The sequence below is a fragment of the Nonomuraea sp. JJY05 genome, assembly GCF_043496855.1.
Taxonomy (GTDB): domain Bacteria; phylum Actinomycetota; class Actinomycetes; order Streptosporangiales; family Streptosporangiaceae; genus Nonomuraea.
In genome coordinates this window covers 1-113,192 of the sequence record NZ_JBIEIS010000018.1, presented here as the reverse complement: position 1 = coordinate 113,192, position 113,192 = coordinate 1, and the positions used below count along the sequence as shown (strand labels likewise).

Here is a 113,192-nt window from a genome sequence, read left to right as displayed (position 1 = left end):
GCCCTTGAGGAAGAGGTTCTGGCCCTCGGCGCTGTAGAGGTACTCCTGCCACAGCCTGGCGGCCGCCGGGTGCGGGGCGTCCTTGTTGATGGCCTGGGCGTACATCTGGAAGTACTTGCCGTCGGAGGGGATGTTCACCTTCCAGTCGAGGCCCTTGGCGGCCATCTGGGGCGCGTAGGCGGAGTTGTTGTAGTCCCAGTCGATGCTGATCTGGGTCTCGCCCTTCTCGATGGTCGCGGGCGTGGTCTCCACCGGGTTGTAGTTGCCCGAGTCCTTCAGCTTCTTGAAGAAGTCGATGCCGGGCTGGATGTCGTCGAAGGAGCCGCCGTTGGCGAGGGCGGCGGCGTACACGCCGGCGAAGGCAGAGCCGGCCTTGGTCGGGTTGCCGTTCATCGCGACCTTGCCCTTGTACTCGGGCTTGAGCAGGTCGGCGAAGCTCGTCGGGCACGTGGTGATCTTCTTGGCGTCGCAGCCGATGGACACGTAGCCGCCGTAGTCGTTGACCCAGAGCCCGGTGCTCTCCTTCTGCCCCTCGGGGATCTTGTCGAAGGACTGCACCTTGTACGGCGCGAACAGGCCCTCGCCGGCTCCGCTGATCGCGAACGACTGGCCGAGGTCGAGCACGTCGGGGGCGCGGTCCTGGCCCTTGCGCGTCTTGACCGCGTTGATCTCGTCGGCGCTGGCCGCGTCGGGCGTCTCGCTCTCGATCTTGATGCCGTACTTGGCCTGGAACTTCTGGATGATCTCCCCGTAGTTCGCCCAGTCGGGCGGAAGGGCGATGACGTGGAGATTTCCCTCCTTCTTGGCCGCCTCGACGAGCTTGTCGAGACCGCCGAAGTCCGCCGCCGAGGTGGCGGTGGCCGCGTTCGGACCGGAGGCTGAGGACGCGGTGGACTGCTGGGTGCCGGGCGCGGCGCCGCACGCCGCGGTGACTACGGTAAGGGCTGCGGCAAGGCCGGCCGCACGGGCGCGAGGTGTGAACACGACGCCTCCACTTTCAGGGGGTGTGGAAGGAACCTAAGGGAACTTGTACAAACAAGCGAGCACCAGTAAGTCGCATGAATGTTGCTCTTTCATGAATGGGAAGGGTCGCTGATGGTTGCCCGCTATGAACTGATCGCCGATGATCTTCGGAACGAGATCGTCTCCGGTGCCCTCCCGGTCGGTTCGCAGCTCCGGAGCGAGGCTGAGCTGGCCGAACGCTACCGGGCGGCCCGTGGCACCGTGCGCCAGGCGGTGGCCGTGCTCGCCGCCGAGGGCCTGGTCGGCTCCCGGCAGGGGGCCAGGCGCATCGTGCTCGGCAGGGCGCGCAGCCAGAGCTTCGCCGAACTGCACAGCTTCGCGCAGTGGGCGCGCGCGAACGGCTACCGCTTCGGCGGCCAGGTGATCAGCCAGCGCCGCAGGCCCGCGAGCGCCGCCGAGTCGGCCAGGCTCGGCCCCGGCGAGGTCCTGGAGGTGCTGCGGCTGCGCTCGCTGGAGGATGAGCCCGTCCTGCTGGAGCGCACCGTGTACGCCGGGTGGGTGGCCGCCGCCGTCGAGGGGATCCCGGCCGACTGCGAGTCCGTCACCGAGGCCCTGTACGACTCGATCGGCCTCGTGTTCGCCTACGGCGAGCACCTCATCGACGCGGTGTCGGCCGGCGCCGAGGACGCCCGCCTGCTGGGGGTCCGCAGGGGAAGCCCGCTCCTGCGCCAGCGCCGGGTCACGACCACGCACGAGGGCCGTCCGGTGGAGTCCTCGGACGACCGCTACCGGGCGGGCAGCGTGGCCTTCAGCATCCGCAACTCGATCGGCGCCAACCCTCTCGTGAGACAGGCCGGCGACTTGCGCTCGGGGCGCTGAGAACATATGTTCGACATATAAGCGCCCGCCTTCCCCCGGGTGGCTCAGCATAACGACCAGAGCCGCGGGGAGAAGCGTCTTGAGCAGACTCTATGGCGATCCGATAGAGGTGTGGACCCGGGACGGGGAGCCGACCCAGTTCGTCTGGCGAGACCGGCTCTATCTCGTCCGCCGGGTCCTCGACCACTGGGTGGTCGCACGCGAGTGGTGGAAGACCAGCGAGGGTGATCCCGGTGAGCGCAAGTTCTGGCGGGTGGAGGCCAGCCCCGGGCGTGAGGTGGGCTCGTACGAGTTGCGGTACGACACCGCCGGCAACGCCTGGTTGCTGCTGAGGGCGTGGGACTGATGGCGGCGCCGTTCCCGCACCTCAACGTGTGCTCCGCGTACTCCATGCGCTACGGCACGGCCTTCCCGTGGGCGCTGGTGAGCCGGGCGGTCGAGCACGGGATGGACGTCCTCGCCCTGACCGACCGCGACGGGCTCTACGGCGCGATCAAGCACGCCCACGCGTGCGCGGCGGCCAGGATCTCCGCGGTCTTCGGCGTCAACCTGGCGCTCGACGCCCTGCCCCCGCTGCCGGGGTTCGGGGTGCCCGGGCTGGACCTGCCCGGGCGCCGCCGCCCGCCCGCCCCCAAGACCGGGCCGGACGCCGAGGACCGCGTCACGGTGCTGGCCCGCGCCAAGGGCTGGTCGCGCCTGTCCCGCCTGGTCACGGCCGCGCATTACGCGGGCGAGCGCGGCGCGCCCAAGGTGACCCGCGAGCTGATCGGGGAGTGGGCCGGCGGGCGCGACGACGGATACGGCGGCGACCACGGGTTCGGCGCCGAGGACGGCCTCGTGGTGCTGCTCGGCCCCAGGTCCGACGTGGGCCGCGCGGTGGCCGAGCGGCGCGACGAGCACGCCAGGATGCTGCTCGGCCTCTGGCGCGCCGCGGTGCCCGGTGTGGTGATCGAGCTGGTCGACCAGTACGGCTACCGCGACGCCACCACGGCCGTGCGCATGCTCGGGCTGGCCGAGTCCATGGGCGTGCCGGCCGTGCTGACCAACGCGGTGCGCTACCTCGACCCGGTCGACCACCAGGTCGGCGACGTGCTCGACGCGGCCCGCCAGCTCGTCCCGCTGCACCCGCGCCACCTCGACCGCACCACCTCCCACGCCTACCTCAAGGGCACCAAGGAGATGCGGCAGGTGGCCAACAAGGTCTGCGGGGCGGACCAGGAACGGGTGTCGCGGCTGCTGTTCACGACCAGGCGGCTGGCCGAGGCGTGCGCGATGGAGCCGGAGGAGCTGCTCGCGCTGCGGAGCGACCCGCCCAACCTGCACCTGCCCGAGATCGGCCGCGACCCGGTGCCGCTGCTGCGCCACCGGGTGGAGGACGGGCTGATCTCGCGCGGCCTCGACCGCTCGGGCGACGCCAGGCGGCGCCTCCAGGACGAGATGGCCATCATCGAGCGCAAGCGCCTGTCCGGATATTTCATCGCCGTGGCCGGCATCACGGACATGATCCGCGGCATGGGCATCCGCTGCGCCATCCGCGGCTCGGGCGCGGGCAGCCTGGTCAACTACCTCATCGGCATCGGCGAGGTGAACCCCCTCGACCACGCCCTGCTCATGGAGCGCTTCCTGTCGGAGGGCCGCATCGGGCTGCCCGACATCGACGTGGACGTGGAGTCGGCCCGCCGCCTCGACTGCTACAAGGCCATCTTCGAGCGGTACGGCGAGGCCCGCGTGGCCTGCGTGTCCATGATGGAGACCTACCGGGCGCGCAGCGCCATCCGCGACGTCGCCGGGGCGATGGGCCTGCCGCCGCACGAGATCGACGCCATCGCCAAGGCGTTCCCGCACATCAGGGCCAAGCAGATCACCGCGTCCCTGCACGACCTGCCCGAGCTGCGCGACAGCCGGCTCGGCGAGGCGGGACTCGACCGGGTGTTCCGGCTGGCGGAGAGGCTCGACGGGCTGCCCAGGCACATCGCGATGCACCCGTGCGGCGTGCTGATCGGCAACGCGGGCCTGCACGACAGGACGCCGGTGGAGCGCAGCCTGCTGGAGTTCCCGATGTCGCAGTTCGACAAGGACGACGTGGAGGAGGCCGGGCTGCTCAAGCTCGACGTGCTGGGCGTGCGGATGCAGTCCGCGATGGCGTACGCGCTGAGCGAGATCAAGCGGGTGGACGACGTCGTGGTCGCACTGGACACCCAGCGCGGCGACGACGCCGCCATCCAGTACGTGCCCCACGACGACCAGGACACCTACGACATGATCTGCGCCAGCCGCACCCTCGGCTGCTTCCAGATCGAGTCGCCGGGGCAGCGCGAGCTGGTCGCCAAGCTGGAGCCGCGCACCCTCCACGACCTGATCGTGGACATCTCGCTGTTCAGGCCGGGCCCGGTCAACTCCGACATGGTCACCCCCTACCTGGAGGCCAGGCACGGGTGGCGGCAGCCGTACTACCCGCACGAGCGGCTGCGGGAGGCGCTGAAGGAGACGCACGGCGTCGTGGTGTTCCACGAGCAGGTGCTCAGGATCATCGAGGTGATGACGGGGCGGGACCTGTCGTTCGCCGAGAAGCTGCGGCGCACGCTGGACACGTCCGAGGGGCGGGAGCGGGTGCGCAAGACGTTCGTGCCCATGGCCAGGGCCAACGGGTTCGACGACGCGGCCGTCGAGCGGGCCTGGCAGGTGCTGGACGCGTTCGGGGCCTTCGGGTTCTGCAAGGCGCACGCGGCGGCGTTCGCGCTGCCCACGTACCAGTCGGCCTGGCTCAAGCGGCACCACGCGGCGGCGTTCTTCGCCGGGGTGCTCACGCACGAGCCGGGCATGTACCCGCCGCGCGTCATCATCGACGAGGCCAGGCAGTGCGGGGTCAAGATCCTGCCGCTCGACATCAACAAGTCGGGCAAGGACTGGCGGGTGGAGCGGCTGGGGCTGCGGGTGCGTCCCGCCGCGCTGGAGGGCGCCCCTTCCCCGGTGCGCAGGGAGTTCAAGGTCGGGGAGATCGGCAAGGGATACGCGTTGCGGGTGCCGTTCTCGGCGGTCAAGGGGGTGAGCGAGGCCGAGGTCGAACGCATGGTCACCGGGCAGCCGTACACGTCGCTGGCCGATTTCTGGGACCGCGCCCGGCCCTCGCGGCCGACCATCGAGCGGATCGTCCAGGTCGGCGGGCTGGACGCGCTCCACGACCTGCACCCGGGCGGGCCCCGCTGGCGTCCGGGCGTGCTGACCCGGCGCGACCTGATCGCCCAGGTGGGGGCCCTCGAACGGGGCTCGTCGATCGGCGTGCGGTCGGGCCCGCGCGCCTCCCAGCGCTACACCTCGCGTCCCGCCCGCGTGGCGGAACCGCCCTCGGTGCAGCTCCCGCTGGGCTTCACCGAGCATTTGCCGCCGGGGGAGCTGCCGGAGATGACGGAGACGGAGATGGTCGAGGCCGAGCTGGAGATCCTCGGCATCGACATCAGCCGCCACGTGATCAGCTTCTACGACGAGCTGCTCGACGCGCTCGGAGTGGTACGTTCCAGAGATCTCCTGAAGCAGCGCAACGGGGCGACGGTGCTGGTCGCGGGGGTCAAGGTGGCGACCCAGACGCCGGCGGTGCGCTCGGGGCAGCGGGTCATCTTCACCACGCTCGACGACTCGACGGGGCCGATCGACCTGACGTTCTTCGAGTCGGTGCAGGGGCGGTGCGCGGCCACGGTGTTCGGCTCGTGGCTCATGCTGGCCAGGGGAGTGGTCAGGCGCACGGGGACGCGGGCGGTGTCGATGCGCGCGGTGGCCTGCTGGGACCTCGTGGACCTCGACCGGCTCTGGCGCGCGGAGGGCATCGAGGCGGTCCGCGCCGTCCTCGCGCAGGCGCCGGAGCAGGTCGCGGGGGTGGGGGGCCGCAAGATCGAGTACGCCAACGGCTTCCGCCTCTCGCCCTACTCCGACCTCGGCCCCGCCGTCACCGACCCGCCCCGGCAGCTCTGGCACGCCAGCCCGGGCAGCTCCGGCCCCACCGCCGCCTGACCACCCCTTCTCCCGGCCCCTGCCCCGGCCGCCGTGGCGTCGGCCCTGCGATACACCCGTTGTCCACCGCGCCCGAGCCCACCGCGCCCGAGCCCACCGCGCCCGAGCCCACCGCGCCCGAGCCCGCCGCGCCCGGGCCCACCGCGTGCCCCACTCGGCCTGGCGGGCGGCGCGGGCGTTGCGGTGGTGAGCAGCGCGTGAGCGTCAGGAGCGCGCCGGGTCCGCGAGGGGGGTGGGTCAGTCCGGGCGGGGGGCCGGGTCGGCGGTGACCGAGCGGAGCAGGGGGCGGCTCAGGGCGCCTGCGGCGACCACGCCGGCGAAGCCGACGGCGACACAGCCCACCAGCGTGACCACGCCCACCACGTTCACCGCCCCGATCATGAACGGCACCGCGCAGAACGCCCCCACCAGGATCGCCCCGCCGCCCATCACCGACAGCGGGATGAGCGTCTCCGCGCGACGTGCCCGGTCGAGGACCTCCAGCGGCGTCCCCGCCAGCCGCATCAGCCCGTACGCCTGCCGCCGGTCCAGCACCGACGACGCGGCCGTGATGCCCGAGCTGGCGATGGCCACCAGGAACGACACCGACAGCACCACGATCGTGCCCACCCGGACGTCGGCCAGGAGCTGCAGGCCGAACCGCCGGTCGTCGTCCCCCGTCGTGGGGGTGCGCCCGGGGACGAGCCCGGCGAGCGCGGTGCGGGCGCGGTCGATCGTGGCCGGGTCGGCGGAGCTGCCCAGGGCGGCGGTCACGACCCGATCGGAGGAGCGCCCCGTGACCTTCACCGTCGCGCTGACCCCGGCCGCCCGCAGCCGGTCGCGAGCCTGGCCGGCGACGGTCGTCGCCTGGGCGGCGGGCGCGGAGACCCGCAGCTGCGGGGGCTCCTGGTCGCCGGCGAACACGCCAGGGCTGAGCAGCCCGAGGAAGCCCGCCACGAAGCCGGTCAGGGCGACGCCGCTCACCGTACGCCAGGCGGAGCGCGGATCGTCGACCAGCCGGCGGCCCGCCAGCAGCCGCGCGGGCGCCCGGGCGCTCCTGGCGGTGACGCGGCCGATGACGCCGACCACCCACGGGCCGGCCAGGTTGATGCACAGGAACGCCAGCCCGAGCGCCACCGCCACGATCGCGATGCTGGTCCCCCTGGTCAGCATCGGGAACGCGGCCAGCACCGCCAGCAGGGCGACGACCCGGACGAACTTCATGCCGGGCGGCGTCTCGCGTTTGGCCACCCCGAGCGGGCTCACCACGACCCGCCGCAGCCCCGCGACCGCGGACAGGCCCACCAGCAGCGGCACCGCGACCAGCATCGCGGCCAGGATCAGCGGGGAGGGGAAGAGGTCGGAGACGAACCACGCGCCGCCCGCGATCGGGATGCGGGCCAGCAGCGGCGCGGCGAGCGCGTAGCCGACGGCGCCGAGCAGCGCGCCCGCCAGCGCGACGATCACCGCCTCGCCCACGGTCATCCGGATCACCTGGCCCGGCGTCGCGCCCACCAGCCTCAGCGCGGCCAGCCGCTGGTCGCGCCGGGCGACCGTGAGCCTGGCCGCCGCGCCGCCGAACACCAGCAGCGGCACCACCATGAGCACGCTCGCGACGAGCGTGAGCGCGCGGTAGGCCTCGGAGTCCTCCGACGGCGTGCCCGCGAGGTCGGCCACCCGGGCCGGGCCCTTGCCGATGACCCAGTCGTCGCTGCGCGCGGCCGTCATCGCGGGCGCATCCGGCTCGTGGCCGATGACCGCGACCAGCTCGCCGGGGTGGACCAGCGCCTCGTCGCCCAGTACGCCCTTGGGGCCGGGATAACGCTTGGCGAGCTGATCGGCCGGAAGCGTCCTGGCCAGCTCGGCCAGCGCCGGCGACAGCCACACCTCGCCCGGGGCGGGGAAGCGCGGCATTCCGGGCGGCGCGGGTGCCCCGGCCTTGAGCGCGGCCAGGTCGATGACGGTGATCGCCTGGTCGCCGACGAAGTCGTAGCGGGCCGCCTCGACGGCGACCGCGTCCCCCTTGGCGGGGACCGGGTTGCGCCAGGCGCCGCGCTCGCCCCTGGCCTCGAAGGCGAAGTTCGCGGCCACGGCGAACAGCAGCAGCGCCGTGGACACGGCGACGGCGCCCAGCGTGAGCCAGGTGCCCAGCATCCCCTTGCGGCCGCCGCCCTTGAGCAGCCGCCAGGTCAGGTCGAGGTTCACGCGCGTGCCCCGCCCATCTGGGGCGAGGCAGCGAGGAGCTGGCCGTCGCGGACCTCGACCGTGCGGTCGCACCAGCCGGCCACGTTCGGGTCGTGGGTGACGACGATCAGCGAGGCGTCGTTGTGCCTGGTCGCCTCGACGAGCAGCCGCATCGTGTCCTGCCCGGTCTGCTGGTCGAGCGCCCCCGTGGGCTCGTCGGCGAACACCACGGCCGGCTTGGTGACCAGCGCCCTGGCGATGGCCACCCGCTGGGCCTGCCCGCCGGACAGCTCACCGGGCCGCCGGGCCTCCATGGAGTGCAGGCCGAGGGGCGCGAACCACTCGCGCGCCTGGCGTACCGCCTGGATCCTCGGCACCCCGCCCAGCATGAGCGGGAGCGCCACGTTCTCCTCGGCGGGCAGCTCCGGCAGGAGCTGGCCGAACTGGAAGACGAAGCCGAAGCGGGTGCGGCGCAGCGCGCTGCGCTCCCGCTCGCCCATCGCGTCGATGCGCTGGCCGAGCAGGTGCACCTCCCCGGCGTCCGGCTTCATGATCCCGGCCAGGCAGTGCAGCAGCGTCGACTTGCCGGAACCGCTCGGCCCCATGATCGCCACGGCTTCGCCCGCCCGTACCGTGATGTCCACGCCGCCCAGGGCGACCGTCTGCCCGAACCTCTTGGTCAGGGTTCGTCCAACAAGCACGTCGTTCATGCCGTAAAGAATCACGGCGGGCGGGGGTGCGGCGGATCGGCCGTGCGACCATTTCCGCCTCGGCCGAACGGCCGATCCTTAGAGTTGAGGCCGTGACTATTCGGGTTCTCATCGCCGACGACCAGCAACTGGTACGAACCGGCTTCCAGATGATTTTGGACGCTCAACCGGACATGGAGGTCGTCGCCGCCGTGGCCGACGGCGCGGAGGCGGTGTCGGAGGCCAGGCGGCTCAGGCCGGACGTGTGCCTGCTCGACATCCGGATGCCGAAGCTCGACGGGATCGAGGTGACCCGGGCGCTGGCCGGGCCGGGGGTGGAGAACCCGCTGCGGGTGGTCATCGTCACGACGTTCGACCTGGACGAGTACGTGTACGGAGCGCTGCGCTCCGGCGCGACCGGCTTCCTGCTCAAGGACAGCGGGCCCACCCTGCTGATCGAGGCGGTCAGGGCGGCCGCGGCGGGCGACGCGCTCGTGTCACCCTCGGTGACCGTACGGCTGCTGCAGCACCTGGCCCAGCCCCGGCGGACCGTGCCCCACATGAACGACCCGCTGACCGATCGCGAGCTGGACGTCGTGCGCCTGATAGCCAGGGGCCGGACCAACCAGGAGGTGGCCGCCGAGCTGTTCGTGTCGCTCTCGACGGTCAAGACGCACCTGGGCAGTATCTTCGCCAAGCTCGGTGTCAGAAATCGAGTCGAAATCGCAGCTTGGGCGTGGGAATCCGGCGTGGTGAGCTGATTAACAGCGGGGCTCCCGGGATACAAGTGAATCAGAACCTCAGCGCATGGCCCGGGGGGAGAACAACGTGCGCTATGACCAGACACCACCGACGAGAGCCGCCTCTGCCGTACATGTGACGCTTGCCGCCCAGGTTCTCTCCCTCGGCGCCCTTGTGATCTTCGAACACTCCCGCGGGCGCCACCTCGCCGCCCAGCTCGCCGCGTTCGGCGGCCGCCCGCAGGGAGCCGACGCCGAGGCCGTGGTGGGCGCGGTGACGGTGTTCGCGGTGCTGATGATGCTGGTGGCGGGCACCTCGATCGCGGCGGCGGCCGCTTACGTGACGTGGTTGGTACGTGCCAGGCAGGCCAACGACCGCTCGGCCGTCTCCGGCCCCGTGGCGGCCGCCTGGCTGATCCCCGGCTACAACCTGGTGGCGCCCGTCGTGCTCGTGGACGAGGTGTGGCGCGGCACCAGGCCGCCCGCGGGCCGCAGAGTGAGGTGGCTGGCGCTGCTGACCGGGTGGTGGCTGAGCTGGCTGGCCATGCTGGCGCTGGTCACGATCCGGCTCCCCCTCGACTCGTCGGCCGGCGACCTGACGGGCGTGGGCGTGCCCGAGCTGCTCTGCTCGGCGCTGGCGGCCCTGCTGTGCGCGGGGACCGTACGCGAGCTGACGCGCCTCCAGCGGGCCGCCCGCGTGCCCCGTGCCGCCGAGCCCGGCACGGTTCACGCGTTCTCGCCCCAGCCGCCCCAACCGGCGCCGGGCTCCACCCCGATCGGCCGTACGGGTTAGCGCGGGGGAGGGGTCAGCCGAGCACCAGGTCGCGGATGAGCTTCAGCGAGGGCTCGTCGCGCGGGCCCATGACCAGCAGGCTCGTGACGGGGCTCTTGTGCCAGAGCTCCAGGCGTTCCTTGATCCGCCCGGGCGGTCCGACGAGCGAGATGCCGTCGGCCAGCTCGTCCGGGATCGCCTGGAACGCCTCGTCCTTGCGGCCTGCCAGGTAGAGCGCCTGGATGCGCTCGGCGGCCTCCGCGAACCCCATGCGGCCGATGATGTCGGCGTGGAAGTTGCGCTGCCGGGCGCCCATGCCGCCGATGTACAGCGTGAGCATCATCTTCACGCCGTCCAGCGCCGCCCGCACGTCGTCCGAGATGACGACCATCACCATCGCGGCCACGTCGAAGCCCGGGGGAGCGCCCGCGAGCGACTCGCCGTACATCTCCTCGATCTTGGAGGGGAACGCGAACAGCGGCAGCCAGCCCTGGGCCACCTCGGCGGCCAGGGCGACGTTCTTGGGGCCCTCCGCACCGAGATAGACGGGGATGTCCGCACGGAGCGGATGCGTGATGAGCTTGAGGGGTTTGCCCAGGCCGTCCGCCAGGGGGAGCGGGTAGTGCGGGCCGTCGCTGGTGACCGGCTCCTCGCGGCGCCACACCTTGCGCATGATCTCGACGTACTCGCGCGTCCTGGCCAGCGGCTTGGCGAACGGCTGGCCGTACCAGCCCTCCACCACCTGCGGGCCCGAGGCGCCCACGCCGAGCAGCAGCCGGCCGCCGGTGAGGTGGTCGAGGGTCATGGCGGTCATCGCCGTCGTGACGGGCGGTCTGGCGGAGATCTGGGCGATCGAGGTGCCCAGCTTGATGCGGCTCGTACGCGCTCCGTACCAGGCCAGCGGCGTGAAGACGTCGCTGCCGTACGCCTCGGCGGTCCACACCGAGTCATAGCCGAGCCGCTCGGCCGCCAGCACGGATTCGGTCGCGTCGTCGGCGTTGCGCTGCCAGTAGCCCAGGTTCAGGCCGAGCTTCATATCCACCTCCGGAATTAAGTTCTATTACGGCTGGGACAGCCGTGAGTGTCAATGGCGGATATTCCGGGGTATTCAGACCCTGTGCTCAACGGTCTGTGTCGACTCGTGTGCTTGCTGCTACTGGTGCTGGCGGCAGGGCCCACGGTGGCCGAGGGTGAGTCCCGGCCGAACATCGTGCTCGTGATGGCCGACGACCTCGAATCCGGGACGTTGCCGCACTTTCCCAATATCACCCGGCAACTCGTGCAGCAGGGCGCCTCGTTCGACCGGTACTTCGTGACGAACTCCTGGTGCTGCCCGTCGAGATCGTCGATCTTGCGCTCCCAGTACGTCCACAGCCATGGTGTGTGGACGAACACGCCGCCGGAGGGAGGATTCGACCGCTTTCATACCGGCGATCTGGAACGTTCCACGATCGGCACCTGGATGAAGCAGGCCGGCTACCGCACGGCGCTGATGGGCAAATATCTCAACCACTACCCGGGCGGGTCGGCCGAGGAGACGTTCGTGCCGCCCGGCTGGGACGAGTGGGACGTGCCCACCCGGCGCCTCTACGAGGAGTACGACTACCGGCTCAACGAGAACGGCTCCCTGTCCGACTACGGCTTCTCCGAGCGCGCCTACCTGTCGGACGTGCTGGCCGGCAAGGCCCGCGAGTTCATCGCCGGCTCGAAGGGCGAGCCGTTCTTCCTGTACCTGGCGCCGATCGGCCCGCACAACCCGGCCAACCCGGCCGTCCGGCACGCGAACGCGTTCGCGGGCGCGACCGCGCCGCGGACTCCGTCGTTCAACCAGGAGGACGTGAGCGCGGAGCCGGAGTGGCTGCGTGAGCGGCCCAGCCTGGACGGGGCGACCATCGACCAGGTCGACGAGCGCTACCGCGCCAGGATGCGGTCCATGCTCGGTGTGGACGACCTCGTCGGCGCCGTGGTGGACGAGCTCCGGCGGACCGGCCAGCTGGACAACACCTACATCTTCTTCACCTCGGACAACGGCTTCCATCTCGGCACGCACCGGCTCAAGCAGGGCAAGACCACCCCGTTCGAGGAGGCCATCAGGGTCCCGCTCATCGTGCGCGGCCCCGGCATCAAGGCGAGCGCCACGGTCAGCCGGCTGAGCTCGTCGGTCGACCTGGCGACGACGTTCGCCGAGCTGGGCGGGGCCACGCCGCCGCCGTTCGCGGAGGGGCGGTCGCTGGTGCCCCTGCTGAAGGGCAAGCCGCCGGCGGTGTGGCGGCGCAACGTGCTGGTCGAGTTCGCCAGGCCGTTGGACCAGTCGTCGGCCGCGCAGACGCCGGTGCCGCCCTATCGCGCCTTGCGTACGGATCAGTACAAGTACGTCCGGTACGCGACGGGGGAGACCCAGCTCTACGACCTGCGCGCGGACCCGTACGAGCTGCGCAACCTGGCCGCGACGGCCGATCCCGCGCTGCTCGACGGGTTGCGGCAGCGGCTGGACGCGATGGTGGCCTGCTCGGGCGCCACGTGCCGGCAGGCCGATCTCCGTCAGTGATCGAACAGCGAGGGGTAGGCGTGCGCCAGGTGGTCGGAGACGGCCCGGGTGGCCTCGTCCGCATCGCCCCGGTCGATGGCGTCGAGAATGCGTACGTGGTCGGCGCGCAGGGTCGACGTGTCGCCCAGGCGCTGCACCGCTTCGACCGAGTATCTCCGCATCGAGTCGCGTAGCGACCGCATGATGGCGGCGATGAGCCGGTTGCCCGACGCGTCCGCGATCGCGCAGTGGAAGGCGGTGTCGTGCTCCACGAACTCCTCGGCGCTCTTCGCCTGGTCCATCCCGGAAAGGGCGGCGGCGAGCGCGGAGGTGTCGGCCCGCGCGGCGGCGGCGTGGGCGGCGGCCCACTGCTCGATCATGTGCCGGGTGTCGATGACCTCGCGCATCTCCAGGCTGGCCAGGCCGAGGTGCAGCCTGAGCAGGTCGGTCAGCGCCGTGTCGGGGCGCGAGGTGAGTACGGCCCCCGCGTCCGGCCCTCGGCCCACCTGCGAGGACACCACGCCGAGGGTCTCCAGCACGCGCATGGCCTCGCGTACCGACGAGCGGCTGACGCCGAGCTGCTCGGCCAGTTGGCGCTCGGCGGGCAGCCGGTCGCCCACGGTGAGGCCGTCCTCGGCGATGCGCCGCTCGATCTGTGCGAGAACGTCCTCGAACGTCCGCGTTCGCTTGACGGGACGCCAGCCGCTGCCGTCCAACGGACCCCCTCATAGTGGCCGGAAAGGATGTGGTTCGATATGGTCTGACCATACTGTGGTCGGACCATATCGTGGAAGGAGAGCCGTGCGAGTCGCCCTGTTCATCACGTGCGTGAACGACACGCTCTTCCCCGGCACCGGCAAGGCCGTCGTGTCGCTCCTGCGCAGGCTCGGCTGCGACGTGGACTTCCCCGCCGCGCAGACGTGCTGCGGCCAGATGCACGTCAACACCGGCTACCGCGAGGAGGGCGTGCGGCTGGCCCGCCACTTCACCGAGGTGTTCGCCGGGTACGACGCCGTCGTGGCGCCATCGGGGTCGTGCGCGGCCATGGTGCGCGAGCAGTACCCGAAGCTGGCCAGGCCGGGCAGCAAGGGGGCGGCGGCCATCGCGGAGGTGGCGCCGAAGGTGTACGAGCTGTCCGAGTTCCTGCTGGACGTCCTGAAGGTAGAAGACGTAGGCGCATATTTCCCGCACCGGGTGACATATCACCCGACGTGCCACTCGCTGCGCGGCCTCCACCTGGGCGACCGGCCCACCAGGCTGCTGCGGAACGTCCGCGGCCTGGAGTTGGTCCCCCTGCCGGGAGCCGAGGAGTGCTGCGGCTTCGGCGGCACGTTCGCGGTCAAGAACGCGGCCGTCTCCGCGGCCATGGGCGCCGACAAGACCCGCAACATCCTGGACACCGGGGCGGAAGTGCTCTGCGCGGCGGACAACTCGTGCCTGATGCACATCGGCGGAACGCTGAGCCGCCAGAAGACCGGCGTCAGGACGATGCACCTGGCCGAGATCCTCGCATCGACGGAGGAGAACCAGTGAGCGCGACTTTCCTCGGCATGCCCGGCAATTTCCCGAAAAATGCTGCAAAAGCCGTACAGGACTCGCAGCTTCGCTACAACCTGCGCAAAGCCACGCACACGATCCGCGGCAAGCGCGCGAACGTCGTCGGCGAGCTCCCCGACTGGCAGGAGCTCCGCGCGGCCGGCAAGGCGATCAAGGACCACACCCTCCGCAACCTCGACCGCTACCTGGTCCAGCTCGAAGCGGCCGTGACCCGGGCGGGCGGCACCGTCCACTGGGCCAGGGACGCCGCCGAGGCCAACGCCATCGTCGCGGGCCTGGTCAAGGCCACCGGCGAGACCGAGGTGGTCAAGGTCAAGTCGATGGCCACCCAGGAGATCGAGCTCAACCAGGCGCTGGCCGCGCAGGGCATCACCGCGTACGAGACGGACCTCGCCGAGCTGATCGTCCAGCTCGGCGACGACTTCCCCAGCCACATCCTGGTCCCGGCCATCCACCGCAACCGGTCGGAGATCCGCGAGATCTTCCTGGAGAAGATGCCCAAGGTCCCGCCGAACCTGACCGACGACCCGCCCGCCCTGGCCGAGGCGGCCCGGCTCCACCTGCGCGAACGCTTCCTCAAGAGCAAGGTCGCGATCTCCGGCGCCAACTTCATGATCGCCGAGACCGGCACGCTCGTGGTGCTGGAGTCGGAGGGCAACGGCCGCATGTGCCTGACGCTCCCGGAGACGCTCATCAGCGTCGTCGGGATCGAGAAGCTCCTGCCCTCCTGGCGGGATCTGGAGGTGTTCCTCCAGTTGCTGCCGAGAAGCTCCACGGGTGAGCGGATGAATCCCTACACGAGCATGTGGACGGGCGCCGTCGAGGGCCAGGACTTCCACCTGGTGCTGCTGGACAACGGCCGCACGGACGTGCTCGCCGACGAGGTGGGCCGCCAGGCGCTGCGCTGCATCCGCTGCTCGGCCTGCCTGAACGTGTGCCCGGTGTACGAGCGCGCGGGCGGCCACGCGTACGGCTCGGTCTACCCGGGCCCGATCGGCGCGATCCTTACCCCGCAACTGCGGGGCATGTCGTCGGACCTGGACGCCTCGCTGCCGTACGCCTCCAGCCTGTGCGGCGCCTGCTACGAGGCCTGCCCGGTCGCCATCGACATCCCCGAGGTCCTGGTCGACCTGCGCGCCAAGGCCCCGCACGCGGCGGCCGAGCGGGCCGGGATGAAGGTCGCGGGCTGGATCCTCAACGACCACGAACGCCTGGCCAAGGCCCAGCGGGCGGCGACCCGCCTGCGCGGGCTCCTACCGAAGCGCCTGCCGGGGCCGATGTCGGCCTGGACGGACACCAGGGACATACCCGATATTCCGGAAGAATCCTTCAGAGACTGGTGGGAGCGGAATGAGCGCGCGTGAGGAGATCCTCGCCAGGATCGGCAAGGCCGTAGCGGGGGCGGAGGACGTCGAGATCCCCCGCCACTACCGGACGGCTCCGCAGGTCGAGGACATCGTGGGGCTGTTCGCCGAGCGGGTGGACGACTACCGGGCCATCGTGCACGTGCTCGCGGCGGCCGAGGTGCCCGCCGAGATCGACGAGATCGTCGCGGGGCGCCGCATGATCGTCCCGGACGGCTTCGACCGGGAAGGCGGCTGGGGCGACCTCGACACGGCCGACGGCGTGATCACGTCCTGCGCGGTGGCCATCGCGGAGACCGGCACGATCGTGCTCGACCACGGCCCCGGCCAGGGCACACGCGCCCAGACGCTGGTCCCCGACTACCACCTGTGCGTGGTGCGGGCCGACCAGATCGTGGCCGGAGTCCCCGAGGCGATCGCCAGGCTCGACCCCGCGCGCCCGCTCACCTGGATCAGCGGCCCCTCGGCCACCAGCGACATCGAGCTGAACCGGGTCGAGGGCGTGCACGGCCCCAGGACCCTCGAGGTGATCATCAGTACCTGAGCACGGCCGCCACGTCGGAGACGCCGTCGCAGAACCACAGCTCCGCGTCCGTCATCGCGGCGGCCCTGGTCAGGGCGGAGTCCGCGCGCTCCTTGACGGGCTCGTCGACGCCCCAGCGCCGCAGCTCCTGCGGGTCGGTGGCCAGCTGGGTGCCGCCCTGGCCGATCCAGATCTCCCGCGGCAGCTCGCCGGGCACGAGGATCGCCTGTGCGCGGCCCTCACGCAGCGCGTGCGCCACGCGGGCCACCCCTGTGGGCCCGGACCTCTCCTGGTGCCGTTCCATCAGCTCCGCGCGCTTGCGGTCGAGCCACTGGTCGAGCGCCCGCTCCACGTCCTCCTCGAACTGCCCGTGGTCGGCGCGGCTGCCATGCTCGACCATCATCACCCGGTCCGCGGACTTGGTGTTGAGGTGGTGCAGCAGGTACGAGCGCGACTTCGGCTCGCCGGCGACCAGGATGAGCTCCGGGCTGATGCGGCGTACCTGCTCGTCGATCTCGTGCGCGACGGCGACGGCGTTCTTCTCCCAGGTCTCGTCCACCGCCCGCTCGTACCGCTTCTGCGACCAGCCGCCCTGCGCGGTCTTCTGCAGCGGCCAGTCCTCCGCCTGCACGACGGCCCTGCGCGGCGACCCGCCGCCGAACACCGTCAGCTCCGCCCCCGCGTGATCCACGATGACCCGGATGTGCGGGATGTTCTCACCGCGGTACATGAGCATGGGCGTGACGTGCGGCAGCGGCGACCACCTGCCCAGTTCCCCCGGCGGCCTCGGGAGCGAGCCGGCCAGCACCACGTCGCCGTGGGCGGCGAACATCGCCCGCCCGGCCACCGGCAGCTGGGCCTCCTCGTCGAGGGCCTCCAGGGTGGCCTTGTCGGCCCCGTCCTTCTCGAGCGGGTCCCGTACGCCGCGCCAGTGGGCCTCACGTTCCTGCCCGGTGTAGGCGCCCAGGTAGACGGACGCGTACGGGCCGTGCCGCTCGTACAGCGGGCGGATGAAGTCGAGCCGCACCGTTCACCACCTCCGCTTCTCCACTCCGAGACCGAGCGCCTTGGCCACGTCGGCCACGTTCCGGTACTGGCGGTCCGGGAGGGATCGCACCATGTCCACCACCCGGTCCGGCGCGCCCGCGCTGTCGGCGTGCCGCACCAGATCGTCGTGGCCTGCGGGCCAATGTGCGTCGCTCAACCATTTCGCGAGGTCGCTGCGGATATCGACGCCCTGCGGCGTGATGCCGGACGGAGTGCCGGGCTCGTGTCCCGGGGGGTACGACTTCGACGACTCCTCGCCGGGCGCCGGCATGGCCTCGGGCTCCTTCCACTCCTCGGCGTGCGTCGTTCCGCCGCCGCGTACCATGCCCTCGGTCTCGTGCTTCTGCTGGTCGTCCAGCCGAGGACCGTGCTTGTCGCTCCCACGTTGCTCCATAGTCACCTCACTCCTCCCAATTGCGCCCCTACCCCCGCTTTCGTGGGCAAACATCGCGAGTGTGTACCCTGCCGACGTGTTCGACGCTGACGTGAGCATCGCCACGGAACGGCTGACACTGCGGCCGTTCAGCCTCAAGGACTCCGCCAGGATCCGCACGATCGTGCGGTCCGGCGTGCGATTCCTCCCGCCCGGTGCCCCCGAGAAGACCTCCGGCATCCCCCGGTGGCTGTCGATCGGGGTGCACGAGCTGCGCCGCTCGGGGCAGGGCCTGCACCTGGCCATGGTCGACGCCGAGGGCGTCATCGTGGGCGCGATCAGCCTGTTCAAGACCTCGTGGACCGCGGGGACGACCGAGGTCGGATACGGCGTCCACCCCCTCTACCGGGGCCGCGGCTTCGCCACCGAGGCCGTGCGCGGGCTGGTGAGCTGGGCGTTCGAGACCGTCGGGCTGCGCCGGGTCGACCTGACCGCCAAGCTGGGCAACCTCGCCTCGCTCCGCGTGGCGCTGAAAGCCGGCTTCACCTGGGAGGGCCTGCTGCGCGACGCGGTGCTGGACGAGGACGGGCCCCACGACCTGGTCATCTTCGGCCTGCTGTCCTACGACCGCCGCCGGCCGGCCGACGCCTTGCCCAGGACGGAGCTGCGTACCCAGCGGCTGCTGCTGCGCCAGCCCTCCGCCGAGGACGCGCCCGACCTGGCCGCCACCGTCGCCGACCCGGTCACCCAGGCCATGACGGGCTATCCGCGCGACTACTCGCAGGAGCACGCGCGGGCGTCCGTCGGCACGGCCGAACGGATCCGGATGAGAGGCGGGGGCATCACCTGGACGGTCGTGGAGCGGGACACCGGGCGGTTCGCCGTGAACGTGGACCTGCGGGACGTCGACTGGGCTCACAGGTCGGCCGAGATCGGCTACATGACCGCGCCGTGGGCCCGCGGCAACGGGTACGCGGGTGAGGCCGTGGTGGCGATCGCGCGCTGGCTGTTCGAGCGGCAGGGCTTCAGAAGGCTGCAATTGCGGGCTCTTGCGACGAACACGGCCTCCCAGCGGGTGGCGGAGAAGGCGGGCTTCGTCCGCGAGGGCGTCGCCAGGTCCTCGCTGGGCGGCCAGGACGTGATCGTTTACAGCCTCATCCCGTCCGACCTGGCCTGAGGGCACACCGGACTGACCTTCGTACCCTTTGTGAAACCGGAGCGCAGCCGTCACCCTTGAGGTGAGGACGGTGAGGCGTGATGATCACGGTGGTCGGGTGGGACGGGCACGAGTTCTCGGCCAAGGCGGTGAACAAGCTCCGCGAGGCGAGGCTCGTCGTGGGCCCCGACGCCGTTCTCGGGCAGCTCAGGCTCTCCGCGCCGACCGCGGCCGACGGCGCGCTGCTCGAGGTTCTGGACGATCACCTCGAACACGGAGAAGGCCCCGCGGTCGTGATCGCCGAGGGCGATCCCGGATTCTTCGGCGTTGTCCGCACGTTGCGGGCCCATGGCCTCAAACCGGAGGTGGTGCCGGCGATCTCGCTGATCACCCGCGCCTTCGCCTGTGCCGGGCTCAACTGGGAGGACGCGCTGGTCGTGGCCCCGTCCGGCCCGAGCCAGATCGACCGGGTCGTGAACGCCTGCCGCGCCCATCCCAAGGTGGCGCTGCTGGTCGCGCCGGGCGTCGGCCCGGGGGAGATCGCCAGGGAGCTGGCGCCGACCACGCCCCGCGCGCTGATCGTCTGCGAGGACCTCGGCGGGCCGGACGAGCGGGTCACGCACAGCCGCATGGGCGAGGCCACGACGAGGCCGTGGAAGGACCCCGACGTGGTCCTCGTCGTCGACCCATTGCACCAGCCCAAGGAGCCGGGCTGGGTGGCTGGCGCGCAGCCGGGCCCGGCAGAGTGGGCGCTGCCGTTCGAGAGGGCGCTGCCGCCGGAGGTGCGGGCGTTCATCCTGGCCAAGCTGGGCCCGCGGCTCGGCGACCTGGTCTGGGACGTGGGCGCGGGCGAGGGCGAGATCGCCGTCGAGTGCGCGCGGATGGGCGCCGCCGTCGTGGCCGTGGAGCGCGAGGAGGAGTCCTGCGCCCGGCTGCGCGCCAACGTGCTCAAGCACGGCGTCAAAGTGGCTCTGACCAGGGGGCAGGCGCCGCCCGCGCTGGAGCCGCTGCCCGACCCCGACGCCGTCTACGTGGGCGGCGGCGGCCCTGACGTGGTGGTGGCCTGCGCCGCCCGCGGCCCGCGGACGCTGGTGTGCTCGCTCAGGAAGGTCGAGCAGGTCACGGCCGTGCTCGAACGGCTGCGCGAGCACGGCTACCGCGGCGAGGGCGCCCAGATCCTGGCCTCCAGACTGACCCTCGAGCCCGACGGCTCACACCGTCTGACCGCCTCCGACCCCGTGTTCGTCGTGCATGCGACACCCGCGCACACAGCGTGACCTGTTCCCTACCGGGGCGCATCGGTTATCCTCGCGTGTCTTTGTCTAACGCACCGGAGATTCCCTCACAATGAAGCCGCCGCTCCTGCTGATCGGGCAGGGCTCACAGGATGACGCCTACGCCGCGGAGTTCGGCAGGTTCGTACATCGGCTGCGTTGCCGCCTGGACCAGACGGGCGCCGACGTGTCCGGCGGCTACCTGGAACGTGCCTCGCCGCGGCTGAGCGACTCCGTCGCCTCCCTGGTCGCCAAGGGGCACCACCGGCTCGTGGCGCTGCCGATGAGCCTCAGCAGGATGAGCGAGGAGTTCCCGGCCGCGATGGAGCTGGAGCAGAAGCGGCATCCGACGCTCATGTACGACTACGGCCGTCCCCTCGGCCCCGACCCGCGCGTGCTGGGGCTGCTGGCCGAGCGGCTGAACGAGGCCGCCACCGAGATCTCCAAGCCGCGCGCCCTGGAGCTGGTGGGCGCCAGGCCCCGGCTCCGCGCGGTCGACTCCCTGCCCGTCGAGGACCATCCCGTGCACGTCGAGCCGGGCGAGACGGCGGTCGTGCTGGTCGGCGAGGGCTCGACGGACGCGACCGCCAACGCCGAGATCCACCGGGTCTCCCGGCTGTTCTGGGAGACGCACGCCTACGACTTCATGACCGTCGAGACCGCGTTCGTGTCGGTCACCCCGCCAGGGGTGCCCGGCGGGCTCGAGCGCTGCCGCCGGCTCGGGGCCAAGCGCGTGATCGTGGTGCCGTACCTGCTGTTCGCGGGCGGCCTGCTGGAGCGCGTGTGGGCCCAGGCGCTGGCGTACGGCGCGGGACACCCCGATCTCGACATCCGATGCGCCGAGGTGATCGGCGACTGTGAGACCCTGGCCGACGTCGTGATCGACCGATATGAGGAAGCGCTCCAACTCGTCCCGTAAGTGGAGGTTTGCCGTGCTCGCTGAGACGCTCGCCGCGATCCGTCCCGCGGATCCTCGAGCCATCGCCGAGGCCCGCGCGTACCAGGACCGCCTCACCAAGCCCCGGGGCTCGCTCGGCGCGCTCGAGGAGATCGCGGTACGCCTGGCGGGCGCCGCCGGCGTCACCCCGCCGCCCATGCCCGAGCCCGCGGCGCTGGCCATCTTCGCCGCCGACCACGGCGTGCACGCGCGCGGCGTCACCCCGTGGCCGCAGGAGGTCACGGTGCAGATGGTGGCCAACTTCCTGTCCGGCGGCGCGGTCGCCAACGCCTTCGCCGCCCAGGCCGGCGTGTCCGTGACGGTCGTGGACGTGGGCGTCGCCGCCGACCTGCCCGACGCGCCCAACCTGGTCGACCGCAAGATCGGGTACGGCACCGCCGACCTGTCCGAAGGCCCCGCGATGAGCGTCGACCAGGCGGTCAGGGCGCTGGAGGCGGGCATCGGCGTGGCGCGTGACCTGGTGGCGTCGGGGGCCCGGTGCCTGATCACCGGCGACATGGGCATCGCGAACACCACCGCCTCCGCCGCCCTGATCGCCGTCTTCGCCGGCTGCGACCCGGCCGAGGTGACCGGCAGGGGCACCGGGATCGACGACGAGACGTTCGACCGCAAGGTGGGCATCGTCCGCGAGGCCCTGCGCACGAACGGCCTGTCGGGCGCCCTGACCACGCCCAGCGACGCGCTGCGCGCCCTGGCCGCGGTCGGCGGGTTCGAGCACGCGGCCATCGCGGGCTTCATCCTGGGCGGCGCCGCGGCCCGCGTGCCGGTGATCCTCGACGGTGTGATCGCCGGCGCCGCCGCCCTCGTGGCCGCCGCGCTGGACCCGGCCGCGATCGACCACTGCGTCGCCGGCCACCGCTCGGCCGAGCCCGGCCACACCGCCGCGCTCACCCACCTCGGGCTGCGCCCGCTGGTGGACCTGGAGCTGCGGCTGGGGGAGGGCACGGGCGGGCTGCTGGCGCACCCGGTGGTCTGCGCGGCCGTACGGGTGATGCACGACGTCGCGACGTTCGATTCGGCGGGAGTGACCGAAAAGACCGTGTGATGATGGAGGACACTGGAGGTGAGCGGTGTCCCGTTACGGCCCCATGTTCGGTCCTGACATCACGTTCCTGGGCGTAGACCGTTGCGATGTCAACGATCCGGCTTCCTACGAGGATGCCGACGTGGTGATCGTCGGCGCCCCCTTCGACGGAGGCACCAGCAACCGCCCCGGCGCCAGGTTCGGGCCGATGGCGCTGCGCCAGGCCTGCTACCTGCCGCACGACGGCTCCAGGCCCAGCCTGGCGCTGCGCGTGGACGCACTGCGCGACCTGCGGGTGCTGGACGCCGGTGACGTCGAGTGCTACTCGGGCGACGTCGAGGGCTCGCTGGCCGCGATCGAGGAGGCGGTGCACCGCGTGGCCGCCTCCGGGGCGATCCCGCTGGTGCTCGGGGGCGATCACACGGTGGCGCTGCCCGACGCCCGCGGCACCGCGAGGGCGTACGCGCCCGGCCGTACGTCGATGATCCACTTCGACGCGCACGCCGACACCGGGAACATCGCGTTCGGCCACCTCTACGGGCACGGCCAGCCGATGCGGCGGCTCATCGAGTCGGGGGCCATCCGGGGCGACAGGTTCCTGCAGATCGGGCTGCGCGGCTACTGGCCCGAGCCGGAGACGCTGGGCTGGATGGCCGCCCAGAACATGCGTTCCTATGAAATGACGGAGATCGTGGCCCGTGGGCTGGAAGAGTGCCTGACGGAGTCGTTCGCGATCGCGCTCGACGAGTGCGACCAGATCTTCCTGTCCGTCGACATCGACGTCTGCGACCCCGGCCACGCTCCCGGCACCGGCACGCCCGAACCTGGGGGACTGACCGCCAGGCAGCTGCTCGATGCGGTTCGCCGCATCTGTTATGAACTGCCCGTGGCCGGAATGGAGGTGGTCGAGGTGGCGCCGCCGTACGATCACGCGGACATCACCGCCTACCTGGGAAACCGGGTTATCCTTGAAGCGCTTTCAGCGATGGCCAGACGCCGGAAGGATGCTCAGGGCGGGCCTCGCTGGGACCCGCGGCAGCCCCTTCTCGACGGTCGTTGACCCGGCCGCAGCAAATGACGCTTCCGGAGCCGGTAGGTTTACGTCCTAACACAGAACCTTCGCGAACGGGAGATTCCCCCCATGGGCCCCTACCTCCTCGGCCTGCGGCTTTCCGGCCGCCGGGTCCTCGTCGTGGGCGGCGGGCGCGTCGCGCAGCGACGGGTTCCCGCGCTGCTAGAGGCCGGTGCGGAGGTCACGGTCGTGTCGCCGAGTGTGACGCCGGCGCTCGACGACCTGATCGCCGCCGGCAGGGTCACCTGGCACGAACGGCCCTACGAGGTCGGCGACTGCGACGGCGCCTGGCTCGTCCAGGCCTGCACCGACGACAGGTCCGTCAACACGGCGATCGCCGCCGAGGCGGAGGCCAAACGCGTGTGGTGCGTGCGGGCCGACGACAAGGAGGCCTCGGCCGCCTGGACGCCCGCCACCGGGCGCGTCGACGAGATCAACGTGGCCGTCACCGCGGGCGGTGACCCGCGCAGGGCCGCCGGCATCAGAGACGCGGTCGTGGAGGCGCTGCGCGACGGCACGGTCGATGCCCGGCGCAACCGCACCAAACCGGTCGGCGTGGCGCTCGTCGGCGGCGGCCCCGGCGATCCCGGCCTCATCACCGTGCGGGGGCGGCAGCTCCTCGCGCAGGCCGACGTGGTGGTCGCCGACCGGCTCGCGCCCCGGGCCCTGCTCGACGAGCTGGCCCCCGACGTCGAGCTGATCGACGCCGCCAAGGTCCCCTACGGCCGCTCGCTCTCCCAGGAGACCATCAACGAGCTGCTCGTGGACCGAGCCAGACAGGGCAAGTTCGTGGTCCGGCTCAAGGGCGGCGACCCGTTCGTGTTCGGGCGCGGCGGCGAGGAGATGATCGCCTGTGCCCGCTCCGGCATTCCCGTGCTGGTGGTCCCCGGCATCACCAGCGCCGTGGCGGTGCCCGCCGCGGCCGGGGTGCCGGTGACGCATCGGGGTGTCAGCCAGGAGTTCCACGTGATCTCCGTGCACGTCGCGCCCGACGACCCCAAGTCCACCGTCGACTGGCCCGCCCTGGCCCGTTCCCAGGGCACGCTGGTGCTGCTGATGGCCGTCGAGCGGCTCGCGAAGGTCGCAGAAGCGCTCATCCGAGACGGACGTCCCCCGGAGACTCCCGCAATGGTGGTACAGGACGGTACCCTTCCGACCCAGCGGGCGGTCACCGCTTCGCTTTCCACCGTGGCCGACCGCGTGTCCGCGGCTGGGATCCGGCCGCCGGCGATCGTCATCGTCGGCGACGTCGTGAGGGTCGGCCAGGAGGTCGAGATGGTTCGAGCGGAGCGCTTGCCGTGAACACGGCCATGGATGACGGGCGGCAGGAGTCACCGGGAGAGCAGACGTTGAGCTTTCTCCCGGTGCGTGACGAGGACCTGGCAGAGGTCCAGGGCGACGACGGCTTCGACGCCTTCGGCACGAAGAAGGCGCGGAAGAAGCCCGCGCCTCCCCCCGAGCCACCGGCTCCGGGGGAGCGGGAGGCTGCCGCGGAGCCACCGGCGCCTGTTTCGGAGGAGCCCGCCGAGGCGGGGCCGGATGATGATGAGGTGCCTGAGGAGGCCGGCGATCCCGTGGAGGCTGAGCGGCCCTCCCTCTTCGTGAAGCCCGCCTCGCTGGGCGGTCCAGGGGGCGGCAAGGCGCGGCCCGTCCGTCCGTCCGGGTCCTTCCTGACGGAGGACTCGTTCGACGAGGAGCCTGAGCTTGAGCCGGAGCCCGGGCCTGAGTCGCGCGCCGAGGAGCCGTCGTCGCTGGACGGGCCGCCGTCACTCGACGAGCAGCCTCAGGACGACGTGGCGACCCAGGACGAGGAGCCTCAGGACGCGGAGCCGGCCGACGGGCAGCCTCAGGACGCCGAGCCTGGCGACGGGCAGCCTCAGGAGGGCGAGCCGGAGCGACCCCGGGACGCCGAGCCTGGCGAGGAGCGGCCTCGGGACCCGGAGTCGGCCGACGAGCAGTCGCAGGCCGAGCCGACGATTGACGAGCCTTCTCGGGCCGACGAGGCGGATGACGACGAGCGACCGCAGCCCGAGCCGGCGGATGGAGACGAGCCGGAAGCCGAGCCACAGCCCCGCGACGGCAATGACTCGCGTGATCGCGAAGAGTCGCAGGACGGCACGGAACCGCAGGACGGGCCGGAACCGCAGGACGGCGCGGAGCCCCGTGATGGCGCGGAGCCGCAGGGGAGCCAGGAGCCGACGAAGGGTGAGGAATCCGGAATCGGCGTGGCAACCGGCGCGAAGCCGGGCCACGGAGAGAAGCCAGGCCACGGAGAGAAGCCGGGGCGCGGGGAGAAGCCGGGGCGCGGGGAGGAACTGCCCGCCGAAGCCGCCGAGGCGCTCATGGCGGCGCTCGGCACGCTCCGGGAGAGCGTCGCGGACCTGCGCTTCGGCCTGGACCTGCCCGGCGCGGACGAGGCCAGGCAGGCACAGGCCGAGCTGCTGGCCCAGCTGGAGGGCTACGTGCTCCCCCGGGTCAAGACCAGCACCGCCCCAGCCCTGATCGTGGTCGCCGGTTCCACCGGCGCGGGCAAGTCCACCCTGGTCAACACGCTGGCCGAGAAGAATGTCTCGCGCACCGGCGTACGCCGCCCGACCACCGGCACTCCCGTGCTGGTCTGCCACCCGGACGACCGCAAGTGGTTCGCGGAGGGAGACCTGCTCGCCAGCCTCCAGCGGCTCGACAGGCCCTCCCCGGAAGCCGGGGTGCGGAGCATGGTCGTCGTGGCGACGGAGAAGCTCCCGCAGGGCGTCGCGCTGCTCGACACCCCGGACATCGACTCGGTCGTCGAGGAGCACCACGAGGTCGCCCACCGCATGCTCGACGCCGCCGACCTGTGGATCTTCGTGACCACGGCGGCCCGCTACGCCGACGCCCCCGCCTGGAACCTGCTGAAGCTGGCCAAGGAACGCGGCGCCCGGCTCGCGATCGTGCTGTCGCGGGTGCAGCCCAGGTCGGCTGAGGTGGTTTTGAAGCATTTCGTACGGATGCTCACCGAATACGGTCTGGGCGAGATCGACAGGTTCGTCATCAACGAGGCGAAGGTCACCGACGGCAGGCTGCCCGACAGCGAGGTCACCGACCTGCGGCTCTGGCTGGCCGAGCTGTCGGTCGACGAGGAGCGCAGGGCCCAGGCCGTGCGCGAGACGCTCAACGGCGTGCTCAACAGCTTCCGTACCCGCGTACCGGCGCTGGCCAGGCACCTGGAGGGGCAGGTCGCGTTCAGGACGGAGCTGCGCAGCGACGTGGAGGCGGCCTTCCGCGGCGCGCTCGGCGAGATCGACAAGGCGTCGAAGAACGGCTCGCTGCTGCACGGCGAGGTGCTGGCCCGCTGGCAGGACTTCGCCGGCTCCGGCGACCTCATGCGCTCGCTCCAGGTGCGCAAACGCGGCCGGTCGGCCAAGCACGCGCCGGAGCGGGTGCTGGCGTTCAAGGCGGCGATCCGGGCCGGGCTCGAGTCGGTGATCGTCGCCGCCGCCAACCGCGCCACCGAGGAGGTGGTCGCGCGCTGGCGGCACCGTTCCGAGCTGGGCGCCAGGCTCGGTGAGGGCCTCGACAGGCCCTCCGACAATCTCGTACGTCACGCCGGTCGCGCCATCGCGTCGTGGCAGGAGCACCTGGGCGAGCTCGTACGCACCGACGGCGTGGCCAAGCGCTCGGTGTCGAAGCTCGTGTCGTTCGATCCCGACGCGCTCTCGTTGATCTTCACGGTCGCGATGTTCAGCGGGACCAACGGCGAAGGGGTGCCGCACCGGCTGGTCAACGCCCTGCTAGGCGCGGAGTCGCTGCGCGGCATCGGGGCCAAGGCGCTCAGCGATTTGCGGGCCAGGATCGGCATGCTGTTCGACGAGGAATCCATGCGTTACGTGCAAGCCCTCGACACCGCGGGCATACCGGACGAGTCCGTGGCGACCCGTCTCTACCAGGCGACGTACAACCTCGAGGTCGCCCGATGACCACCATGACGACCAGGCCCGGGCTGGCCCCGCGGTTGTCCGCGCTCACCAAGGTGGTGGAGCACGGTCCCGGGCGGCTGGACAAGAAGCTGCTCAACGAGGCCAACACGCTGCTGACGCAGGCCGGGGACCGGCTCAAGCTGTCCTCCGAGCACACCGTCGTCGCCCTGGCCGGCGGCACGGGCAGCGGCAAGTCGTCGCTGTTCAACGCCATCTCGGGGCTGGAGCTGTCGCCCACCGGCGTTCGACGGCCGACCACCGCCCGTACGCACGCCTGCGTGTGGGGGCTGGAGGGCGCGGGCCCGCTGCTCGACTGGCTGCAGATCCAGTGGCGGCACCGCTTCTCCCGGGCCAGCGCGCTCGACAAGGGCGACAGCCAGCTCCACGGGCTGATCCTGCTCGACCTGCCCGACCACGACTCGATCAGGGCCCTCACCGACACCGAGGCCGACCGGCTCATCGGCCTGGCCGACCTGGTGGTGTGGGTGCTCGACCCGCAGAAGTACGCCGACGCGTCCACGCACCGCCGCTACGTGACGGAGCTGGCGGGGCATGAGGCGGTGACCGTGTTCGCGCTCAACCAGGCCGACAGACTCACCAAGGAAGAGCTGGCCGAGCTGGTCATCGACCTCAACGACCTGCTGCGCCGCGAGGGCGTCGAACATCCCAGCGTCGTACCCACCTCCGCGGTCACGGGCCGCGGCATCGAGAGCCTCAGGAGCGTCATCGCGACCGCGGTGGCCCGCAGGCGCGCCGCCATCCAGAAGCTGGAAGCCGACCTGCACCGGCTGGAGCAGCGCCTCAGCAAGGCCATGCCGCTGGGCGAGGCCCTGTCGGCGCCGTCCTCGGTCGACGAGGCCCGCCGGATGGGGCTCACGGACGCGCTGTGCGACGCGGTGGGCGTACCGGCCGTGGGCGAGGCCATGGAGAACGTCTACGCCGAGCGGTCGAGCCACTGGGTGGGCTGGCCGTACCCGCGGTGGTTCTCGAAGTTCCGCTCGGACCCGCTCAAGAGCCTGCGCCTTCAGGACCTGGGGGAGGAGATCCGCGGCATCACGACCGGCTCGGTGAGCGCGCAGTCGGCCGAGGTCGCCAACGCCGTACAGGCACTCGCCGACGGGCTGTCGGGGCGGATGCACCCGGTGTGGCGCACCGCGGTCCACCAGGCGGCCCGCTCCCGCTCCAGCCAGCTCCCGCAGGCCCTCACCGAGGACCTCACGGAGGTCGCGCCGCAGCTCGATCGCGTACCCGGTTGGTGGCGCGCGCTCAAGATATGGCAGTACGTCCTGGTGGTGGCCTTCGTCGCCGGCCTGGCCTGGCTGGCCGCGGGCCTGCTGATGCCGGGACAGCTTCCGCCGGCCTTGGAACTGCTCGGCGACAGCGCGACGCTGCCGTGGGTGGGGCTGATGATGGCGTCCGTGCTGGGCTTGGGAGCGTTGTCAGGCATCGCCTCCCGCAACTTCGTCGAACTGGGGGCTTCGCGGGAGCGCGAGCGCCTGGAGCGCGAAATGCGCCGCCGCGTGGCCGCCGTCTCGACCACGATGGTCGTGGAGCCGGTCGAACGCGAGCTGACTCGCCACCACGCCTTCTACACTGCCCTACGCGACCTGTCCCCCTGACACTCCCACCGGCCCACCCGGCCCCTTCCCCACCCCTACCAGAACAAGCTCCGCGCGCCCACCACATGCTGTGACTGGATTCCGGAGAGCCACGGCCCTGCCCTCGGCACGCAGCATGCTGCGGCTGGGCATGCCTGCGCTCTACGGTCAGTCGTGCGTGCCTGCGGCGGCTGGATACGCCCGGGAGCCAGGCTCTTGCCCTTGGTGCTCGCGTGCTGCGGCTGGGCGTGTCTGCGCTCTACGGTCAGTCGTGCGTGCCTGCGGCGGCTGGATACGCCCGGGAGCCAGGCTCTTGCCCTTGGTGCTCGCGTGCTGCGGCTGGGCGTGTCTGCGTTCGATGGTCATTCGTGCGTGCCTGCGGCAGCTGGATGCGGCGGGGAGCTTCGGCCTTGCCCCTGGTGGTCGCGTGCTGCTGCTGGAGGCGCCCGCGAGCCATGGCCCATGCCCACAAGGGCGGCGGGAACTGGCGGCCGGGCAGCGAGACGACACCGACCGAAGGCGCCTGCACCGCGCATGCCGGCATCGCGGCTCTGGTTTGCTTGGGGCCAGTCACGACCGGCGGGCGACGGCCCGCCTGAACCGTCGCCAGCGAGCCTTACGGCCTTCGCACAGGCCAGAAGCCTCCCTTCGGGCAACGCCCCATTCCGGGGCAGAGGCCTCGCCGCCGACAGCCCTCTCATCCACAAGCTCACCAAGACGGTCCCGCCTATCCACAGAACCGCATTCGAGAGCTCATGACCAAGCCTTCTCCCGGCACCCTGATCCCAGATCGCGGGCAGCCGGCCCGCCGCATTGGGAGGCACGGGATGAACGACATCTACATCACGCTCACCGGCAACGTCGCAGCAGAGCCGAGGCAGTACAGCTTCGATGACGGCAGCAGGGTCACCTCGCTGAGGGTGTTCTCCTCACACCGCTACTTCGACAAGAAGGCGGGGCAATGGGTGGACGGCGACAGGGTGTGTTTCACGGTCCGCTGCTGGCGGACCTTGGGCGACAACGTCGCCTCCTCCATCCGGGCAGGACACCCTGTGGTGGTCTCCGGCAAGCTGCGCATCCGCGAGTTCGGCCCGGAGGGTGATCGCCGCTTCGTGCCCGAGATAGAGGCCAACGCGGTCGGGCACGACCTGCGCTGGGGCACCGGCGCCTTCACCAAGCCGGACCGTGCCGGGATCACCTCGATGAGCAAGGAGATGCGCGACCGCCTGGACGAGGAGACCCGCGACTGGGCCATGGGCACCCGCAGCTTCCGAAACCTCCCCCGATCCGCCTCCACCCCCGAATCCAATCCCTTCCACGCCCTGAGCGCCGACCAGGACTTCCCCCACGCCTCGGGATCGGACGACCCGGCACACACCCTGGCCTCCGAGCCCGACCCCTTGCGGACAGGAGAAGCCACCAGCACTGCAGGCTCCTCCGAAGGTGAGGACAACCCCATGCGCTCCGCAGGGGAGGCGAGCAGCACAAGGCACACCCTGGGCACGGGAGACCACACGGTCCGCTTCCTGGGCCCTGAGACCGACGAGACCACGAGCAAGGTGGACGCCGACGAGGAAGACGGCGACACCGAAGAGCCTTTGCTGGAGGAACGAGCAGCGGCGTAGAAGCACGCGCAGGGGCACCGATCGGCCAACCGGTGCCCCTCCCACCCACGGGCGACGCCGCCCGGCCAACGCCTGCCTGGACCCCAGCGGCGCGCCGCGAGACCCAGCACCAGCGATATCAAGAGCATACGAGGGAGAGGAGAAGCCCCTCGAACGGATGACATTGAGAGCCAGTCCTTGGAGCAGGCCGATAGGGATGCCTTCGAAGGGGCGGCTCGACTGAAGAAACCGAAGAGGAGCAGTTCCCCGGAGAGCGGGCCGTACGGCGTAACCACAGAAGGCGAGGTCTTCGTGAGCGCAGCCACGACAGAAGAGGCAGGGGAAGCCTTTCTGCGGGAGTCGCTGGATGCGGAGCTGCGGCAGTGGCGCCGCCGTGGCAGAGCGACAGAGGAATCCCTCCCACGTGAGCTGCGACGGCCCTATTCCCGAGATGGGACGTTCTCGCGGAGTTGCTGTCGTAGAACTCCCAGGCGGGGAGCTTTCCCCGTGAGCTGCGACGGCGCCATCCCGAGACGTGAGCGTCCTCGCGGGTGGAGCAGCGGCGGCAGAAGCGACAGATGCGGGGCCTTTCCGTGTGAGCCGCGACGGCACTATCCCAAGGCGGGAAGGCCCTTGCGAGTGGAACTGCCGTGGCAAAAGCGACACAGGGGAATCGTGATTGCAGCTGCGGCGGCAAGCGGCAGAGGGGAAGCCCTCGCGTGAGCTGTGACGGCAGAAGCTGGAGAAGGGCAAGGCCCGGGCATGTGGGGGGCCAGAGCCGCGACCGGAGAAAGCGGACGAGGTTCTCAACGCGAGAGGGTGCGACGGGCAGGGTCTCGGAGCGGTAGATGAGCGAAGGGGAAGCGGGCGAAGACTGTGGTGGAGGGGAAGGAGGGGGGAGGGGCACCGGCCGTGGCTCCCGTTTGACTGGCACCCCCGAGGGCGGCCGATGGTGTGTTGTCCGCGGCAGATGGCTAGAGCCTCTGTCAGGTCCAGGTCACGCCCCGCACCATGGCTGCTCCTTTCCGGCACGGCTGTCCAACACGACCCACTCGCGGCATGAGCAGGTGTGTGTAGTCATTGCCAACGTATCCGTTCCCATCGCACATCGCACACTCCGCAATTATTGTGTTACACATCGTTAGTCAGGGAGGAGACGAGATGGCGGCGACCAGTCACGCCTCGATCGGGTCTCGCGACGGTGTGTCAACATTGGCCGACCGCTGGCCGTTGCTCGGGCAACGTCGCCCGCTCGTGATCTATTTGTGTGCGATCGTCGCTCTCGACTTTGCCGCGATCATGGTGTTCGCGGTGACCACTGTCTTTCAATGGTGGGACCTGATCACGTTCGGTGCTCTCATGGCGTGCGGCGCGGTCTGCATCGAAGCCAGTCGGCGGCTGGGCATGCCCGCCGGCGTCTCGCGAGACCTGCTGTCGGCCTGGTGGCTGCCGGTTGCGCTGCTCCTGCCGCCGCTTTACGCCATCTTCGCGCCGATCGTTCTGCAGATTCTGCTCCAGGTGCGCGTGCGCGCGACCGTCCTCTACCGGCGGGTGTTCAGCGCGGCCGCCATCGGTCTGGCCGGGTGCGCGGCGTCCGTCACGTTCCACTGGGTGATCGAGGACCCGTGGGTGCTCTCGCTCGGGAGCGGTCCGCCGATCCTTTGGGCGGTCGGGGCGGCTGTGCTGTTCTCCTTGCTCAACATCGCCCTCATCGCCATCGCCGCCCACACCGCAGACCCCGACATGCCGTGGCGGGAGGTCCTGTGGAACAGGGAGAGCGTGCTGCTGGACATCGTCGAGCTCTGCCTGGGGGTGACGGTCTCGATCTGCTGCGGACTCAACCTGGCCCTGCTGATCTTGACGCTGCCTCCGGTGGTGCTGCTGCAGCGCAGCCTCCTCCACGCCCAGCTCCAAGCCGCAGCCCGTACGGACGCCAAGACAGGCCTCCTGAACGCCGCCGCCTGGCAGCGCGAGGCCGACACCGAAATCGTCCGGGCCCGCCGGACGGGGGAAACGCTGGCGCTCCTGATCATCGACATCGATCACTTCAAGCGTGTCAACGACGCCTACGGACATCTGGTCGGCGATCAGGTGCTGGTGGGGGTGGCGTCCACGTTGCGCAGCCAGCTGCGGGACTACGACGTGGTGGGTCGGTTCGGAGGCGAGGAATTCGTCGTTCTCCTGCCTGGCGCCGACATCCATGAGGCCCGCCAGGTGGCCGAACGCCTCCGAACCCGCATCGGCCACATGGCCATCCCCGTCGAAGACGCCCTCGTCAGGGTGACCATTTCGGCGGGGGTCGCGTTGATGAGCGTGCACGGAGACGACCTGATCGACCTGCTGGCGGCCGCTGACCTGGCGCTCTACCGGGCGAAGGAGCTGGGCCGGGACCGTGTCTGCATTCCCGTCGTCCAATCGCCGCCTCCTCCACGCTCCCTCCCCAGCGACGATCACAACTCCTGACCTCCTGAGCCCCCTCGGGTTGCCGCCGGCCCTGGCTACGGATGCCGGCTCTGCGCACGCCGACACCCAGAGTTCGAGGCGCTCCCATCGCCGATGGCCGTGTCCGGCGGGCGCCGTCCACATGGACGTGCGACGTACGGGGCCGCTATTCCCGCAAAGGCGCGGTGTGCGGCGTCCTGCCTGCGCAGACGTGCGGTTCGGCGTGCTGCTTAAGCGGACGTGCGGTGTTGGGGTGCGGTTTGAGCGGACGTGCGGTGTTGGGGTGCCGAGCGGACGTGCGGTGTTGGGGTGCCGAGCGGACGTGCGGTGTTGGGGTGCCGAGCGGACGTGCGGTGTTGGGGTGCCGGCGGCCCGTCTGGGCGCGACCAGGCGGGCCGGCCACGTGGATGCGGTGTGTTCGCGCGCTGGCTGCCCCCGTCGGTCCAGCGTTGAGGTGCTGTTCGCGATCGAGCCCGGCATCCGAGCCATGCCTGCACCCGATGGCCCATGCCCAGGGCGGCGTTCTGGATGCCCGAGGGGATGTCGTGCGCGTGCCTCAGGTGTAGGTGTAGGTGTAGGTGTGGGCGGGGCATGGCGCCGCGTCCGCAGGGGTTTCTCGCCCTTGGTGCTGCCTTGTCCGTACGTCGGGGGTGGGGGCCTTGCCGTGGAGGCGTGGGTACTGCCTGGTCTTTCGGGTCTTACCGGGAGGAGCGGCGGAAGCCTGGGTGGAGAGCCCCTAAGCTAGAGGGCATGCCGGAGTACATCTATACGCTGCAGCGCGTGCGCAAGGCGCACGGCGACAAGGTTGTCCTTGACGACGTCACGCTGTCGTTCCTGCCCGGAGCCAAGATCGGCGTTCTCGGCCCGAACGGCACCGGAAAGTCGACGCTGCTCCGGATGATGGCCGGCCTGGAGCAGCCGTCCAACGGAGAGGCCAGGCTGATGCCGGGCTTCACAGTGGGCATGCTCCAGCAGGAGCCGCCGCTCAACGAGGAGAAGACCGTCCTCGGCAATGTGCAGGAGGGTGTCGCCGAGACGATGGCGATGCTCCAGCGCTACAACGAGATCGCCGAGCAGATGGCCACCGACTACAGCGACGAGCTGCTGGAGGAGATGGGCAAGCTCCAGGACCAGCTCGAGCACCGCAACGCGTGGGACCTCGACAGTCAGCTCGAGCAGGCCATGGACGCGCTGCGCTGCCCGCCGCCCGACGCCGAGGTGTCGAAGCTGTCCGGCGGTGAGCGTCGCCGGGTCGCGCTGTGCAAGCTGCTCCTCGAGGCCCCCGACCTGCTGCTGCTCGACGAGCCCACCAACCACCTCGACGCCGAGAGTGTGCAGTGGCTGGAGCAGCACCTGGAGAAGTACGCCGGCACAGTGCTGGCCGTCACCCACGACCGCTACTTCCTCGACAACGTCGCGGGCTGGATCCTGGAGCTCGACCGCGGCCGCGCGTACGCGTACGAGGGCAACTACTCCACCTACCTGGAGGCCAAGGCGCAGCGCCTCAAGGTGGAGGGACAGAAGGACGTCAAGCGGAAGAAGCGCCTGGAGGACGAGCTCGAGTGGGTTCGGTCCAACCCGAAGGCCCGCCAGACCAAGAGCAAGGCCCGACTCCAGCGGTACGAGGAGATGGCGGCTGAGGCGGACAAGTTCCGCAAGCTCGACTTCGACGAGATCCAGATCCCGCCTGGCCCGCGCCTGGGCACCACGGTGATCAAGTCCAACGAGCTGACGAAGGGCTTCGGCGACCGGCTGCTGATGGAGGGGCTGACGTTCGACCTGCCGCGTAACGGCATCGTCGGCATCATCGGCCCCAACGGCGTCGGCAAGACCACGCTGTTCCGCATGATCACCGGTGGTGAGACGCCTGACACCGGCTCGATCACCGTGGGTGAGACGGTCAAGATCTCGTACGCGGACCAGAGCCGCGGCGGCATCGACCCGAACAAGAACGTCTGGGAGGTCGTTTCCGACGGGCTCGACCACATCAAGGTCGGCAACGTGGAGATGCCGTCCAGGGCGTACATCGCGGCGTTCGGGTTCAAGGGGCCCGACCAGCAGAAGAAGGCGGGGGTGCTGTCCGGAGGCGAGCGCAACCGGCTCAACCTCGCGCTCACCCTCAAGCAGGGCGGCAACGTCCTGCTGCTCGACGAGCCCACCAACGACCTCGACACGGAGACGCTGTCGTCGCTGGAGAATGCGCTGCTCGACTTCCCGGGCTGCGCGGTGATCACCTCGCACGACCGGTGGTTCCTCGACCGCATCGCCACCCACATCCTGGCGTGGGAGGAAGGCTCGAACTGGTTCTGGTTCGAGGGCAACTTCGCCGACTACGAGAAGAACAAGATCGAGCGGCTGGGCGCCGACGCTGCCCGTCCGCACCGCGTCACGTACCGGAAGCTCCACCGCGACTGATCTGATCCGCACGCGCTCCGCCGTTCCCGAGGGAACCCCCATCGTGTACGGCGGGGCGCGGGTAACGTCGCCTGCCGCACGAGGCCGGTGGCCGGGTGGTGTACCGGTGCCGGGATCGTCGGTCGGTCCGGTGGTGGACGGTTCCCTGGGACAGGACGGACGCCAGGTATGCAGCGCCGCTCGGCCGCAGCGTTCGTTCAGGTATCGACGGGGACGTGGGACAGGGCAGCGAGAGATTCCACGAAGAAGTAGATGACCCGGAAGAACGTCAGCACGTCGCCGGGTTCCAGGCGTAACCCCCGATACATCACCACCCGTCCGGGATCGGCTCCCTCGCACAGCTTCTGCCACGTCGACTCCCCGGCCGCCGGCACATAGTCGGCGTCCGCGGGGTCGGAGGCGATCGCCGCTTCGGCGCACTTGCCGTCCTTCCAGTCAGGACCAGGTACGTCCCTGTCTCGCGGACGCCCAGCGCCCACGTGGCGGTGTAGTCCGCGCGAGCGCGGTCGATCCAGTTCCAGCACGCCGGCAGCACGCCCTCCTGGGAAGGCCCCGTGTCCACGGCGGCGCGGACGGCTTCGGCCCACTCCGGGGTGAAGAAGCGCATGCGTCAGCCTCCGGCGAGCTATGGTTCGATGCGGCCGACCATGTCCTGGATGTCCGGAGGAAGCGCGACGCCCACGTCCACCAGCTTCATGTGGAGCTGGCGGATCACGAGGCGCCTGACCTGCCCTGGTGACCAGCCCAGAGACTCGAGGGCGAGCCTGCGGCTGGTGGCGCCGTTGATGGCGAGGATCGTACGGAGCGTCTCGTGGATCTGGAGCAGCAGCCGCGGATTCTCCTGCACCGAGTCGCGCAGGAATCGCATCCCGAACGCCCCCGAACGTCTCCGACACGTGTTCGAACGACGCGTCCAGCACATCCTGCACCGAGTCGCCTGGCATGCCGACCACTTCGCGGTAGAAACGGTCGAAGCACACCGTGTGCCGGCCTCGTCCTCGATCTGGCTGGACATGTAGATCTTGGACTCCTCGGAGCCGCCCAGCATGAACACCGGCAGCTCCACCTTCACCTGCTGCTGCCCATGGTGGAACCCCGCGGAGATCCCGGCGAACGCGTCCCGTTCCTCCTACGACAGGTGCTCGCGCCAGTCGACGATGTCCTGGGCGAAGTCCGGCTCGTAGACGTCCCAGCGCTGGCGCGGGTAACGCTTGTACAGCTCGGTGTAGTCGGGCAGCCGTTTCAGGTGGCGGTGCACGTACGCGAGCACGTCGTCGATGTCGAGGTGACGGATCCCGCGCAGGTCGGAGTCGCGACGTCGGACAGTTCGGTCATCCTTCGGCCTCGCCGAGGGCGACAGTGACGGGCGTGCGGGCGGGCCGGCGCCACGGCCCGTTGAACATGACGATCGCAGGGATGAACAGGACAAGACAGCCAAGCGCCACGAACAGCCACGTCTGCCAGCCCGTCGCCGCGACGACTCGCGGGATGACCAGCAGCCCGACCACCGCGATAGCTTTGGTCAGGAACCCGAACAGCCCCCACGCCGTGCCTTGCAGCCGCGGGTCGGCGTCCTCGGCGTCCTCCGAATAGTTGGCCATCCAGGGTGCGTACGCCACTCCGAGCGAGCCGCCGAGCAGCGCGCCGACCACCATGAGGGTGCCGGTAGAGACGCCTTCCTGGCCCAGGGAGGCAGCGAGGTAGGCGGTGACGAGCACGGCGGCGATGGTTCCGCCGAGGGAGAACGGCTTGCGCAGCTGAGTCCGGTCGGACAGGCGGCCTGTTACGATCAGCGTGAGCAGATTGAGACTCCAGAACGCCGCCATGATCGTCGAAGCCTGAGCACTGCTGATACCGAGCGCATCGACCAGCATCGTCTGCCCGAAGAGCGACAGCGTGATGTAGAGCACCAGCCACAGCGAGATGCCGATGACGTGCGCCCAGATGTTCCGCCTGGTAAAGAGCGAGCGCATGCGCGCCGGCCGCCCGAGATCCACGACCTGAGCCGCCGCCTGCTCGGTGTGCTGGATCCGGGCCCGCAGCTCGGGAGACAGGTCCGCGATGTTGAGTGCGATGACCGCCGAAATGACGAGCGAGAAGCACCCCATGATGACGAACTGCGAGCGCCACGAATCGTTGAAGATCGGCAGAGTCCAGCCCGCGATGGTTGCAGCCAGGAAGTTCGCGCCGACGGGTCCCCACGTCCAGAAGCCGAACGCCTGAGCCCGACCCAGGCGCGGTGAGAAGTCCCTGATCAGCGGCGCGGTGCTGGCCATGGCCACACCGTCCACGAATGCCAGCACAATCCTGGCGATCAGCAGGTCGCGCGGGCTGTGCACGAATGTCATGGCGAAACAGCACACGGCCGTCAGGCCCATGAGCGGGATGAGCAGCCGCACCCGGCCGAGCCGGTCGGTGAGTCTGCCGCCCAGGATGGAGGCGATCGCCCCGGCCACCGCCGCGGCGCCCGACACGGCGCCGTACGTGGCCAGCGACATGTGAAGATCTTTCAGAAGGAGAGGTACGACGGGTGCGATCTGCCCTTCGTAGGAGCCGATCAGGATGGCCAGCACGGCCATCGTGAGGATCTTCATGCGGCGGGCGCCGGTCGGGTACTCGTCGAGCTCGCGGACGTAGGACAGCCTCATGGCTTGCCTTTCTGTGGGCTGGACCCCCGTCAAGCGTTCTAGAAGATGGCTCTAGAATTCTTTTCTGTGATGTTGCTCCTCACGGTGTCTGTCGTCAAGGGTGAGACGTTCATCCCTGACTAGAATCGAATTCTAGGATTCCCTGGAGTAAGGAGTCGTGTCTTGGATCTTGAACTCGACGGCCTCGAAGTCTCCTTCGACCACACCACGGGCGGGGGTTCGACATGGGGGAGCGGCCGGATGGGCTGGGGATCTCGCGGTCGATCACCGAACGGGTGGCTTTTGTTGGCAGGATCGTGAGTGTTTAACCTCCACGGACTCCAGGTCGTTGCCCAGCGTTTCAGCGAAGTCGGCGATTCCGGTTATGAGCTCGGGCCACCGCCTCCAGGGCCACCGCCTCCAGGGCCACGGCTTACTGCTGACCAGAATTGAATTCTAGAATTAGCTGGTTATACTCTGCTGCGTGGCACGTAAGTCCTCGTGGGAGTGGAGCCGTACGGCTCAGACTCGCAAAACCATGCTGCAGGCGGCTCGCGAGGTCTTCGGCGAGCACGGCTTCGCCGAAGCAAGCGTCTCCGAGGTGGTCGCCCGCGCCGGCTCCAGTGTCGGCAGCCTCTACCACCACTTCGGGGGAAAGACCGAGCTGTTCCTGGCCCTGTACGAGGACCATCAGGCGGCGCACGAGGAGGCGTCGGCCGCCAGCGTGGCCAAGGCCAAGAAGGCGGGCGTGGATGATCCCGTCGAGTTGCTGATCGCCGGGGCCCGTGCTTACCTCGCGGGGGCCTGGGATCGGCGCGATCTGGTGCGGCTCTTCATCGATGGGGACGGGCCGCCGGGGTTCGAGCTGATTCGCCGTACGCGGGGGCGGGAGTGGGTACGCCAGAACGCGGTGTTGTTGGGGGCTGGGGGTGATCCGCTCGATCGGTTCACCGTGGCCGTGCTGACCAGCATCATCGGAGAGGCGGCCCGGGAGGTCGCCACCGCGGACACGCAGGAGGAAGCGCAGGAGGTCATCGAGGCGGCGATGACCCTGATCCGCCGCCTCGACCCCCTCAAGGTCCTCGAAGAAGGCTGATCAGATCGTGCCGGTTGGCTCCCCGACCGGACGGGTGTGCTGGGTATCGGGGCCGATGGGCTCATTGGGCGCGTTGGGTGGCGAGGCTACGGGTCGCGGGGCGGCGGGTGTGCTGGCGGGAACGGGCAGGGCGCAAACGCGCAAGGCGGGTTGGCAGGCGCGCTGAGGAGCGGTCAGTGCGGGTGGCGCACCTGTTGGGGGAGTGGTAGCCAGTGGCGGGTGCTGGGGAGTGCGGAGTGGATAGCCGGTGTGCCGGGCAGCGAGCGGACGGGGCGATAGGCGGGCCGGGTGGTGGGGATATCGGACACCAGGCGGGTCGGGGACTTGAGTGGATCCGGCAGGGAACGGGCGATGGTTACGCTGAGTAATCGGCGTTTGCTTGAGTGGGTGGTTGCCTAGGGTGGGGCCGGGGCCAGTTTGGGGTTGTGACGCTACCGCGCGCCCGCGTGGCGGTGTGGTCGGGTGGGAGGATGGTGGCCTGGCGGTGGTCCTGGGTCAACGGTCCCGTGGTGCTTGGTCGTCCTGAACAGCACCTCCACCAACGTGCCGCGCAGGTGCACTCTGATCACGGCGTCCCACTCGTCGGCGGTCATTTGACCAGCGTCCGGTCCCGCAGGATGCTCGCGTTGTTGACCAACACGTCCAGGTCGCCGAAGCGGTCGACGGCCGTCTGCACCAGGTGCTGGGCGCCGTCGAAGTCGGAGACGTCCTCGCCGTTATTGACAGCCTCTCCGTCCCCGGCTCGATCTCCGTCCCCGGCTCGATCTCCGTCCCCGGCCTCGATCTCCGTGTCCGCGTCGGTCGTGTCCGGCCTGGGCCGTGTCCGCCTCCGCCGTGTCCGGCCTCCGCCGTGTCTGCCTCCGCCGTGTCCGCCTTGGTCGTGTCCGCGTCGGCTGTGGTTGCGGAGGTGTCGGTGTCGTCGGCCTCCGCAGCCCAGGTTGTTGATCACCGCCTTCGTCCCTTGCCAGGCGAACTCGAGCGCGCCAGCACCCGATCCCCGCCCGCTCCTTGCTGGCCGAACTCGAGCGCGTACCCGCGCCCGATCCCCCGCCTGCCCCGTGACGATCGCCACGCGGCCTTCGACGATCCCGCTTACGCGACACCCCCAACTATGAGAATGGACCTCGCGCAAGGACACCTGACCCGGCCAGGTACGGTGGCGGACGTGGTTGAACGCTCCCAAGCCCAGCGGCACGTATACCTGCGAACGGTGAGATTTGCCGACATCGATTCCCAAGACCATGTGAACAACGTGCGCTTCCTCGACTACCTCGAGGACGCCCGGTTCGGCATGTTTCACATTGATCCGTACAACGCGGGCGAGGAGCCGTTCAAGGGCCTGGTGGTGACCCGCCACGAGATCGACTACCGTCGTCCCCTCGGCTTCCGCGCCGAGCCGGTGCGGGTCGAGACGTGGGTGACCGAGATCAGGTCGGTGCGGTTCACGATTCAGTACGAGATCCGCGACGACACCGACGTGTACGTCACCGCCACCTCCGTCCTCGCGGCCTACGACGTCGAGCGGGCGGCACCGCGCAGGCTCACCGAGAACGAACTGGCCTACCTCAAACGCTTCTCGTGAAGCGGTGGCTGATGCTGGCGCTGGGCGTCAACGCGCACACCAGCGTCACCTTAGGACTCGGCGGCCTGCCTCTGATCCTGCCCGAAATACAGCGACATTTCGAAGTTTCGTTGCCGGTCGCGGGGATCATCGCGAACGCCCCGGCCATCGGCATCCTGTTCGCGCTGGTCGCCTGGGGCGCGCTGGCCGACCGGCACGGCGAACGGGTGGTCCTGGGCACGGGCGTGGGTTTGGCGGGGCTGCTGTTCGCCGCGGTCGCGTTGGTCGACCGGACCTGGGCGGTGGTCGTGCTGCTGGCCCTGGCGGGTGCGGCGGGCTCGGCCGCGCTGGTCGGCGGCGGACGGATCGTGCTGCGCTGGTTCGAACCGCCCGAGCGCGGCGTCGCGATGGGCGTGCGCCAGGTCTCCTTCACCCTCGGCATGGCCATCGGCGCCTTCGTCCTCCCGCCGGTCGCGCGGGCGCACGGCCTGACCGGTGTGCTCTCCGTCTGCGCCACCGTCAGCCTGCTGGCCGCCGTGCTGGCCGCGCTCTTCCTGGCTGAACCGCCGCGTACGATCTCCGGTCCGGGCACCACGCCGGCGGGCACGCCGTACCGGCAGCCCGCGCTGTGGCGGGTGCACGCCACCAGCGCCCTGCACGTGGTGCCCCAGATGGTGGTCAGCACGTACGGCGTGACCTGCCTGGTGCACCTGTACGGCTGGGACAGCGTGGCGGCCGGGCAGTTGTTCGGGGTGGCGGCGATCGGCGGGGCGGCGGTGCGCATCGCGGCCGGGCGCTGGTCCGACAGGACCGGCCTGCGCATGCGGCCCCTGTTACTGATCACGAGCGCCACCATCGGTGTGCTGGCGCTGCTGGTCGCCGGCACGCTCACCGGCGGCTCGTTCGGACCCGCCATGCTCGCTCTGGCCGCGGTGATGACCGTGGCCGGCAACGGGCTCGCCTACCTCGCCGCCGGCGAGCTGGCCGGACCCGCCTGGGCCGGCAGGGTGCTGGCCACCCACAACACCATCCAGAACACCGTCTCCCTCGTCATCACACCGCTCGCCGGCGTGCTGATCGAGCACGCCGGGTTCTGGGCGGGGTTCGCGGGAGGCCTGGCGTGCGCTCTGCTCTCGCTCCCCGTCATCCCCTTCCGCGGAGAGCGTTCGCGGAGGCCATGACTCGGGCCGGGGCCACACCGCTGCTGTCGTCCCTTTCCGCGGCGAGCGCCCGGAAAGGTCGTGACTCGCCGGGGCCACACCGCTGCCGGTCGTCCCTTTCTGCGGCGCACGTTCGCGGAGCTATGACTCGCTGGGGCCACGCTGCTGCTGGTCGTCCCTTTCTGCGGCGAACGCCCGGGGACGTCGTGGGCCCATACCGCTGCCCGTCGCCCTTTCCTGCGGCGCACGTTCGCGCAGGCTATGACTCGCGCCGGAGCCACACCGCGGTGTCGGGTGGCAAAAGGCCGCGTTTGAGCGGACCGCTCGACAGCAGCACGGTGTCGTGCTCCGGCAGAGCCACCGCCCGGAGCCCGCAGTTGATGGCGCAGATCAGCGGGCCGCGGGTGAAGAAAAGCACACCCTCGGGTGAGTCCAGCCACTCCAAGGTATAAGGAATTGCTCCGACCAGGTCACGGCGGCAGGCCAGGGCTCGGCGGTAGAACTCCAGCGTCGAGCCGGCGTCCCCCTCCTGCTTCTCCACGCTCAGCTCCGCGAACGTCGCCGGCTGCGGCAGCCACGGCTCCACCCCGCCGGGAGAGAACCCGTGGGAGGGCGGGTCCACCGTCCAGGGGATCGGCACCCGGCACCCGTCGCGCCCCGGCAGCTCGCCCTTCGACTGGAAGAAGACGGGGTCCTGCCTGGCCTCGGCGGGCAGGTCGGTCACCTCGGGCAGCCCCAGCTCCTCGCCCTGGTAGAGGTAGGCGGAGCCGGGCAGGGCCAGCATCGTCAGCAGCGCCGCCCTGGCCCGCGCGAGCCCCGTGCCGGGGTCGGCGGTCCCGTAGCGGGTGCGGTGGCGTACGACGTCGTGGTTGGACAGCACCCACGTGGCGAACGGCACGGCGGCCAGAGTGTCGTCGATCACCTTCTTGAACGCCGTCGGCGACCACGGCGCCTGCAGCCAGGCGAAGTTGAAGCTCTGATGGAGTTCGTCCGGGCGCACGTAGAGGGCGAGGTCTTCGGAGCTGTCCGTCCAGACCTCGCCCACGGCCATCCGTTCGCCCGGATAGCCGTCCAGCAGCCGGCGCCAGTCGCGGTAGACGCCGTGCACCTCGGGCTGCCCCCACACCGGCGAGACCGACTTGAACGACTGGTCGCCCACGTCGGGCAGCCCTTCGGCCTTGTAGAGCCCCATCGCCACGTCGATGCGGAACCCGTCGACGCCCCGGTCCAGCCAGAACCGCAGGATGTCCAGGAACTCGGCGTGCACCTCGGGATTGCGCCAGTTGAAGTCGGGCTGCCCGGGAGCGAACAGATGCAGGTAGTACTGCCCGTCCGCCACCTGAGTCCAGGCTGGTCCGCCGAACGTGGACTGCCAGTTGTTGGTGGTGTCGCGGAAGATGTAGCGGTCGCGCCGCTCGCCCCGCAGCGCCGCCTGGAACCAGGGGTGCTGGGAGGAGCTGTGGTTGGGCACGATGTCGACCAGCACCCGCAACCCGTGTTCGTGCGCCTGCGTGACCAGCGACTCGAAGTCGGCCAGCGTGCCGAACAGCGGATCGACACCCCGGTAGTCCGCCACGTCATAGCCGCCGTCGGCCATGGGGGAGGGGTAGAAAGGCGTCAGCCAGATGGCGTCGACACCCAGCCGCCGAAGGTACGGCAGGCGCTCGCGCACCCCGGCCAGATCGCCGACGCCGTCTCCCGAGGCGTCGGCGAAGCTGCGAACGTAGATCTCGTAGACGATGGCATCACGCCACCAGGGGATATCCATGTGGCGTGTCATGCCCGCTATGTCGGGGAGTTCACCAGGCTGTGGGCCGCGTAGACCAGATAGTCCCAGAGCCTGGTCTCCAGCTCTTCCGGCAGGTCGAGCGAGTCGACCGCGTCACGCATGTGCCGCAGCCAGGCGTCCCGCTCCGGCTCGCCGATCACGAACGGCATGTGCCGCATGCGCAGCCTCGGGTGGCCGCGCTGCTGGCTGTAGGTGTTGGGCCCGCCCCAGTACTGGATCAGGAAGCCCCGCAGCCGCTCCTCGGCGCCCTCGAAATCGGACTCCGGATAGAGCGGCCGCAGCAACGGGTCTTCGGCGACCCCCTCGTAGAAACGGTGCACGAGGCGCCGGAAGGTCTCGTCACCACCGACGGCGTCGTAGAAGGAGGTCTCACTCACGTTCTCAGCCTATGTGGTCGCGACCATGGGGATACCGGCGGAGTCGAGTGCGGACTTGACCCGGAACCTGAGCTCCCTGGACACCTCGGCCTGCGCCGAGGGCAGCGTCTTGGCGGTGATGCGGAACACCAGCGAGCTGTCGGACAGCTGCTCGACGCCGAACACCTGCGGCTGCTCCACGATCTTGGTCTCGCGGAACTCGCCGTCGGCCCAGACCTCCTCGGCCACCTGCTCAAGGAGCACCCGCACGCTCACGATGTCCGCGTCGTAGGCCACCGGGACGTCCATGTAGGCCCGCGACCAGCCCTGCGACTCGTTGCCGACCCGGGTGATGGTGCCGTTGCGGACGTACCAGACGCGGCCGTCGACGTCACGGAGCCTGGTGACGCGCAGGGTGACCGCCTCGACCGTGCCGACCGCGGCGCCGGCGTCGATCACGTCGCCCACGCCGTACTGGTCTTCGAGCAGCATGAACATGCCCGCGATGAAGTCCTTGACCAGCTCCTGAGCACCGAAGCCGATGGCCACGCCGAGGATGCCGACGCTGGTGAGCAGGGGGGCGATCGGGATCGTCAGCCGGTCGAGCACGGTGAGCACCGCGGTGCCGAGGATGACGATGGAGGCGACGTGCTTGAGCACCGAGCCCATGGTCTCGGCACGCTGCTTGCGCCGCTCGTGCAGCAGCGCGTCGATGCTGTCGGGGACGGCGTTCTTGCGGAACCTGCTGGTGAGCGAACCACCCGTGGCCGCGCGGTTGACCACTCTCGTGATGACCCGGTGCGCGACGTTGCGGAGCACGAACGCGAGCACGAGGATCAGGACGATTGTGATCAGACTAGCCACCAAGGGCGCCCAGGTCGCATTCTGGAACATCCCGACAAGGGTAGAGCAAATGCCCGCCGGGTCGTTCTCGCAGCTCCCAGCCATTTGCTGGGTCAACTTCTCGAAGTCCAACTGAGAAGCAGGCGGTTGCGACGCTGTCACCAGCAGTAACACTGGGTAGATCCCCCTCCGGAAGCGGTTCGGTCGGCTGCTTTGGACCGATTCGATCCAAAATACCGCCGACTGGACCGCCCGCCGTCACATCACGCCGGGGAAGACGGGGACGCCTGCTCTCTGGGCCGCGGAGGGAGAGAGCGGACGCTCCGATGACGGACGGCTCGGAACGGGACGCGCACCCGGAAGCGTGTCCCGTGCCGGTTCCGGGAGGGATCCCCCGAACACCCGCCCGGAAGACCGGGCGGGTGGCTGTGGACAGGCGCGGCATGCGAGACCGTGCCTGGGGCCGGAACCGGCGGGGCGACCAAGGGCTCCGGCATACGGGAGTCCCTCCGCACCGGCCACCCCGCCGGCTCCGTTGACGCCGCCGTGGGTGCGGTGAGCCGTGGTGGCTGCGCTCCACCCGGGTCACCGCTTTGTCACTCGCCCACGGCGGCCAGCACGCGCGCGACCTTCGTGGCCGCTCCAGCCGGGTCGTCGGCCTTGTGCATCCGTTCACCCCAGGACCAGCAGTACCACCAGTCCGGTACGTCGGATGCGCTCGTCGACCGACAGGTGACGTTCTCCGACAGGCTCGTCGCGTTCGGGTTGATGACCCGAGCGAACGTCCGCCCGCCCTGAGTCTGGACCACTCTCGCGAGCAACCCGTGAGCGTCGAGTTCGGACACGAGACGCTTCAGATGCTCGAAGTTGTCGTCCCCCACCTTTCGTCCCCTCCTCATTGGGAATCTGGCTGGTGGGCCAAACATGGCTCATGTCAACGGCGGGCGCAACGCCGGTACCCCGGTCACGGGGAGTTGCTTCTCCCTCGTGGGATGTAAGAAACAGTCCCTCGGAGGACGATCCTTATCCGTAGGCTTGATGCCGGGCGTTTTCAAGCTGACGACATTGGTTCACACTCTTGGGTAGGCGCACAGCTACATGGACGCTACGCTGAGTCACCAGTTGAGGACCGGTCGAGACACGCGCGAGAGGGGCCGGGATGTCCGGCAGACAGCACAGGGAAACGGAGATCGCACGGCGGATCAGAGCCAAGGGCCTGGCCGCCGGGCGCACTTCGGCCCAGATAGCTGACGAGATCCATGAGCAGTGCACTCCGCAGTTCGGCACCAGCCGCGTCAAATCCCACCGTCTTTCCTACGGCATCGCGCTCGCGGACGTCATCGAGCAGATCAGAGCCCTGTTCGAACGCGACAACAAGGCGATGCCCGGCATCGGGGAGACCCTGCTGTCGGCCTACGAGAGCGGGCTCAAGCGCCCGGGACCCGAATACATGCACTACCTGTGCACGGTCTATCGGGTGGAGCCGCTGGAGCTCGGTTTCGACGGGCCGTGCATCTGCGGCCACGGGCACCGCACGCCGGGCGTGCCGCTCGGAGAAAGCGCGGAGCGGACGTTATTGCAGGCGGAGCGCGAGCTGACCGGGACGTCCCCCCCGGAGCCCGAGGCCGACGAGGACGAGAACATCCTCCGGCGCACCATGCTCAACCTGCTCAATCCGGGGACCAGCGTCGCCACCGAGCTCGACGGGCCGGTGCTCGGCGCGTGCGAGGGCATCAGGCGCCGGATGGACGAGACGCTCGTCTCGGCCACGGTGTCGGCCGCGATGCTCGACCAGTGGGAAGAGGCCACGCAGAGCTTCGGCCGCCAGTACACGACGACGGCCCCGCTGCGCCTGCTGTGCGACGTGATGCTCGAGATGAGCGCCGTACGCGCGGCGATGGCCCGCCGTCAGCCCATCGACCTGCAGGACCGCCTTCTGCGGATGGCGGCTCAGCTGGCGGGGCTGAGCGGCATGATCATGATCAATCTCGGTGACCACCGGCTGGCCCGCTCCTTCTTCAGGACGGGGCGCACCGCGGCCGACGAGACGGGCGACCGCGCGCTGCGCGCGTGGATCACCGCCCGCGAGTCGCTCGTCCCGCTCTACTTCGGGGACGCCCGGGAGGCGCTCAACCTGGCGAAGAAGAGCCGCGACCTGGCCGGCGCCATGCCCTGCCCCGCGCAGGCCATGGCACCGGTCGTCGAGGCGCGGGCGCTGGCCATGCTCTCGGGCGCCGAGAACAAGAAGGAGATCGTCGACCAGGCGAAACGCGCGTTGGCCAGGGCCAGGAACGCCTTCTCCCACATGCGGCCCGAGCACCAGGAGGACATGGCCTTCGGCTACACGGAGAAGCAGCTCTACTTCTACCAGGGCGACGTGCTCACCAAGCTCGGCCAGACCCTCGAGGCCGAAGTGGTGCTCGACCAGGCGCTGGAGAAGTACGAGGACCACATCCTCGACCAGACGCTGATCCGGCTCGACCAGGCCCAGTGCCGCATGATCGACGGGGAGTTCGACTCCGCGCTGGACATCGGCACCAGAGCACTGCGCATGCTCGGCGACGAGTACATGACCGATTTCATCATGCGTCCCGCCCTGGCGCTCGAACAGGCGATCACGGCCCGTGACGCGAACAACTCGAAGCTCGAGGAGTACAGGGCCGAACTGCGCCGGCCGAGGGTCCCAACGAAAGGGGGCGGTGCATGAACTTGGAGATCCGGCGCTATCGGTGGTCCGATCTCGACACCATCCTCGCACTCCACCGGATCTCCCTCGCCGAGGTGGGACTGGTGCCGGGCGACGGCGTCTACTACGACGACGACTTCCCGCGCATCCAGGAGATCTACCTGGGCTGCGGCGGTGACTTCCTGGTCGGCGAGGCGCGCTCGCGGGTCGTCGCGATGGGCGGGCTGAAACCCGTCGACACGGCCACGGCCGAGATGTGCCGGCTGAGAGTGCACCCTGAGTTCCAGCGGCGTGGCTTCGGCGCGGCCATGCTGCTCGCACTCGAACGACGCGCGGTGGAGCTCGGCTTCGAGCGCGTCAGAGGAGACACCACGCTCAACCAGGAGGCCGCCCTGGCGCTCTACGAGCGAGAGGGATGGCGCGAGCTCTCCAGACAGCGGGTCGGTGACCACACTGTCGTGTACCTCGAGAAGCGCCTGGCCCCTCCGGCGGTCGTCGAGCGCTGAGAGCCTCCCGGCGTACGGCCCCACCTCACCCCTCCTGGGGCCGCTTCCTCCCCCTCCCCGGTGATCTTTCCCGGGCTCCCGGCGTGACTTTCCCGCCGACCTTCCTTCCGTCACCCGCAGTACGCGGCGACGCCGGTTCCGGTGACCGCGGTATGGATGTACGAACCCGCGGGTGAGGCTCTTAACACCGAGTTGTAGAGGAACCTCACCGGCTGCTCCCTGTACATCAGTGGCTGCGAATAGTAGTGAGATGCTTTTGCCATGGCAGTCGTGCCCGCTCCCCGACCCCTCCTGGGAGCCGTGCTTCTGTTGTTCGTCAGCGCCGCTTGGGGGTCGGCGTTCCCGCTGATGAAAGACCTCATCCACCGGTTACCGGTGGAGGATCTGCTCGCCGAGCGCTACCTGATCGCCGCGCTCACCCTCCTCGCCATCAGGCCGCGCTGCCTTCGGGGGCTGCCGCGCAGGACGTGGATCTACGGGGTCGTCCTCGGGATCATGTTCGGGGTCGGTCAGGCCGGTCAGGCCGTTGCGCTGCACGGCCTGCCGTCCTCGCTGTCGGGGTTCGCGGTCGGCTGCAGCGTGGTGATCACCCCGATCCTGGCGCTGGTCCTGTTCAAGGTGAGAGTGCCGCGCCGGATCTGGGCGGGGGTGGTGCTCGCGCTGGCCGGGATGACCGTGTTCACGCTGCTGAGGGGGGTGGAGGATCACGAGGTCTCGGTGCTCGCGCTCGGGGTCACGCTGTCCGCCGCCGCCCTCTACTCCGGTCACACGCTGCTGCTGGCGCAGTTGTCCAAGCGGGGGGAGGCCTTCCACGCGTACGCGCTGACGGTGATCCAGCTGTTCACCATCGGGCTGCTCACCGGGGTCGTCGCCGTCCGCGACGGGATCGTGCTGCCGTCGGGAGGGTCCGACTGGCTGATCCTGGGGCATCTGGCCGTGGTGTCGTGCGCGCTGGGGTTCCTGGCCCGCTCGTACGGCCAGGCGCACGTCACGGCCGTGCCGAGCGCGATCCTCATGTCGTCCCAGCCGCTCTGGGTGGCGGCGATCTCGGTGATCTGGTTCCACGAGCAGATCGGCTGGAGCATGGTCGTCGGCGGGGGGTTGATGGCCGGCGCGATGCTGCTCGCCCTCCCCGCGAGGACCGCCGCGCTGGGTAAAGAGCGCGTCCACCCCAACCGGGCCCTCCTCACCGTCGCCGCACGGGCGGCCAGAACGCTGGCCGACCTGAGGGTCAAACGTGAGGATCCGCTGCCGCTCGGCGGCGGCCAGACGCCGTACCTCGACAGGGGGGCCTGTGAGAACGTCGAGACGTGCCCCTGGCACACGCGCTCGCTCAAGGGCGGCGGGGAGCCCAGCCTGGAGCGGCTGATCGAGCGGGCCACGGTCATCGTCCGGGCGCGGAATCTGCCGGGGCCTGGGTGCTGCCGGTCGGTCACCCTGCTCGGGCGGTGCCTGTGCGATCTCATGGGAGAGGCCGAGCAGGCCCGGACGAAAGCCCTCCCACGTTGGTTTCGGCCCCAATAGGTTACAGGTGTCAATCAAAAGGCAGGCGCTTTTTGCGCTTTAACCTCCCACTTATTCACCATAAATCTTGATATTCGGCGAGGTGCACTAATAATGGGGAAATAGCCCCAGTGGGAGAGGTATGTCATGAAGCGCATCATCGTCCGCAAGCCTGGAACCGCGAGGCTGGCGGGGACCTCCAGCGTCCTTCACAAGGGGTGACAGAGGCAAGGTCCCATCTCAGAGTTCAGGGCGAACCACCCGCTCAATGGAGGGCCGTGCGGCTGCTGACACCGTTGATCGACGGACACCGTCGGCCGCGCGGCCCCTACACTGTCGCCGCCGCCCTGCTGCGTCACCTGGTGCCGCAGGCTCTGGAGGGGGACGGGGACCTGGTGGCGGCGCACGACATCGAGATCCGTGCCGCCGCGCCCGAACTGGCCCCTCTCGTGCCGGTTCGGCGGGTCACGATCGACGCCGGGCTGTCCGACGACGAGCGGATCCTCGTGCCCGCCCCCCGCCGTACGCTGCGGCTGGCCAACGGGCTCACCGAGTTCTTCATGGACGCCGTACGCCCCGGGCAGGCGATCGCCGTGTGCAACGGCGCCGACGCCGACCCGACGGACACCGAGCTGCTGGACGTCATGATGCGGCGGATCCCGCCGGACCTCCTCACGATCATGCTGTACTCCGGCGGCCCCGACCCGCCGCCAGACAACCGCAGCGCGGACGAGCTCTGGGCCCTGGTGGACAGGTGCATGCGCGACGGATTCCTGCACGCCGCCGTCGAGCTGGGGGAGCGCGGCATGGCGCGCACCGAGCCGGGCGGCGGGCTCTGGTGGCGCTTCGCGCAGCGCACCGCGACCGCGCTGGGCGGCCTCGGCCGCACCGACGACGCCCGGGCGGTCTGGGACCGGGTGCGCTCGGCCAGCCAGGATCCGGCGATGCACGCCGCCAGCGCGTACGGCACCGCCATGCTCGACGCCCGCCACCCCGACCCCGCGCACCGCGACCTGGACCGGGCCCGGCGCTGGATCAACGAGGCCATCGCCATCTCCACCCTGCTGCCGGAGCCTTTGGACCGGGCGTTCAAGCTGGGCTTCGACCTCAACGGCCTGGCGCTGATCGAGCTGCGGCACGGCCGGCCGGGCGCGGCGCTGTCGCTGGTCGAGTCGGCCATCGAGCTGGCGCGCGAGCTGCGGGAGCGGCACCCGCTGCACCGGATGGTGCTGCTGGCCAACCGGGCCCAGCTGCTGGCCGTGCTCGGTCACGTCAAAGAGGCGATGGAGGACTACGCGGCCGCGATCGCGCTGGACCCGGTCTTCCCCGACTACTACCTGGAGCGGGGGAACCTGCTGTTCAAGCTCGGGCGGCACGAGGAGGCGCTGGCCGACTTCGAACGGGCCATGCGGGCCGGGCCGCCGCTGCCGGAGGCGTACTACAACCGGGCGGAGCTGCACACCGTGCGGGGCGACACCGAGCAGGCGGTGGCCGACCTGGGGCGGGTGATCGAGCTGGACCCGTCCTACCTGGACGCGTACATCAACCGGGCCGGGCTGCTGGCCGCCGCGGGGCGGGACGGCGAGGCCCTGGCCGACGTCGTGGCCGGGCTCGTCCTGGAGCCCGGCAACCCGCACCTGCTCACGGTGCTGGGGCAGCTGGAGACGGCGGCGGGGCGGCTGGCGGCGGCGAGGCAGGCGCTGGACCGCGCGGTGGAGCGCGCGCCCGGGCTCGCCGCCGCCTGGGGGAACCGGGGGGTGCTGCGGTACGCGGCCGGCGACCTGGAAGGGGCGGTCGAGGACCTGAGCCGGGCCATCGAGCTGCAGCCCGAGCCCGACCTGTACGCCAATCGGGCCGTCGCGCTGCGCGCGCTCGGACGCGCAGCCGAGGCCGCCGCGGACGAACGGCGGGCCGATCGCCTCTCCTGACGGCCGCCTGTCGCGATGGGACTATTGGGTGATGCGGGGGCGAATGGGGCGAGCGGCTGCTGTGTGCGCCGCTCTGGGAGTTCTGTGGTGGGCCAGCGTGCGCCTGGTCTGGGCGGGCATCGGCTGCGAGGACTGGGGATGCCTGGCCCCCGCCGTCGGTGTCGTGGTGGTGGTCACGCTGGCCCTGCTCGTGGGGTCCGCGCTCGTGCTGGAGCGGGTGGACGTACGGCCGGGACGGCGGGTGGCGCTGGTGGCGGGCGGGGTGCTGGTGGCGTTCAGGCTCGCCGGCGAGGCGCTGCCGTCGTGGACGTCCTCGCTCGCGCACGCCGTCACGGCCGGGGCGGCCTTCGCCGGGGCAGGGGCTGTGGCGGCGTTCGTCACGGAGCCGGGGGTGGCGCGGCGGTGGAAGGTGGCGACCGCGCTGGGGGTGGTCGCGCTGGTGCCTGCCGCGCTCGTCGTGACGTGGGCGCGGTTCGGCGCCTAAACGGGCTGGATCAGGAGCAGGCTCTTGCCGGTCACCGCGCGGGCCTCGATGGCGGCGTGCGCCTCGGCGGCCGACTCCAGGGGGTAGGTGGCGCCGACCGTCGGGCGCAGGCGTCCGGCGGCGGCCAGCGTGAGGGCCTCCCTGGCCAGCTCGCGCAGGTCCGCCTGCGTCCAGGCGACCGCGGTCACGCGCGGGTCCGGCGTGGTCATCGGGCCGCCCGCCATGCCGTACGCGCTCAACCTGCCGCCGTCCTTCAGCAGCTGCTGCGCCGCCGCGCCGACCTCGCCGCCCACCCCGTCGAAGACCAGGTCGAGGCCGCCCGTCGCGTCCCGTACCAGGCGGGTCCAGCCGGGGTCGGTGTAGTCGACCGTCAGCTCCGCGCCCAGGCTCGCAGCCAGGTCGCGCTTGGCGGCGCTGCTCGCCGCGCCCACCACGCGCGCGCCCGCCGCCGTGGCGAGCTGCACCAGCAGGCTTCCCACGCCGCCGCCGGCCGCCTCGACCAGCACCCACTCCCCGGGCTTGGGAGCGGCGGCGCGCGCGAGGGCGACGGCGGTGCGCCCGTCCGCGAGCAGCGCCACCGCGAACTCGGGCGACAGGCCGTCGGGGATGGGGATCAGATCGTCGGCGCTCGCCACCGCGAGCTCCGCGTATCCGCCGTGACCGCCGAGCGTGCTGACGGCCGGCGTACCGGTCAGCGCCGGGTCGACGCCCTCGCCGGTCGCGGCCACCGTTCCGGCGACGCCGTTGCCCAGGATCGCGGGCAGCTCGGCCTGCCGCGGCCCCCGGTTGGCGCGTACCTGCGTCTCCACGAACGTGATGCCCGCCACCGACACGTCCACGAGCACCTGTCCGGGCCCGGCCACCGGGTCCGGCACCTCCTCCACGACCAGCGCCTCCGGCCCGCCGTACCGCCTCAAGACCACCGCACGCATGATGAGCCCTTCTTTATCGGAGCAATTCGCTCCGAAAATACTAATATGCTGTACGGCATGAGCACACGCGGCAGGCAGGCCGAAGCCGCACGCAACGATCTGCGGCTGCTGCGGGCCGCGCACGAGGTGTTCACGACGCAGGGATTCGACGCCCCGGTGTCGGCCATCGCCAAGGCGGCGGGCGTGGGCATGGGCAGCCTCTACCGCCGCTACCGCACCAAGGAGGAGCTGCTCCAGCGACTGTGCGTGATCGCCATGGAGCGCGGGGTCGAGGCGGCCGAGGCCGGGCTGGCCGAGCCGGACCCGTGGGAGGGGCTGGCCTCCTACGTACGCGCGTGCGTGGGGTTCAGGGCGGGCGCGCTCGCGCCGGTCGCCGGCACGATCGAGGTCACCGACGAGATGTGGCGCACGGCGCGCAAGGGCGCCGAACTCGCCGACCGGCTGATGACCAGGGCGCGCGAGGCCGGCGTGCTCAGGGGCGACGTCACCTCGCTGGACATCACGCTGCTCGTGGAGCAGTTCAGCCGCCCGGCGCCGGGTGGTGAGCATCCGCACGTCAAGGAGCGGCTGCTGACCATCGCGCTCGACGGCCTGCGCGCGCCGGGGGCCACCGAACTGCCCGGCGACCCGCCGAGCCCGGAGTGGTACGAAGGCCGCTGGGGGAGCGCCTCCTAGGTCTACGGTGGGGGCGTGGGCTTCAACGAGCTGCTCAAAGACCTCGATCACAGCGCCAGCGTCCAGGCCGCGGGCATCAGACGCGGCTACGGCGGGCCGCCCGCCCGCACGGTGGGCGCCACCGTGGGTCTGGCGCGGCTGCGCTGCGCCTCGCTGCTCAAGCCCCTGTACGCATGGGTGAGCGCGGCCCACATCCCCGACGAACGGTGGCGGCGGCACGCCGAGCCCGCCGTGATCGTGTCCTCCAACGCCGACACGCTCAACCTGTGGCTGGCCGTCGGCCCCCGGGTCATCCTCGACGACCTCCGCAGGCGCACCGGCATCGCCTGGTCGCCGCCCAACGGCGACCCCTCCCGGTTCGGCTCGGTCGAGGTGGCCGCCGACGAGGTCGCGACCGCGTACGCGGTGCTTGCCCAGGCCGCCGTCGCCGGCGACCCGGTCGCGGAGACCATTCTGGGGTGGATGCGGCAGGTCAGCGCGTCGCAGGCGTTCGGGGCCCGCGAGGCGATCCGCTCGCCCGGGGCCGGGGTCAAGAGCGGCTGGTACGGCGCCCCGGACGAGACCTGCCTGCGTACGCACACCGTGGCCGTGCTGCCCCGCGGCGGCACCCGGGTCACGGTGGCCGTGGGGATGACCGCGCTGCCGTACACCGACGTGCGGGCGCGTGAGGTGTACGCGGAGAAGGTGGGCAAGGGGGTGCCCGTGGAGCCCGAGCACGAGAAGGTGGCCGGGCGGCTGCTGCGCGGGCTCCTGGTGACGACCCTCGACGAACTGGGCCATTTCCGCGATGGCCCGCACAAGTGAGTCGTTCGAGCCCGGACCGTGTGATCATGAGCACGGTCGGCGACGGTTGCCGATTTTCTACTTCATTTAGGGATTAGTGTGATATTTACCGTTTTGGGCGGATGTGGGGCTTGGCCTGCGGCGGGGCAGGCGTGCAGCGGGTACGTGGTGGAGGCCGAGGGATTCCGTGTCCTCGTCGATCCCGGCTACGCCACCCTGCCGAGGCTCCTCGGGCTCATGCGGGCCGACGAGGTGGACGCGGTGCTGGTCACCCACGGCCACCCCGACCACTGCGCCGACCTGAACCCGCTGCTGCGCGCCCGCGCGCTCGCCGACGTCCCCGCTCCGGCGCTGCCGGTGTACGCCCCGCCGGGCGCGCTGGACGCCGTCCTGGCGCTGGACAAGGCGCGCATGCTGGCGGGCAGCTTCGTGACGCACGATCTGGGGCCCGGCGTGCCGTACGAGGTCGGTCCGTTCCGCCTGGACGTGTTCGACCTGCCGCACCACGTGCCGAATGCCGGCCTGCGGCTGAGCGCCGGAGATCACGTGCTCGCCTACACCGGTGACACGGGGCCGTCACCCGAGCTGGTGGCGCTGGCGGAGGGGGCGGACCTGCTGGTGGCCGAAGCGACATATCCGGAACGGGTCCCGGAAGAGGACGCGCCTTACCTGTCCAGCGCCCTGGACGCGGGCCGCACCGCGGCGGCGGCGGGCGTGGCCCGCCTGCTCCTCACCCACCTGTGGCCCGACACGTCCCCGGCGCCCGCGCTGACGGCCGCCGCGAAGTCCTATGACGGCACGCTGGCGGTCGCCTCCGCGGGCATCACGCTGGACCTGTGACGACGCCTCACCGCGTCGTGAGCCGCTCGATCACCTTCGCCAGCTCGGGCGGCTCCACGTCAGCGGGCAACTCCTCGACCCAGGCGTACCCCCTGTAGACCTCTCGCTCCTCCTCGGTGAGGTCCCCGGGCTCCACCTCCGGCCGCGCCTCCTCGAAGGTGGCCAGAAAGAACGGCTCGGTCTTCACGTACCGCACTCCCAGCCACGAGAAGTCGCGCTCGACCTCGACGAACCCCTCCCGCACCGCCGAGCCCGGCAGGCCGGTCTCCTCGCCCAGCTCCCGCCTGGCCGCCTCCAGCGCCGTCTCGCCGGGGTCGATCCCGCCGCCGGGCGGCTCCCAGACGTCCGTGCGGCTGACGGGGTCGTACCAGTGCATGAGCAGCACCCTGCCGTCGCGGTCCAGGCAGACGACACGGGCCGCAGGCCGATCGCTGCTGTCCGCTTGACCCTCTATGGCATCCATCGACCAGACGTTACCCCTGTCGCTCCTCCTCCAGCACGAGTGTCAGCAGGCCCGGGAAGCGATGATCGAACTCCTCCCGGCGCAGGCGGTTGAGCCGGCGGGCGCCTTCGTCGCGCTGCTCCAGCAGCCCCACGTTGCGTAACACCGAGAAGTGGTGGCTGAGCGTGGACTTGGCCACCGGCAGGTGGGAGAACGTGCCGCAGGCGCGCGTCCAGTCGGGGACCTCCGCCAGCTCCCGCACGATGCGGCGCCGGATGGGATCGCCCAGCGCGTCGAGGGCGCCCTGCAGCGTGACCTCGATCGGGGACGTGTGTGTCAGACCGCGCGTCCTGTTCGACTGCGATCGAACATTCGGGTAGTGTTCCATCTCGATCGAACATTCTATGCGAGGGGAGCGGCCGTGGACATCGGGCGCGTCGGAGTGTGGCATCCCATGATCGGCAAGGCCCCCGCCGAGGAGGCGCGTCAGGCGGCGGCCACGATCGAGTCGCTGGGCTACGGCTCGCTCTGGGTCAATGAGGGCAAGGGCAGCAAGGAGCCGCTCGTCATGTCCGCCGTGCTGCTGGCGGCCACGCGGCGCATCGCGGTCGGCACCGGCATCGCCAATCTCTGGGTGCGCGACGCCACGGCCATGGCCGCGGGCGCGGCCGCGCTGGGCGACGCCTTTCCCGGCCGGTTCCTGCTGGGCATAGGGGTCAGCCATGCCCCTCTGGTCGCCGGCCGCGGTCACGACTACGCCAAACCCCTGACCGCGATGCGCACCTACCTGGAGGCCATGGACCAGGCCGACCGGACGCTGCCCGTACCCGCGACGCCGGCTCCCAGGATCCTCGCCGCGCTGAGGCCCAAGATGCTGGAGCTGTCCAGGGACCTGGCGGACGGCGCCCACAGCTACTTCGTGCCGCCGGAGCACACCGCGCAGGCCCGCCGGATCCTCGGCCAGGGCCCTGTCCTGATCCCCGAGCAGGCGGTCGTCCTGGAGTCCGACCCGGCCCGGGCCCGCGAGATCGCCCGCGCCCACATGTCCTACTACCTGACGCTGCCCAACTACCTCAACAACCTGCGCACGCTGGGCTTCACGGACGACGACTTCGCCGGCGGCGGCAGCAACCGCCTCGCGGACGCCATCGTGGCCTGGGGCAATGCCGACGCCATCACCAAGCGCGTGCACGCCCACCTGGACGCGGGGGCCGACCACGTCGTCATCCAGCCCCTCTCCCCGGACACCCCGGACCTCGCCCACGCCCTGACCCAACTGAGCGACCTCGCCCAACCCCTCGGCCTGTAACCCGCCCCCGCACGGGTCGCTCGCGCGCCTGCGCGGTCGCACAGCGCATGGCCGGGCGGCGCACAGGGGGCTACAGGAGGCCACAGGGCGCAGGGTGGGGATCGCCGTCGCCGGCGGGATGTGGCTGCGGGCGTTTGACCTCGAGTGCGCTCCAACTCGTAGCGTGAGTCGCATGACAACGCCGCAAGACAAGATCGGGTCGGGGTTCGGGGCCAGGAGCACCGCGGACGACGTGCTCCACGGGATCGATCTCTCAGGAAAGCTGGCGATCGTCACCGGCGGCTACTCGGGCATCGGGCTGGAGACCACGCGGGCGCTCGCCCGGGCCGGAGCGCGCGTCGTGGTGCCCGCGCGCCGCCGCGAGGTCGCCGAGGAAGCGGTCGGGGGCATCGGCGGGGTCGAGGTGGACGAGCTCGACCTCGCCGATCTCGAGAGCGTACGGCAGTTCGCCGAGCGCTTCCTGGCCACCGGCCGCAGCGTCGAGATCGTCATCAACAGCGCCGGGATCATGGCCTGCCCGGAGACGAGGGTGGGTCCGGGATGGGAGGCGCAGTTCGCCACGAACCACCTGGGCCACTACGCGCTCGTCAACCGCCTCTGGCCGGCCGTCGCCCGGGGGCAGGCACGGGTCGTGTCCGTTTCGTCCGCAGGGCACCGGCATGCGGGCATCCGGTGGGACGACGTCCAATTCGAGCGGGGCTACGACAAGTGGCAGGCCTACGGGCAGGCGAAGACCGCGAACGTCCTGTTCGCCGTCCAGCTCGACGCGCTCGGCCGGGACGCGGGGGTGCGGGCGTTCGCGCTGCATCCGGGCGCCATCCTCACGCCCCTGCAGCGCCACCTCCGCAAGGAGGAGATGGTCGCCGCGGGGTGGATCGACGAGGACGGCAACGCCCTGGACCCCACGTTCAAGACCCCCGGGCAGGGCGCGGCCACCCAGGTGTGGGCGGCCACCTCGCCGCAGCTGGCGGGCATGGGCGGCGTCTACTGCGAGGACTGCGACATCGCCGAGTCGACCACGGGGTCGGGCGTCGGGCCCGGCGTGCGCGACTATGCGATCGACCGGGAGCAGGCCGCGCGGCTGTGGGCGCTGTCCGCCGAGCTGACCGGGGTCAACGCCTTCGGCTAGCGCTTCATGGCGCCGTCGGCGATGGCGTCCGCGGCGTTGCCGATGGCGACGCCGACGATCTCGAGGCGGCGCACCAGCTCCCGCTCCTTCAGCGCCTCCGCGGACACCTCGCCCGAGAAGATGCGCGAGATCTCGTACTGGTACATCCGCCGGATCGACCCGCCCACCTTCTTCGCCTCCAGCGCGTCCAGGGCCACCGCGGAGGGGCGGGAGGCGAGGTCGCGGACCGCGTTCTCCAGGGCTTCGATGCCGACGATGACCTGGTCGAGCAGGGGAGTGAAGCGGATCTGGTCGGGGACCCGGTAGAGGTGGGACTCGCGGACGAAGTCCCGCAAGGAGTCCAGCACGTCGTCGATGGCGCGTGACAGGCGGAACAGGTCCTCCGGGTCGATGGGGGTGACCAGGGCCGTTCTGAGCTCCTCGACGAGGCGGGCGCGCTCCTCGTCGCCGATGTGCTCGATCGAGCGCATCTGCTCGTGCGCGCCCGTCCGGCCCACCTCGCCCCCGATCATGGCCATCGCCAGCCACGCGCCTTCCTTGGTGGCCCGGAGCTGGCCGAGCAGGGCCTCCGTGAGCGCGCTGTCCATGCGGCCGGTCATGAGGTTGCGGATCCGCCGCAGCCGCTTCATGGTCCGGCCGCCTTCGTCGAGCCGGGGCGGCACGTCATGGGCCGGGCCGCCCTCGAGGAGTGCTTCACGTTCGCCGTCCCTTCATGAGAGTTCAACGCTCGCGATCCCCTTCACCAGCGCCGCCAGCCCCGCGCCCAGCAGGGCGCTGGCCGGCAGCGTCAGGAACCAGGCCGCGACGATCTTGCCGGTGGCGAACCAGCGGACGCGGCCGCTGCCCTGGGCCACGCCCGCGCCGATGAGCCCGCCGGCGATGGCCTGGGTCATGCTCACCGGCATGCCCACGGCCGCGCAGGCGATCACCGCCGTGCCCGCGGCCAGCTCGGCCGCGACTCCGTGCGGCGGCCGGGAGGCGATGAGCTCGCGGCCCAGCGTGCGGCCCGCCTTGGGGAGCCCGTACATGGTGCCGAGCCCGAAGAGGACGGCCACCAGCGACGTGTACGGGAGCGGCGCGCCCGAGAAGCCGAACACGATCATGAACACGGCCAGCATCTTCTGCCCGTCGTTGGCCGAGTAGGCGAGGCTCTGCAGGAGGAAGCCCACCTGGTGCCAGCGCCGCAGCCCACGGGCCGAGGTCGTGATCAGGAGCATCCGGACGAGCACCCAGCCCAGCAGCCCTCCGACGAAGGGCGCCGCCACCCCGAACGCCAGCACCAGCAGCACCGAGCCGGGCGACACCGGCAGCCCCCAGCCCAGCCCCGCCCCGGTGAGCCCGCCCACGATGGCGAGCGTGAGGCTGGTCGGCAGGCCCTTCATGCTGAGCGCGGCCACCACGGCCAGCGACGAGATCACCGCGACGGTCATCGCGATCTTGCCGCCCGGCGCGTGGAACGAGGCCAGCCTGGTCGTGAACGTCAGCGCCACCTGATGCGTGACCAGCGGGACCACCGCCGCCAGCACCACGAGCACGAGGATGCCGGTGGCCGGGCGCACCGAGGGCAGTTTGAGCCCGGTGGCGAGGAGGGCGCCTCCGTCGTTGATCCCGGACACGACGGCGAACAGGCCGGCGACCACGATCAGTACGGCGACGTCCAAGGACCGCGCTCCATCCCAAGCCGCGGGACAACCCGGGGTTGCCCCTCCCGAATCCGCGTTCCCCCCTGACTACCCGGGATCACGTGGATGATGGACGATCGGCCGCGTAACGTGTGTCGGGTACTCTCTGTGATGGTCACCGGCCAGGATCAGCCCTACGGTGATCGACGATCCCACGCCCGCGAGAGTGAAGGCATGATCAGCCCCGCCGAATACATCCTGACGTTGTCCTGCCCCGACCGGCCCGGTGTGGTGGCCGCCGTCTCCGGCCTGCTGGCCCGGCACGGATGCAACATCATCGAGAGCCAGCAGTTCGGCGACCGGGTCGGGCAGCGCTTCTTCATGCGTGTCCAGTTCGCGGGGCCGTTGAGCGAGGACGACCTCAACGGCGCCTTCGCGACGCTCGCGCCGGACTTCGCCATGGAGTTCAAGGTGCGCGACGTGGCCAGGAAGCCGCGGGTGCTGATCATGGTCAGCAAGTTCGACCACTGCCTCAACGACCTGCTCTACCGCGTCAGGTCCAAGGCCCTGGACATCGAGATCGTCGCAGTCGTCTCCAACCATCCCGACCTGCGGCCGCTCACCCAGTCCAACGGGATCGACTACCACCACCTGCCGGTCACCCCCGAGACCAAGGCGAGGCAGGAGGCCGAGGTGCTGGCGCTGGTGGAGCACTACCAGGTGGACCTGGTGGTGCTGGCCCGCTACATGCAGGTGCTCTCGGGCGAGCTGTGCGAGAAGCTGGCCGGGCGGGCGATCAACATCCATCACTCGTTCCTGCCGTCGTTCAAGGGCGCCAAGCCGTACCACCAGGCCCACAACCGCGGCGTCAAGCTCATCGGCGCCACGGCCCACTACGTGACCTCCGACCTGGACGAGGGGCCGATCATCGAGCAGGAGGTGGCCCGGGTCAACCACAGCCACTCCGCGGAGGACCTCGTGGCGATCGGACGCGACGTAGAGTGCCTGGCCCTGGCCAGGGCGGTCAAGTGGCACGCCGAGCAGCGGGTCCTGCTGGACGGGCACAAGACGATCGTCTTCCCGCGCTAGCCACCCGGCGATCACCAGCTCGCCCCGTACGGCCTGCGCCCGGAGGGTGCTCACCCACTTCCCGGCCTCCTGGCCCCGAACGGCGTCAGCACCACCCCTACGCCCTCAAACGGCCCTGTGGTGCGCGTGACGGTGAAGCGGTCGCCGAGGCCGCCCGAGAAGGCCGTGAGCCGCCTGCGCGGCGCTGGGATGGCCTCGACCATGGCCGGCCCCAGCGCGCGCTCATGCCGTCGAGGCTACAGACCGGTGTGCCGGGCGAGGAAGGTGAGCGTGTCGGCCGACAGGTCGACCGACCTGCTCACCGACCGCGCGCCGTGCCCCACCTCGGTCTCGTTGCGCAGCAGCACCGGGCGGTCGCCGGTCGAGGCGTGCTGCAGCGCCGCGCACATCTTCCACGCGTGCAGCGGGTGCACCCGCGTGTCGGACTGGAAGACGGTGAAGAGCGTCGCGGGGTAGTTCACCGACTCCTGGACGTGGTGGTAGGGCGAGTAGCCCAGCAGCCAGCCGAACTGCTCGGAGTCCTCGACGGTGCCGTACTCGACGTTCCAGGTGGCGCCCAGCCCGAACTGCTCGTACCTGATCATGTCGAGCAGCGGCGCCGAGCAGGCCACGGCCGCGTACAGCTCGGGCCGCTGCGTCAGCGCGGCGCCCACCAGCAGGCCGCCGTTGGAGCCGCCGGAGATGCCGAGCTGCTCGGGCGTGGTCACCCCGGTGGCGATGAGGTGCTCGGCCGCCGCGTGGAAGTCGTCGAACACGTTCTGCTTGTTGCCGAGCATGCCCTCGCGGTGCCACTCCTCGCCCTCCTCGCCGCCGCCGCGCAGGTTGGCGATGGCGTAGACCCCGCCGGCCTCGACCCAGGTCAGGATCGACGCCGAGTAGCCGGGGGTCATCGACAGGCCGAAGCCGCCGTAGCCGTACAGGATGGTGGGCCGCGGCCCCGGCGTGTCGTCGGCGGGGGAGATGATCAGCATGCGGACGTCGGTGCCGTCCTTGGACTGGTAGACGACCTGCGAGGTGCGCACGGGGGGCACCTCGACGGCGCCCGGGGAGGCGGCCCAGAGGGTCGTCTCGCCGGTCCTGGCGTCGTAGCGCTGGACGGAGGGCGGCCTGGTGTTGTCGGTGTAGGCGAACCAGGCCTCGTGGCCGCCCTCGGGACGCTCGGAGAGGCTGCCGATGGAGCCGAGCCCCGGCGTGGGCACCTCGCCGACGCGCTCCCCGGTCGCCAGGTCGTGAACGGTGATCTCGCTGATCGCGTGGCGGGTCCAGCCCACCAGCATGACCGGGCGCTCCAGGTCGTCGAGGATCGCGAAGTCGTTCAGGACCGCTTCGGGGTCCTCGGGGATGAGGTCGCGCCAGGTCTCGAAGTCCGGCTCGGCCGGGTCGGTGACGCACACCCGGGCCCTGGGCGCGTCGCGGTCGGTGTGGACGTAGAGCCTGCCGTCGCGGCCGAACACCAGCCCCGCCTGCGCGTCCACACCCTCCTGCACGACCCGCAGGTCGGGCCGGTCGGCCGGGGACCCCGTCAGGTCGGCCACCCAGAGGTCGTTGCGCGGCGCGGTGCCCTCGTGCGCCGAGACCTGCAGCCAGCGGCCGTCACGCGAGACCGAGACGCCGTAGTAGTTGGTCATCTTCAGCCCCTGGCCGAAGATCATCACGTCGTCCTCGGTGGAGGTGCCGACGCGGTGCAGGTAGACGCGGCGGTGGAACTGCGTCTCGTTCTCCGGGACCTCGGTGCTGGGCAGCCTGCGGACGTAGTAGTACGCCTCCCCGCCGGGTAGCCACGCGACGGGGGAGTAGCGGCAGCGGTCGATCGGCCCCTCGACCCGCTCGCCCGTGGTGACGTCCATGACGTAGAGGATCGACTCCTCGTTGCCGCTCACCGAGATCTGGTACGCCAGCAGCCGCCCCTCCTTGTCGGGCTGCACGGCGTCGAGCGTGGTCAACCCCGACGGGTCGATCGCCATCGGGTCGATCAGCGCCCGCTCGGTCCCGTCGGGCTCGACGACGTAGTAGACGGCGTGCTCCTGGTCGGGCGTGCGGCGGCTGAAGAAGTGCCGGCCGCCGCGCCAGGCCGGCGCGCCGACCGAGCCGGACTTGAGCAGCTCGGCGATGCGGCTCTTGAACCGCTGCTGCCCGCCGGCCCTGCCGAACAGCTCGGCCTGCTCCAGCAGCCACCCCTTCGTCTCTGGACTGTCGGGATCCTCGAGCCATCGATAAGGATCCGGCACGGGCGTGCCGTGCAGGATGTCGACGGTGTCTTCGCGGCGTGCGGTCGGGTACGGCTCCAGCTTCATGCTGGGAACCCTACTGCCAAAGGACATGCGTAAAGCGCTGGTGAAGCGGGCATAAAACGTAACGTGTGTCCCTCTGGTCCATTCCGGTTGGAGGATTTTTGGGGTGGCGGGGACCGCGGTGCAAACGCCAGACTTGGTGACAGGACGGTGCCGTGGTGACCATCCGCTGGGCCGTCCGGCGGAGGTCCACGTGACGGAAGCACAAGTGCCCCAGGAGGGGCCGACAGTCGGGACATGCCGCGGCATGTCCCCTTTGATACGCGCGCAGCAGGGAGAGGCCACATGATGCGCCAGGTCCTGCTGCTGAATGCCACCTACGAGCCGCTGACCACCCTTTCCCTGCACCGGGCCGTGGTGCTGGTGCTGCGGGAGAAGGCCGACGTCGTCCACCGTGACGGAAGGGGCGCGGTGCTGCGCTCCGCCAGCCACACGCTCGACGTTCCCTCGGTGATCAGGCTGAGAAGATATGTCCGCATCCCCTACCGGTCCCGCATCCCGCTGACCAGGGCCGCCCTCATGCGGCGCGACGACTACCGCTGCGCCTACTGCGGGCAGCGGGCCGAGACCATCGACCACGTCATCCCGCGGTCCAGAGGCGGCACCCACACCTGGGAAAACTGTGTCGCCTCCTGCACCACCTGCAACCACAGGAAGGCCGACAAGTACCTGGAGGAGCTGGGGTGGACGCTGCGCGTCAGCCCCGCGGTGCCACGGGGGGCTCACTGGAGGCTCATCGGCGCCTCGCTGATCGGTGACCCCCAATGGGCGCCCTACCTCGAGGCCGCCGCCTGAGATATCGCTTTGTAAGGGGAGGCCACCGCCTGACACCATGAGCAGGCATGTGGACCTTCACCTCAGATGTTGAGGAGTACGCCGCGGTCGCCGAGCCGTTCCTGCTCGGCGACCCGGTGCGTAACACGGTCGCGTTGACCGTCCTCGCCAACCTGCGGGCCGGGATGCCCGTGAAGGGTCCCCGGTTCGGCTGGTGGACGGCCGACGGCGAGGTCCGGGGGGCGGTCTTCCACACCCCGCCGCACCCTGTCGGGCTCGCCGACATGCCCATGGAGGCCGTCGCGCCACTCCTCGCCGCGCTCGGCGACCCCGCCGAGGTCGTGGGCAGGGTGGAGCTGACCTCCGAGGTCAAGCGGCTGCTGGGGGAGCCCGGGCGGTTGGTGCCCGAGCGCCTCTACCGCTTGGGCACGCTCGCCGTCCCCGGCACGCCCGGGCGCGGCAGGCTCGCCGCTCCCGCCGACTTCCCGCTGCTGGTCAGCTGGTATCAGGCGTTCGCGGAAGAGGTCCGGATGGGCATGGGCGACGACGTGGCCGAGTCGGTCGCGCGGCGCCTGGCGGCCCGCGAGCTGTTCGTGTGGGAGGCGGGTGAGGCGCCGGTCTCCCTGGCCGCGCTCTCCCCGGCGGTCGGCGGCGTCTGCCGCATCGGGCCCGTCTACACGCCGCCCTCGTGCCGCAGGAACGGCTACGGCGCCGCCGTCACCGCGTACGCCAGCCAGGTCGGCCTGGCCGAGCGCTGTGACCAGGTGGTGCTCTTCACCGACCTGGGCAACCCGACGAGCAACGCCGTCTACCAGTCGATCGGCTACGTGCCCGTGTCCGACTACGAGCACATGACTTACGATGACCCGCGTCCAGCGGGCCATCGCAGCTAGCCGTGGTCTGCGGCTACTCTTGGGCCATGCCGCGTTACGACTTCCGCTGCCGCGCCTGCGGCTCCACGTTCGAGGTCTCCCGTCCCATGTCGGCCTCCGACGACCCGGCCACCTGCCCCGACGGCCACGACGACACGGTGAAGCTGCTGTCCACGGTGGCGATGACGGGGGGCGCGGCCGCTCCCCGGCCGAGCGGCGGCGGCGGAGGCTGCTGCGGCGGAGGATGCTGCTCCTAGAACGGCCTGGGACGGCCTGGGACGGCCTGGGACGGCCCTAGAACACCTGGGCGGCGGTGAAGGTCGTCTGCGAACGCGTCAGCCCGTCCACCGCCAGCTTGGCGAGCCGCTCGACCGTGGCGATCCCCGTCTCCATGGTCGGGCTGCGCTCCGACAGCACCGCGATGAGCATGTCGTGCCCGTCCACGCCGAGCTGCCCCACGCTGTTGATCGTCCACAGCCCGTCGTGCGCGTCCACGGGCAGCCAGCCGTTCTTGAGCGCCACGTCGCCCCCGGCCGCGCTGACCCCCCACGCCTGCGACGGCTCCACGGACGACATGAGCTTCAGCGCGTAGCGCCGGTCGGAGGCCGGCAGCGGCCCCGCGGGGTCCGTGAGCCGCTCCAGCACCTTGACCTGGTCGGACGGCCGGCTGCGGGTCGTCCCCCAGTACAGCCCGGGTCCCGGCCACGTGTGCTCGACGCCGAGCTGGCGCAGGACCCTGGTGAGGCCCTTCTGGCCGCCGATCGTCAGGTAGAGCTCGTGCGCGCAGTCGTTGTCGCTCTCGCGGATCATCTTGGAGGTCAGCGTGCGCTCGTACGCGCTCAGCTCGCCCTGCTTGCCCAGCAGGAACGCCAGCAGGATGTCCACCTTCGCCACGCTGGCCAGCACGAACGGCGTGCGCTCGCGGTAGGAGTATCTGGCGCCGGTCGTGCGGTCGTAGACGGCCAGCGCCGCGCGCCCCGGGCGTTCGCGCAGGTAGCGATCCAGAGTGCGGTCGAGAGCGCGCCGCGCGGCAACGGGCAGCACGCTCTCGACGACCACCCCGCCCGGCCGCCCGAAGGAGGCGGCCTGAGGCGGGACGACGGTTGACGGGTTTGCACAGCCGGCCACGGCCAGCAGGGCAACGACGAGCGAGATCCCCCGAACGCGCATGTGCGGGAGCCTGCCAGCCGCCACCCCAAAGGCCGGGGGCGCGCAGGGTCAAACGTCGGTCAGTTTCCTATGCGGCCCTGGGGCGCTTGCGGCGCTGGAACGGGAGGAACCGGTCAGCCAGGTGCGGACGGGACGGAGTGAGCGTGGGCTCGACCGCGATGATCCGGTCGAAGCGGAACGCCCGGATCGCCCGGCGCATCCTGCACACGCCGACCAGATACCAGTATTCGCGGTGGACCAGGCACGTCACCGGCTCGACGTCGCGCGAGGTGATGATGCCGGAGGCGTCGCGGTAGTGGAGGCGGATCATGAGGCGGCTGGTGATGGCGTCGGCCATGAGCCTGGCTCTGGAGGCGACCTCGACCGGCAGCGGCTCGGTCAGGGTCGAGAGCGTGGTGGCGATGACGTCGTCGTCGAGCTCCAGGTGCTCGAGTGCGTGTTGCAGGCCACGCCGTGCGGTGACGGCCTGCGGGCCCGCTCCGAGGTGAGCGAGGGAGAGGGCGAGGGCGGCGATCTCGGCGGTCGTCAGCGGGCGAGTATCGTGCTTCACGACTGTCGTCATACCCTGATATTAGAGATGACGACCGACATTTTTCGAAAGCCTGTGCGGCAGGCAAGGTCCTTGTCACCTGCCGCATAGGCCTTCCTTACCGCATCACCGCGACAGCTGGGACAGGTCGCGCGAGGCGCCCGTGGACGCGGACGTGGTCATCGCCGCGTACGCCTGCAGGGCCGCGCTCACCGGCCGGTTGCGCTCGCGCGGCCGGTATCCGCCCAGGTCGGCCAGGAGCCGCTCGCGCCGCTCGGCCAGCTCGGCCTCGGGCACCCGCAGCTCCATCGACCGGTTGGGGATGTCGATGTCGATGATGTCGCCGTCCTCGACCAGCGCGATCGCGCCGCCCTCGGCGGCCTCGGGTGAGGCGTGGCCGATGGACAGACCGGAGGTGCCGCCGGAGAAGCGGCCGTCGGTGACCAGCGCGCAGGCCTTGCCGAGCCCCTTGCCCTTGAGGAAGGACGTCGGGTAGAGCATCTCCTGCATGCCGGGACCGCCCTTGGGGCCCTCGTAGCGGATGACCACCACGTCGCCCTCCTTGACGCGCCCGCCGAGGATGCCCTCGACCGCGTCGTCCTGCGACTCGAACACCACCGCGGGCCCGCTGAACTTCCAGATCGACTCGTCCACGCCGGCCGTCTTCACCACCGCGCCGTCGCGCGAGATGTTGCCGTAGAGGACGGCCAGGCCGCCGTCCGCGGTGTAGGCGTGCTCCAGGTCGCGGATGCACCCGGCCGCGCGGTCGACGTCGAGGTCGTCCCAGCGGTTGTCCTGCGAGTACGCCTTGACCGTGCGCACGTTGCCGGGAGCCGCGTGCCAGAGCTCCACGGCCTCGGGCAGCGCCGTCGGCGACTGCACGTCCCAGGCGGCCAGCATGTCGGCCAGCGTGCCGCCGTTGACGGTGGGCACGTCGCGGTGCAGCAGCCCGGCCCGGTCGAGCTCGCCCAGGATGCCGGGGATGCCGCCGGCGCGGTGGACGTCCTCGATGTGGTACTTGTTCGTGGCCGGGGCGACCTTGCAGACGCACGGCACCCGCAGCGAGATCTCGTTGATCTCCTTGAGCCCGAAGTCGACGCCGGCCTCGCGGGCGGCGGCCAGGATGTGCAGGATCGTGTTGGTCGAGCCGCCCATCGCGACGTCGAGCGTCATCGCGTTCTCGAACGCGTCGCGGGTGGCGATCGAGCGCGGCAGCACCGACGCGTCGTCGTCCTCGTAGTAGCGGCGGGTGATCTCCACGAGCTGGCGGCCCGCGTCCTCGAACAGCTTCTTGCGCGCCTTGTGCGTGGCCAGGATCGTGCCGTTGCCGGGCAGCGCGAGGCCGATGGCCTCGGCCAGGCAGTTCATGGAGTTGGCGGTGAACATGCCGGAGCACGAGCCGCAGGTCGGGCAGGCGCTCTCCTCCATCTCCAGCAGCGCGGCGTCGGAGACGGAGTCGTCGGCGGAGGCGATCATCGGGTCGATGAGGTCGAGCTTCTTGCCGGGGATCTTGCCGGCCTCCATGGGCCCGCCCGAGACGAAGATCGTCGGGATGTTCAGCCTGAACGCGGCCAGCAGCATGCCCGGCGTGATCTTGTCGCAGTTGGAGACGCAGATCAGCGCGTCGGCGCAGTGCGCGTTGACCATGTACTCGACGGAGTCGGCGATCAGCTCGCGCGACGGGAGCGAGTAGAGCATGCCGCCGTGGCCCATCGCGATGCCGTCGTCCACGGCGATCGTGTTGAACTCCCGCGGGATCGCCCCGGCCTCCCGGATCGCGGCCGACACCACCTCGCCGACGTCCTTGAGATGCACGTGGCCGGGCACGAACTGGGTGTAGCTGTTGGCCACCGCGATGATCGGCTTGCCGAAGTCGCTCCCGGCTACGCCGGTCGCCCGGAGCAGGGCCCGGGCACCGGCCATGTTCCTGCCGTGGGTGACTGTACGTGACCTGAGGGCGGGCATTGCGCATCTCCCATCGCTAGCGAGTCTTCACATGTTACGGCCACTGCCCGGCAACTGAGACACGTGTCCACACATCGGACGGTTGGTTACCGGATCGAGCCCGAAAAAGCGGCCGCCCGCGCCCGAACTCGTGTTACAGAGATCAGATGAGCAACGGGGCAGTCATGCTCGACGACCCCGCCAGGGTCGGCAACTTCATCCACACGATAGACCGCCTGTGCCGCAGACCGGCCAGGGGCGAGGGGGTGCAGGACTCGCCGCACGTCGCCAGGCAGCCACGGCTGGCCCGATGGCGAGGGGGAGGGGACAGGAAACAGCACGTCGACCGGATGGGCATCCCGCTGGTCCAGCTGAGCGAGGCAGGAGGCTGGCCGGAGGTTTTGGCGGCGGAGGGCAGGCAGGCCACGCACGTCATCTCGCGCGGGATCCCGCGGGCCCGCCCCGACATCCAGCCGGGCGAGGGGGTGCCGAAGATCCTCTCCCGGGTCGTGTCCGCCCTGCGCGGCACGAGGCTCCGCTTCCCTCGCTACCAGTTGACCGCCCAGATCGTCGAGCGGCTGGCCGAGTCGCACGGCAAGGAGGACCAGGCCCGCCGCGTGCTGCGCGAGTCCGACCGCAACTGGGGGTGGGGCGTCGACACCGCGGGCAGGGGTGCCGAGCACGTCCCTTTTCCGCTCAACCTGCTGCTCAAGCTGTTACCGGGCTTCCTGCACGACCTGCGGCTCAGCGGGCGCGTGCCCGGGCTCGGCGGGCGGTTCCGCTGGCTGCGGCGCGCGTTGTCGGACGACGCCCCCAAGGCGCCGGGCGTCGCCGCCCTGCTGGCCGACCTTGACCCGGCCGACGAGCCGGCCGTCGCGCGGCTGCTGCTGCGCGCGTTCATGGACGACCTGGGCGGGCAGTACCGGCGCTCCCCGCTGCACGTGCGGGGCGCGGGCCACGTCTTCTACCCGCTTCTGCTGCTCAACGAGCACGGCGAGGCCCTCGTCAAGCTCGTCGAGGAGCGCCGGGCGAACCTCGGCAGGTTCGATCCGGTCGTGGTGGTCTCCTACACGCCGGACGCCGTGCTCCTGGAGGACGACGAGGAGCCGCTGTGGCGGCTCATCCGCTGGCGCCGTGAGCTGGTCACGGCCGAGGACCGCGACACGTGGCGGCGGGTGCTGGACACGCCGATCACCATCTCGGCGCCGCCCGTGCCCGCCGACCTCACCAGGTACGACGTCGCCGACCCCGCCTGGGTGCCGCCCGCCCGCGTGGCGCCGTGGTGGTCGTCCTGGACGGCCATCGCGCTGTTCTGGATGGCCCTGGCGGGCGCCGTCGGCGCGTACGCGGGCCAGACCGCAGCCTGGCACCGTACCGCCTGCGCGACCGGCCTGTGGACGCCGTGGACGGAGAGCGGCAGGCAGCTGGCCGGCACCGAGTGCGTGGGCGTGGCCGAGCCCGACTACCTGTTCTCGCCGGGCAACGCCGAGATGCGGCAGGTCCAGGCCGCGCTCCAGCAGGAGAACGAGCGGGCCGCGAAGCTGCACGAGGACAGTGACCGACCGTACGTGACGATCGCCTACCTCGCGGCGCTGACCTCGGCGGACCGGGACACACTGGCCGCCGCCCGCGAGGGCCTGGCGGGCGTCGCCATCGCGCAGAAGCGGCAGAACAACTCCGCCGGCGCCAGCGAACCGCTGGTCCGCATCCTCCTGGCGAACGCGGGCGGCAGGATGCAGCACGGTTCGAGCATCGCCCGGCTGCTGCTGCGCTATCGCGACGAGGAGGCGCCCATCGTGGGCGTGGTGGGCCTGGACCAGAGCCGCCAGGAGACCGTCGCGGCCATCCAGGAGCTCGGCAAGGCCGGGCTGCCCATGGTGGCCTCGACGCTGTCGGCCGACCGCCTCGTGAACGAGTCCCCGTTCTACTTCCAGGTCGCCCCGCAGAACTCCCGCCAGGCGTGGATGGCCGCCGCCTTCGCCGACTCGCTGGTCAAGAAGGGGGAGGTCAAGCGGCGGGCCCGGGTCTACTACTCGCACGACGTGACCGACTACTACGCCTCCAACCTCAAGGCCCGGGTCGTCGCCCGGCTGGAGGAGCGCGGGTTCGCGGTCGAGGGGCGCAGGTTCACGCCCGTCGGCGGGGCCAAGCCGGGCCCCGACGACCGCAGCGACGACGCCTACTCGGGGGAGCCCAGGGACGCGGGGGTGTCGGCATGCGGGTTCGACGGGCTGGTGTACTTCGCCGGGCGCGGGATTCCCGACTTCGCCGAGTTCGTGAAGGGGGTGGCCGACAAGTGCGCGGACGCGCCGCCGACCATCCTCGGCGGCGACGACGTCACCAGGTACGTCGCGGACGTGCGCATCAGATCGGCCGTCAGCGGCGTGGGCTACTACTACGAGTCGTTCGCCGCCGCGCCGAACAAGTGCGGCGAGCCGCAGCGGCACGACTTCTACGCGACCCTGTTCGCCACGTTCCCCTTCGAGTGCGAGGAGCCGGGGCCGGGGCGGACGCTGGACGGGCACGCCGCCCTGGCCTACGACGCCACGGAGACGATGATCACCGCCATCCGGCGGCTCGGCAGGGAGCGGCACCGCGTGCCGGTGAACTCCTACACCGTCTGGCGCCAGCTCGGCACGCTCTACACGCCCGACCAGAGCGGGCACGCCATCGAGGGCGCCACGGGCGCGCTCGACTTCGGCGCGGACTCGCCCCGGCAGTATCCCCTGGACAAGGCCGTGCTGATCCTGCGCGCCAAGGGGGCCGAGCGGCCGACCCAGGTCGGCCTGTGCGGCGACGTCACCCGGTCCAGCCGGAGCGAGACCTTCCCGTGGTGCGCCTCGGTCCCGGAGATCTACCGCTAGGCCGGCAGCCGTACGGCGGCGAGCTGGGTCGCCTGGGCCACCAGGCGGCCCTTGTCGTCCCAGGCGTGGGCCACCTCGTCCATCCGGTCGCCGCCGACGTCCGTGGCCGCCAGCCGCACCCTGATCGGCCCGGGAGCGGGCAGCCTGCGGATGAACGCCGAGAGCTGGATCGTCGGCACCCACCCGGACAGGCCCAGGTCGTACGACACCGGTGGCACCGGGTCGAGCGCGACCAGCAGGCTCAGCGGGTCCCAGTCGGAGCCGTCCGCCAGCCGCTGCCAGCTCGCGATGACGCCGGTCCGCGTGGGGGCGCCGAAGGCGAAGGACAGGTGCTCGGGGACGATGCGCTCCTCGACCACGGCCATCAGCGGCACCGTGAGGTCCGAGCCGGGAGGGTTGGTGGGGGCCAGGAAGCAGTCCTGCTCGGGCGGCAGCTCGACCGGCTCGTGCGACGACCACCAGGGGCCGGTGTCGTCCAGCAGGCCGAGCGTGATGTGCGACTCGACGCGGAGGCGGCCCTCCTGCACCAGCGCGGCCCTGACCTGGGCCACGCTCCGGCCGACTCGCAGCGTCTCCACCCGGGCCACGGCCTCGCCGGGCTCGGGCGGCTCGATGAAGGAGCCGCTGACGGCCGTCACGTGCGGATGGCCCGCGCCTGCCGGGCTCTCGCAGGCGGCCCTGGCGAGCACGGCCAGCAGGTAGCCGCCGTGCAGCCGGTTGCCGACGCTCCACTGGGCGTCCAGCACGGCCCCGAACTCGCCCTCGCCGCGCACGGTCAAGGCGGTCGCTTCGCTAAAATTCCCCATTTTTCAGTAAATCCCTTCCCCAGAGCCTCAGATTGACATCGTTAACCTGACGGCGTCAACCTGAGACCCATGAGCACCAGACGCGTACGCGCCAGGCGCGGAGAGGGAGCGCTGCTGCGCGAGGAGATTTTGCGGGCGGCCGAGGACCTGCTGGACGAGTCCGGCAGCGAGGACGCGCTCACGCTGCGCGCGGTCGCCCTGCGGGCCGGCGTCTCCACGCCCTCCGTCTACCTGCACTTCGCCGACAAGGAGGCGCTGGTGGAGGCCGTCTGCCTGCGGGTCTGGGGCGAGTTCGGCCGGATGTTCAGCGAGAACCTGGGCGGCGACCCGTTCCTCGCCCTGGGCAGGTGCGGGCGCGCCTACGCCCGCTTCGCCCTGGAGCATCCGGTGCAGTACCGGGTGCTGATGATGCGGGCCACGACGGGTCCGGGCGTGCCGCCGGCCGCCGCCGAGTGCTTCCGCCACATGGTCGGCGCGGTCTCGGCCTGCGTGGAGACACGCGTGCTGGAGGGCGATCCCGAGGAGCTCGCGCTGGGCATGTGGTCGGCCGTGCACGGCTGCGTCTCGCTGCTGATCGCCCAGCCGTCGTTCCCGTGGCCGCGCGACAGGGAGGCGCTCATCGACCAGATCGTCCGCGTCGCCGGGTTCGGCACCGCGCTGTACTCGCGCCTGCCGCAGGCGCTCCCGCCGAGCGCGGACCTGGCCGCCGCCCTGGACGACTTCGGCGCGCGCCTGGCCTCAGACGCCGGCAAGCCCCGCGGGAAGGAGTCCGGCGGGGCTGGGGGATGACCGTCGGCCCGGGCCCCGCCATATCGGACGGGTATGCCGGGCCGGGGCCTAGTCTTCGCCGTAGCGGGCCGGCAGGACCTGGGCGGCGATGTCGAAGATCCGGTCGATCTCGCCGTCGGTCAGGGCCCGCTCCCGCTTGGTGATCCACCTACGGGCGCGGTCGCCCTGGTAGACGTCCACGCCGCGGATGGTCATGATCTTCCATGGCACGGGCGGGCCGTAGATGGCGAGCGAGGGCACGACCGAGACCTCGCGGCCGAACGACTTGGTGATCAGCTCGCTGGCCTGCGACGCCTCCCACTTCGCCTCGGTGAGGCGGGCCTTCTTGTCGAAGGGGCCGTGGAACAGCTTCTTGCCCATCTGCACCCGCACCGGGAGCCGCTTGTCCCACTTCTCGGAGTCGACCGCGTACACGCCGGTCGGGCCGACCACGAGGTGGTCGATCTGGGCCTCGCTGTTGGGGATCGCCCTGGCGTGGAGCGTGCGATAGCCGCTGCGTTCGAGCTTGCGCAGCTGCGCCTCGGTGCGGCGCTCGGCCACGGACGTGCGCCGCCAGGCGGGCACGGACGAATGGGATCGCTGGCGATAGACCGCCTCGGCGACGGCCGCGATCACACCCGCGGTCACGCCCAGCCGCCAGTCGCTCACGAGGAAGCCCACCACCACCGCGACGGCGATCGCCACCAGCGCGCGGTTGCGCAGGCGGCGGAAGTGCGGTGTCTGCAGCAGGCTGCGTACGGACGCGCGCTCGACGGGCGCGTACGTGGAGGTGGGCGCCGAAGGCTTCGCGGCGGTCTGCTCGCTCTCTGGCCGGTCGCTCACCCAGATAGGTGACGCATTGTGACCGTCTTCTCGCTGGATGTCGGAGTCCACGTAACTCACCGTAGCTCGGAGATCGGAACGATTCCTAGTGTTGCCCTGTCCATAGTTTTATGGCCCAGCTCATCGTGTTCCACGCATGTTTTCGGGGTATGTTCTACGTTCTTCTCTAGAGATGTCGTCTCAAAAAAGATCTTACCTGGTGGACACTCCCAGGTGAGGTCTGGCCCGCCGCCCGCATCGGGATTACGTTCAAGATGTGTACAGCGCAGGCGAGATTCTGCTGTTTCTCCTCGGGGTGTCGTTCGGGCTGTTCATCCTGATCAGCCTGCTGGTCCTGCTGCCGGGGCGCAGCGCGCAGCGCCGGGTGGAGTCCGGCCCGGTGTGGCTGGGCGGCCCGTCCGGGAGCGAGCGTGGCGTCAGCACCTCGGACCTGGTGCTGGCCGACCGGGTGGCGCACTGGGCGGACGTTCCGGAGCACGACTGGGTGGTCGCCGCCGAGACCGCCGAGCCCGGCAGACACCTCGGCGGGGCCTCCGCGGGATGGTGATGTGACGATGCGAGGACTGACCGCCGCACAGGCCGACGACGTCAGACGTGCCCTGCACACCGCCGAGCGGCGCAGCGGGCTGCGGTTCGGGGTGTTCCTGGGGGATCCGGTGGGCTCGCGCCGCCACTTCGCCGAACGCCTGCACGCGGCCCTGGGCGAGGAGGCCGACGACGCCGTGGTGCTCCTCGTCGACCTGAAGGGCCGCGCGCTGGAGATCGTGACGGGGGAGAACGCCCGCAGGCGGCTGACGGACGGCGCCTGCCGGCTCACGGCGATGTCGATGGCGACGGCGTTCAGCGTGGGCGACCTGGTGGGCGGCCTCCTCTACGGCATCGGCGCCCTCGGGGAGCAGGCCACCGCGCGCCGCTAGAGGCGTTGGAGCAGGCCGACGATGTGCTCGCTGACGCCGCTCAGCAGCGTCGCGGGCTCGATCGGCGCGGCCGCGACGGCCGAGAACAGCGAGGGCAGCCCGGGCAGCGGGAACCCGTCGTCCTCCGTCGCCGCGGACCCGACGGGGTTCTTGTCGAGGGCGGCGCGGCTGCGCTCCCACGCGTCCAGCACCTCCTCGGGCGACGGCACCCCGAACCCGTGCCCCACCGGGGCCGCGTGCCGCAGCCGGACGAGGGGGGTGTCGGCGAAGGTGAGCGCCGTGCGGGCCCGGACGTGGAGGTCGGCGCGCGGCTCGGGCGCGATCCAGTCCATGGCCGTGCACGGGCTGCGGCAGGTGGCGACGCAGACGGCGAGCGCGCCGGCGACCTGGCTGTGCTGCCGGTCGAAGTACGCGCGCCAGCCCTCGCCCGGCTCCATCGACACCCGCAGCGTCCGGTTGGTGGCCGACTGCTCGGACTTGGTGTGGTCGCACTCCCGGTCGCCGATCACGCCGAAGCGGCTGCCCGGCGCGCTCAGCCCGGCAGGCCAGCGGGCCGGGTCGCCGGCGTGGCCGAGCTGGGGCTCGAAGGCCAGCAGCGGCAGGTATTCGCTGGCGATGTGGACCGCGGCGATCATCGGGCTCAGCTCGCGCCGGTGCCACCGTACGGCGATCACCTCGAGCAGCAGGCCGTAGGCGGGCCGCAGCGACTCGAGCGCCCCGCGCGGCTGCTCGCGCGGGGTCTGCGGCATGTGGCAGGCCCGCGCGCGCCGCCGGAGGTCGGCCGGGACGCCCTTGGCCTCGGCCGCGAAGTCCTCGGCGTCGAGCTGGAGCAGCCGGTGACCGAACTCGCAGACCTCGGCGATCTCCGCGGCCGGCGCCAGCGCGCCGAGGTCGGCGAAGGCATAGCGGCGGGCCAGGGCGACGAGCAGGTCACGAGTCGAGTCCACCCGATGACTCTCTCACGATCGGCGAGCGGCTGAGGCCACGGAAAAGACCGTCATCCCGGGCACGGAGAGCGGATGCACTGGATCTCGCCTGAGGAGTGGCTGATCGTGGGATCGGCGGTCGGGGGCTCCTCCGGACCGGCCGTGGTCGGCTCCGCCGTGGGCTCGGGCTCCGAGGTGGTCGGCGTGGGGGTGGGCGTCACGGTGGGGGTGGCGGAGCCCGAGACGCTCGGGCTCGGCACGTGCGTCACGCTGCCGGTCGCCGTCGGCTTGGGGGTCGGCCCGCGCCTGGCCGGGGGCGTGGACGGCTTCCTGGCGCTCGGCGACGGCGGGGCTGCGGTGACCGAGGTGGCGTCCACGGTGGGCGACACCTCCTCGACGGTGGTCGCCGGGCCGGCCGGGCGCAGCCAGACGGATCCTGCCACCACCCCGGAGACGACCACCGCGGCGGCCGCGGTGAGCGCCGCCCGCAGCGTGCGGTTGCGGCGCGGCGCGAGCGGCCGCTCCGGGGCGTCCATCGCCTTGCGCGCGGCCTCCGCCAGCGCCGCGGCCGACGGCCAGCGCCGGTCCGGCGTCTTCTCCAGCGCCCGCGCCACCACCTGGCGCGGCCCCGGGGGCACGTCGTCGGGCAGCCGCGGGATGGGGGCGTTGAGGTGCTTGAAGATGATCTGTACGGGGGTGTCGCCCTGGAAGGGGAGCTCTCCGGTCAGGCACTCGTACGCCACCACGCCCAGGGCGTAGACGTCGACCGACGGCGTCACGTCGCTGGCCGTGGCCAGCTCGGGGGCGCAGTAGCCGGCCGAGCAGAGCATCGTGCCCGTGGCCGTCAGGTGGCCGGCCGAGGCCGAGTGGGCGATGCCGAAGTCGGTCAGCACCACGCCGCCGTCGGTCCTGATCATCAGGTTGGCCGGCTTGACGTCGCGGTGGACGATGCCCTGCGCGTGCGCGGCGGCCAGCGCGTCGCCGACCTCCGCGACCAGCCGCATGGTGGCCTCGGCGCCGAGCGGGCCGCGCCGCAGGACGCGGTCGAGCGACTCGCCGCGCACGTATTCCATCACCAGGAAGCTGACCTGGCGGCCCTCGACCTCGCAGATGCCGTAGTCGTAGACGTCGACCACGCCGGGATGCCGGAGCGTGGCCATGGCGCGGGCCTCGTTCTGGAAGCGCTGGGTGAAGGCCGGGCTTTCCGACAACGCGGGCATGAGCACCTTGACCGCCACCGCGCGCCCGAGAACCGTGTCGTCGGCACGCCACACCTCGCCCATGCCACCGCCGCCGAGGCGGCCGGCGAGCACGTAGCGATCATTGAGAGTGGTCCCGGCCCCTAGCACGTACCCGAGGCTAACATCGTGTCAGGCATGCTTTCGGCAAGTCGGTGAACACTCCCGCGAGGCGTGTCCAGTGCTCCTTCGCGCAGGTGACGGGCAGGCGATCGAGGGCGGCGGGCAGCGTCACCTCCCGGCCGCCCGCCAGGTCACGCCCGGTCCAGACGTCGACCCAGTCGCCATCCGGAAGGTAGACCGAAATTTCCGAAATACCGGGTTCGGTCACAGGAGCCACCAGGAGCGCGTCCCCGAGCTTGTACTGCAGGGGATGGCGCCAGACCCGCGGGTCGCGCGGATGGTCGAAGAACAGGCCGCGCATGAGCGGCGCGCCGCCGCCGACCGCCGTACGGGCCTGCTCCACCAGGTACGGCACCAGCCGCTCGCGCAGCTCGGTCAGCCGCCGGAACACCGGGATCACCCGCTCGTCCCCGGTCCGGGCGGCGACGTTCCACGGCGTGCGATCCCTGAGGGGCGTGCGATGGTGGTTGAACTCCGAGTGGTACTGCATGATCGGCATGAACGCCGCGGCCCCCGCCGCCCGCAGGTACAGCTCCGCCTCCGGCACCTCGCCGGAGAAGCCGGCCAGGTCCCAGCCCCAGTAGACGATCCCGCAGGCGGAGGCCGTGATCCCGGCCCTGATCGACGACCTGAACGCCTCCCACGTGGAGTCCTCGTCCCCGGCCCAGAACGCGCCGTGCGGCTGCGACCCGGCGAACCCGGCCCGGCTGAACGTCACCGGCGCCTTGCCGCACGACCGCAGCAGGTCGCCGAAGGCCCGGGCGTAGTGGACGGGGAACAGCCCGTTGCCCTCCGAACCGTCGCGCCCGTCGGCGTAGCGCAGGTCGTGGCCCCAGGCGTGCTCGCCGCCGTCCGTCTTGAACCCGTCGACGCCCACCTCCTCGACCAGGTAGCGGCGCTTGGCCGTCCACCAGTCGCGTACCTCCTGGGAGGACAGGTCGGGCATGAGCGCGAGCGGGAACCACCAGCCCCGGTTGCGGTAGGGTCGGCCGTCGGGCTCGCGCACGCCGTAGCCGCACCCGACGAGCTGCGCGGCGTCCACGGCGGCCTGGTGCCTCGGGTGGGGGCGCGTCTTCTGCAGCGGGATCTGCCAGAGCAGCACCTTGATGTCCCTGCGGTGCAGCTCGTCCACCATGCCCTTGGGGTCGGGCCAGGGCCCGTCGGGCGGGAAGGTGTAGTCGGCCAGGCGGTGCGGCTCCTCGGAGGGCTCGTACTCGGCCCCTCTGAACGCCGTGAACGTGCTCTCGTCGCTCCACGCCTCGATGACGAGCGCGCCGACGGGGATGCCGTGCTCGCGGTGCCGGTCCATCTCGGCCAGCACCCGCTCCTGCGTGTTCCACTCGTTGCCGCTGGCCCACAGCCGGAACACCCACGGCGGCAGCTCCGTGGGCCGCCCGACGTCGTCGAGGAAGCCTCGCAGGACGTCGGCGGGCGCGGCGCCGTCGTGGAAGCGCACGCCGAGCTCGCCGTCCCGGCCCACTTCGGCCTCCACCCGCACCCGGCCGGGCGTGGAGGCCCCCACGTCGTACCAGGTGCGCCGCGAGGTCCGCACGTGCCAGCCCCAGCTCGCCCTCTCGCCGACGACCATCGCGAACGGCATCGGCAGGTAGGTGCGGCCGTGCCGCCCCTGCGACTTGTATTGCTCGAAGACGACCGCGTCGAGCTCGCGTCCGCGCTGGTCCACGGCGTCGAACCGCTCGCCGAACCCCACGACGCGCTCCTGCGGCCCCAGCTCCAGCTCGAAGCGCACCCGCAGCGGCCCGTCGCCGTCCGACAGCCACCGCACGCTCCCCGGGACGATCCGGTCGGCGCCGGTGACGTCGAGCTTCCCGCCGGCGTCCGACCAGCTCGCCGCCGACACCTCGAACCACCTGCCGGTACGGGTCCCGCCGCCGGCGGTCGTGGCGCGGAAGCGGTAGGCGTAGCGGTGGCCGGCCCGCAGCGAGGGCGTCCGCACGGCCCACGACCCGGCGGCCGCCCGCGTGGCCCTGGCCTGGGCGGCGGCGAGATGCCCGCCGTCCACGCCCGAGCCGGGCCCCGCACCGGCGTCGCGCCTGGTCAGGGCTAGCTCGATCGGCGGCGCGCCGTCGGCGGCCCACTCGCACACCACGGCGGTCACGCTCGCCGAGGCCCGCACCCGCAGCTCCACCGGCTCCCCGTCCACGGGTCTGGCCGGGACGCGCTGGTCCTCGGTCTCGGCGTACGGGTGCCCGGAGCCGTGCGGCCGATGCCGGATCATGCGTGCACTCCCAACTCGTCGGCGAGGATCAGGTACATGCCGTGCGACCACAGCAGCGGCGTGGCCACGGGCCCCCAGCGGTCGAGCCACTCCTGCCGCCGCCCGGGCGCCAGCAGCAGGCCGGACACCTGCTCGGGCAGGTCACCGCCGGGGGTGGCCTGGGCGGCCATCCAGTCCAGGTAGCGCCGGGCCTCGGCGGGGTGTCCCGCCCTGGCGTGGTTCCAGCCGAGGAAACCCGCCAGCAGCACCCACCTGCCCCCGCCGTAGAAGGTGTCGGCGAGGTAGCGATGGACCCCGCCGTCCCTGGCGAGCACGCGCTCCACCTCGGCGACCGTGGCCGCCCCGACGGGGTGCGCGGCCGGGTAGAAGCCGAACGGCTCCACGCAGGCGAGCAGGCTGGCGTCCACGGCGTCGCCGCCGAGCCACTTCCGCAGCCGCGGCGCGCCGGACTCGTCCCGGACGAGGCCCTCGCGCTCCACCAGCGCCGCGATGCCCTCGACCGCCTCGGTCGCCGACGCCTCCTCCGCCGCGCTCAGCACGCCGAGCGCGGCGGCGGCCCGCAGGCCCGCGTGGATCGCGCCGAGCGTGGCCACGTGCCGCTGCTCGACGTGCTCCTCCCACCAGTCGTAGCAGGGCAGGTGCCAGAACGCCGTCAGATACCGGACGGTCGCCCTGACCCCCTTCTCGACCCCCGGGACCGCCCTGCCGTGCCGCACCGAGTGCTCGCGCAGCGCCCAGAGCCACGTCCCGTACCCGTCGAGCTGGAAGTCCCACCAGTCGTCGTCCCCGTCCACCCCGTCGAGGGTGAAGCGGGTCGGCAGCATCTCGGCCACCGCTACGGCCTCGCCCCGGGCGGCCCGTGAGACCAGCGAGTCCACCTGGCCCGCCCGGTCGCCGACCGTGCGGGCGCACCAGGCGTGGAAGGCGTCCGCCCCGGCCACGTCGCCGTGCCTGCTCACCCCCTCGGCGATGAACGCGCCGTCCCGCAGCCACGAGTAGCCGCGGTAGGCGGAGAAGGTGGGCGAGGCCGGATAGGCCCCGGTGGGGGACTGCAACCTCTTGATCACGTCGAGGCTGTGCGCGACGAGGGACAACGAGAACTCTCCTAATGATCAGCCGAGCAGGGCGTTCACGTCGGCGGCGGCGGCCTTGAGCGCGTCCGGCACCGGCTTGCGCCCGGCAGCGGCCTCGCCGAGCTGCTTGGTCACCGCGTCCTGCATCTCCTGCTGCCGCTTGATGACAGGCGGCAGCGCGATGGACTTGAGCGAGTCGAAGACGGCCTGCCGGTTGGCCGGCTTGGGGTCCTTGAGGTAGCCGGCGAGCACCTGCTGGTCGGCGACCGGCGGCAGCTCCCAGGAGGACTCGACGCGCGTGGTGGCCGCGGTGTCCGACGAGGACAGGAAGCGGGCCCACGCCCACGCCTCCTTGGCGTGCTTGGTGGTGGCCGAGGCGGCGACCGCGTTGTGGAAGACCGCGCTGGCCTTGGCGGCGTCACCGGGCTCGACGACCACGTCCCACTCGAACGGCACGTCCTTCAGCCCCGCGAACTGCCAGATGCCGTTGTGCCACATGGCGAGCTTGCCGGACTTGAAGAGGTTCGTGTCGTAGTCGGCGGTGCCGCCGATCTCCGCCTCGGTCGGCATGGTCCTGCCCACCTTGGAGACCAGCCACTGCGCCGCCTTGACGCCCTGCGGGCTGTCGAAGGCCGCCTTCTTGCCGTCGGCCGACAGGAACTCGCCGCCCGCCTGCTTGAGCGTCTTGTAGAACTCGAAGAACTGCACCGGCTGGAAGTCGCCGTACACGCCCTTCTTCCGGTCCGTCAGCTTGGCGGCCGCGGCCTGCTCGTCGGCCCACGTCCAGTCCGCCGTCGGCAGGGCGACCCCGGCCTTGTCGAACAGGTCCTTGTTGTAGAAGAGCACGACCGTCGAGAACGACGCGGGCAGGGCGTACTGCTTGCCGTCGCGCTTGAACGCGTCGAGCGACTCCTGCGCGTAGACCGAGGTGTCGCCGTCGCCCGCCACGCCGGCGAGGTCGAGCAGGGAGCCGGCGCTGGCGTAGGTGACGAAGTTCTCGTAGTTGAGCTCGAACGTGTCCGGCGCGGTGCCGCCCGCGATGCTGGTCTGGAGCTTGGTGAAGTACTCGTCGAAGGGCGCGGTCTCGACGACCACGTCCACCTTCGGGTTCTCCTTCTCGAAGGCCTTCTCGATCTTGTTCAGGTCTTTGACGTGGTCGGGGGCCGCAGAGAAGGTGAAGTACCGCAGGGTCACCCTGCCGTCCGCGCCGGTCGTGGCCTTGGTGGCCGAGCCCTGGGAGCAGGCGGAGGCGAGCAGCGCCGTGGCCGCCGCGACGATGAGGAAATGTCTGGACATGGGGGGATTCCTTTACTTGAGCCCGCTCTGCGCGACGCTGGCGATGACGTGCTTCTGCGCGAAGACGTAGAGGATGAGGATCGGTACGACGCTGATCACCGAGCCCGCCATGACCACGTCCCACTCGGTGGTGAACTGGCCGTGCAGCGTGGCCAGACCCAGGGGGAGGGTCATGAACTCGGGCGACTTGATGATGATCAGCGGCCAGAGGTAGCTGTTCCAGCTGGCCATGAAGCCGAAGATGGCGAACGTGGCCAGCGCCGGGCGGATCAGCGGCAGCACCACGTACAGAAAGATCCTGAAATGTCCGGCGCCATCCAGCACCGCCGCCTCGTCGAACTCCCGCGGCACCTGGTTGACCGCCTGACGCAGCAGGAACACCCCGAACGCCGAGGCGATCGTCGGCGCGAGCAGCGCGAAGTACGTGTCGACCAGGTTGAACGTGCGCATCTCGATGAACAGCGGCACGACCAGCACCGGCAGCGGCATCATCAGCGTCGCGAGATAGACCGCGAACAGGGCGCCCCTGCCGGGGAACGGCAGCCGGGCGAACGCGTAGGCCGCCATCGCGCTCGTGACGAGCTGCAGCGCGGTGGAGGCGGCGCCGATCCAGGCGCTGTTGAGCACGATGCGCCAGAACGGCAACGTCTCCAGCAGCTTGCCGTACGCGTCGAGGCTCGCGCCCTCGGGCGTGAAGTCGGGCGGCACGGCCAGCACCGCGTCACCGGGCGTGACAGAGGTGATCACCGCCCACGCGAACGGGAACAACATGACCAGCGCACCCAGACCGACCAGCGCGTAGCGGAGGATCTTACCCATAGGTCACCCACCGCTTCTGGCCCCGGATCTGCACGATGGTCACCAGCAGCACCACCGCGAACAGCAGCCACGACAGCGCCGAGGCCGCGCCCGCCCTGCCGTACCTGAAGGTGAGGTCGTAGATCTGCGACACCACCACCTGCGTCGCGCCCCCGGGGCCTCCACCGGTCATGATCTTGACCTGGTCGAAGACCTGGAAGCCGTTGATCAGCGAGATCACGATCACGAAGAACGTCGAGGGCGACAGCAGCGGCAGCGTGATGTGCCGGAACCTGCGCCAGGCCGACGCGCCGTCCACCATGGCGGCCTCCTGGTACTCGCGCGGGATCGCCTGCAGCCCGGCCAGCAGGATGATCATCACGAAGCCCAGGTCCTTCCAGGCCGAGGCCAGGACGATCGACGGCATCGCCCAGTCCGGGTCGGTCCACCAGCCGGGGCCGCCGACCCCGAGCAGGCCGAGCGCCCAGTTGACGACGCCGCTGGCGGGGTTGAGCAGCCACTTCCACATCAGCGCGACGACCACCCAGCTCGTGATCACCGGCAGGAAGTAGATGCCGCGCAGCAGGCTCCGGCCCCGCATCGCCCGGTTCAGCAGCACGGCCAGGCCCAGCCCGCCGGCGTAGACGAGCGGCAGGTAGCCGGCGATGAAGGAGAGCGTGTGCAGGAAGGCGGCCCGGGTCTCGGGGTCCCCGATCAGCTCGGCGTAGTTGTCCAGGCCGACCCAGCGCATGTCGGTGATGAGGTCCCATTCGTGCAGGCTCGTCCAGAACGAGCCGAGCATCGGAATGAGCGTGTAGAGGGTCAGGGGGACGAGGCTGGGGAGCAGGAACACGGCGACGGTGGCCCCGTACCGCCAGCCCTTCCTGCGCGGGCGCGCCTGCGCGGCCGGGGCCTTGGGCGGGGCGGCGGTGAGGGTCACGGCGTCGCCCCGATCAGGCGGGCCCGCACCAGGCGGCCCTGCTCGCCCGCCGCCCCCGCCGCGTCGAACGGGGTGGCCAGCACGAGGGCCGCCGCGCCCTGGGCCCAGCTCGTGTCGTCCCAGCTCTCCACCTCGACGGAGATGTCGCGCCGGCCCGGGTAGAGCTGCGCCCTGAGCGCCGCGTCGAAGCTCGCCCGCCAGAGCGGCCAGTCGGCCGTCCCCTCGCCGAGCACCACCACGACCTCGGGGTCGACGACGTTGATGAGCCCGGCCGTGGCCCGCCCCAGGATGGCCCCGGCCTCGGCGAACACCTCCCGCGCCCCCGCGTCGCCCCCGGCGGCGGCCCGGCCGAGCGCCGGCAGGTCGAGCTGGACGTCCTTGGCCCGCGCCGCGGCGAGCAGGCCGGCGGCGCCGACGTACGCCTCCAGGCAGCCCCGGGCCCCGCATCCGCACACCGGCCCGCCGGGGTCCACCGGCAGGTGGCCGAACTCGCCGGCGCCGCCGCGCGCCCCCCGGTACACGCGCCCGTCCGCCACGATCGCCGCGCCCACGCCGCGCCCGATCGTCACCACGAGGAAGTCCCGGTGCGTACGCCCCCGCCCGTACAGCCGCTCGGCCGCCGCCAGCGCGTTCACGTCGTTCTCCACCAGCACCGGCAGTTCGAGCCGCCGCCGCAGCCAGTCGCCCACCGCCATGGCCTGCCACCCGAGGGTGGGCGCGTTCACCGTCCCGGCCGCCTGGTCGTCCACGCTGCCCGGCACCCCGACTCCGATCCCGAGCAGCGGCGGCGTCCGCTCGTCGGCCGAGCTCTCCGACACCACGGACGAGATCGCCCCGGCCAGCGAGTCGAGCGCGTCGGGCGCGGACGGGTCGAAGGGCCGCTCCCACGAGCCCAGCACCTCCCCGTCGAGCCGCACGTCCACGAGCACCAGGTGGTCGGCCGTCACCTTGACGCCCAGCGCCCGCCCCGCGCTCCCGACCAGCCCGAGCCGCACGGCGGGCCGCCCGCCTCGCGACGGCTTCAGGTCGAGCTCCTCGAGCATCCCGTGCCCCATGAGCTCCCGCGTGAGCTGCGTGACGGTGGCCGGGCTGAGGTCGAGCCGGCGCGCGATCTCGCTGCGGCTGAGCGGCCCCACCGTGCCCAGCAGGGCGAGGATCGCCGTCCGGGTGAGGTCTCCGCGATCGGTGCTTACCATGCGATGAGGGACTTTCTTCAGAAGTAAAGTTAGTCCCGAAATATCCCCTTGGTTCGCGTGCCTGTCAACCCCCGGACAAACGAAAGGACCCCCGCCCGTGGCAGGGGTCCTCGGTGGGACGGCGCGTCAGGCGGACGCGGCGTCCTTGTCCCGGTTGCGCAGCGCCCGGCTGACGCCGTCGGCGCCCTCCAGGATCAGCCGGCGCAGCGCCTGCGGCGGCTGCTCGGTCTCCAGGTAGTCCTGCGCGGCCCGCACCGTCTCCGGCTCGATGAGCAGCGCGGGGAAGCATCCCACCGCGAACGTCGACGCCTGGTCGAACGTCCACTCCCGGTAGATCCGCCCCACCTCGGCGAAGTACTTCTCCCGGTAGGGCGCCAGCAGCTCGGGGTGGTGCGGGTCCTGGAACCCGGAGATCGTCGTACGGGCGATGTGGTTGGCCAGCTTGCCGCCCACGACCCGCTCCCAGGCGGCGGCCTTGGCCCCGGCCGCCGGGATCGCGGCCCGGCACAGCGCCGCGGACCGCTCACCCGTCGCCGTAGGGTCCCGCTCCAGCTCGGCGTCGATGTCGGCCTCGCCCAGCCGGCCGCCGGTGACCAGCGCGTGCACCAGTGACCAGCGCAGGTCGGCGTCCACGCTCAGGCCTTCGGGCACCTCGGAGCCGTCGAGGATGCGCTGCAGCAGGTCGAGGTCCGCGTCGGAGGTGGCCACCGGCCCGAACGCCTGCAGGAACGCGAGCTGGTGGTCGGAGCCCGGCGCGGCCTGGCCGAGCTGCTCGCGCAGCTCCGCGGCCAGCAGAGCCAGACCCTCGGCCTGCCAGGCCGGGTCGGCGTACTGCTGGACGGCCAGGCGCGCCTGGCGCAGCACCGCCTGCAGGACCGTGATGTCCTTGAGCGTGCCGGCACCCGACACGACCAGCCTGACGTAGTCGCGCGTGGCCATCTCGCCGTCACGGGTCATGTCCCAGGCCGCCGACCAGCACAGGGCGCGCGGCAGCGACTCGGTGAACGCCGCGATGCCGCCCTCGACCAGCGTCCGCATCGACCGCTCGTCGAGGCGGATCTTGGCGTAGGTGAGGTCGTCGTCGTTGAGCAGCACCAGGTCCGGCTGCTCCTCGCCGACCAGCTGGGCCACGCTGGTGCGGGGGCCGACCACGTCCAGCTCGACCCGCTTGGTCCGCTTCAGCTCGCCGTCCACCAGCGAGTACAGGCCGACCGCGACCCGGTGCGAACGCAGCGTCGGGTGCTCCGCGGGCGCCTCCTGCAGCACCTCGAAGCTGGTGAACCGCCCGTCGGACACCTCGAACGAGGGCCGCAGCGTGTTGACCCAGGACGTCTCCAGCCACTCCTTCGACCAGGACGACAGGTCGCGGCCCGAGGTCCGCTCCAGGGCGTTGAGCAGGTCCTTCAGCTCGGTGTTGCCCCAGGCGTGCTCGGCGAAGTAGTCGCGCACGCCGGCCAGGAAGTTGTCCAGGCCGACGTAGGCCACGAGCTGCTTGAGCACCGAGGCGCCCTTGGCGTACGTGATGCCGTCGAAGTTGACCTCGACGGCCTGCATGTCCGGGATGTCCGCGGCGATGGGGTGGGTCGAGGGGAGCTGGTCCTGGCGGTAGGCCCAGGCCTTCTCGACGTTGGCGAACGTGGTCCACGCGCCCTTGCCCCACCTGGTGGCCTCGGCCTGGGCCAGGACGGACATGTAGGTGGCGAACGACTCGTTCAGCCACAGGTCGTCCCACCAGCGCATGGTGACCAGGTCGCCGAACCACATGTGCGCCATCTCGTGCAGGATCGTCTCCGCGCGCCGCTCGACCACCGCGTCGGTGACCCTGGAGCGGAAGACGTAGTCCTCCAGGAACGTCACGCAGCCCGCGTTCTCCATGGCGCCGGCGTTGAACTCCGGCACGAAGCACTGGTCGTACTTCCCGAACGGGTAACGCACCCCGAACACCTTGTGGAAGAAGTCGAAGCCCTGCCTGGTGACCTCGAGGATGTTGTCCGGGTCGAGGTGCTCGGCCAGCGAGGCCCGGCAGTAGATCCCCAGCGGGATGCCGTCGTGCTCCGAGGTCACCTTGTGGTACGGACCGGCCACCAGCGCGGTGATGTACGTGGACATGACCGCCGTGGGCGGGAACTCCCACCGCCTGGCCGGGGCCACCGCCCCGTGCTTGCCGCCCTGCTCCGGCAGCTCCTCGACCGCCGAGGCGGCCGCGTTGGAGACGACCTCCCACTCGGCCGGGGCCAGCACGGTGAGCTGGAAGGTGGCCTTGAGGTCGGGCTGGTCGAAACAGGCGTACATGCGGTGCGCGTCGGCTGTCTCGAACTGGCTGTGCAGGTAGACCTTCTTGTCCACCGGGTCGACGAAGCGGTGGAGGCCCTCGCCGGTGCGCATGTAGCTGCAGTCGGCGTCCACGCGCAGCTCGTTGGACTCGGCCAGCGACGGGAGCGGGAAGCGGCCCTTCTCCTCGTCGTAGGCGGAAACGTCGAGGTCCTCGCCGTTGAGCGTCACCTTGCGCACATGGGCGCCGTGCAGGTCGATGAAGGTGGACGCGCCTGGCCGGGCGCTGCTGAAACGGACGGTCGTGACGCTCTCGAAGCGCTCCTCCCCCTCGGTCAGGTCGAGTGCGACCTCGTACGACTCGACCTTCAGCAGCCGGGCGCGCTCACGAGCCTCGTCCCGGGTCAGATTGCCTGCCAAGTTGCGCTCCTTTTCACCACTTCATCGAAGTTTGTCGGTATCGTTCCACGCTGGGAATAGGACTCGATCCACCTCAGGTTACGGGTCCACATGAGCGAAAAGATTCCCGTGGATCTGTGGTTCGATCCTGCCTGTCCCTTCGCATGGGTCACGTCACGATGGCTTCTCGAAGTCGAGAAGGTCCGTCCCATCGAGCCTCGCTGGCGCATCATGTCCCTCTACGTCCTCAACGTGGACAAGGACATCCCGGACGAGTACCGCAAGTCGACCGAGCGGGCCAAGGGTACGGTCCGGGTGGTCGCCGCCGCGGCCGCCAAGCACGGCGAGCAGATCCTCGGCCCGCTCTACACCGAGCTCGGCACCCGCCTGCACAACCAGGGCCTGGGCAGGGAGCCGGAGCGCCTGCGCGAGGTCATCGAGAGCGCGCTGGAGAGCGCGGGGCTCGAGAAGGAGCTCATCGAGGCCATCGACTCCGACGAATGGGACGAGGCCATCACCACCTCCCACAACGAGGGCATCGACCTCGTCGGTCAGGAGGTCGGCACCCCGGTCATCCGTGTCGGCGCCAACGCCTTCTTCGGGCCGGTGATCACCAAGATCATCAAGGGTGAGGACGCGGGCCGCCTCTGGGACGGGGTGCTCGCCGTCACGTCCTTCGAGGACTTCTTCGAGCTGAAGCGCAGCCGGACCAAACGCCCCGAATTCGACTAACCCTCTCATTCTCCCGGGGTCAATCATCGTACGCTGACGGAAGAACGCTGCTTGCGGTGTAGAAGACTTATCCCTGGATCAGGGCAAGCCTCTCACCGCCACCTGAGCTCCTGACAGGATGGTGGCTATGCGTCAGCTGTACATCGGCGGCTCCTGGACCGCTTCTGCGTCGGACGAGTCCATCGACGTCGTCAACCCGGCCACGGAAGAGATCATCGATCGCGTGCCCGCGGGGTCGCCCGACGACGTCGAGGCGGCCGCGAGCGCCGCTCGAAAGGCCTTCCCCGGCTGGTCCGACCTGGCCGCCTCGGAGCGCGGCAAACTGCTCGATGACGCCGCCGAGCTGCTGAAGCAGCGCTCCGAGGAGATCGCCAAGACCATCGCCACCGACATGGGGGCGCCGCTGGGCTTCGCGCGCAAGGTGCAGACGCTCATGCCGGCGACCGTGCTGTCCTCCTACGCGCAGCTGGCCGAGACCCACCCCCGCGAGTCGCGCGTGGGCAACTCGATGGTGGTCAAGGAGCCCATCGGAGTGGTCGCCGCGATCACGCCATGGAACTACCCGCTGCACCAGATCGTCTGCAAGGTGGCCCCCGCGCTGGCCGCCGGCTGCACCGTGGTGCTCAAGCCGAGCGAGGTGGCGCCGCTGGCGGCGTACGCGCTGGCGGAGATCTTCGCCGAGGTGGGCCTGCCGCCGGGCGTGTTCAACCTGGTCAGCGGGCGCGGTCCGGTCGTCGGCGAGGCCATGGCGGCCCACCCCGAGGTGGACATGGTCTCCTTCACCGGCTCGACCGCCGCCGGGCGCAGGGTGGCCGCGCTCGCCGCCGAGTCCGTCAAGCGGGTCGCGCTCGAGCTCGGGGGCAAGTCGGCGAACATCATCCTGCCCGACGCCGATCTGGCGCTGGCCGTCAAGGTCGGCGTCGCCAACTGCTTCGTCAACGCCGGCCAGACCTGCTCGGCGTGGACCCGGATGATCGTCCACCGCGACCAGTACGACGAGGCCGTCCGCCTGGCCGTCCAGGCGGCCCGCGGCTACACCGTCGGCGACCCCTTCGACGAGTCCACCAGGATCGGCCCGCTGGTCTCCGCCACCCAGCGCGACCGCGTGGTCCGCTACATCAACCGGGGCCAGGAGGAGGGCGCCAGGCTGGTGGCCGGTGGCACCGAGCGGCCCCACGAACGGGGCTACTACGTGGAGCCCACCGTGTTCGCGGGGGTGGAGTCGGGGATGACTATCGAGCAGGAGGAGATCTTCGGGCCGGTGCTGTCGCTGATCCCGTACACGAGCGAGGACACCGCCGTCGCGATCGCCAACGACACGAAGTACGGGCTGGCCGGAGCGGTCTGGGCGGCCACCGAGGACCGCGCCGTCGCCGTCGCCCGGCGGCTGCGCACGGGGCAGGTCGCCATCAACGGCGGCCGCTTCAACCCGCTGGCGCCCTTCGGCGGTTACAAGCAGTCGGGGGTGGGGCGGGAGCTGGGGGAGCAGGGCCTGGAGGAATACCTGGAGACCAAGGCCATGCAGCTGTAACACCGCCCGCCCTCCGCACCGCCCGGCCCCGCGCCCGCACCTGCGCCGCCCGACCCTGCGCGGCCCTGCTCCGGCCTGCCCCGTACCGGCCGGCCCAGCGCCGCTGCGCTCACCCGTCCGGCGCCGCCCCTGGCGGAGGGCGGCGCCGGTGGGTCAGACGAGCAGGCCGCCCGTGGCGATCAGGTTCTGGCCGGTGATCCAGCGCGAGTCCGGGCCCGCCAGGAAGGCGACCACGGAGGCGATGTCGTCGGGCTGCCCGAGCCGTTGCAGCGCCGTCATCGCCGCGGTCTGCTCCAGCGCCCCCGGCGGGTTGGTGCCCCGCAGCAGGTCGGTGTCGGTGGCGCCGGACGAGACCACGTTGACGGTGATCCCGCGCCCGCCCAGCTCCCGCGCCGCCACCTTGGCGAACTGCTCGACGGCCCCCTTGCTGCCGCAGTAGAGCGTCAGGGCGGGAGCGGGCACCTGGGTGTTGAGCGTGGAGATGTTGACGATGCGCCCGCCGTCGCGCATCACCCGCGCGGCCCACTGCATGGCCAGGTAGACCGCCCGGGTGTTGACCGCGAACACCCGCTCGTACTCCTCGTCCGTGATCTCCGCCATGGGCTTCTGCCCGAGGACGGCGGCGGCGTTGTTGACCAGGATGTCGAGCCCGGGCAGCCGCGACTCGGCCTCGCCGAACAGCCGCGCCAGGTCCTCCTTGCTGCCCAGATCCGCCTGTACGGCGTGCGCGCCCGTCTCCTTGGCGACCTGCTCGGCGGCCTCCACCGAGCGCTCGTAGCAGAAGACCACCTCCGCTCCCTCGGCGGTCAGCCGCTCCACGATGGCCTTCCCGATGCCCCTGGATCCCCCTGTGACCAATGCGCCTTTGCCGGAAAGTGTGCTCATGCGGCCAACCTACGCTCTGAGCATGATCTTGCGAGCTTCGTTTCGCGGCAGGCGATCGACGTACAGCCTGCCGTCGAGATGCTCGGTCTCGTGCTGGAAGCAGCGCGCGAGCGACCCGCGCGCCTTGATCCGTACCGGACGCTGGAGCCTGTCGATCCCCTCGACGGTCACGCCCGCGGCACGCCCCACCGGGGCGTAGATCGGCAGCCGCGTCTGCCGGTCGGGCACGGACAGGCAGCCCTCCTCGTCCGTCACCTCCTCCGGGTCGTCGACGGTCAGCACCGGGTTGATCACGTGACCCTTGCGCCCGGCGATGTCGTACACGAACAGCCGGCGTGACACGCCGATCTGCGGGCCGGCCAGGCCCACGCCGTTGACCGCGTACATCGCCTGGAACATCTCGTCGATCAGCCGGCGCAGCTCGCGGTCGAAATCCGTCACGGGATCGGCGGGCGTGCGCAGGACCGGATCGCCGATGACGCGGATCTCACGCATGGGCATCTACTTTCGTAAGGACTGGACAACGGTAGAGGTCCTTACTCTAGCCAGCGAGGCTCATCCGCGGGGGCTGTGGAAGACTGGGCGGGTGCGTGTCTACATCGGTGCCGACCATGCCGGCTATGAGCTCAAGAACCACCTCGTGTCCTGGCTGAAGGACCACGGTCACGAGGTCACCGACTGCGGTCCCTTCGTCTACGACGCCGAGGACGACTATCCCGCGTTCGTGCTGCGCGCCGCCGAGGGCGTCGCGGGCGACCCCGGCAGCCTGGGGGTGGTCATCGGAGGCTCGGGCAACGGCGAGCAGATCGCCGCCAACAAGGTGCGCGGCATCCGCGCCGCGCTGGCCTGGAGCGAGGAGACGGCCGGCCTCGCCCGCGAGCACAACAACGCCAACGTGGTCAGCGTCGGCGCGCGCATGCACTCCACCGAGGAGGCCACCCGGTTCGTGGAGGTCTTCCTGGGCACGGTGTTCTCCGGCAGCGAGCGCCACAGCAGGCGCATCGCGCAGCTGACCACGTACGAGACGATCGGCCAGCTGCCCTCGCTGCCCTGACCCTCAGCCCTTGCGCTTGGCGTCGCGCCTGGGCATCTCGTCGCGCAGGGGCCGCCGGTCGGCGGCCTCCTGCTGCTCCTTCGACGGTTTCGACACGTCGCGGGCGCGCATGGCGATGGTCGCGGTGATCTGCAGACTTTGCAATGCCATGCCCTCGACCTTACGACACGGTCGTCAGAAGACGAGGCCGCACCACGGTTTCGGGCCCCATGACATCGCGGTGGCCAGCGCGCGTACCGAGCCGCTCGAGTGCTCGCGCAGCACGCCCGCCTCCAGCGACTCCACGAGCAGGCCGTCGCCCAGGTACGCCGAGCCCAGCGCCGCCACCGGCAGCGTCACGTCCGGCTCGTCCTCGACCGGCTTGCACTCGGCGCCGGTCCGGTCGGCGGTCAGCCGCCAGCGCCCGGCGTTCCACGGGCACACGTCGTCCTCGACCTCGATCACCACGTCCACCGGCGCCGAGTAGGCGCGCGAGGTCAGCGCCTTGTCGACCTCGACCACGCGTACCCACAGGTCGTCCGCCCAGGTCGCGCGGAGCTGGCGCTGGTCGGCGATCAGCGCGATCAGCGGGTCGTCCACCGGCCTGGAGCCCGCCACGACCTTGGAGACGAGGTCGCGGTCCAGGAGGTTGCGCCAGAGGAGGGCGTAGGCCGCCGGGTCGGTCGCCTCCAGCTCTTGCAGCTTCAGCTCCCCGTCGGGGATGCTGTTGGCGTCCCAGGACCCCTTGATCCGGAACAGCGCGTAGCCGCGCACGCCGCCGTCGTCCTCGGCGAGCACCGAGCGCAGCGGCCCGTTGCCGCGCTGGTCGAACTCCTCGTCGGCCAGCACCGCGTCCCAGTTGTACGGCCGGCGGTCATAGCGACCCGGGCGCCGGGTCGCGACGGAGGCGAACACCCGCTCCAGGTCGGCGCGGACGTCGGCGGGCGTGGCCACCCTGATCCTGAGCGACGGGTCCACGGGGGCGTTCTTGACGAACGCCGAGCCGGCCTTGTTGATGCGGAACGACAGCTCGTGCGAGGCCCTGCCGTATCCGTACCGGCCGTAGATGGCGGCCTCGGAGGCATAGAGCGCGGCGACGCTCTCGCCGCGCTCGCGGATGTCGGCGAGCTGCCTGCGCATGAGCGCGGACAGGATGCCGCGGCGGCGGTGCGAGGGGAGGACGCTGACGCTCGTCACGCCCGCGACGGGGAGCCGGCCGCCGGGGACGGTCATGGTGAGGCTGAGGACGGCGGTGGTGCCCGCGATGACGTCGCCGTCAAAGGCCGCCAGCGTGCGATCGAACTCGGTCTCCGCCTTGAATCGTTCCCGTTGCTGGGGGTGCGGAGTCCAGCCGAACGCTTCTTCGATGACCGGGAAGTAGGCCGGCCACTCGGACTCGTCAATCGGACGGATCGGATACGTCATCTGTCCACGGTAGGAGCGGGCAAAGGGGGACGGCCACCCAATATACGTGCTTAATGATCAAGGCCTTGGTCAAGTGGGCTGCCCAAACACGGGTCAGACCGATACAGTCAGGCCCATCATGAGTACCCGTCCGGCGCCGCTGATCCCGCCACGGGTCCGCGCGGTCTTGGTGCGGGTGCCGTTTCTGGTGGCTGCCGTGCGGTTCTTCCGGCGTGGCCCGCTGGCCCGCGAACGCAACCTGCTCGTCGCGCTGACCACGCTCGCCCTCGTCATCGGGTTCCTGGCGGCGAAGGTGTCGACCGAATTCTTCTCGCCGTCGCTGCTCATCCTGGTCACCCTGATCGGCGGGCTCCAGCTCCGGCTGCGCAGCCTGGTCAAGCTGCTCGTGGGAGTCGGGGCCGCGCTCGGCTACATCGCGATCACGCTGGGCGTGGGCCGCGTCGGCCTGGGGCTCATGGTGACGATCGGGTTCACCACGGTGCTGGCCGTGCTCATGGCGCGCACCCGGGGCAAGCTGGGCGTCCAGGGGCTGCGCGGCGACGCGATGCTGCTGGAGCTGCGCGACCGGCTCAAGAGCCAGGGCGAGCTGCCCGCGCTGCCGAAAGACTGGGGCGGCAAGGTCGTGCTCAAGCAGGCGGGCGGGTCCTCGTTCGGCGGTGACTTCCTCGTCTCCATGCGCGACGGCAACTCCGTCGAGATCGCGCTGGTCGACGTGTCCGGCAAAGGGGTCGACGCGGGCACCAGGGCGCTGCTGCTGTCGGGCACGTTCGGCGGGCTGCTCGGCTCGGTCGAGGACTTCCTGCCCGCGTGCAACACCTACCTTCACCGGCAGCGGGGCGACGAGGGCTTCGTGACGGCGGTGCACGTACGCCTCGACCTCGACACCGGCGACTACACGATCACCTCGGCCGGTCATCCGCCGGTGGTGAAGTTCGACGCGGGCACCGGCAACTGGCAGGTGGCCTCGGCCAAGGGCGTGGTGCTCGGCGTCGTCCCCGACCTGCACTGCGAGCCCGACAGCGGCACCCTGCGCAAGGGCGACGCGCTGCTGCTCTACACCGACGGGCTGATCGAGCAGCCGGGCCGCGACATCGACGCCGGGCTCGACCGGCTGCTCGGGGAGGCGGAGCGGCTGCTGCCGTCCGGCTTCCGCGACGGCGCCAGGGCCCTGGTCAACGCCATGTCCTCGGGGCACAACGACGACTGCGCGCTGGTGCTGATCTGGCGGCCCTAGCCCGGTTGCACCCGGTGACGTTTCACACGGGGCGGTCGTGATCGTGGTCACTGGCAGCGTTCCCGCGGTGCTGAGATCCTCTAGGGGTTCGGGCCCGGGGGAGCGGCGCGGCTCCGCCGGACCCGTCTCAGATCCACCCGGAGTCGCTCGCGATGCGTACGGCGTCGAGACGGTTGCGGGCGCCCGTCTTGCACATGATCCGCGACAGATGGTTACGCACAGTGCCCACCGACAGGAAGAGCTGATCGGCGATCTCCGTGGACCGCGCGCCGCCCGCGGCGATCCGCAGCACGTCGAGCTCCCGCCGGGTCAGCGGGTTGGTCGCGCATTGGAACGCGGCCACGGCCAGCTCCGCCTCGATGGCCCGGCGGCCCTCCGCGACCTGGCGCACTCCTTCGGCGAGGCGCTCCGGCCGTACGCACAGGCTCATGAACCCCAGCGTGGGCCCGGCCAGCGCCTTGCGCACCTGCCCTGGGTTGGGGCGGGCCGACAGCATCAGCACCCCGCACCGCGGCGCCTGCTCGGCGAGTTGGACGGCCAGCGGCAGCCCCGGCAGGTCGAGGTCGACGACCGCCACGTCAGGCCCGCACATCAGCGCCGCCCGCACCGCCTCCTCGGGGCAGCCGACCTCGGCGACGACGCGCAGATCAGGCTCGGCCTCCAGGGTGGCAAGCAGTCCGCGGCGGACCAAGGGCAGGTGTTCGGCTATGAGTATCTGAATCAAGACGTCCCCCTCCGTCGTCACCCAGAGTGATTGTTTGATAGCGAACTGTCAATCCTCTCTAAAAGGCACGCAAGCCGTGGAGCGGGGGTTGTTCGACTACCCTGGGGCTGTCGGACGGTTCGTCCGCCCCTGTCGTCGGCTACGGAGCGCGCATAGATGAACTGGCTCTACATCGTGGGGATCATCCTCTTTCTCCTCGGGCTGATGTTCTCCATCGCGTTGCACGAGATCGGACATCTCGTGCCGGCCAAGATCTTCGGCGTCAAGGTGACCCAGTACATGGTGGGCTTCGGCTCGACGGCCTGGTCGCGGCGGAAGGGGGAGACCGAGTACGGCGTCAAGTGGATCCCGTTCGGCGGCTACATCCGCATGATCGGCATGCTGCCGCCGCGCCCGGGTGACGACCCGACTAAGCTCAGGAGCACCTCGACGGGGCCGTTCCAGGGTCTCATCGACTCCGCGCGCGACGCCGCGCAGGAGGAGGTGCGCCCCGGCGACGAGGGCCGGGTCTTCTACCGGAAGAAGTGGTGGCAGAAGGTCATCATCATGTCCGGCGGCCCGGCGATGAACTTCGTGCTCGCGTTCGTCTTCTTCAGCATCCTGCTGGTCGGCATCGGCCTGCCCACGTGGGCGCCGGTCGTGTCGCCCGAGACCGACACGTGCGTGATCCCGATCTCGGAGCACCGCACCACCTGCAAGCCCACCGACAAGCCCACCCCGGCCGCCCAGGCGGGCATGAAGGCCGGCGACCGCATGGTCTCCTTCGACGGCCAGAAGATCGGCTCCTGGGAGGACGCGACCCGCCTGATCCGCTCCCACGGCCCCGGCCCGGTCTCGCTCGGCATCGTCCGCGACGGCAAGCCCATGACCCTCAACGTCACGCTCATCGCCCAGGACCGGCCCAACCTGCAGGACCCGAAGAAGATCGACAAGAACGTCGGCTTCCTGGGCGTCCTGCCCACCGAGGTCATGCAGCAGCAGAGCGTCGGCCAGGTCCTCGGCTACATGGGCGAGCTGATGGGCCGGGTGGCGGGCTCGATCGTCAACCTGCCGCAGAAGATGGTCGGCGTCTGGCAGGCGGCCTTCTCGGGCGAGGCGCGCGATCCCGAGGGCCCGGTGGGCGTGGTCGGCGCGGGCCGCATGGGCGGCGAGATCCTCGCCTCCGACCTGTCCAACGAGAAGAAGATCGCCATCTTCGTCAACCTGCTGGCCGGATTCAACCTGGCGATCGGCATGTTCAACCTCATCCCGCTGCTGCCGCTCGACGGCGGCCACATCGCCGGCGGGCTGTGGGAGGGCATCAAGCGGGCGTACGCCAAGATCATGCGGCGGCCGGAGCCGGCCTACGTGGACATCGCCAAGGTGCTGCCGCTGACGTACGCGATCGCGCTCGTCATGATGATCATGGCCGGCCTTCTGGTCTACGCCGACCTCGTCAACCCGCTCACGCTGACGGGCTGACCCGTCGCCGTGGACATTGTGGACGCCGTGGAGCGGCTGCGCGCCCTGTGCCTCGCGCTGCCGGAGGTCACCGAACGGCTCAGCCACGGGGAGCCGACCTGGTTCGTCCGTGGGAAGAAGACGTTCGTGATGTTCGCCGACCACCATCACGACGACCGGCTCGCCTTCTGGTGCGCCGCGCCTTCCGGGGCGCAGGGGGAGTTGGTGGCCGAGGACCCGGAGCGCTTCTTCCGCCCGCCGTACGTGGGGCACAGGGGGTGGCTGGGGGTCTATCTGGACGTGGAGGTGGACTGGACGGAGGTCGCGGAGATCGTCGCCGACGCCTACCGCCAGATCGCCCCGAAGTCGCTGATCGCCCGCATGCCCTGACTTCGATCTGCTTCGCCGGCGACCTGCTCGTCGCCGAGGTCCAGGCCGTCGAGATCACCACTGGACGCGTCCGGTGGAGGAGCGCCGTGCAGAGCAATCCGAGCGGCCGCTTCGTGGCCCTCTTGAAGCCGGCTTCTCCGGAACGAGCGGTGCTCACCGCTGGAGCCGTCCTTCTCGCGAGTGAGGACGGGGTGTGCACCTTCGACCTGAAGAACGGCCGTCTCCTCTCGGGCGCCTTCCTCCAGACGAAAAGGCCCTCTCCTGGATGGAGAGGGCCTTTGACCTGGTCGGGGCGACAGGATTTGAACCTGCGACTTCTTGCTCCCAAAGCAAGCGCGCTGCCAAGCTGCGCCACGCCCCGCCTCGCCGAGTGCGCATGCGCTCCGGGACTCCGGTACGCTTACGCCCTGACGACCGGATGAAGTCTAGACCAGAGTTCGACCGGTTCGCGCGGACGTAGCTCAATGGTAGAGCCCTAGTCTTCCAAACTAGCTACGCGGGTTCGATTCCCGTCGTCCGCTCCAGACGGCGAAAGGCCAGGTCAGCCCCATGGGGTGGCCTGGCCTTCGTGATCTCCACTACTTCTTCTTGATCTTTAGTGATCAGCGCCGCTCGCGTGGAGGGAACGCCCCTACGGGTCATCAGCGCGCGGAGGCTCGCGCCTGCGGACGCGGAGAGAAGGCCCGGGGCCGGTGAAGACGTGACCGTTCTTCCCTGTCTGCTTCCGATACCTCGACCGCCCTCGGACACATTTGCGCGGCTCAAGCGTTCAACGGTCCGGCCGGTGGCGCGGCAGCTCAGGCGAGTATGGGTCGAGTTCTTTCGCGGAGTTGTGTCCGACAGGGCAAAGTCGGCATGTGGGCGTTCTTTATGACTACTACCGGGCCGCGGACCGCGAGGCGGCGACGGTGCGGCCGGACCTCGGGCGCACGGAGGCCCCGGTTCTGCCGGGCCAGCCGGTCTTCGACGGGGTGCGAGGAGTGGGAGGCGCTGCCGCCGGACTCGCCGTACCTGGACGGTCCGGGGATCTTCGAACTGTCGGCGTCCGTGCGCGACACCCTGGCCGACGTGGACGACGAGCGTCTGCCCGAGCTGGCGAGACAGTGGGCGGGGGCCGCAGAGGCCGGGAACCTGCTGTCCCTCGTCGAGGCGTTCGTCGGGCTGGCGCGCCGGGCCAGGGAAGCGGATGAGCTGCTCTACTGCTGGATGTGCATGTGAAGACCTGAAGACGACCGGCCTTCGCGGCTGTGCCTATCCTTGGGGGATGGTGCCTGGAAGGATCTTCGGAGCCGCGACGCGGCACGACGGCGATCCTGATCGGGTGGCCGCCCGTCCCCTTCTCCACTTCGCCGGTGCGGTCCTCAGGCGGTACGGCTGGTCCGTGCGGGAGGTCTGGTGGCAGTCGCCGGCCACCCGGGACGCGGGGGAGCCGGCCGGCTGGGTCATGGAGCGGGCTCGGCGGGCCCTCGACCCTGAGCGGGCCGGGCGCCTGCTCCTGGTCGGCGAGTCGCGCGGCGAGTCGCTCGGCATGCGCGCCGCGCCGCCGGCCGCAGAGCGGGGGTTGCCCGCGATCTGGCTCACCCCGCTGCCCAGGCAGAAGGCCGTCGGCGGGGCGCTGCGCCACGCTGCCGCGGAGAGGGACCGGTTCGGGGCGGGGCTGCGATCGTAGGCATGCGCGCACGAGCGATCTCCCGTGACGGCCTCGTCGAGGAGCTGGCCGAACTGGCCGCCGGGCGGCCGGGGTGGGTGCGGATGGCCGTGGACGGGGCTCCGGCGGCGCGTCCGGGGACGCTGGCGGACGAGCTCGTCGCCCCGCTCCGGCTGCGCGGGCGGCCCGTGCTGCGCGTGTCGGCGGACGACTTCCTGCGGCCCGCGTCGCTGCGGCTGGAGCACGGCAGGACCGATCCGGACGCCTTCTACGAGGACCGGCTCGACGTCAAGGCGCTGCGCAGGGAAGTGCTGGAGCCCCTGGACGAGGGCGGCTCCGGGCGGGTGCTGCCGCGGCTCTGGGACAGCCGCGTCGACCGGGCGTACCGGGCGTCGTACGAGGAGCTGGCCCCGGGCGGCGTGCTGATCGTGGACGGGACGCTGCTCCTGGGACGGGGGCTGGCGTTCGAGGTGAGCGTGCACGTGTGGCTGTCGGCGGGGGCGCTGGAGCGCGGGACCCCCGAGGACGAGCGGTGGCGGCTGCCCGCGTACGAGCGGTACGAGCGGGAGGCACGCCCCCAGCAGACGGCCGACGTCGTGGTCAGGGCCGATCATCCCCGCAGACTCGCCGTCGTGACCCGCGACGCTTGATGCTGGAACGCGGAGCGTGAGCGGCGCAGACTGGGGCGATGATCCCCAGCCACTGGTACAACATCGTTCCCGACCTGCCCGCCCCGCCACCGCCGCCGCTGCACCCGGCGACGCGCGAGCCCGTGGGGCCCGACGACCTGGCTCCGCTCTTCCCGATGGAGCTGATCGGCCAGGAGGTGAGCGGTGAGCGGTTCGTCCCGATCCCGCAAGAGGTGCTCGACGTCTACCGGCTCTGGCGGCCGACGCCGCTGATCCGGGCGCGCCGGCTCGAGAAGGCCCTCGGCACGCCGGCCAGGATCTACTACAAGTACGAGGGGGTCTCGCCCGCCGGGTCGCACAAGGCGAACACGGCCGTGCCCCAGGCGTACTACAACGCCCGCGAAGGGGTGCGCCTGCTCACCACCGAGACCGGCGCCGGGCAGTGGGGGTCGGCCCTGGCGTTCGCCTGCTCCCAGTTCGACATCGAGTGCCGGATCTGGATGGTGCGCGCCTCGTACGACCAGAAGCCGTACCGCCGCTCTCTCATGCAGGTGTACGGCGCCACCGTCCACGCCAGCCCGTCACCCATCACCGGCTCGGGCAGCAAGGTGCTGGCGGACGACCCGGACTCGCCCGGCAGCCTGGGCATCGCGATCAGCGAGGCCGTCGAGGTGGCCGCCGCCACGCCCGACGCCCGGTACGCGCTCGGCTCGGTCCTCAACCACGTGCTCCTGCACCAGACCGTGATCGGCGAGGAGGCGCTGGAACAGCTGCCCGAGATGCCGGACCTGGTCATCGGCTGCACCGGCGGCGGCTCGAACTTCGCCGGCCTCACCTTCCCGTTCCTGCGCGAGAAGCTGGCCGGGCGCATCCAGACGGTGTTCAGGGCGGTCGAGCCGGCCGCCTGCCCGTCGTTCACGCGCGGTGTGTACGCCTACGACTTCGGCGACACCGCGGGCCTCACGCCGCTGCTCAAGATGCACACGCTGGGCCACGCGTTCGTCCCCGACCCGATCCACGCGGGCGGCCTGCGCTACCACGGCATGTCGCCGCTGCTGTCGCACATGTACGAGCTGGGCCTGTTCGAGGCGGTCACCCGTGCCCAGAGCGAGTGTTTCGAGGCCGGTGTCCGCTTCGCCAGGACCGAGGGCATCGTGCCCGCGCCCGAGCCCACGCACGCGCTCGCCGAGACGATCGCCGAGGCCCTGCGGTGCAAGGAGAGCGGCGAGGAGAAGGTGATCCTGACCGCGCTCTGCGGCCACGGCCACTTCGACCTGGGCGCGTACGACCGCTACCTGGCCGGGCACCTGGAGGACTACACGCTGCCGCAGGACCGCATCGAGCGGGCCCTGACCGAGCTGCCGGGATGAAAGCGGGGTGGCCGCCGCGAGAGGCGGCCACCCGGTCAACGCGCCGTGGGGCGCTTGCCGTGGTTCGCCTTCTTCTTCTTGCGTGCCTTGCCCTTGCGTGCGCGCCTGGCCATAAGCTCGCCTCCGGTGATCGGGTAATGCCACGAGCCTCGCCGCCCGTGCTGACCAGCGCAAGCGCAGCACGCGAACTAACATTCCCCAACAATTCCGTGTCATAATTTGGTGGAATCTGTTGGAAGGAGCGGGCGTGCTCGCACAGCAGCGGCAGCAGACGATCCTCGAACGCGTGCGCAGCAACGGCGGAGTCCGGGTCGCGGACCTCGTCCGCGAGCTCGGCGTGTCCGACATGACCATCCGCCGGGACCTCGAGGTGCTGGCCGAGCGCGGCCTGCTGGAGAAGGTGCACGGCGGCGCCACCGCCCTGGGCCCCGGCTCCACCGAGGAGCCCGGCTTCACCGCCAAGTCGGCCCGCCAGCAGCAGGAGAAGGAGGCCATCGCGCGCCGCGCGGCCGGCCTCGTCCGGCCCGGCACGGCCGTGGCGCTCTCGGCGGGCACGACCACGTGGACGCTGGCCCGCCACCTGATCGCCGTCCCCGAGCTGACGGTGATCACCAATTCGATCCCCGTCGCCGAGGTCTTCCACCGCAACCCGCGTCCCGACCGCACGGTCGTGCTGACCGGCGGCGTGCGCACGCCGTCCGACGCGCTGGTGGGCCCGGTGGCCGTGGCCGCGATCCGCCGCCTGCACGTGGACACGCTGTTCCTCGGCGTGCACGGGATGAGCGTGCGGGCCGGGTTCACCACCCCCAACCTGCTGGAGTCGGAGACCGACAGGGAGCTGGTGACGGCCGCCGGCAGGCTGGTCATCCCCGCCGACCACACGAAGTGGAACACGGTCGGCATCAGCACCATCGCCGAGCTGACCGAGGCCGACGTGGTCATCAGCGACGCGGGGCTGCCTGAGGACGCACGCATGGAGCTGGCCGAACGGGCCGGAGAACTGATCATCGCGGAGGGCTCGTGAAGCGCACCATCACCCACCTGGCCGACGGCCGTGAGCTGATCTACTTCGATCGGCGGGACGACGCCGACCGGAGCGCGATCGACCGGCGGGTGCTCGACCCCCGGCCGGTGGCCTCCGAGTTGCGCTACGACCCGCTGACCGAGGAGTGGATCGCGGTGGCGGGGCATCGGCAGACGCGCACGTTCCAGCCGACCGGCTCGGCGAACGAGTGCCCGCTGTGCCCGTCGTCGGACACGCGGTCGACGGAGGTGCCGTCGTACGACTACGACGTGGTGGTGTTCGAGAACCGATTCCCCTCCTTCTCCGGCAATTTCGGGACTTACGCGGATGCGGGGGGCTTGAGTGAGGTCCGGCCGGGGGTGGGGCGGTGCGAGGTGGTCTGCTTCACCTCTGAGCATTCGTCGTCCTTCTCCAGGCTCTCCGACGGCCAGGTGGAGCTGGTCATGGAGGCGTGGGCCGACCGGACGGCCGAGCTGTCCGGGATCGAGGGCGTGGAGCAGGTGTTCTGCTTCGAGAACCGGGGTGAGGAGATCGGCATCACGCTGGCCCACCCGCACGGCCAGATCTACGCCTACCCGTACGTCACGCCCAGGACCAAGCTCCAGCTCGCCGCCGCCAGGCGCTACTCGAAGGGCAACCTGTTCGCCGACGTGCTGGCCGCCGAGCGGGCCGCGGGAACGCGCGTGGTGGCCGCCAACGAGCTGTGGACGGCGTTCGTGCCCGCCGCCGCGCGGTGGCCGTACGAGGTGCACATCTACCCGCACCGGCAGGTGCCCGATCTGGCCGCGCTGACGGATGAGGAGCGGTCGGCGTTCGCGCCCCTCTACACCTCGGTGCTGCGGGCCTTCGACGACCTGTTCGGCGTGGTGATGCCGTACATCTCGGCCTGGCACCAGGCACCCGTGCGGCAGGACCGCGAGCTCGGCTACCTGCACCTGGAGCTGTTCAGCATCAGACGGGCGCCGGGCAAGCTCAAATACCTGGCCGGGTCGGAGTCCGCGATGGGGGCCTTCGTGAACGACGTGCTGCCGGAGGAGGCCGCTCGGATGCTTCGATCACAAGTAGATCACTATTAGATTTCTAATGGGGGTCGCGTTACTCGTGATCTACCACTAACATCCCTTTTGTGCCGGCCGTAACATCCGGCACACGCCTAATCCCGGGCGAGTCGCCCGGGAGCCGGGGACCCATCCGCACCTGGGGTGAATCCACTTCGGTGGTAGGGCACGCAGCTCCCAGCCCGAACCCGTCAGCTAACCCGGCCGGCAGAGGGAGAGGAACATCCACGTGGCGGCTGTGTCCCCCGCGACTTTCGCCATCGGCCTCGTCACGGCCGCCGCCGTCGCACTCCTGCCGGCGACCGCGGCCTCGGCGGCGCCCAAGCCGTCGGAGGCCGAGCTCCGCGCCCAGCTCAAGCAGCTCAACGGCAAGATCGACAAGCTGATCGAGAAGTACAACCTCAAGCGCGTCGAGCTGGCCAAGGCGCAGGCGGCCGCCAAGGCGGCCAAGGAGCGGCTGACGGCCGCGGAGAAGACGCTGGCCGCCGCCGAGCAGCGGGTCGGCGAGCTCGCCAGGATGCGCTACCAGAGCCACGACCCGTCGCTGCCCTCCGTCCTGATGGTGCAGAACGGCGGCGGCGCCGCCCTGCTGGAGCAGCTGACGGCCGAGCGGCAGGCCCTGGTCCAGGGGGTGGCCAAGGCCCGTGACGACAAGAAGAAGGCCTCCGACGAGGCCGCCGCGCTGGCCACCCGGATCGGCGTGGACGCCAAAGAGGTCTCCGAACAGCGCGCCGAGGCCGAGGACGTCATCGACGACATCAAGAAGAAGCTCCAGGACCTCGTGCCGTTCGGCCCCGGCCGCAAGTCCGACGGCAGCTGGGCGCCCGAGCTGCCCACCGGCTCGGACAACATCACGGCCCGTACGCGGCTGATGAAGGCGGAGCTGGAGAAGAACTTCAAGCTGCCGTACACGGTGGGCTGCTTCCGCTCCGGCTCCAGCGGCGAGCACCCGCTGGGGCGGGCCTGCGACTTCATGATGAGCACCGGCGGCACGATGCCCGCGGCCATCAACAACGCCCTGGGCGACCGCATCGCGGACTGGGCGCTCAAGAACAAGGCCAAGCTCGGCGTCAAGTACGTGATCTGGAAGCAGCGCATCAACATGGGCTCGGGCTGGCGGGCCATGTCGGACCGCGGCAGCATCACCGAGAACCACTACGACCACGTCCACATCTCGATGTACTGAAGCTGGATAAGGTCGGACATCATGACTGACACCCGGATTCCGCCGGCTCTCACCGGCGATGAGCGGACCACGCTGAACAACTGGCTCGAATGGCACCGCGGCACCCTCGCAGTCAAGTGCGAGGGCCTGTCGGACGATCAGCTGCGCCTGCGCTCCGCCTCACCCTCGGCTCTGTCCCTGCTCGGTCTGGTCCGGCACATGGCCCACGTCGAACGCTCCTGGTTCCGCCGCGTGCTGAACGGCGAGGACCTCCCCAAGCTGTGGGACAAGGACCGCGACAACGACGCCGACTTCAAGGAGGTGGACAGCGCCTCCGTCAAGGAGGCCTTCACCACGTGGGAGGAGGAGATCGAGCGCGCCCGCGCCATCTCGGCCGCCAAGCCGCTGGACGCCGTCGGCGACCGCAACGGGCGGGAGTGCACCCACCGCTGGATCCTCATCCACATGATCGAGGAGTACGCCCGTCACAACGGGCACGCGGACCTGCTGCGCGAGCGCATCGACGGGGTGACCGGAGACTAGCGGGAGCGATCAGGGCTCGGTGCGGAACAACGCCCACACGGCCTTGCCGCCGCGCGCCAGCGGGTCCCAGCCCCAGCACTGGCTGTAGGTCTCGACGATGTAGAGGCCGCGCCCGTTCTCGGAGATGAAGTCCGGCTCCTTGGGGCGCGGCACCTCGTCGCTGGGGTCGGCCACCGCCAGCAGCACGTGCGGCTGTACGCGCATCAGCAAGAGCTCGATCTCCCGCCGCCCCGCCGCGTACATCGCGTACCGCACCGCGTTCGTCACCAGCTCCGACACCACCAGCGCGGCGTCGTCGCTGAGTTCGTGCAGGCCCCAGCCCTTCAGGGTCGAGCGGGTCACGTCCCTGGCCGTCTTCACGGAGTCGGCCTGAAAGGGCAACGGGCACGAGGTCGTGTACGGCTTGCCACCCATCAGCAGGTGGTCGAAGCCCACTTCGCGGGTGATTTGCAACGCATCGGCAGTGGCCAGAGGATCCTCCACCATGCTGCCGATACCTCCCCGTTCAGCCCGAGTTAGTGCATGTTTGGCCCAATATGCACTAAGCCATCATGGGTCACGATCGCTGCACCTGCAAGACCCAAATGCACGTGCACTTGCATTGTGCAGTAGCAAGCGGCGTTTTGGGGCATAACTCTGCTAATCGGACACGAGGTTGAGACCTTGTCATACCCGGCAATGTGGTGTCACTGTGTGTGCGGACCTTGATAGGAGGCAAAGTGACGCAGAACCAGCCGGGTTCCGGACCGACGGCGCTGCGCATCCTCCTGGGCTCCCAGCTGCGCAAGCTCAGGGAAGCGAAGAACGTCACTCGTGAGGAGGCGGGCCACCTCATCCGTGGCTCCGAATCCAAGATCAGCCGCATGGAGCTGGGCCGGGTGGGGTTCAAAGAACGGGACGTGGCGGACCTGCTGACCCTCTACGGGGTCGTGGACAAGCAGGCCCGCTCCGCCGTACTCGACCTGGTCGCCACCGCCAACGAGCCTGGTTGGTGGCACCGGTTCAACGATGTCCTGCCCACGTGGTTCCAGGCGTACGTCGGCCTTGAAGAGGCCGCCGCCAGGATCAGGACCTACGAAGTCCAGTTCGTGCCAGGACTGCTGCAGACCAAGGAGTACGCAAGGGCCGTCGTGACCGCCGGATCGGCGGGAATCGGGGCCGAGGAGATCTCCAGAAGAGTGGATCTCCGGCTGGAGCGCCAGCGGATGTTCGACAGGCCGGACGGGCCAGTGTTCTGGGCCGTGATCGACGAGGCCGCCCTACGACGACCCATAGGCGGCGTCGAGGTGATGCGGGCCCAGATCGAGCACCTCATCGACCTGATGCGCCAGCCCAAGATCACGATTCAGATCATGCCGTTCAGCTTCGGCGGGCACAGCGCGGAAGGCGGGGCGTTCAGCGTCCTGCGCTTCCCCGACACCGACCTGCCCGACGTCGTGTACGTCGAGCAGTTGGCCAGCGCGCTCTACCTCGACAAGCGTGAGGACGTGGACCGATACACCGAGGTGATGGAGCGGCTCTGTGCCGTGAGCACCACTCCGGACGAGACGGTCGAGCTGCTGCGGACGATCGCGGACGAGTTCTGACGGACGGTTACGGATGATCGCGGGCGACTTGTGACGGCGCGGACGTCGTTGTTGGGTACGCATCTGCCCTAGACTGGCCATCGGCGTTGGATCCCGCCGTAGCGGAGCATGCCCAACACCGCTCATGTGGGCGCGGCGCGTGTGCCGTAACCGATGGACGCGCCCGCGATCACTCGTAGCTTGATCAAGGAGACCATTCCGTGAAGACCGCTGTCGAGGAGCTCAGCCCGACCCGGGTCAAGCTCACTGTCGAGGTGCCGTTCGACGAGCTGCGCCCGAGCATGGATGCGGCGTACAAGAAGGTCGCGCAGCAGGTGCGCGTCCCCGGGTTCCGGCCTGGCAAGGTTCCGGCCCGCATCATCGAGCAGCGCTTCGGCCGGGCGGTAGTGCTGGAGGAGACCCTCAACGACGCGGTGCCCAAGCTGTACGGCAAGGCCGTCGACGAGGTCGACGTGTTCCCGGTCGCCCAGCCCGACATCGAGGTCACGAAGATCGACGACGGTGAGCAGATCGAGTTCACCGCCGAGGTCGACATCCGGCCCAACTTCGAGGTTCCCGACTACCAGGGCCTCGAGATCACGGTCGACTCCGCCGAGGTCTCCGACGAGGACGTCGACGCCCAGCTCAACGCCCTGCGCCAGCGTTTCGCGACGCTGACCGGCGTCGAGCGCGCGGCCGCCGCCGGCGACTTCGTCGTGATGGACCTGCGCGCCGAGATCGACGGCAACAACATCGAGGAGCAGCAGGCCAGCGAGGTCTCCTACGAGGTCGGCGCCGGCTCCGTGCTCCAGGGCCTCGACGCCGCGCTCGAGGGCATGTCCGCGGGCGAGGAGAAGAGCTTCAAGACCGAGCTGGTCGGCGGCGAGAACGCCGGCGAGGAAGCCGACGTGATCATCAACGTCAAGTCGGTCAAGGAGAAGGTCCTGCCCGAGCTCGACGACGAGTTCGCCCAGCTCGCCAGCGAGTTCGACACGCTCGACGAGCTCAAGGCCAGCATCCGCGAGCAGGCCCGCCGCAACAAGCTGATCGACCAGGTCGTGCAGGCCCGCGAGAAGGCCCTCGACACGCTCCTGGAGCAGATCGACATCCCGCTGCCGGACAGCGCGCTCAAGGCCGAGATCGACGCCCGCAAGCACAACCTCGACCACCAGGTGTCCGAGAGCGGCCTGAGCCGCGACGCCTTCTTCCGCCTCTACCAGACGACGGAAGAGGAGCGTTTCGCCGAGTTCGAGACCAACTCCGCCCGCGCGATCAAGGTCGGCTTCGTGCTCGACAAGATCGTCAAGGCCGAGGAGCTGGGCGTCTCCGAGCAGGAGCTGACCAACTTCGTCGTGCGCCGCGCCATGGAGATGGGCGTGCAGCCCAACGAGCTGGCCAAGCACCTCGCCGACAACGACCAGCTCACGCTGGCCATGGTCGAGATCGTGCGCGACAAGGCCAAGTCGGTGCTCGGCGACGCCGCCAAGGTCGTCGACAGCGACGGCAACGAGGTGGACCTCAAGGCGATCTACGCCGAGATCAACGGCCAGGAGGTCGTGGAGGAAGAGGACGCCGCCAGGGACGAGCCCGCCGAGGAGAAGTCCGAGGCCTGATCGCCCTCTCGCTCTTTTCCGAAGCCCCCGAACCGTCCGGTTCGGGGGCTTCGGCCTTCCCGGGCGCTCCTGAGGAGGGCGTGCGGCCGTGTGAGGCCCTGAGAGGGCTCGTGGGCACCCGAAGGGCTTCGACGGGCTCAGGGTGCCGGACCTGCGTTCAGCACGCCCTGCGCGGCGCCTCAGGGAACCAGTGCGCAGGAGGGCACGATGAACCTGCGCCGTCAGCGAACAGTACGGGGGACCGGGCATGAGCTGTGCGCGGCGCGCGTTAAGGTCACAAGCAAAGCCAATCGATTACGACGCATCGGAAGGTGACGCTGTGACCAGCCCGCCGACCTTCTATCAGCCTGAGTCGCGAGGCCGTGAGAACGGCTCGTCCTTCCGGCTTGAGGACCAGCTTTACCAGCGCCTGCTCCGGGAGCGCATCATCGTGCTCGGGCAGGAAGTCAACGACGAGATCGCCAACCGCATCTGCGCCGAACTCCTGCTGCTCGCGGCCGACGACCCCGACCGTGACATCACCCTCTACATCAACTCGCCGGGTGGCTCGGTGAGCGCTGGCATGGCCATCTACGACATGATGGAATACGTACCGAACGACGTTTCCACGGTTGTGATGGGCATGGCCGCCTCGATGGGGCAGTTCTTGCTCACCGCGGGCACCAAGGGCAAGCGATATGGCCTGCCTCACGCCCGGGTCATGATGCATCAGCCGTCCGGAGGCATCGGCGGCACCGCGGCCGACATCGCCATCCAGGCCGAGCAGATGCTCTATGTGAAGAAGACACTGGCCGAGCGGATCGCCCACCACACGGGCCAGCCGCTGGAGCAGATCGAGGCCGATTCCGACCGCGACCGCTGGTTCACGGCCGAGGAAGCCAAGGACTACGGCTTCATCGACCACGTGGTCCGCAGCGCGCGGCAGGTGCCCTCGCAGGGCCCGGTCTCCTAAGGGGGAGTAGAGAAGTGAACATTCAGAGCCGCTACGTTCTCCCCTCCTTCGTCGAGCGCACGTCATATGGCGTGAAGGAGATGAACCCGTACAACAAGCTCTTCGAGGACCGCATCATCTTCCTCGGAGTGCAGATCGACGACGCGTCGGCCAACGACGTGATGGCCCAGCTGCTGACGCTGGAATCGCTCGACCCCGACCGTGACATCAGCATCTACATCAACTCGCCGGGTGGCTCCTTCACCGCCATGACGGCGATCTACGACACGATGCAGTTCGTCCGGCCGGAGATCCAGACCGTCTGCCTGGGCCAGGCAGCCTCGGCCGCGGCCGTGCTGCTGGCCGGCGGCACCCCGGGCAAGCGCTTCGCGCTGCCCAATGCCCGGGTGCTGATCCACCAGCCGTCCACCGAGGGTGGCGGCCAGGGCAGCGACATCGAGATCCAGGCCCGCGAGATCCTTCGCATGCGAAACCTCCTCGAGGACATCGTGGCAAGGCACTCCGGGAAGACCGCCGCCCAAGTCCGCAAGGACATCGAACGCGACAAAATTCTCAACGCGGACGAGGCAAAGGCGTATGGTCTGATCGATGACATCATCCCGTCCAGGAAGAAGCGCGCTCAGGCCGTGGCTTCCTAGACGGGACGTGACGCACCGGAGCGCTGCCCAATAGGGCACGTTCCGGTGCGACTCGCCGCTAGGGGGCTCACTGAGGGCCCAGAAGACGGTAACGTCGAAACCTGAGCGGTTCGGCCTAGTCCGGAGGATGTCCGGAGACACTGCTCTCGCAGGAGCAGGGCGGTCCCACGCAAAGGAGTATCTGGGGTGGCACGCATCGGCGACGGGGGAGACCTGCTGAAGTGCTCTTTCTGTGGAAAGAGCCAGAAGCAAGTCAAGAAGCTCATTGCCGGTCCAGGCGTCTACATCTGCGATGAGTGCATCGATCTCTGCAACGAGATCATCGAGGAGGAGCTCTCGGAGTCCTCCGAGCTCAAGTGGGACAACCTGCCCAAGCCGAGGGAGATCTACGAGTTCCTCGACGCCTACGTCATCGGTCAGGACAAGGCGAAGAAGGCCCTCTCGGTGGCGGTCTACAACCACTACAAGCGGGTGCAGTCCGGTGACCGGGGCAGAGACGACGGCCTCGAGCTGGCCAAGAGCAACATCCTGCTGCTCGGCCCGACCGGTTCGGGCAAGACGCTGCTGGCGCAGACCCTGGCGAAGATGCTCAACGTGCCGTTCGCCATCGCCGACGCCACCGCGCTGACCGAGGCGGGATACGTGGGCGAGGATGTGGAGAACATCCTCCTCAAGCTCATCCAGGCGGCCGACTACGACGTCAAGAAGGCCGAGACCGGCATCATCTACATCGACGAGGTCGACAAGATCGCTCGTAAGAGCGAAAACCCGTCGATCACGCGCGACGTCTCCGGTGAGGGCGTGCAGCAGGCACTGCTGAAGATCCTGGAGGGCACCACGGCGAGCGTGCCCCCGCAGGGCGGCCGCAAGCACCCGCACCAGGAGTTCATCCAGATCGACACCACCAACGTGCTGTTCATCTGTGGCGGCGCGTTCGCCGGTCTGGAAAAGATCATCGAGTCGCGCATCGGCAAGAAGGGCATCGGCTTCAACGCCATCATCCGGTCGAAGGAAGAGGTCGACACGGCCGACATCTTCGGCGACGTGATGCCCGAGGACCTGCTGAAGTTCGGCATGATCCCCGAGTTCGTCGGGCGTCTGCCCGTCATCACCTCGGTGCACAACCTCGACCGCGAGGCGCTCATCCAGATCCTCACCGAGCCGCGCAACGCGCTGGTCAAGCAGTACCGCAAGCTGCTCGAGCTCGACGGGGTGGAGCTGGAGTTCACCGACGGCGCCCTCGAGGCCATCGCCGACCAGGCCATCCTGCGCGGCACCGGCGCGCGCGGGCTGCGCGCGATCCTGGAGGAAGTGCTCCAGTCGGTGATGTACGAAGTGCCGTCGCGCCAAGACGTGGCCCGCGTCGTCATCACGCGCGAGTCCGTGCTCGAACACGCCATCCCGACGCTCGTACCCCGCGACCAGCTTGCCGCCAAGCAGCAGCGCACGCCGCGGGAAAAGTCGGCCTGATCCCATAAACCACGGCAAGCGCCCCGGCGGAGTCGATCCCTGGGGCGTTTTGCTTTCCCACCTCCCTAGAATTGGTCACCGTGAGAACGCCAGAGCTGCCCACCCAGTACACCCCGGCCGACGTCGAGACCCGGAGCTATGAGCGCTGGGTATCCCAGGGGTACTTCACCGCCGACCCGGGCAGCTCGCGCGTCCCGTACAGCATCGTCCTGCCCCCGCCCAACGTGACAGGCGTCCTGCACATCGGCCACGCGCTCGACCACTCCATCCAGGACGCGCTGACGCGGCGCGCCCGCATGCAGGGGCGCGAGACCCTCTGGCTGCCGGGCATGGACCACGCCGGCATCGCCACCCAGAACGTCGTCGAGCGAGAGCTGGCCAAGCAGGGCAAGTCGCGCCACGACCTCGGGCGCGAGGCGTTCGTCGAGCGGGTCTGGGAGTGGAAGGAGGAGTCCGGCGGCCGGATCCTCGGCCAGATGCGCAAGCTCGGCGACGGCGTCGACTGGACGCGCGAGCGGTTCACGATGGACACCGGGCTCTCCCGGGCCGTGCAGACGATCTTCAAGAAGCTGTTCGACGACGGGCTGATCTACCGCGCCGAGCGGATCATCAACTGGTGCCCGCGCTGCCTGACCGCGCTGTCCGACATCGAGGTGGAGCACAGCGAGGACGAGGGCGAGCTGGTCTCGATCCGCTACTCCGACGAGATCGTGGTGGCCACCACGCGCGCCGAGACGATGCTCGGCGACACGGCCGTGGCCGTCCACCCCTCTGACGAGCGCTACGCGCACCTGGTCGGCACGATGGTGGAGCTGCCGCTCACCGGGCGCATGATCCCCGTGGTCGCCGACGAGCACGTCGATCCGGCGTTCGGCACCGGCGCGGTCAAGGTGACTCCCGCCCACGACCCCAACGACTTCGAGATCGGACGGCGTCATTCCCTGCCGTCGATCACCGTCATGGACGAGCGCGGCGTCATCACCGCGCACGGTCCCTTCCAGGGGCTCGACCGCTTCGAGGCCAGACCCGCCGTGGTCGCCGCGCTGCGCGCCGAGGGCCTTATCGTGGCCGAGAAGCGCCCGTACCTCCACTCGGTCGGCCACTGCTCGCGCTGCAAGACCGTGGTCGAGCCCAGGCTGTCGCTGCAGTGGTTCGTCAACGTGGGGCCGCTGGCCAAGGAGGCGGGCGATGCCGTCCGCGACGGCCGCACCCGCATCCACCCGCCGGAGCTGGCCAAGCGCTACTTCGACTGGGTCGACGACATGCACGACTGGTGCATCTCCCGGCAGCTCTGGTGGGGGCACCGCATTCCGGTCTGGTACGGCCCGGCCGGCGAGGTCGTGTGCGTGGGCCCCGACGAGGACCCGCCCGCCGGCTACACGCAGGACTCCGACGTCCTCGACACGTGGTTCTCCTCGGCGCTGTGGCCGTTCTCGACGCTCGGCTGGCCGGACTCGACGCCCGAGCTGCAGCGCTTCTACCCGACCTCCGTGCTGGTCACCGGATACGACATCCTGTTCTTCTGGGTGGCCAGGATGATGATGTTCGGGCTCTACGCCATGGACGGCGAGCCGCCGTTCCGCGTGGTCGCGCTGCACGGCATGGTCCGCGACCAGTACGGCAAGAAGATGTCCAAGTCGTTCGGCAACGTGGTCGATCCGCTCGACTGGATCGAACGCTTCGGCGCCGACGCCACCCGCTTCACCCTGCTGCGCGGCGCCAACCCCGGCGCCGACGTCGCGGTGAGCGAGGAGTGGGCGGCCGGATCCCGTAACTTCTGCAACAAGATCTGGAACGCCACCAGGTTCGCCCTGATGAACGGCGCGGCCGTGGGATCGCTGGAAGGGGCCGAGCTGACGGCGGCCGACCGGTGGATCCTGTCACGCCTGCAGTCCGTGGTGTCGGCCGCCGACGCGGCCTTCGACGAATACGAGTTCGCCAAGGCGTCCGACCTGCTCTACCACTTCGCGTGGGACGAGGTCTGCGACTGGTACCTGGAGCTGGCCAAGATCCAGCTCGGTGAGGGGCTCGAACACACTCGGCTGGTGCTCGGCCATGTGCTCGACGCGCTGCTGCGGCTGATGCATCCGCTCGTGCCGTTCGTGACCGAGGAGCTCTGGCGGGCCGTCACGGGCGGCGAGTCGATCGTGACGGCCCCGTGGCCGGAGGTCGACGCCCGCTACACCGACGCCGCGGCCGAGGCGGAGATCGGGGCGCTGCAGGAGCTGGTGACGGAGGTCCGCAGGTTCCGCTCGGACCAGGGGCTCAAGCCGGGCCAGAAGGTCGCCGCCCGGCTCGGGCTGGCGGGCACCGCGCTGGCCGGCCAGGAGAGCGCGATCCGATCGCTGCTGCGGCTCACGGAGCCGGCGGAGTCGTTCAGCGCAACGGCGAGCTTCACGGTGGGCGGGGTGACCGTGGAGATCGACACCGCGGGCGCCATCGACGTCGTGGCCGAGCGCAAGCGCCTGGAGAAGGACCTGGCGGTCGCCCGCAAGGAGGCCGCACAGGTGGCCGCCAAGCTGGGCAACGAACAGTTCATGGCCAAGGCGCCAGAAGACGTGGTCGCCAAGGTCAGGAGCCGTGCCGAGCAGGCCGCCGCGGACATCGCGCGCCTTGAGGCACAGCTCGCCGGGCTCGGGGTTTGAACCATACGAACGCGGGGAAGGTCCATTCGTTACCTAAGATGGACCTTCGACGCCGTCAGGGCTGCTACAGTTTTCAACGTAGGGCGGTTGCCCTGACACCCCTCCTGATCGACTCCCGGCTTTCGGGTGGTTCCAGCCGCTCGGTTGGACAAGCGCCGAAAGTTGGAGTAAGTTAGCAGGGTTGCCTCGAAGAGAGGCGAGTCCGGAAGCTACCGGATCGGGCGGTTTGACAAGGATCGTCCGGATCTGGTAACATAAAGGAAATGAAATGTGCGCCTCCGCGCTAGGATCTGAAGCAAGATCTTGGCGAGGATGTACGCGTCCGTTTCTTGAGAACTCAACAGTGTGTTAAAAGCCAGTGCATGAGATACACATGCATATCCCCGTCATTATTGACGGAAATTGCTTGGATTCACAATCCAGACGAAAGACATTGTTTGGAGAGTTTGATCCTGGCTCAGGACGAACGCTGGCGGCGTGCTTAACACATGCAAGTCGAGCGGAAAGGCCCTTCGGGGTACTCGAGCGGCGAACGGGTGAGTAACACGTGAGCAACCTGCCCCTGACTCTGGGATAAGCCCGGGAAACTGGGTCTAATACCGGATACGACCGCCCCTGGCATCGGGTGGTGGTGGAAAGTTTTTTCGGTTGGGGATGGGCTCGCGGCCTATCAGCTTGTTGGTGGGGTAGTGGCCTACCAAGGCGACGACGGGTAGCCGGCCTGAGAGGGCGACCGGCCA

General features: G+C 70.4%; 103 protein-coding genes, 2 tRNA genes, 1 rRNA gene and 1 riboswitch (1 of these 107 running past the window's edge). Of the genes, 63 read left to right on the top strand and 43 right to left on the bottom strand.

Annotation, left to right across the window (positions count from 1 at the left end):
• A protein-coding gene (locus tag ACFKCF_RS28195; RefSeq protein ID WP_394498150.1) for an ABC transporter substrate-binding protein crosses the window boundary here: on the bottom strand, positions 1–984 show its 5' portion. The gene continues 171 nt to the left of window position 1, outside the view; the window shows 984 of its 1,155 coding nt (coding positions 1–984); it begins with the start codon at positions 982–984; the stop codon falls past the left edge of the window.
• 111 nt (positions 985–1,095) lie between these two features.
• Here ACFKCF_RS28195 and ACFKCF_RS28190 point away from each other — a divergent pair, with 111 nt between their 5' ends.
• From ACFKCF_RS28190 to ACFKCF_RS28180, 3 genes are all read left to right on the top strand, one after another.
• Complete coding sequence (locus ACFKCF_RS28190) at positions 1,096–1,842, top strand: GntR family transcriptional regulator (protein ID WP_394498148.1); 747 nt, start codon at positions 1,096–1,098, stop codon at positions 1,840–1,842.
• A gap of 79 nt (positions 1,843–1,921) precedes the next feature.
• Positions 1,922–2,188: a DUF6504 family protein gene (locus tag ACFKCF_RS28185; protein ID WP_185067348.1), complete on the top strand. Its 267-nt coding sequence runs from the start codon at positions 1,922–1,924 to the stop codon at positions 2,186–2,188.
• Complete coding sequence (locus tag ACFKCF_RS28180) at positions 2,188–5,847, top strand: DNA polymerase III subunit alpha (RefSeq protein WP_394498321.1); 3,660 nt, start codon at positions 2,188–2,190, stop codon at positions 5,845–5,847. The genes ACFKCF_RS28185 and ACFKCF_RS28180 overlap by 1 nt, the downstream gene beginning before the upstream one ends.
• Before the next feature lie 237 nt (positions 5,848–6,084).
• On the opposite strand, the gene ACFKCF_RS28175 is transcribed toward ACFKCF_RS28180, so the two are convergent.
• Both ACFKCF_RS28175 and ACFKCF_RS28170 read right to left on the bottom strand, forming a co-directional pair.
• Complete coding sequence (locus ACFKCF_RS28175; protein ID WP_394498146.1) at positions 6,085–8,031, bottom strand: FtsX-like permease family protein; 1,947 nt, start codon at positions 8,029–8,031, stop codon at positions 6,085–6,087.
• A complete protein-coding gene (locus ACFKCF_RS28170; RefSeq protein ID WP_394498144.1) occupies positions 8,028–8,720 on the bottom strand; it encodes an ABC transporter ATP-binding protein in 693 nt (230 codons plus the stop codon). Before ACFKCF_RS28170 ends, ACFKCF_RS28175 begins: the two co-directional genes overlap by 4 nt.
• A gap of 92 nt (positions 8,721–8,812) precedes the next feature.
• On the opposite strand from ACFKCF_RS28170, the gene ACFKCF_RS28165 reads away from it, so the two are divergent.
• A complete protein-coding gene (locus ACFKCF_RS28165) occupies positions 8,813–9,460 on the top strand; it encodes a response regulator transcription factor (RefSeq protein WP_364839169.1) in 648 nt (215 codons plus the stop codon).
• A gap of 46 nt (positions 9,461–9,506) precedes the next feature.
• On the top strand, positions 9,507–10,232 hold the full coding sequence (locus ACFKCF_RS28160; RefSeq protein WP_394498143.1) for a DUF4328 domain-containing protein: 726 nt from the start codon (positions 9,507–9,509) through the stop codon (positions 10,230–10,232).
• Positions 10,233–10,245: 13 nt separating this feature from the next.
• Here the strand turns inward: ACFKCF_RS28160 and ACFKCF_RS28155 are convergent, their stop codons facing one another.
• Positions 10,246–11,247, bottom strand: coding sequence for an LLM class F420-dependent oxidoreductase (locus ACFKCF_RS28155; protein WP_394498142.1), 1,002 nt, complete (start codon positions 11,245–11,247; stop codon positions 10,246–10,248).
• Positions 11,248–11,352: 105 nt separating this feature from the next.
• Here ACFKCF_RS28155 and ACFKCF_RS28150 point away from each other — a divergent pair, with 105 nt between their 5' ends.
• On the top strand, positions 11,353–12,759 hold the full coding sequence (locus ACFKCF_RS28150; protein ID WP_394498140.1) for a sulfatase: 1,407 nt from the start codon (positions 11,353–11,355) through the stop codon (positions 12,757–12,759).
• Here ACFKCF_RS28150 and ACFKCF_RS28145 read toward each other — a convergent pair.
• Positions 12,753–13,454, bottom strand: a complete 702-nt coding sequence (locus ACFKCF_RS28145) for a FadR/GntR family transcriptional regulator (RefSeq protein ID WP_394498138.1) — start codon at positions 13,452–13,454, stop codon at positions 12,753–12,755. The two genes, ACFKCF_RS28150 and ACFKCF_RS28145, sit on opposite strands and share 7 nt — an antisense overlap.
• An 85-nt stretch (positions 13,455–13,539) precedes the next feature.
• Between ACFKCF_RS28145 and ACFKCF_RS28140 the strand changes: the two genes are divergently transcribed.
• The 3 genes from ACFKCF_RS28140 to ACFKCF_RS28130 are packed head-to-tail and all read left to right on the top strand — an operon-like array spanning position 13,540 to position 16,203.
• Complete coding sequence (locus ACFKCF_RS28140; RefSeq protein WP_394498136.1) at positions 13,540–14,271, top strand: (Fe-S)-binding protein; 732 nt, start codon at positions 13,540–13,542, stop codon at positions 14,269–14,271.
• Positions 14,268–15,659: a lactate utilization protein B gene (locus ACFKCF_RS28135; RefSeq protein WP_394498135.1), complete on the top strand. Its 1,392-nt coding sequence runs from the start codon at positions 14,268–14,270 to the stop codon at positions 15,657–15,659. The genes ACFKCF_RS28140 and ACFKCF_RS28135 overlap by 4 nt, the downstream gene beginning before the upstream one ends.
• Positions 15,646–16,203, top strand: coding sequence for a lactate utilization protein C (locus ACFKCF_RS28130; RefSeq protein ID WP_394498133.1), 558 nt, complete (start codon positions 15,646–15,648; stop codon positions 16,201–16,203). The genes ACFKCF_RS28135 and ACFKCF_RS28130 overlap by 14 nt, the downstream gene beginning before the upstream one ends.
• Here the strand turns inward: ACFKCF_RS28130 and ACFKCF_RS28125 are convergent.
• Entirely contained in the window at positions 16,193–17,209 is a 1,017-nt protein-coding gene (locus tag ACFKCF_RS28125) for a Vms1/Ankzf1 family peptidyl-tRNA hydrolase (RefSeq protein ID WP_394498132.1), read from the bottom strand. The genes ACFKCF_RS28130 and ACFKCF_RS28125 overlap by 11 nt on opposite strands.
• A 3-nt stretch (positions 17,210–17,212) precedes the next feature.
• A complete protein-coding gene (locus ACFKCF_RS28120) occupies positions 17,213–17,623 on the bottom strand; it encodes a DUF2795 domain-containing protein (RefSeq protein ID WP_394498130.1) in 411 nt (136 codons plus the stop codon).
• A gap of 76 nt (positions 17,624–17,699) precedes the next feature.
• Between ACFKCF_RS28120 and ACFKCF_RS28115 the strand changes: the two genes are divergently transcribed.
• From ACFKCF_RS28115 to ettA, 11 genes are all read left to right on the top strand, one after another.
• Positions 17,700–18,779 (top strand): GNAT family N-acetyltransferase, encoded by a 1,080-nt coding sequence (locus ACFKCF_RS28115; protein ID WP_394498129.1) that lies wholly within the window; start codon positions 17,700–17,702, stop codon positions 18,777–18,779.
• A gap of 80 nt (positions 18,780–18,859) precedes the next feature.
• On the top strand, positions 18,860–20,035 hold the full coding sequence (locus ACFKCF_RS28110; RefSeq protein WP_394498128.1) for a precorrin-6Y C5,15-methyltransferase (decarboxylating) subunit CbiT: 1,176 nt from the start codon (positions 18,860–18,862) through the stop codon (positions 20,033–20,035).
• 70 nt (positions 20,036–20,105) lie between these two features.
• Positions 20,106–20,951: a sirohydrochlorin chelatase gene (locus ACFKCF_RS28105; protein WP_394498126.1), complete on the top strand. Its 846-nt coding sequence runs from the start codon at positions 20,106–20,108 to the stop codon at positions 20,949–20,951.
• A 13-nt stretch (positions 20,952–20,964) separates the two neighbouring features.
• Positions 20,965–22,035, top strand: coding sequence for a nicotinate-nucleotide--dimethylbenzimidazole phosphoribosyltransferase (gene cobT / locus ACFKCF_RS28100; protein WP_394498125.1), 1,071 nt, complete (start codon positions 20,965–20,967; stop codon positions 22,033–22,035).
• A 25-nt stretch (positions 22,036–22,060) separates the two neighbouring features.
• Positions 22,061–23,074 carry an agmatinase gene (gene speB, locus ACFKCF_RS28095; RefSeq protein ID WP_394498123.1) on the top strand — a complete coding sequence of 338 codons (1,014 nt, stop codon included), beginning with the start codon at positions 22,061–22,063 and terminating at the stop codon, positions 23,072–23,074.
• Between the two features lie 81 nt (positions 23,075–23,155).
• Positions 23,156–24,388 carry a uroporphyrinogen-III C-methyltransferase gene (gene cobA / locus ACFKCF_RS28090; protein ID WP_394498121.1) on the top strand — a complete coding sequence of 411 codons (1,233 nt, stop codon included), beginning with the start codon at positions 23,156–23,158 and terminating at the stop codon, positions 24,386–24,388.
• On the top strand, positions 24,385–27,042 hold the full coding sequence (locus tag ACFKCF_RS28085; protein ID WP_394498120.1) for a dynamin family protein: 2,658 nt from the start codon (positions 24,385–24,387) through the stop codon (positions 27,040–27,042). The genes cobA and ACFKCF_RS28085 overlap by 4 nt, the downstream gene beginning before the upstream one ends.
• On the top strand, positions 27,039–28,661 hold the full coding sequence (locus ACFKCF_RS28080; RefSeq protein WP_394498119.1) for a GTP-binding protein: 1,623 nt from the start codon (positions 27,039–27,041) through the stop codon (positions 28,659–28,661). Before ACFKCF_RS28085 ends, ACFKCF_RS28080 begins: the two co-directional genes overlap by 4 nt.
• 806 nt (positions 28,662–29,467) lie before the next feature.
• Positions 29,468–30,265 carry a single-stranded DNA-binding protein gene (locus ACFKCF_RS28075; RefSeq protein WP_394498117.1) on the top strand — a complete coding sequence of 266 codons (798 nt, stop codon included), beginning with the start codon at positions 29,468–29,470 and terminating at the stop codon, positions 30,263–30,265.
• 1,290 nt (positions 30,266–31,555) lie between these two features.
• Positions 31,556–32,707 (top strand): GGDEF domain-containing protein, encoded by a 1,152-nt coding sequence (locus tag ACFKCF_RS28070; RefSeq protein WP_394498115.1) that lies wholly within the window; start codon positions 31,556–31,558, stop codon positions 32,705–32,707.
• A 729-nt stretch (positions 32,708–33,436) separates the two neighbouring features.
• The gene (ettA, locus tag ACFKCF_RS28065) at positions 33,437–35,101 is read left to right on the top strand and encodes an energy-dependent translational throttle protein EttA (RefSeq protein WP_394498114.1); all 1,665 of its coding nucleotides are present in this window, start codon (positions 33,437–33,439) and stop codon (positions 35,099–35,101) included.
• A 197-nt stretch (positions 35,102–35,298) separates the two neighbouring features.
• Here the strand turns inward: ettA and ACFKCF_RS28060 are convergent, their stop codons facing one another.
• From ACFKCF_RS28060 to ACFKCF_RS28045, 4 genes are all read right to left on the bottom strand, one after another.
• Positions 35,299–35,580 carry a hypothetical protein gene (locus ACFKCF_RS28060; protein ID WP_394498113.1) on the bottom strand — a complete coding sequence of 94 codons (282 nt, stop codon included), beginning with the start codon at positions 35,578–35,580 and terminating at the stop codon, positions 35,299–35,301.
• 146 nt (positions 35,581–35,726) lie between these two features.
• Entirely contained in the window at positions 35,727–35,969 is a 243-nt protein-coding gene (locus tag ACFKCF_RS28055) for a hypothetical protein (RefSeq protein WP_394498111.1), read from the bottom strand.
• Positions 35,970–36,230: 261 nt separating this feature from the next.
• Positions 36,231–36,371 carry a hypothetical protein gene (locus ACFKCF_RS28050; protein ID WP_394498110.1) on the bottom strand — a complete coding sequence of 47 codons (141 nt, stop codon included), beginning with the start codon at positions 36,369–36,371 and terminating at the stop codon, positions 36,231–36,233.
• Between the two features lie 61 nt (positions 36,372–36,432).
• Complete coding sequence (locus ACFKCF_RS28045) at positions 36,433–37,749, bottom strand: MFS transporter (RefSeq protein ID WP_394498109.1); 1,317 nt, start codon at positions 37,747–37,749, stop codon at positions 36,433–36,435.
• A 463-nt stretch (positions 37,750–38,212) separates the two neighbouring features.
• On the opposite strand from ACFKCF_RS28045, the gene ACFKCF_RS28040 reads away from it, so the two are divergent.
• The 3 genes from ACFKCF_RS28040 to ACFKCF_RS28030 all read left to right on the top strand — a co-directional run bounded on the left by ACFKCF_RS28040 (position 38,213) and on the right by ACFKCF_RS28030 (position 41,566).
• Positions 38,213–38,824, top strand: coding sequence for a TetR/AcrR family transcriptional regulator (locus ACFKCF_RS28040; RefSeq protein WP_394498108.1), 612 nt, complete (start codon positions 38,213–38,215; stop codon positions 38,822–38,824).
• A gap of 1,117 nt (positions 38,825–39,941) precedes the next feature.
• Positions 39,942–40,406 (top strand): acyl-CoA thioesterase, encoded by a 465-nt coding sequence (locus ACFKCF_RS28035; protein WP_394498319.1) that lies wholly within the window; start codon positions 39,942–39,944, stop codon positions 40,404–40,406.
• A complete protein-coding gene (locus ACFKCF_RS28030; RefSeq protein ID WP_394498106.1) occupies positions 40,403–41,566 on the top strand; it encodes an MFS transporter in 1,164 nt (387 codons plus the stop codon). Before ACFKCF_RS28035 ends, ACFKCF_RS28030 begins: the two co-directional genes overlap by 4 nt.
• Positions 41,567–41,804: 238 nt before the next feature.
• On the opposite strand, the gene ACFKCF_RS28025 is transcribed toward ACFKCF_RS28030, so the two are convergent.
• The 4 genes from ACFKCF_RS28025 to ACFKCF_RS28010 form a co-directional block, all read right to left on the bottom strand.
• The gene (locus ACFKCF_RS28025; RefSeq protein ID WP_394498104.1) at positions 41,805–43,313 is read right to left on the bottom strand and encodes a glycoside hydrolase family 13 protein; all 1,509 of its coding nucleotides are present in this window, start codon (positions 43,311–43,313) and stop codon (positions 41,805–41,807) included.
• A 17-nt stretch (positions 43,314–43,330) separates the two neighbouring features.
• Positions 43,331–43,711, bottom strand: coding sequence for a globin (locus ACFKCF_RS28020; RefSeq protein WP_185067323.1), 381 nt, complete (start codon positions 43,709–43,711; stop codon positions 43,331–43,333).
• A 9-nt stretch (positions 43,712–43,720) separates the two neighbouring features.
• Positions 43,721–44,584, bottom strand: coding sequence for a mechanosensitive ion channel family protein (locus tag ACFKCF_RS28015; RefSeq protein ID WP_394498103.1), 864 nt, complete (start codon positions 44,582–44,584; stop codon positions 43,721–43,723).
• A 545-nt stretch (positions 44,585–45,129) separates the two neighbouring features.
• Positions 45,130–45,414, bottom strand: coding sequence for a hypothetical protein (locus ACFKCF_RS28010; protein WP_394498102.1), 285 nt, complete (start codon positions 45,412–45,414; stop codon positions 45,130–45,132).
• A 278-nt stretch (positions 45,415–45,692) separates the two neighbouring features.
• Between ACFKCF_RS28010 and ACFKCF_RS28005 the strand changes: the two genes are divergently transcribed.
• The 5 genes from ACFKCF_RS28005 to ACFKCF_RS27985 all read left to right on the top strand — a co-directional run bounded on the left by ACFKCF_RS28005 (position 45,693) and on the right by ACFKCF_RS27985 (position 51,640).
• The gene (locus tag ACFKCF_RS28005; protein ID WP_394498100.1) at positions 45,693–47,240 is read left to right on the top strand and encodes an XRE family transcriptional regulator; all 1,548 of its coding nucleotides are present in this window, start codon (positions 45,693–45,695) and stop codon (positions 47,238–47,240) included.
• Complete coding sequence (locus ACFKCF_RS28000; RefSeq protein ID WP_394498098.1) at positions 47,237–47,725, top strand: GNAT family N-acetyltransferase; 489 nt, start codon at positions 47,237–47,239, stop codon at positions 47,723–47,725. The genes ACFKCF_RS28005 and ACFKCF_RS28000 overlap by 4 nt, the downstream gene beginning before the upstream one ends.
• Positions 47,726–48,025: 300 nt before the next feature.
• Entirely contained in the window at positions 48,026–49,249 is a 1,224-nt protein-coding gene (locus ACFKCF_RS27995; RefSeq protein ID WP_394498096.1) for a DMT family transporter, read from the top strand.
• 257 nt (positions 49,250–49,506) lie between these two features.
• Positions 49,507–51,156 (top strand): tetratricopeptide repeat protein, encoded by a 1,650-nt coding sequence (locus ACFKCF_RS27990; protein ID WP_394498095.1) that lies wholly within the window; start codon positions 49,507–49,509, stop codon positions 51,154–51,156.
• A 97-nt stretch (positions 51,157–51,253) separates the two neighbouring features.
• Positions 51,254–51,640 (top strand): hypothetical protein, encoded by a 387-nt coding sequence (locus tag ACFKCF_RS27985; protein WP_394498094.1) that lies wholly within the window; start codon positions 51,254–51,256, stop codon positions 51,638–51,640.
• On the opposite strand, the gene ACFKCF_RS27980 is transcribed toward ACFKCF_RS27985, so the two are convergent.
• Entirely contained in the window at positions 51,637–52,572 is a 936-nt protein-coding gene (locus ACFKCF_RS27980; protein WP_394498093.1) for a zinc-binding dehydrogenase, read from the bottom strand. The genes ACFKCF_RS27985 and ACFKCF_RS27980 overlap by 4 nt on opposite strands.
• Positions 52,573–52,629: 57 nt before the next feature.
• On the opposite strand from ACFKCF_RS27980, the gene ACFKCF_RS27975 reads away from it, so the two are divergent.
• The 3 genes from ACFKCF_RS27975 to ACFKCF_RS27965 all read left to right on the top strand — a co-directional run bounded on the left by ACFKCF_RS27975 (position 52,630) and on the right by ACFKCF_RS27965 (position 54,870).
• Positions 52,630–53,247, top strand: coding sequence for a TetR/AcrR family transcriptional regulator (locus ACFKCF_RS27975; RefSeq protein WP_394498091.1), 618 nt, complete (start codon positions 52,630–52,632; stop codon positions 53,245–53,247).
• A 15-nt stretch (positions 53,248–53,262) separates the two neighbouring features.
• Positions 53,263–54,051, top strand: a complete 789-nt coding sequence (locus ACFKCF_RS27970; protein ID WP_394498090.1) for a hypothetical protein — start codon at positions 53,263–53,265, stop codon at positions 54,049–54,051.
• Positions 54,052–54,129: 78 nt separating this feature from the next.
• A complete protein-coding gene (locus tag ACFKCF_RS27965) occupies positions 54,130–54,870 on the top strand; it encodes an MBL fold metallo-hydrolase (RefSeq protein WP_394498089.1) in 741 nt (246 codons plus the stop codon).
• 7 nt (positions 54,871–54,877) lie between these two features.
• On the opposite strand, the gene ACFKCF_RS27960 is transcribed toward ACFKCF_RS27965, so the two are convergent.
• Both ACFKCF_RS27960 and ACFKCF_RS27955 read right to left on the bottom strand, forming a co-directional pair.
• Positions 54,878–55,333, bottom strand: a complete 456-nt coding sequence (locus ACFKCF_RS27960) for an NUDIX hydrolase (RefSeq protein WP_394498087.1) — start codon at positions 55,331–55,333, stop codon at positions 54,878–54,880.
• A gap of 10 nt (positions 55,334–55,343) precedes the next feature.
• Positions 55,344–55,700 carry an ArsR/SmtB family transcription factor gene (locus ACFKCF_RS27955; protein ID WP_394498086.1) on the bottom strand — a complete coding sequence of 119 codons (357 nt, stop codon included), beginning with the start codon at positions 55,698–55,700 and terminating at the stop codon, positions 55,344–55,346.
• Positions 55,701–55,733: 33 nt separating this feature from the next.
• On the opposite strand from ACFKCF_RS27955, the gene ACFKCF_RS27950 reads away from it, so the two are divergent.
• Complete coding sequence (locus tag ACFKCF_RS27950) at positions 55,734–56,621, top strand: LLM class F420-dependent oxidoreductase (protein WP_394498085.1); 888 nt, start codon at positions 55,734–55,736, stop codon at positions 56,619–56,621.
• A gap of 172 nt (positions 56,622–56,793) precedes the next feature.
• A complete protein-coding gene (locus ACFKCF_RS27945) occupies positions 56,794–57,750 on the top strand; it encodes an SDR family NAD(P)-dependent oxidoreductase (RefSeq protein WP_394498083.1) in 957 nt (318 codons plus the stop codon).
• Here ACFKCF_RS27945 and ACFKCF_RS27940 read toward each other — a convergent pair.
• Together ACFKCF_RS27940 and ACFKCF_RS27935 are read right to left on the bottom strand one after the other, a co-directional pair.
• Positions 57,747–58,379 carry a DUF47 domain-containing protein gene (locus tag ACFKCF_RS27940; RefSeq protein WP_394498082.1) on the bottom strand — a complete coding sequence of 211 codons (633 nt, stop codon included), beginning with the start codon at positions 58,377–58,379 and terminating at the stop codon, positions 57,747–57,749. The two genes, ACFKCF_RS27945 and ACFKCF_RS27940, sit on opposite strands and share 4 nt — an antisense overlap.
• An 81-nt stretch (positions 58,380–58,460) precedes the next feature.
• Positions 58,461–59,411, bottom strand: coding sequence for an inorganic phosphate transporter (locus ACFKCF_RS27935; RefSeq protein ID WP_394498080.1), 951 nt, complete (start codon positions 59,409–59,411; stop codon positions 58,461–58,463).
• Positions 59,412–59,606: 195 nt separating this feature from the next.
• On the opposite strand from ACFKCF_RS27935, the gene purU reads away from it, so the two are divergent.
• A complete protein-coding gene (gene purU / locus ACFKCF_RS27930; RefSeq protein ID WP_394498078.1) occupies positions 59,607–60,461 on the top strand; it encodes a formyltetrahydrofolate deformylase in 855 nt (284 codons plus the stop codon).
• A 236-nt stretch (positions 60,462–60,697) separates the two neighbouring features.
• On the opposite strand, the gene ACFKCF_RS27925 is transcribed toward purU, so the two are convergent.
• Positions 60,698–62,755, bottom strand: coding sequence for a prolyl oligopeptidase family protein (locus ACFKCF_RS27925; protein WP_394498076.1), 2,058 nt, complete (start codon positions 62,753–62,755; stop codon positions 60,698–60,700).
• A 285-nt stretch (positions 62,756–63,040) separates the two neighbouring features.
• Between ACFKCF_RS27925 and ACFKCF_RS27920 the strand changes: the two genes are divergently transcribed.
• The 3 genes from ACFKCF_RS27920 to ACFKCF_RS27910 are packed head-to-tail and all read left to right on the top strand — an operon-like array spanning position 63,041 to position 64,655.
• Entirely contained in the window at positions 63,041–63,547 is a 507-nt protein-coding gene (locus ACFKCF_RS27920; protein WP_185078202.1) for an HNH endonuclease, read from the top strand.
• A 47-nt stretch (positions 63,548–63,594) separates the two neighbouring features.
• Positions 63,595–64,419 carry a GNAT family N-acetyltransferase gene (locus ACFKCF_RS27915; protein WP_394498074.1) on the top strand — a complete coding sequence of 275 codons (825 nt, stop codon included), beginning with the start codon at positions 63,595–63,597 and terminating at the stop codon, positions 64,417–64,419.
• 26 nt (positions 64,420–64,445) lie between these two features.
• Complete coding sequence (locus ACFKCF_RS27910; protein WP_394498072.1) at positions 64,446–64,655, top strand: zinc ribbon domain-containing protein; 210 nt, start codon at positions 64,446–64,448, stop codon at positions 64,653–64,655.
• A gap of 37 nt (positions 64,656–64,692) precedes the next feature.
• On the opposite strand, the gene ACFKCF_RS27905 is transcribed toward ACFKCF_RS27910, so the two are convergent.
• The 3 genes from ACFKCF_RS27905 to ilvD form a co-directional block, all read right to left on the bottom strand.
• Positions 64,693–65,568: a serine hydrolase gene (locus ACFKCF_RS27905; RefSeq protein ID WP_394498070.1), complete on the bottom strand. Its 876-nt coding sequence runs from the start codon at positions 65,566–65,568 to the stop codon at positions 64,693–64,695.
• 67 nt (positions 65,569–65,635) lie between these two features.
• Positions 65,636–66,130 (bottom strand): helix-turn-helix transcriptional regulator, encoded by a 495-nt coding sequence (locus tag ACFKCF_RS27900; RefSeq protein WP_394498068.1) that lies wholly within the window; start codon positions 66,128–66,130, stop codon positions 65,636–65,638.
• A gap of 93 nt (positions 66,131–66,223) precedes the next feature.
• Positions 66,224–68,062: a dihydroxy-acid dehydratase gene (ilvD, locus tag ACFKCF_RS27895; protein WP_394498066.1), complete on the bottom strand. Its 1,839-nt coding sequence runs from the start codon at positions 68,060–68,062 to the stop codon at positions 66,224–66,226.
• A gap of 146 nt (positions 68,063–68,208) precedes the next feature.
• Here ilvD and ACFKCF_RS27890 point away from each other — a divergent pair, with 146 nt between their 5' ends.
• The gene (locus ACFKCF_RS27890; RefSeq protein WP_394498065.1) at positions 68,209–70,905 is read left to right on the top strand and encodes a hypothetical protein; all 2,697 of its coding nucleotides are present in this window, start codon (positions 68,209–68,211) and stop codon (positions 70,903–70,905) included.
• Here the strand turns inward: ACFKCF_RS27890 and ACFKCF_RS27885 are convergent.
• Positions 70,902–71,711, bottom strand: coding sequence for a thioesterase family protein (locus tag ACFKCF_RS27885; protein WP_394498063.1), 810 nt, complete (start codon positions 71,709–71,711; stop codon positions 70,902–70,904). The two genes, ACFKCF_RS27890 and ACFKCF_RS27885, sit on opposite strands and share 4 nt — an antisense overlap.
• 69 nt (positions 71,712–71,780) lie before the next feature.
• Here ACFKCF_RS27885 and ACFKCF_RS27880 point away from each other — a divergent pair, with 69 nt between their 5' ends.
• The gene (locus tag ACFKCF_RS27880) at positions 71,781–72,500 is read left to right on the top strand and encodes a TetR/AcrR family transcriptional regulator (protein ID WP_394498061.1); all 720 of its coding nucleotides are present in this window, start codon (positions 71,781–71,783) and stop codon (positions 72,498–72,500) included.
• 48 nt (positions 72,501–72,548) lie between these two features.
• On the opposite strand, the gene ACFKCF_RS27875 is transcribed toward ACFKCF_RS27880, so the two are convergent.
• Positions 72,549–73,322, bottom strand: coding sequence for a nuclease-related domain-containing protein (locus tag ACFKCF_RS27875; protein ID WP_394498059.1), 774 nt, complete (start codon positions 73,320–73,322; stop codon positions 72,549–72,551).
• Between the two features lie 256 nt (positions 73,323–73,578).
• On the opposite strand from ACFKCF_RS27875, the gene ACFKCF_RS27870 reads away from it, so the two are divergent.
• Entirely contained in the window at positions 73,579–73,869 is a 291-nt protein-coding gene (locus ACFKCF_RS27870; protein ID WP_394498057.1) for a hypothetical protein, read from the top strand.
• Between the two features lie 7 nt (positions 73,870–73,876).
• Positions 73,877–74,239, top strand: a complete 363-nt coding sequence (locus tag ACFKCF_RS27865) for a DUF5130 family protein (protein ID WP_394498055.1) — start codon at positions 73,877–73,879, stop codon at positions 74,237–74,239.
• Here ACFKCF_RS27865 and ACFKCF_RS27860 read toward each other — a convergent pair.
• The 9 genes from ACFKCF_RS27860 to pepN form a co-directional block, all read right to left on the bottom strand.
• Positions 74,236–75,186, bottom strand: a complete 951-nt coding sequence (locus ACFKCF_RS27860; RefSeq protein ID WP_394498053.1) for a hypothetical protein — start codon at positions 75,184–75,186, stop codon at positions 74,236–74,238. The genes ACFKCF_RS27865 and ACFKCF_RS27860 overlap by 4 nt on opposite strands.
• A gap of 50 nt (positions 75,187–75,236) precedes the next feature.
• Positions 75,237–76,514: a protein kinase gene (locus tag ACFKCF_RS27855; RefSeq protein WP_394498051.1), complete on the bottom strand. Its 1,278-nt coding sequence runs from the start codon at positions 76,512–76,514 to the stop codon at positions 75,237–75,239.
• 10 nt (positions 76,515–76,524) lie between these two features.
• The gene (locus ACFKCF_RS27850) at positions 76,525–78,765 is read right to left on the bottom strand and encodes a TIM-barrel domain-containing protein (RefSeq protein WP_394498049.1); all 2,241 of its coding nucleotides are present in this window, start codon (positions 78,763–78,765) and stop codon (positions 76,525–76,527) included.
• Entirely contained in the window at positions 78,762–79,859 is a 1,098-nt protein-coding gene (locus ACFKCF_RS27845) for a glycoside hydrolase family 15 protein (RefSeq protein WP_394498047.1), read from the bottom strand. Before ACFKCF_RS27845 ends, ACFKCF_RS27850 begins: the two co-directional genes overlap by 4 nt.
• Before the next feature lie 18 nt (positions 79,860–79,877).
• Positions 79,878–81,134, bottom strand: a complete 1,257-nt coding sequence (locus ACFKCF_RS27840) for an ABC transporter substrate-binding protein (protein WP_394498045.1) — start codon at positions 81,132–81,134, stop codon at positions 79,878–79,880.
• Between the two features lie 12 nt (positions 81,135–81,146).
• Complete coding sequence (locus tag ACFKCF_RS27835) at positions 81,147–81,953, bottom strand: carbohydrate ABC transporter permease (RefSeq protein ID WP_394498043.1); 807 nt, start codon at positions 81,951–81,953, stop codon at positions 81,147–81,149.
• Positions 81,946–82,872, bottom strand: coding sequence for a carbohydrate ABC transporter permease (locus tag ACFKCF_RS27830; protein ID WP_394498041.1), 927 nt, complete (start codon positions 82,870–82,872; stop codon positions 81,946–81,948). Before ACFKCF_RS27830 ends, ACFKCF_RS27835 begins: the two co-directional genes overlap by 8 nt.
• Complete coding sequence (locus ACFKCF_RS27825) at positions 82,869–84,068, bottom strand: ROK family protein (RefSeq protein ID WP_394498039.1); 1,200 nt, start codon at positions 84,066–84,068, stop codon at positions 82,869–82,871. The genes ACFKCF_RS27830 and ACFKCF_RS27825 overlap by 4 nt, the downstream gene beginning before the upstream one ends.
• A 126-nt stretch (positions 84,069–84,194) precedes the next feature.
• A complete protein-coding gene (pepN, locus tag ACFKCF_RS27820; RefSeq protein WP_394498037.1) occupies positions 84,195–86,759 on the bottom strand; it encodes an aminopeptidase N in 2,565 nt (854 codons plus the stop codon).
• 90 nt (positions 86,760–86,849) lie between these two features.
• On the opposite strand from pepN, the gene ACFKCF_RS27815 reads away from it, so the two are divergent.
• Positions 86,850–87,470, top strand: a complete 621-nt coding sequence (locus ACFKCF_RS27815; RefSeq protein WP_394498035.1) for a disulfide bond formation protein DsbA — start codon at positions 86,850–86,852, stop codon at positions 87,468–87,470.
• A gap of 127 nt (positions 87,471–87,597) precedes the next feature.
• Complete coding sequence (locus ACFKCF_RS27810) at positions 87,598–89,001, top strand: aldehyde dehydrogenase family protein (RefSeq protein WP_394498033.1); 1,404 nt, start codon at positions 87,598–87,600, stop codon at positions 88,999–89,001.
• A 153-nt stretch (positions 89,002–89,154) separates the two neighbouring features.
• On the opposite strand, the gene ACFKCF_RS27805 is transcribed toward ACFKCF_RS27810, so the two are convergent.
• On the bottom strand, positions 89,155–89,886 hold the full coding sequence (locus tag ACFKCF_RS27805; protein WP_394498031.1) for an SDR family oxidoreductase: 732 nt from the start codon (positions 89,884–89,886) through the stop codon (positions 89,155–89,157).
• A gap of 9 nt (positions 89,887–89,895) precedes the next feature.
• Entirely contained in the window at positions 89,896–90,381 is a 486-nt protein-coding gene (gene def, locus ACFKCF_RS27800; protein WP_394498029.1) for a peptide deformylase, read from the bottom strand.
• Between the two features lie 91 nt (positions 90,382–90,472).
• On the opposite strand from def, the gene ACFKCF_RS27795 reads away from it, so the two are divergent.
• A complete protein-coding gene (locus ACFKCF_RS27795; RefSeq protein ID WP_394498027.1) occupies positions 90,473–90,940 on the top strand; it encodes a ribose-5-phosphate isomerase in 468 nt (155 codons plus the stop codon).
• Between the two features lie 3 nt (positions 90,941–90,943).
• Here the strand turns inward: ACFKCF_RS27795 and ACFKCF_RS27790 are convergent, their stop codons facing one another.
• Both ACFKCF_RS27790 and ACFKCF_RS27785 read right to left on the bottom strand, forming a co-directional pair.
• The gene (locus tag ACFKCF_RS27790) at positions 90,944–91,090 is read right to left on the bottom strand and encodes a hypothetical protein (protein ID WP_394498025.1); all 147 of its coding nucleotides are present in this window, start codon (positions 91,088–91,090) and stop codon (positions 90,944–90,946) included.
• Between the two features lie 24 nt (positions 91,091–91,114).
• Positions 91,115–92,344 (bottom strand): GNAT family N-acetyltransferase, encoded by a 1,230-nt coding sequence (locus ACFKCF_RS27785; RefSeq protein ID WP_394498023.1) that lies wholly within the window; start codon positions 92,342–92,344, stop codon positions 91,115–91,117.
• Positions 92,345–92,462: 118 nt separating this feature from the next.
• Between ACFKCF_RS27785 and ACFKCF_RS27780 the strand changes: the two genes are divergently transcribed.
• Complete coding sequence (locus tag ACFKCF_RS27780) at positions 92,463–93,578, top strand: PP2C family protein-serine/threonine phosphatase (protein ID WP_394498021.1); 1,116 nt, start codon at positions 92,463–92,465, stop codon at positions 93,576–93,578.
• Between the two features lie 127 nt (positions 93,579–93,705).
• Here ACFKCF_RS27780 and ACFKCF_RS27775 read toward each other — a convergent pair whose 3' ends face one another.
• A complete protein-coding gene (locus tag ACFKCF_RS27775; protein ID WP_394498019.1) occupies positions 93,706–94,302 on the bottom strand; it encodes a response regulator transcription factor in 597 nt (198 codons plus the stop codon).
• Positions 94,303–94,458: 156 nt separating this feature from the next.
• Between ACFKCF_RS27775 and ACFKCF_RS27770 the strand changes: the two genes are divergently transcribed.
• Together ACFKCF_RS27770 and ACFKCF_RS27765 are read left to right on the top strand one after the other, a co-directional pair.
• Positions 94,459–95,763 (top strand): M50 family metallopeptidase, encoded by a 1,305-nt coding sequence (locus ACFKCF_RS27770; protein WP_394498018.1) that lies wholly within the window; start codon positions 94,459–94,461, stop codon positions 95,761–95,763.
• Between the two features lie 9 nt (positions 95,764–95,772).
• A complete protein-coding gene (locus ACFKCF_RS27765) occupies positions 95,773–96,132 on the top strand; it encodes an MmcQ/YjbR family DNA-binding protein (RefSeq protein WP_394498016.1) in 360 nt (119 codons plus the stop codon).
• Positions 96,133–96,416: 284 nt separating this feature from the next.
• Here the strand turns inward: ACFKCF_RS27765 and ACFKCF_RS27760 are convergent.
• Positions 96,417–96,493, bottom strand: a tRNA-Pro gene (locus ACFKCF_RS27760).
• A gap of 89 nt (positions 96,494–96,582) precedes the next feature.
• Between ACFKCF_RS27760 and ACFKCF_RS27755 the strand changes: the two genes are divergently transcribed.
• From ACFKCF_RS27755 to ACFKCF_RS27735, 5 genes are all read left to right on the top strand, one after another.
• A tRNA-Gly gene (locus tag ACFKCF_RS27755) sits at positions 96,583–96,656 on the top strand.
• Between the two features lie 523 nt (positions 96,657–97,179).
• Complete coding sequence (locus ACFKCF_RS27750; RefSeq protein WP_394498014.1) at positions 97,180–97,350, top strand: hypothetical protein; 171 nt, start codon at positions 97,180–97,182, stop codon at positions 97,348–97,350.
• A 46-nt stretch (positions 97,351–97,396) separates the two neighbouring features.
• Positions 97,397–97,801, top strand: coding sequence for a hypothetical protein (locus tag ACFKCF_RS27745; RefSeq protein WP_394498012.1), 405 nt, complete (start codon positions 97,397–97,399; stop codon positions 97,799–97,801).
• A 2-nt stretch (positions 97,802–97,803) separates the two neighbouring features.
• On the top strand, positions 97,804–98,430 hold the full coding sequence (locus ACFKCF_RS27740; protein WP_394498010.1) for a uridine kinase: 627 nt from the start codon (positions 97,804–97,806) through the stop codon (positions 98,428–98,430).
• 38 nt (positions 98,431–98,468) lie between these two features.
• Positions 98,469–99,779 carry a TrpB-like pyridoxal phosphate-dependent enzyme gene (locus tag ACFKCF_RS27735; protein ID WP_394498008.1) on the top strand — a complete coding sequence of 437 codons (1,311 nt, stop codon included), beginning with the start codon at positions 98,469–98,471 and terminating at the stop codon, positions 99,777–99,779.
• Between the two features lie 35 nt (positions 99,780–99,814).
• On the opposite strand, the gene ACFKCF_RS27730 is transcribed toward ACFKCF_RS27735, so the two are convergent.
• Positions 99,815–99,892, bottom strand: a complete 78-nt coding sequence (locus ACFKCF_RS27730) for a 50S ribosomal protein bL37 (RefSeq protein ID WP_371252575.1) — start codon at positions 99,890–99,892, stop codon at positions 99,815–99,817.
• 134 nt (positions 99,893–100,026) lie between these two features.
• On the opposite strand from ACFKCF_RS27730, the gene ACFKCF_RS27725 reads away from it, so the two are divergent.
• The 4 genes from ACFKCF_RS27725 (at position 100,027) to ACFKCF_RS27710 (ending at position 103,569) form a co-directional block, all read left to right on the top strand.
• Positions 100,027–100,803: a DeoR/GlpR family DNA-binding transcription regulator gene (locus ACFKCF_RS27725; RefSeq protein WP_394498006.1), complete on the top strand. Its 777-nt coding sequence runs from the start codon at positions 100,027–100,029 to the stop codon at positions 100,801–100,803.
• The gene (galT, locus tag ACFKCF_RS27720) at positions 100,800–101,879 is read left to right on the top strand and encodes a galactose-1-phosphate uridylyltransferase (protein WP_394498004.1); all 1,080 of its coding nucleotides are present in this window, start codon (positions 100,800–100,802) and stop codon (positions 101,877–101,879) included. Before ACFKCF_RS27725 ends, galT begins: the two co-directional genes overlap by 4 nt.
• A gap of 64 nt (positions 101,880–101,943) precedes the next feature.
• Positions 101,944–102,085, top strand: a riboswitch (cyclic di-AMP (ydaO/yuaA leader).
• 5 nt (positions 102,086–102,090) lie between these two features.
• A complete protein-coding gene (locus ACFKCF_RS27715; protein ID WP_394498003.1) occupies positions 102,091–103,047 on the top strand; it encodes a coiled-coil domain-containing protein in 957 nt (318 codons plus the stop codon).
• A 21-nt stretch (positions 103,048–103,068) separates the two neighbouring features.
• A complete protein-coding gene (locus ACFKCF_RS27710; RefSeq protein ID WP_394498001.1) occupies positions 103,069–103,569 on the top strand; it encodes a DinB family protein in 501 nt (166 codons plus the stop codon).
• A 9-nt stretch (positions 103,570–103,578) separates the two neighbouring features.
• Here ACFKCF_RS27710 and ACFKCF_RS27705 read toward each other — a convergent pair whose 3' ends face one another.
• Entirely contained in the window at positions 103,579–104,055 is a 477-nt protein-coding gene (locus ACFKCF_RS27705) for an ATP-binding protein (RefSeq protein WP_192786906.1), read from the bottom strand.
• Positions 104,056–104,288: 233 nt separating this feature from the next.
• On the opposite strand from ACFKCF_RS27705, the gene ACFKCF_RS27700 reads away from it, so the two are divergent.
• From ACFKCF_RS27700 to ACFKCF_RS27670, 7 genes are all read left to right on the top strand, one after another.
• Positions 104,289–105,155 carry a helix-turn-helix transcriptional regulator gene (locus ACFKCF_RS27700; RefSeq protein WP_185067264.1) on the top strand — a complete coding sequence of 289 codons (867 nt, stop codon included), beginning with the start codon at positions 104,289–104,291 and terminating at the stop codon, positions 105,153–105,155.
• A gap of 200 nt (positions 105,156–105,355) precedes the next feature.
• Positions 105,356–106,747 carry a trigger factor gene (gene tig, locus ACFKCF_RS27695; protein ID WP_394497999.1) on the top strand — a complete coding sequence of 464 codons (1,392 nt, stop codon included), beginning with the start codon at positions 105,356–105,358 and terminating at the stop codon, positions 106,745–106,747.
• Positions 106,748–107,066: 319 nt separating this feature from the next.
• Entirely contained in the window at positions 107,067–107,699 is a 633-nt protein-coding gene (locus ACFKCF_RS27690; RefSeq protein WP_185078200.1) for a ClpP family protease, read from the top strand.
• 14 nt (positions 107,700–107,713) lie between these two features.
• Entirely contained in the window at positions 107,714–108,337 is a 624-nt protein-coding gene (locus ACFKCF_RS27685; protein WP_192786903.1) for an ATP-dependent Clp protease proteolytic subunit, read from the top strand.
• 186 nt (positions 108,338–108,523) lie between these two features.
• Positions 108,524–109,807 (top strand): ATP-dependent Clp protease ATP-binding subunit ClpX, encoded by a 1,284-nt coding sequence (gene clpX / locus ACFKCF_RS27680; RefSeq protein ID WP_185067261.1) that lies wholly within the window; start codon positions 108,524–108,526, stop codon positions 109,805–109,807.
• Positions 109,808–109,878: 71 nt separating this feature from the next.
• Positions 109,879–112,452, top strand: coding sequence for a valine--tRNA ligase (locus ACFKCF_RS27675; protein WP_394497997.1), 2,574 nt, complete (start codon positions 109,879–109,881; stop codon positions 112,450–112,452).
• A 434-nt stretch (positions 112,453–112,886) separates the two neighbouring features.
• Positions 112,887–113,192 (top strand): 16S ribosomal RNA (locus ACFKCF_RS27670); the annotation flags it as partial.

What these genes read in the sequence shown, in the direction of transcription:
- ACFKCF_RS27740 (WP_394498010.1), top strand. Translation starts at nt 97,804, where the DNA reads ATGCGCGCACGAGCGATCTCCCGTGACGGCCTCGTCGAGGAGCTGGCC.
- ACFKCF_RS28000 (WP_394498098.1), top strand. Translation starts at nt 47,237, where the DNA reads ATGAACTTGGAGATCCGGCGCTATCGGTGGTCCGATCTCGACACCATC.
- ACFKCF_RS27850 (WP_394498049.1), bottom strand. Translation starts at nt 78,765, where the DNA reads ATGATCCGGCATCGGCCGCACGGCTCCGGGCACCCGTACGCCGAGACC.
- ACFKCF_RS27945 (WP_394498083.1), top strand. Translation starts at nt 56,794, where the DNA reads ATGACAACGCCGCAAGACAAGATCGGGTCGGGGTTCGGGGCCAGGAGC.
- ACFKCF_RS27710 (WP_394498001.1), top strand. Translation starts at nt 103,069, where the DNA reads ATGACTGACACCCGGATTCCGCCGGCTCTCACCGGCGATGAGCGGACC.
- ACFKCF_RS27815 (WP_394498035.1), top strand. Translation starts at nt 86,850, where the DNA reads ATGAGCGAAAAGATTCCCGTGGATCTGTGGTTCGATCCTGCCTGTCCC.
- ACFKCF_RS28170 (WP_394498144.1), bottom strand. Translation starts at nt 8,720, where the DNA reads ATGAACGACGTGCTTGTTGGACGAACCCTGACCAAGAGGTTCGGGCAG.
- cobA (WP_394498121.1), top strand. Translation starts at nt 23,156, where the DNA reads ATGGGCCCCTACCTCCTCGGCCTGCGGCTTTCCGGCCGCCGGGTCCTC.
- purU (WP_394498078.1), top strand. Translation starts at nt 59,607, where the DNA reads ATGATCAGCCCCGCCGAATACATCCTGACGTTGTCCTGCCCCGACCGG.
- ACFKCF_RS28120 (WP_394498130.1), bottom strand. Translation starts at nt 17,623, where the DNA reads ATGGAGCAACGTGGGAGCGACAAGCACGGTCCTCGGCTGGACGACCAG.
- ACFKCF_RS28005 (WP_394498100.1), top strand. Translation starts at nt 45,693, where the DNA reads ATGTCCGGCAGACAGCACAGGGAAACGGAGATCGCACGGCGGATCAGA.
- ACFKCF_RS27960 (WP_394498087.1), bottom strand. Translation starts at nt 55,333, where the DNA reads ATGGATGCCATAGAGGGTCAAGCGGACAGCAGCGATCGGCCTGCGGCC.
- ACFKCF_RS27840 (WP_394498045.1), bottom strand. Translation starts at nt 81,134, where the DNA reads ATGTCCAGACATTTCCTCATCGTCGCGGCGGCCACGGCGCTGCTCGCC.
- ACFKCF_RS27770 (WP_394498018.1), top strand. Translation starts at nt 94,459, where the DNA reads ATGAACTGGCTCTACATCGTGGGGATCATCCTCTTTCTCCTCGGGCTG.
- ACFKCF_RS27925 (WP_394498076.1), bottom strand. Translation starts at nt 62,755, where the DNA reads ATGAAGCTGGAGCCGTACCCGACCGCACGCCGCGAAGACACCGTCGAC.
- ACFKCF_RS27940 (WP_394498082.1), bottom strand. Translation starts at nt 58,379, where the DNA reads ATGAAGCGGCTGCGGCGGATCCGCAACCTCATGACCGGCCGCATGGAC.
- ACFKCF_RS27790 (WP_394498025.1), bottom strand. Translation starts at nt 91,090, where the DNA reads ATGGCATTGCAAAGTCTGCAGATCACCGCGACCATCGCCATGCGCGCC.
- ACFKCF_RS27980 (WP_394498093.1), bottom strand. Translation starts at nt 52,572, where the DNA reads ATGCGTGCGGTGGTCTTGAGGCGGTACGGCGGGCCGGAGGCGCTGGTC.
- ACFKCF_RS28190 (WP_394498148.1), top strand. Translation starts at nt 1,096, where the DNA reads ATGGTTGCCCGCTATGAACTGATCGCCGATGATCTTCGGAACGAGATC.
- ACFKCF_RS27890 (WP_394498065.1), top strand. Translation starts at nt 68,209, where the DNA reads ATGAGCAACGGGGCAGTCATGCTCGACGACCCCGCCAGGGTCGGCAAC.
- ACFKCF_RS28130 (WP_394498133.1), top strand. Translation starts at nt 15,646, where the DNA reads ATGAGCGCGCGTGAGGAGATCCTCGCCAGGATCGGCAAGGCCGTAGCG.
- ACFKCF_RS28025 (WP_394498104.1), bottom strand. Translation starts at nt 43,313, where the DNA reads ATGGATATCCCCTGGTGGCGTGATGCCATCGTCTACGAGATCTACGTT.
- ACFKCF_RS27730 (WP_371252575.1), bottom strand. Translation starts at nt 99,892, where the DNA reads ATGGCCAGGCGCGCACGCAAGGGCAAGGCACGCAAGAAGAAGAAGGCG.
- ACFKCF_RS27910 (WP_394498072.1), top strand. Translation starts at nt 64,446, where the DNA reads ATGCCGCGTTACGACTTCCGCTGCCGCGCCTGCGGCTCCACGTTCGAG.
- ACFKCF_RS28045 (WP_394498109.1), bottom strand. Translation starts at nt 37,749, where the DNA reads ATGAGGCTGTCCTACGTCCGCGAGCTCGACGAGTACCCGACCGGCGCC.
- ACFKCF_RS27880 (WP_394498061.1), top strand. Translation starts at nt 71,781, where the DNA reads ATGAGCACCAGACGCGTACGCGCCAGGCGCGGAGAGGGAGCGCTGCTG.
- ACFKCF_RS27785 (WP_394498023.1), bottom strand. Translation starts at nt 92,344, where the DNA reads ATGACGTATCCGATCCGTCCGATTGACGAGTCCGAGTGGCCGGCCTAC.
- ACFKCF_RS28075 (WP_394498117.1), top strand. Translation starts at nt 29,468, where the DNA reads ATGAACGACATCTACATCACGCTCACCGGCAACGTCGCAGCAGAGCCG.
- ACFKCF_RS27805 (WP_394498031.1), bottom strand. Translation starts at nt 89,886, where the DNA reads ATGAGCACACTTTCCGGCAAAGGCGCATTGGTCACAGGGGGATCCAGG.
- ACFKCF_RS27745 (WP_394498012.1), top strand. Translation starts at nt 97,397, where the DNA reads ATGGTGCCTGGAAGGATCTTCGGAGCCGCGACGCGGCACGACGGCGAT.
- ACFKCF_RS27885 (WP_394498063.1), bottom strand. Translation starts at nt 71,711, where the DNA reads ATGGGGAATTTTAGCGAAGCGACCGCCTTGACCGTGCGCGGCGAGGGC.
- def (WP_394498029.1), bottom strand. Translation starts at nt 90,381, where the DNA reads ATGCGTGAGATCCGCGTCATCGGCGATCCGGTCCTGCGCACGCCCGCC.
- ACFKCF_RS27900 (WP_394498068.1), bottom strand. Translation starts at nt 66,130, where the DNA reads ATGACGACAGTCGTGAAGCACGATACTCGCCCGCTGACGACCGCCGAG.
- ACFKCF_RS28035 (WP_394498319.1), top strand. Translation starts at nt 39,942, where the DNA reads ATGGACCTCGCGCAAGGACACCTGACCCGGCCAGGTACGGTGGCGGAC.
- ACFKCF_RS27780 (WP_394498021.1), top strand. Translation starts at nt 92,463, where the DNA reads ATGAGTACCCGTCCGGCGCCGCTGATCCCGCCACGGGTCCGCGCGGTC.
- ilvD (WP_394498066.1), bottom strand. Translation starts at nt 68,062, where the DNA reads ATGCCCGCCCTCAGGTCACGTACAGTCACCCACGGCAGGAACATGGCC.
- ACFKCF_RS27920 (WP_185078202.1), top strand. Translation starts at nt 63,041, where the DNA reads ATGCGCCAGGTCCTGCTGCTGAATGCCACCTACGAGCCGCTGACCACC.
- ACFKCF_RS27955 (WP_394498086.1), bottom strand. Translation starts at nt 55,700, where the DNA reads ATGGAACACTACCCGAATGTTCGATCGCAGTCGAACAGGACGCGCGGT.
- ACFKCF_RS28105 (WP_394498126.1), top strand. Translation starts at nt 20,106, where the DNA reads ATGAAGCCGCCGCTCCTGCTGATCGGGCAGGGCTCACAGGATGACGCC.
- ACFKCF_RS27905 (WP_394498070.1), bottom strand. Translation starts at nt 65,568, where the DNA reads ATGCGCGTTCGGGGGATCTCGCTCGTCGTTGCCCTGCTGGCCGTGGCC.
- ACFKCF_RS27835 (WP_394498043.1), bottom strand. Translation starts at nt 81,953, where the DNA reads ATGGGTAAGATCCTCCGCTACGCGCTGGTCGGTCTGGGTGCGCTGGTC.
- ACFKCF_RS27915 (WP_394498074.1), top strand. Translation starts at nt 63,595, where the DNA reads ATGTGGACCTTCACCTCAGATGTTGAGGAGTACGCCGCGGTCGCCGAG.
- ettA (WP_394498114.1), top strand. Translation starts at nt 33,437, where the DNA reads ATGCCGGAGTACATCTATACGCTGCAGCGCGTGCGCAAGGCGCACGGC.
- ACFKCF_RS27810 (WP_394498033.1), top strand. Translation starts at nt 87,598, where the DNA reads ATGCGTCAGCTGTACATCGGCGGCTCCTGGACCGCTTCTGCGTCGGAC.
- ACFKCF_RS27705 (WP_192786906.1), bottom strand. Translation starts at nt 104,055, where the DNA reads ATGGTGGAGGATCCTCTGGCCACTGCCGATGCGTTGCAAATCACCCGC.
- ACFKCF_RS27975 (WP_394498091.1), top strand. Translation starts at nt 52,630, where the DNA reads ATGAGCACACGCGGCAGGCAGGCCGAAGCCGCACGCAACGATCTGCGG.
- ACFKCF_RS28180 (WP_394498321.1), top strand. Translation starts at nt 2,188, where the DNA reads ATGGCGGCGCCGTTCCCGCACCTCAACGTGTGCTCCGCGTACTCCATG.
- ACFKCF_RS28055 (WP_394498111.1), bottom strand. Translation starts at nt 35,969, where the DNA reads ATGCGATTCCTGCGCGACTCGGTGCAGGAGAATCCGCGGCTGCTGCTC.
- ACFKCF_RS28110 (WP_394498128.1), top strand. Translation starts at nt 18,860, where the DNA reads ATGATCACGGTGGTCGGGTGGGACGGGCACGAGTTCTCGGCCAAGGCG.
- ACFKCF_RS27735 (WP_394498008.1), top strand. Translation starts at nt 98,469, where the DNA reads ATGATCCCCAGCCACTGGTACAACATCGTTCCCGACCTGCCCGCCCCG.
- ACFKCF_RS28160 (WP_394498143.1), top strand. Translation starts at nt 9,507, where the DNA reads ATGGCCCGGGGGGAGAACAACGTGCGCTATGACCAGACACCACCGACG.
- ACFKCF_RS28155 (WP_394498142.1), bottom strand. Translation starts at nt 11,247, where the DNA reads ATGAAGCTCGGCCTGAACCTGGGCTACTGGCAGCGCAACGCCGACGAC.
- ACFKCF_RS28015 (WP_394498103.1), bottom strand. Translation starts at nt 44,584, where the DNA reads ATGTTCCAGAATGCGACCTGGGCGCCCTTGGTGGCTAGTCTGATCACA.
- ACFKCF_RS28080 (WP_394498119.1), top strand. Translation starts at nt 27,039, where the DNA reads ATGACCACCATGACGACCAGGCCCGGGCTGGCCCCGCGGTTGTCCGCG.
- ACFKCF_RS27825 (WP_394498039.1), bottom strand. Translation starts at nt 84,068, where the DNA reads ATGGTAAGCACCGATCGCGGAGACCTCACCCGGACGGCGATCCTCGCC.
- ACFKCF_RS27865 (WP_394498055.1), top strand. Translation starts at nt 73,877, where the DNA reads ATGCGAGGACTGACCGCCGCACAGGCCGACGACGTCAGACGTGCCCTG.